The 112779-nt window shown below is 65.4% G+C and carries 108 protein-coding genes, 2 tRNA genes and 2 pseudogenes (2 of these 112 cut by a window edge); 63 read left to right on the top strand and 49 right to left on the bottom strand.

Annotation, left to right across the window (positions count from 1 at the left end):
- Together LDB05_RS15820 and LDB05_RS15815 are read right to left on the bottom strand one after the other, a co-directional pair.
- Window positions 1-635, bottom strand: the 5' portion of a protein-coding gene (locus LDB05_RS15820; RefSeq protein ID WP_226004952.1) for a LeuA family protein. It extends 457 nt beyond the left edge of the window; the window shows 635 of its 1092 coding nt (coding positions 1-635); the start codon lies at window positions 633-635; the stop codon falls past the left edge of the window.
- Complete coding sequence (locus LDB05_RS15815) at window positions 636-1853, bottom strand: CaiB/BaiF CoA transferase family protein (protein ID WP_226004951.1); 1218 nt, start codon at window positions 1851-1853, stop codon at window positions 636-638. It abuts the gene before it with no gap.
- A 266-nt stretch (window positions 1854-2119) separates the two neighbouring features.
- Here LDB05_RS15815 and LDB05_RS15810 point away from each other — a divergent pair, with 266 nt between their 5' ends.
- The 6 genes from LDB05_RS15810 (at window position 2120) to LDB05_RS15785 (ending at window position 9806) form a co-directional block, all read left to right on the top strand.
- Entirely contained in the window at window positions 2120-4183 is a 2064-nt protein-coding gene (locus LDB05_RS15810; protein ID WP_226004950.1) for a hydantoinase/oxoprolinase family protein, read from the top strand.
- Complete coding sequence (locus tag LDB05_RS15805) at window positions 4180-6048, top strand: hydantoinase B/oxoprolinase family protein (protein ID WP_226004949.1); 1869 nt, start codon at window positions 4180-4182, stop codon at window positions 6046-6048. Before LDB05_RS15810 ends, LDB05_RS15805 begins: the two co-directional genes overlap by 4 nt.
- A gap of 43 nt (window positions 6049-6091) precedes the next feature.
- On the top strand, window positions 6092-6727 hold the full coding sequence (locus LDB05_RS15800; protein WP_226004948.1) for an isochorismatase family protein: 636 nt from the start codon (window positions 6092-6094) through the stop codon (window positions 6725-6727).
- A gap of 92 nt (window positions 6728-6819) precedes the next feature.
- Window positions 6820-8445, top strand: coding sequence for a hydroxysqualene dehydroxylase (locus LDB05_RS15795; RefSeq protein ID WP_226004947.1), 1626 nt, complete (start codon window positions 6820-6822; stop codon window positions 8443-8445).
- A 91-nt stretch (window positions 8446-8536) separates the two neighbouring features.
- Window positions 8537-9508 carry a tetratricopeptide repeat protein gene (locus tag LDB05_RS15790; protein ID WP_226004946.1) on the top strand — a complete coding sequence of 324 codons (972 nt, stop codon included), beginning with the start codon at window positions 8537-8539 and terminating at the stop codon, window positions 9506-9508.
- Window positions 9509-9512: 4 nt separating this feature from the next.
- Window positions 9513-9806, top strand: coding sequence for a DUF424 domain-containing protein (locus LDB05_RS15785; RefSeq protein ID WP_226004945.1), 294 nt, complete (start codon window positions 9513-9515; stop codon window positions 9804-9806).
- 104 nt (window positions 9807-9910) lie between these two features.
- Here the strand turns inward: LDB05_RS15785 and LDB05_RS15780 are convergent, their stop codons facing one another.
- Together LDB05_RS15780 and LDB05_RS15775 are read right to left on the bottom strand one after the other, a co-directional pair.
- Complete coding sequence (locus tag LDB05_RS15780) at window positions 9911-10786, bottom strand: ABC transporter permease (RefSeq protein WP_226004944.1); 876 nt, start codon at window positions 10784-10786, stop codon at window positions 9911-9913.
- Window positions 10783-11760, bottom strand: coding sequence for an ABC transporter ATP-binding protein (locus tag LDB05_RS15775; RefSeq protein ID WP_226004943.1), 978 nt, complete (start codon window positions 11758-11760; stop codon window positions 10783-10785). Before LDB05_RS15775 ends, LDB05_RS15780 begins: the two co-directional genes overlap by 4 nt.
- Window positions 11761-11862: 102 nt before the next feature.
- Between LDB05_RS15775 and LDB05_RS15770 the strand changes: the two genes are divergently transcribed.
- The 5 genes from LDB05_RS15770 (at window position 11863) to LDB05_RS15750 (ending at window position 15369) form a co-directional block, all read left to right on the top strand.
- Window positions 11863-12204 (top strand): ArsR/SmtB family transcription factor, encoded by a 342-nt coding sequence (locus tag LDB05_RS15770; RefSeq protein WP_226004942.1) that lies wholly within the window; start codon window positions 11863-11865, stop codon window positions 12202-12204.
- Window positions 12205-12209: 5 nt separating this feature from the next.
- On the top strand, window positions 12210-12527 hold the full coding sequence (locus LDB05_RS15765) for a DUF7521 family protein (protein WP_226004941.1): 318 nt from the start codon (window positions 12210-12212) through the stop codon (window positions 12525-12527).
- Window positions 12528-12570: 43 nt separating this feature from the next.
- Window positions 12571-12927 carry a DUF7521 family protein gene (locus tag LDB05_RS15760; RefSeq protein ID WP_226004940.1) on the top strand — a complete coding sequence of 119 codons (357 nt, stop codon included), beginning with the start codon at window positions 12571-12573 and terminating at the stop codon, window positions 12925-12927.
- Window positions 12924-13787 (top strand): sensor domain-containing protein, encoded by an 864-nt coding sequence (locus LDB05_RS15755; protein WP_226004939.1) that lies wholly within the window; start codon window positions 12924-12926, stop codon window positions 13785-13787. The genes LDB05_RS15760 and LDB05_RS15755 overlap by 4 nt, the downstream gene beginning before the upstream one ends.
- A gap of 337 nt (window positions 13788-14124) precedes the next feature.
- Window positions 14125-15369, top strand: a complete 1245-nt coding sequence (locus LDB05_RS15750) for an aminotransferase class V-fold PLP-dependent enzyme (RefSeq protein WP_226004938.1) — start codon at window positions 14125-14127, stop codon at window positions 15367-15369.
- Window positions 15370-15677: 308 nt separating this feature from the next.
- Here the strand turns inward: LDB05_RS15750 and LDB05_RS15745 are convergent, their stop codons facing one another.
- On the bottom strand, window positions 15678-16328 hold the full coding sequence (locus LDB05_RS15745; protein WP_226004937.1) for a helix-turn-helix domain-containing protein: 651 nt from the start codon (window positions 16326-16328) through the stop codon (window positions 15678-15680).
- 123 nt (window positions 16329-16451) lie between these two features.
- Here LDB05_RS15745 and LDB05_RS15740 point away from each other — a divergent pair, with 123 nt between their 5' ends.
- Complete coding sequence (locus tag LDB05_RS15740) at window positions 16452-17267, top strand: DUF8170 family protein (RefSeq protein WP_226004936.1); 816 nt, start codon at window positions 16452-16454, stop codon at window positions 17265-17267.
- Window positions 17268-17329: 62 nt separating this feature from the next.
- Here the strand turns inward: LDB05_RS15740 and LDB05_RS15735 are convergent, their stop codons facing one another.
- Window positions 17330-17554 (bottom strand): hypothetical protein, encoded by a 225-nt coding sequence (locus LDB05_RS15735; RefSeq protein ID WP_226004935.1) that lies wholly within the window; start codon window positions 17552-17554, stop codon window positions 17330-17332.
- A 442-nt stretch (window positions 17555-17996) separates the two neighbouring features.
- Between LDB05_RS15735 and LDB05_RS15730 the strand changes: the two genes are divergently transcribed.
- From LDB05_RS15730 to sufU, 3 genes are all read left to right on the top strand, one after another.
- Complete coding sequence (locus tag LDB05_RS15730; protein WP_226004934.1) at window positions 17997-18476, top strand: response regulator; 480 nt, start codon at window positions 17997-17999, stop codon at window positions 18474-18476.
- 59 nt (window positions 18477-18535) lie between these two features.
- The gene (locus LDB05_RS15725; protein WP_226004933.1) at window positions 18536-19168 is read left to right on the top strand and encodes an HD domain-containing protein; all 633 of its coding nucleotides are present in this window, start codon (window positions 18536-18538) and stop codon (window positions 19166-19168) included.
- 156 nt (window positions 19169-19324) lie between these two features.
- Window positions 19325-19744, top strand: a complete 420-nt coding sequence (gene sufU / locus LDB05_RS15720) for a Fe-S cluster assembly sulfur transfer protein SufU (protein WP_226004932.1) — start codon at window positions 19325-19327, stop codon at window positions 19742-19744.
- Between the two features lie 258 nt (window positions 19745-20002).
- Here sufU and LDB05_RS15715 read toward each other — a convergent pair whose 3' ends face one another.
- The 5 genes from LDB05_RS15715 to htpX all read right to left on the bottom strand — a co-directional run bounded on the left by LDB05_RS15715 (window position 20003) and on the right by htpX (window position 25466).
- On the bottom strand, window positions 20003-20899 hold the full coding sequence (locus LDB05_RS15715) for an NAD-dependent epimerase/dehydratase family protein (protein WP_226004931.1): 897 nt from the start codon (window positions 20897-20899) through the stop codon (window positions 20003-20005).
- 126 nt (window positions 20900-21025) lie between these two features.
- Window positions 21026-22057 carry a DNA repair and recombination protein RadA gene (radA, locus tag LDB05_RS15710; RefSeq protein WP_226004930.1) on the bottom strand — a complete coding sequence of 344 codons (1032 nt, stop codon included), beginning with the start codon at window positions 22055-22057 and terminating at the stop codon, window positions 21026-21028.
- 148 nt (window positions 22058-22205) lie between these two features.
- Window positions 22206-23423 (bottom strand): outer membrane protein assembly factor BamB family protein, encoded by a 1218-nt coding sequence (locus tag LDB05_RS15705; protein ID WP_226004929.1) that lies wholly within the window; start codon window positions 23421-23423, stop codon window positions 22206-22208.
- 525 nt (window positions 23424-23948) lie between these two features.
- Complete coding sequence (gene pspAB / locus LDB05_RS15700; RefSeq protein ID WP_226004928.1) at window positions 23949-24554, bottom strand: PspA-associated protein PspAB; 606 nt, start codon at window positions 24552-24554, stop codon at window positions 23949-23951.
- A 24-nt stretch (window positions 24555-24578) separates the two neighbouring features.
- On the bottom strand, window positions 24579-25466 hold the full coding sequence (gene htpX, locus LDB05_RS15695; protein WP_226004927.1) for a zinc metalloprotease HtpX: 888 nt from the start codon (window positions 25464-25466) through the stop codon (window positions 24579-24581).
- Window positions 25467-26011: 545 nt separating this feature from the next.
- Here htpX and LDB05_RS15690 point away from each other — a divergent pair.
- The 3 genes from LDB05_RS15690 to LDB05_RS23625 all read left to right on the top strand — a co-directional run bounded on the left by LDB05_RS15690 (window position 26012) and on the right by LDB05_RS23625 (window position 28461).
- Window positions 26012-27136 carry a 60S ribosomal export protein NMD3 gene (locus tag LDB05_RS15690; protein WP_226004926.1) on the top strand — a complete coding sequence of 375 codons (1125 nt, stop codon included), beginning with the start codon at window positions 26012-26014 and terminating at the stop codon, window positions 27134-27136.
- Window positions 27129-28298: a class I SAM-dependent methyltransferase gene (locus LDB05_RS15685; RefSeq protein ID WP_226004925.1), complete on the top strand. Its 1170-nt coding sequence runs from the start codon at window positions 27129-27131 to the stop codon at window positions 28296-28298. The genes LDB05_RS15690 and LDB05_RS15685 overlap by 8 nt, the downstream gene beginning before the upstream one ends.
- A 76-nt stretch (window positions 28299-28374) precedes the next feature.
- Window positions 28375-28461 (top strand): surface glycoprotein, encoded by an 87-nt coding sequence (locus LDB05_RS23625; RefSeq protein ID WP_226007924.1) that lies wholly within the window; start codon window positions 28375-28377, stop codon window positions 28459-28461.
- Window positions 28462-28531: 70 nt separating this feature from the next.
- Here LDB05_RS23625 and LDB05_RS15675 read toward each other — a convergent pair whose 3' ends face one another.
- Entirely contained in the window at window positions 28532-30406 is a 1875-nt protein-coding gene (locus tag LDB05_RS15675; RefSeq protein ID WP_226007923.1) for a helicase C-terminal domain-containing protein, read from the bottom strand.
- Between the two features lie 201 nt (window positions 30407-30607).
- Here LDB05_RS15675 and LDB05_RS15670 point away from each other — a divergent pair.
- Window positions 30608-30696: transfer RNA gene (locus LDB05_RS15670), tRNA-Gly, on the top strand.
- Between the two features lie 159 nt (window positions 30697-30855).
- Here LDB05_RS15670 and LDB05_RS15665 read toward each other — a convergent pair.
- A complete protein-coding gene (locus LDB05_RS15665; RefSeq protein ID WP_226004924.1) occupies window positions 30856-31101 on the bottom strand; it encodes a DUF7561 family protein in 246 nt (81 codons plus the stop codon).
- A gap of 120 nt (window positions 31102-31221) precedes the next feature.
- Between LDB05_RS15665 and LDB05_RS15660 the strand changes: the two genes are divergently transcribed.
- Together LDB05_RS15660 and LDB05_RS23620 are read left to right on the top strand one after the other, a co-directional pair.
- Window positions 31222-32208, top strand: a complete 987-nt coding sequence (locus LDB05_RS15660) for a YkgJ family cysteine cluster protein (RefSeq protein WP_226004923.1) — start codon at window positions 31222-31224, stop codon at window positions 32206-32208.
- Between the two features lie 53 nt (window positions 32209-32261).
- The gene (locus LDB05_RS23620; protein ID WP_425498607.1) at window positions 32262-32435 is read left to right on the top strand and encodes a DUF7530 family protein; all 174 of its coding nucleotides are present in this window, start codon (window positions 32262-32264) and stop codon (window positions 32433-32435) included.
- On the opposite strand, the gene LDB05_RS15655 is transcribed toward LDB05_RS23620, so the two are convergent.
- Window positions 32432-32605 (bottom strand): DUF5786 family protein, encoded by a 174-nt coding sequence (locus tag LDB05_RS15655; protein ID WP_226004922.1) that lies wholly within the window; start codon window positions 32603-32605, stop codon window positions 32432-32434. The genes LDB05_RS23620 and LDB05_RS15655 overlap by 4 nt on opposite strands.
- Before the next feature lie 180 nt (window positions 32606-32785).
- On the opposite strand from LDB05_RS15655, the gene LDB05_RS15650 reads away from it, so the two are divergent.
- Both LDB05_RS15650 and LDB05_RS15645 read left to right on the top strand, forming a co-directional pair.
- Window positions 32786-33793 (top strand): DUF5784 family protein, encoded by a 1008-nt coding sequence (locus LDB05_RS15650; RefSeq protein ID WP_226004921.1) that lies wholly within the window; start codon window positions 32786-32788, stop codon window positions 33791-33793.
- Window positions 33794-33891: 98 nt separating this feature from the next.
- Entirely contained in the window at window positions 33892-34956 is a 1065-nt protein-coding gene (locus LDB05_RS15645; protein WP_226004920.1) for a zinc-dependent alcohol dehydrogenase family protein, read from the top strand.
- A 228-nt stretch (window positions 34957-35184) separates the two neighbouring features.
- Here the strand turns inward: LDB05_RS15645 and LDB05_RS15640 are convergent, their stop codons facing one another.
- Window positions 35185-35472, bottom strand: a complete 288-nt coding sequence (locus LDB05_RS15640) for a DUF5789 family protein (protein ID WP_226004919.1) — start codon at window positions 35470-35472, stop codon at window positions 35185-35187.
- Between the two features lie 158 nt (window positions 35473-35630).
- Between LDB05_RS15640 and LDB05_RS15635 the strand changes: the two genes are divergently transcribed.
- Window positions 35631-36410 (top strand): PHP domain-containing protein, encoded by a 780-nt coding sequence (locus LDB05_RS15635; RefSeq protein WP_226004918.1) that lies wholly within the window; start codon window positions 35631-35633, stop codon window positions 36408-36410.
- Window positions 36411-36466: 56 nt separating this feature from the next.
- Window positions 36467-36631, top strand: coding sequence for a DUF6757 family protein (locus tag LDB05_RS15630; protein ID WP_180839735.1), 165 nt, complete (start codon window positions 36467-36469; stop codon window positions 36629-36631).
- Window positions 36632-36633: 2 nt separating this feature from the next.
- On the opposite strand, the gene LDB05_RS15625 is transcribed toward LDB05_RS15630, so the two are convergent.
- The 3 genes from LDB05_RS15625 to LDB05_RS15615 form a co-directional block, all read right to left on the bottom strand.
- Window positions 36634-36957 carry a 4Fe-4S dicluster domain-containing protein gene (locus LDB05_RS15625; RefSeq protein WP_226004917.1) on the bottom strand — a complete coding sequence of 108 codons (324 nt, stop codon included), beginning with the start codon at window positions 36955-36957 and terminating at the stop codon, window positions 36634-36636.
- A gap of 162 nt (window positions 36958-37119) precedes the next feature.
- Window positions 37120-37920, bottom strand: coding sequence for a TrmB family transcriptional regulator (locus LDB05_RS15620; protein WP_226004916.1), 801 nt, complete (start codon window positions 37918-37920; stop codon window positions 37120-37122).
- Window positions 37921-37984: 64 nt separating this feature from the next.
- Entirely contained in the window at window positions 37985-38134 is a 150-nt protein-coding gene (locus tag LDB05_RS15615) for a hypothetical protein (protein ID WP_226004915.1), read from the bottom strand.
- 203 nt (window positions 38135-38337) lie between these two features.
- Between LDB05_RS15615 and hemB the strand changes: the two genes are divergently transcribed.
- The 3 genes from hemB (at window position 38338) to hemL (ending at window position 43241) form a co-directional block, all read left to right on the top strand.
- Complete coding sequence (hemB, locus tag LDB05_RS15610) at window positions 38338-39348, top strand: porphobilinogen synthase (RefSeq protein WP_226004914.1); 1011 nt, start codon at window positions 38338-38340, stop codon at window positions 39346-39348.
- A gap of 497 nt (window positions 39349-39845) precedes the next feature.
- Complete coding sequence (locus LDB05_RS15605) at window positions 39846-41507, top strand: ammonium transporter (RefSeq protein WP_226004913.1); 1662 nt, start codon at window positions 39846-39848, stop codon at window positions 41505-41507.
- A 387-nt stretch (window positions 41508-41894) separates the two neighbouring features.
- Window positions 41895-43241: a glutamate-1-semialdehyde 2,1-aminomutase gene (gene hemL, locus LDB05_RS15600; RefSeq protein ID WP_226004912.1), complete on the top strand. Its 1347-nt coding sequence runs from the start codon at window positions 41895-41897 to the stop codon at window positions 43239-43241.
- A gap of 30 nt (window positions 43242-43271) precedes the next feature.
- On the opposite strand, the gene LDB05_RS15595 is transcribed toward hemL, so the two are convergent.
- The 3 genes from LDB05_RS15595 to LDB05_RS15585 form a co-directional block, all read right to left on the bottom strand.
- Complete coding sequence (locus LDB05_RS15595; protein WP_226004911.1) at window positions 43272-44453, bottom strand: sensor histidine kinase; 1182 nt, start codon at window positions 44451-44453, stop codon at window positions 43272-43274.
- 83 nt (window positions 44454-44536) lie between these two features.
- Window positions 44537-46855, bottom strand: a complete 2319-nt coding sequence (locus LDB05_RS15590) for a nitric-oxide reductase large subunit (RefSeq protein WP_226004910.1) — start codon at window positions 46853-46855, stop codon at window positions 44537-44539.
- A gap of 198 nt (window positions 46856-47053) precedes the next feature.
- Entirely contained in the window at window positions 47054-47419 is a 366-nt protein-coding gene (locus LDB05_RS15585; RefSeq protein ID WP_226004909.1) for a group I truncated hemoglobin, read from the bottom strand.
- A gap of 215 nt (window positions 47420-47634) precedes the next feature.
- Here LDB05_RS15585 and hemC point away from each other — a divergent pair, with 215 nt between their 5' ends.
- From hemC to LDB05_RS15565, 4 genes are all read left to right on the top strand, one after another.
- Window positions 47635-48777: a hydroxymethylbilane synthase gene (gene hemC / locus LDB05_RS15580; RefSeq protein WP_226004908.1), complete on the top strand. Its 1143-nt coding sequence runs from the start codon at window positions 47635-47637 to the stop codon at window positions 48775-48777.
- Window positions 48778-48791: 14 nt separating this feature from the next.
- Window positions 48792-49613 (top strand): uroporphyrinogen-III C-methyltransferase, encoded by an 822-nt coding sequence (gene cobA / locus LDB05_RS15575; protein WP_226004907.1) that lies wholly within the window; start codon window positions 48792-48794, stop codon window positions 49611-49613.
- Between the two features lie 4 nt (window positions 49614-49617).
- On the top strand, window positions 49618-50526 hold the full coding sequence (locus tag LDB05_RS15570) for a uroporphyrinogen-III synthase (RefSeq protein WP_226004906.1): 909 nt from the start codon (window positions 49618-49620) through the stop codon (window positions 50524-50526).
- 67 nt (window positions 50527-50593) lie between these two features.
- The gene (locus tag LDB05_RS15565) at window positions 50594-51685 is read left to right on the top strand and encodes a CapA family protein (RefSeq protein WP_226004905.1); all 1092 of its coding nucleotides are present in this window, start codon (window positions 50594-50596) and stop codon (window positions 51683-51685) included.
- Window positions 51686-51726: 41 nt separating this feature from the next.
- On the opposite strand, the gene LDB05_RS15560 is transcribed toward LDB05_RS15565, so the two are convergent.
- From LDB05_RS15560 to LDB05_RS15550, 3 genes are all read right to left on the bottom strand, one after another.
- Window positions 51727-52752, bottom strand: coding sequence for a YndJ family transporter (locus tag LDB05_RS15560; RefSeq protein WP_226004904.1), 1026 nt, complete (start codon window positions 52750-52752; stop codon window positions 51727-51729).
- Window positions 52749-53426 carry a DUF4166 domain-containing protein gene (locus tag LDB05_RS15555; protein ID WP_226004903.1) on the bottom strand — a complete coding sequence of 226 codons (678 nt, stop codon included), beginning with the start codon at window positions 53424-53426 and terminating at the stop codon, window positions 52749-52751. The genes LDB05_RS15560 and LDB05_RS15555 overlap by 4 nt, the downstream gene beginning before the upstream one ends.
- 61 nt (window positions 53427-53487) lie before the next feature.
- On the bottom strand, window positions 53488-54387 hold the full coding sequence (locus LDB05_RS15550; RefSeq protein WP_226004902.1) for a complex I NDUFA9 subunit family protein: 900 nt from the start codon (window positions 54385-54387) through the stop codon (window positions 53488-53490).
- Between the two features lie 190 nt (window positions 54388-54577).
- Here LDB05_RS15550 and LDB05_RS15545 point away from each other — a divergent pair.
- Together LDB05_RS15545 and recJ are read left to right on the top strand one after the other, a co-directional pair.
- Window positions 54578-55668 (top strand): annotated as a pseudogene (locus LDB05_RS15545) (CapA family protein).
- A gap of 49 nt (window positions 55669-55717) precedes the next feature.
- Entirely contained in the window at window positions 55718-57202 is a 1485-nt protein-coding gene (gene recJ, locus LDB05_RS15540) for a RecJ family nuclease (protein WP_226004901.1), read from the top strand.
- 471 nt (window positions 57203-57673) lie between these two features.
- On the opposite strand, the gene LDB05_RS15535 is transcribed toward recJ, so the two are convergent.
- The gene (locus LDB05_RS15535; RefSeq protein WP_226004900.1) at window positions 57674-58429 is read right to left on the bottom strand and encodes a PHP-associated domain-containing protein; all 756 of its coding nucleotides are present in this window, start codon (window positions 58427-58429) and stop codon (window positions 57674-57676) included.
- A 1078-nt stretch (window positions 58430-59507) separates the two neighbouring features.
- On the opposite strand from LDB05_RS15535, the gene LDB05_RS15530 reads away from it, so the two are divergent.
- Both LDB05_RS15530 and LDB05_RS15525 read left to right on the top strand, forming a co-directional pair.
- A complete protein-coding gene (locus LDB05_RS15530) occupies window positions 59508-60422 on the top strand; it encodes a DUF7551 domain-containing protein (RefSeq protein WP_226004899.1) in 915 nt (304 codons plus the stop codon).
- The gene (locus LDB05_RS15525) at window positions 60419-61228 is read left to right on the top strand and encodes a DUF7260 family protein (RefSeq protein WP_226004898.1); all 810 of its coding nucleotides are present in this window, start codon (window positions 60419-60421) and stop codon (window positions 61226-61228) included. The genes LDB05_RS15530 and LDB05_RS15525 overlap by 4 nt, the downstream gene beginning before the upstream one ends.
- Before the next feature lie 33 nt (window positions 61229-61261).
- Here LDB05_RS15525 and LDB05_RS15520 read toward each other — a convergent pair whose 3' ends face one another.
- Entirely contained in the window at window positions 61262-61654 is a 393-nt protein-coding gene (locus tag LDB05_RS15520; RefSeq protein WP_226004897.1) for a hypothetical protein, read from the bottom strand.
- Between the two features lie 219 nt (window positions 61655-61873).
- Here LDB05_RS15520 and LDB05_RS15515 point away from each other — a divergent pair, with 219 nt between their 5' ends.
- Together LDB05_RS15515 and LDB05_RS15510 are read left to right on the top strand one after the other, a co-directional pair.
- A complete protein-coding gene (locus LDB05_RS15515; RefSeq protein ID WP_226004896.1) occupies window positions 61874-62191 on the top strand; it encodes a DUF5783 family protein in 318 nt (105 codons plus the stop codon).
- An 83-nt stretch (window positions 62192-62274) separates the two neighbouring features.
- Window positions 62275-62640 carry a NifU family protein gene (locus LDB05_RS15510; RefSeq protein WP_226004895.1) on the top strand — a complete coding sequence of 122 codons (366 nt, stop codon included), beginning with the start codon at window positions 62275-62277 and terminating at the stop codon, window positions 62638-62640.
- A 120-nt stretch (window positions 62641-62760) separates the two neighbouring features.
- Here the strand turns inward: LDB05_RS15510 and LDB05_RS15505 are convergent, their stop codons facing one another.
- Window positions 62761-63666, bottom strand: a complete 906-nt coding sequence (locus LDB05_RS15505; protein WP_226004894.1) for a ketopantoate reductase family protein — start codon at window positions 63664-63666, stop codon at window positions 62761-62763.
- A gap of 182 nt (window positions 63667-63848) precedes the next feature.
- On the opposite strand from LDB05_RS15505, the gene LDB05_RS15500 reads away from it, so the two are divergent.
- Window positions 63849-64814, top strand: a complete 966-nt coding sequence (locus LDB05_RS15500) for a hypothetical protein (protein ID WP_226004893.1) — start codon at window positions 63849-63851, stop codon at window positions 64812-64814.
- Window positions 64815-64847: 33 nt separating this feature from the next.
- Here the strand turns inward: LDB05_RS15500 and LDB05_RS23615 are convergent.
- Window positions 64848-65021: pseudogene (locus tag LDB05_RS23615) on the bottom strand (DUF7130 family rubredoxin-like protein); the annotation flags it as partial.
- A gap of 129 nt (window positions 65022-65150) precedes the next feature.
- Window positions 65151-65489 (bottom strand): TFIIB-type zinc ribbon-containing protein, encoded by a 339-nt coding sequence (locus tag LDB05_RS15495; RefSeq protein ID WP_226004892.1) that lies wholly within the window; start codon window positions 65487-65489, stop codon window positions 65151-65153.
- A 438-nt stretch (window positions 65490-65927) separates the two neighbouring features.
- Here LDB05_RS15495 and LDB05_RS15490 point away from each other — a divergent pair, with 438 nt between their 5' ends.
- A complete protein-coding gene (locus tag LDB05_RS15490) occupies window positions 65928-66839 on the top strand; it encodes an alpha/beta fold hydrolase (protein WP_226004891.1) in 912 nt (303 codons plus the stop codon).
- A 244-nt stretch (window positions 66840-67083) separates the two neighbouring features.
- On the opposite strand, the gene LDB05_RS15485 is transcribed toward LDB05_RS15490, so the two are convergent.
- Together LDB05_RS15485 and LDB05_RS15480 are read right to left on the bottom strand one after the other, a co-directional pair.
- Complete coding sequence (locus LDB05_RS15485; protein ID WP_226004890.1) at window positions 67084-70719, bottom strand: DNA polymerase II large subunit; 3636 nt, start codon at window positions 70717-70719, stop codon at window positions 67084-67086.
- A gap of 1 nt (window position 70720) precedes the next feature.
- On the bottom strand, window positions 70721-71140 hold the full coding sequence (locus tag LDB05_RS15480; RefSeq protein WP_226004889.1) for a PPC domain-containing DNA-binding protein: 420 nt from the start codon (window positions 71138-71140) through the stop codon (window positions 70721-70723).
- Between the two features lie 250 nt (window positions 71141-71390).
- Between LDB05_RS15480 and LDB05_RS15475 the strand changes: the two genes are divergently transcribed.
- The 7 genes from LDB05_RS15475 to LDB05_RS15445 all read left to right on the top strand — a co-directional run bounded on the left by LDB05_RS15475 (window position 71391) and on the right by LDB05_RS15445 (window position 78530).
- A complete protein-coding gene (locus LDB05_RS15475) occupies window positions 71391-72974 on the top strand; it encodes an ABC transporter substrate-binding protein (RefSeq protein WP_226004888.1) in 1584 nt (527 codons plus the stop codon).
- Between the two features lie 120 nt (window positions 72975-73094).
- Window positions 73095-74096 (top strand): ABC transporter permease, encoded by a 1002-nt coding sequence (locus LDB05_RS15470; RefSeq protein ID WP_226004887.1) that lies wholly within the window; start codon window positions 73095-73097, stop codon window positions 74094-74096.
- Window positions 74097-74098: 2 nt separating this feature from the next.
- Window positions 74099-75130: an ABC transporter permease gene (locus LDB05_RS15465; RefSeq protein WP_226004886.1), complete on the top strand. Its 1032-nt coding sequence runs from the start codon at window positions 74099-74101 to the stop codon at window positions 75128-75130.
- Between the two features lie 2 nt (window positions 75131-75132).
- The gene (locus LDB05_RS15460; RefSeq protein WP_226004885.1) at window positions 75133-76287 is read left to right on the top strand and encodes an ABC transporter ATP-binding protein; all 1155 of its coding nucleotides are present in this window, start codon (window positions 75133-75135) and stop codon (window positions 76285-76287) included.
- Entirely contained in the window at window positions 76280-77614 is a 1335-nt protein-coding gene (locus LDB05_RS15455; protein ID WP_226004884.1) for an ABC transporter ATP-binding protein, read from the top strand. Before LDB05_RS15460 ends, LDB05_RS15455 begins: the two co-directional genes overlap by 8 nt.
- 176 nt (window positions 77615-77790) lie before the next feature.
- Window positions 77791-77946, top strand: a complete 156-nt coding sequence (locus tag LDB05_RS15450) for a hypothetical protein (RefSeq protein WP_226004883.1) — start codon at window positions 77791-77793, stop codon at window positions 77944-77946.
- A gap of 425 nt (window positions 77947-78371) precedes the next feature.
- Complete coding sequence (locus LDB05_RS15445; RefSeq protein WP_226004882.1) at window positions 78372-78530, top strand: hypothetical protein; 159 nt, start codon at window positions 78372-78374, stop codon at window positions 78528-78530.
- A gap of 169 nt (window positions 78531-78699) precedes the next feature.
- Here the strand turns inward: LDB05_RS15445 and LDB05_RS15440 are convergent, their stop codons facing one another.
- Complete coding sequence (locus tag LDB05_RS15440; RefSeq protein ID WP_226004881.1) at window positions 78700-79218, bottom strand: DUF7974 family protein; 519 nt, start codon at window positions 79216-79218, stop codon at window positions 78700-78702.
- Between the two features lie 82 nt (window positions 79219-79300).
- Window positions 79301-79657 (bottom strand): winged helix-turn-helix transcriptional regulator, encoded by a 357-nt coding sequence (locus LDB05_RS15435; RefSeq protein ID WP_226004880.1) that lies wholly within the window; start codon window positions 79655-79657, stop codon window positions 79301-79303.
- A gap of 76 nt (window positions 79658-79733) precedes the next feature.
- Between LDB05_RS15435 and merB the strand changes: the two genes are divergently transcribed.
- A complete protein-coding gene (gene merB, locus LDB05_RS15430; RefSeq protein WP_226004879.1) occupies window positions 79734-80384 on the top strand; it encodes an organomercurial lyase in 651 nt (216 codons plus the stop codon).
- A gap of 19 nt (window positions 80385-80403) precedes the next feature.
- Here the strand turns inward: merB and LDB05_RS15425 are convergent, their stop codons facing one another.
- Window positions 80404-80565 carry a DUF7556 family protein gene (locus LDB05_RS15425; protein WP_226004878.1) on the bottom strand — a complete coding sequence of 54 codons (162 nt, stop codon included), beginning with the start codon at window positions 80563-80565 and terminating at the stop codon, window positions 80404-80406.
- Window positions 80566-80699: 134 nt separating this feature from the next.
- Here LDB05_RS15425 and LDB05_RS15420 point away from each other — a divergent pair, with 134 nt between their 5' ends.
- Both LDB05_RS15420 and glyS read left to right on the top strand, forming a co-directional pair.
- A complete protein-coding gene (locus LDB05_RS15420; protein WP_226004877.1) occupies window positions 80700-81551 on the top strand; it encodes a CBS domain-containing protein in 852 nt (283 codons plus the stop codon).
- Window positions 81544-83316 (top strand): glycine--tRNA ligase, encoded by a 1773-nt coding sequence (gene glyS, locus LDB05_RS15415; RefSeq protein ID WP_226004876.1) that lies wholly within the window; start codon window positions 81544-81546, stop codon window positions 83314-83316. Before LDB05_RS15420 ends, glyS begins: the two co-directional genes overlap by 8 nt.
- Before the next feature lie 21 nt (window positions 83317-83337).
- Here the strand turns inward: glyS and LDB05_RS15410 are convergent, their stop codons facing one another.
- Window positions 83338-84795, bottom strand: a complete 1458-nt coding sequence (locus LDB05_RS15410; protein ID WP_226004875.1) for a S8 family serine peptidase — start codon at window positions 84793-84795, stop codon at window positions 83338-83340.
- A 415-nt stretch (window positions 84796-85210) separates the two neighbouring features.
- On the opposite strand from LDB05_RS15410, the gene LDB05_RS15405 reads away from it, so the two are divergent.
- Window positions 85211-85801, top strand: coding sequence for a diacylglycerol/polyprenol kinase family protein (locus tag LDB05_RS15405; protein ID WP_226004874.1), 591 nt, complete (start codon window positions 85211-85213; stop codon window positions 85799-85801).
- Window positions 85802-85930: 129 nt separating this feature from the next.
- Window positions 85931-87151, top strand: coding sequence for an MFS transporter (locus LDB05_RS15400; RefSeq protein WP_226004873.1), 1221 nt, complete (start codon window positions 85931-85933; stop codon window positions 87149-87151).
- 32 nt (window positions 87152-87183) lie between these two features.
- On the opposite strand, the gene LDB05_RS15395 is transcribed toward LDB05_RS15400, so the two are convergent.
- Window positions 87184-87684, bottom strand: a complete 501-nt coding sequence (locus LDB05_RS15395; protein ID WP_226004872.1) for a TspO/MBR family protein — start codon at window positions 87682-87684, stop codon at window positions 87184-87186.
- 129 nt (window positions 87685-87813) lie between these two features.
- Here LDB05_RS15395 and LDB05_RS15390 point away from each other — a divergent pair, with 129 nt between their 5' ends.
- Window positions 87814-90273, top strand: a complete 2460-nt coding sequence (locus tag LDB05_RS15390) for a DEAD/DEAH box helicase (RefSeq protein ID WP_226004871.1) — start codon at window positions 87814-87816, stop codon at window positions 90271-90273.
- Window positions 90274-90338: 65 nt separating this feature from the next.
- On the opposite strand, the gene LDB05_RS15385 is transcribed toward LDB05_RS15390, so the two are convergent.
- From LDB05_RS15385 to LDB05_RS15375, 3 genes are all read right to left on the bottom strand, one after another.
- Window positions 90339-91193: a phosphatase PAP2 family protein gene (locus tag LDB05_RS15385; protein ID WP_226004870.1), complete on the bottom strand. Its 855-nt coding sequence runs from the start codon at window positions 91191-91193 to the stop codon at window positions 90339-90341.
- Between the two features lie 372 nt (window positions 91194-91565).
- Window positions 91566-92315 carry an Sjogren's syndrome/scleroderma autoantigen 1 family protein gene (locus LDB05_RS15380; protein WP_226004869.1) on the bottom strand — a complete coding sequence of 250 codons (750 nt, stop codon included), beginning with the start codon at window positions 92313-92315 and terminating at the stop codon, window positions 91566-91568.
- Window positions 92316-92426: 111 nt separating this feature from the next.
- Window positions 92427-92891, bottom strand: coding sequence for a TIGR00725 family protein (locus LDB05_RS15375; RefSeq protein ID WP_226007922.1), 465 nt, complete (start codon window positions 92889-92891; stop codon window positions 92427-92429).
- Between the two features lie 181 nt (window positions 92892-93072).
- On the opposite strand from LDB05_RS15375, the gene mdh reads away from it, so the two are divergent.
- On the top strand, window positions 93073-93987 hold the full coding sequence (gene mdh / locus LDB05_RS15370; RefSeq protein WP_226004868.1) for a malate dehydrogenase: 915 nt from the start codon (window positions 93073-93075) through the stop codon (window positions 93985-93987).
- Between the two features lie 175 nt (window positions 93988-94162).
- On the opposite strand, the gene LDB05_RS15365 is transcribed toward mdh, so the two are convergent.
- Complete coding sequence (locus LDB05_RS15365; protein ID WP_226004867.1) at window positions 94163-94408, bottom strand: ferredoxin; 246 nt, start codon at window positions 94406-94408, stop codon at window positions 94163-94165.
- Window positions 94409-94570: 162 nt separating this feature from the next.
- On the opposite strand from LDB05_RS15365, the gene LDB05_RS15360 reads away from it, so the two are divergent.
- Window positions 94571-95356 (top strand): class I SAM-dependent methyltransferase, encoded by a 786-nt coding sequence (locus LDB05_RS15360; protein ID WP_226004866.1) that lies wholly within the window; start codon window positions 94571-94573, stop codon window positions 95354-95356.
- Window positions 95357-95420: 64 nt separating this feature from the next.
- Here LDB05_RS15360 and LDB05_RS15355 read toward each other — a convergent pair whose 3' ends face one another.
- Entirely contained in the window at window positions 95421-96986 is a 1566-nt protein-coding gene (locus LDB05_RS15355; protein ID WP_226004865.1) for an alkaline phosphatase, read from the bottom strand.
- 288 nt (window positions 96987-97274) lie between these two features.
- Between LDB05_RS15355 and LDB05_RS15350 the strand changes: the two genes are divergently transcribed.
- Entirely contained in the window at window positions 97275-98483 is a 1209-nt protein-coding gene (locus LDB05_RS15350; RefSeq protein ID WP_226004864.1) for an inorganic phosphate transporter, read from the top strand.
- Between the two features lie 11 nt (window positions 98484-98494).
- Here LDB05_RS15350 and LDB05_RS15345 read toward each other — a convergent pair whose 3' ends face one another.
- Together LDB05_RS15345 and LDB05_RS15340 are read right to left on the bottom strand one after the other, a co-directional pair.
- The gene (locus LDB05_RS15345) at window positions 98495-98956 is read right to left on the bottom strand and encodes a universal stress protein (RefSeq protein WP_226004863.1); all 462 of its coding nucleotides are present in this window, start codon (window positions 98954-98956) and stop codon (window positions 98495-98497) included.
- Window positions 98957-99090: 134 nt separating this feature from the next.
- Window positions 99091-99675, bottom strand: coding sequence for a hypothetical protein (locus LDB05_RS15340; RefSeq protein WP_226004862.1), 585 nt, complete (start codon window positions 99673-99675; stop codon window positions 99091-99093).
- 115 nt (window positions 99676-99790) lie between these two features.
- Here LDB05_RS15340 and LDB05_RS15335 point away from each other — a divergent pair, with 115 nt between their 5' ends.
- The gene (locus LDB05_RS15335; protein ID WP_226004861.1) at window positions 99791-102163 is read left to right on the top strand and encodes an ATP-dependent DNA helicase; all 2373 of its coding nucleotides are present in this window, start codon (window positions 99791-99793) and stop codon (window positions 102161-102163) included.
- A complete protein-coding gene (gene cgi121 / locus LDB05_RS15330) occupies window positions 102163-102669 on the top strand; it encodes a KEOPS complex subunit Cgi121 (protein ID WP_226004860.1) in 507 nt (168 codons plus the stop codon). Before LDB05_RS15335 ends, cgi121 begins: the two co-directional genes overlap by 1 nt.
- Before the next feature lie 28 nt (window positions 102670-102697).
- On the opposite strand, the gene LDB05_RS15325 is transcribed toward cgi121, so the two are convergent.
- Entirely contained in the window at window positions 102698-103474 is a 777-nt protein-coding gene (locus tag LDB05_RS15325) for an iron-sulfur cluster assembly protein (RefSeq protein ID WP_226004859.1), read from the bottom strand.
- A 5-nt stretch (window positions 103475-103479) separates the two neighbouring features.
- Window positions 103480-104544, bottom strand: a complete 1065-nt coding sequence (locus LDB05_RS15320) for an amidohydrolase family protein (protein WP_226004858.1) — start codon at window positions 104542-104544, stop codon at window positions 103480-103482.
- A 141-nt stretch (window positions 104545-104685) separates the two neighbouring features.
- Here LDB05_RS15320 and LDB05_RS15315 point away from each other — a divergent pair, with 141 nt between their 5' ends.
- Together LDB05_RS15315 and LDB05_RS15310 are read left to right on the top strand one after the other, a co-directional pair.
- Window positions 104686-105729: an NAD(P)-dependent alcohol dehydrogenase gene (locus LDB05_RS15315; RefSeq protein WP_226004857.1), complete on the top strand. Its 1044-nt coding sequence runs from the start codon at window positions 104686-104688 to the stop codon at window positions 105727-105729.
- Window positions 105730-106032: 303 nt separating this feature from the next.
- The gene (locus LDB05_RS15310) at window positions 106033-107403 is read left to right on the top strand and encodes an oxidoreductase (protein WP_226004856.1); all 1371 of its coding nucleotides are present in this window, start codon (window positions 106033-106035) and stop codon (window positions 107401-107403) included.
- Window position 107404: 1 nt separating this feature from the next.
- Here the strand turns inward: LDB05_RS15310 and LDB05_RS15305 are convergent, their stop codons facing one another.
- From LDB05_RS15305 to LDB05_RS15295, 3 genes are all read right to left on the bottom strand, one after another.
- Complete coding sequence (locus LDB05_RS15305) at window positions 107405-108103, bottom strand: rhodanese-like domain-containing protein (RefSeq protein WP_226004855.1); 699 nt, start codon at window positions 108101-108103, stop codon at window positions 107405-107407.
- A gap of 129 nt (window positions 108104-108232) precedes the next feature.
- Window positions 108233-108305: transfer RNA gene (locus tag LDB05_RS15300), tRNA-Gln, on the bottom strand.
- Window positions 108306-108373: 68 nt separating this feature from the next.
- Complete coding sequence (locus tag LDB05_RS15295; protein ID WP_226004854.1) at window positions 108374-108946, bottom strand: homing endonuclease associated repeat-containing protein; 573 nt, start codon at window positions 108944-108946, stop codon at window positions 108374-108376.
- A gap of 108 nt (window positions 108947-109054) precedes the next feature.
- Between LDB05_RS15295 and LDB05_RS15290 the strand changes: the two genes are divergently transcribed.
- From LDB05_RS15290 to cysE, 3 genes are all read left to right on the top strand, one after another.
- A complete protein-coding gene (locus tag LDB05_RS15290; RefSeq protein ID WP_226004853.1) occupies window positions 109055-109645 on the top strand; it encodes an IMP cyclohydrolase in 591 nt (196 codons plus the stop codon).
- Window positions 109646-109963: 318 nt separating this feature from the next.
- Window positions 109964-110632 (top strand): metallophosphoesterase family protein, encoded by a 669-nt coding sequence (locus tag LDB05_RS15285; RefSeq protein ID WP_226004852.1) that lies wholly within the window; start codon window positions 109964-109966, stop codon window positions 110630-110632.
- A gap of 247 nt (window positions 110633-110879) precedes the next feature.
- A complete protein-coding gene (gene cysE, locus LDB05_RS15280; RefSeq protein WP_226004851.1) occupies window positions 110880-111395 on the top strand; it encodes a serine O-acetyltransferase in 516 nt (171 codons plus the stop codon).
- Between the two features lie 23 nt (window positions 111396-111418).
- Here the strand turns inward: cysE and LDB05_RS15275 are convergent, their stop codons facing one another.
- Window positions 111419-112779, bottom strand: the 3' portion of a protein-coding gene (locus tag LDB05_RS15275; protein WP_226004850.1) for a phosphoglucomutase/phosphomannomutase family protein. Its footprint extends 34 nt past the window's final position; the window shows 1361 of its 1395 coding nt (coding positions 35-1395); its start codon lies off the right edge, out of view; its stop codon occupies window positions 111419-111421.

Below are 112779 nucleotides of genomic sequence, written 5' to 3'. Positions count from 1 at the left end.
TCGGCCTTGGCGACGCCGGCCTGATAGGCCGTCAGGGCGTTGGCCGTCCCACAGCCCATGTCGTCGTGGAAGTGGACGCCGACGCGGGAGAGGTCGACGTCGTCGCCGAGCCGATCGAGCGACGATCCGACGGTCGCCGGCGTCCGCGCACCGACGGAGTCCGCGAGGGTGACGAACGGCACGTTCGGGATCGCTTCGAACACCTCGACCAGGTCGTCGTGGTCGGTGCGAAACGCGTCCGCGAGCGTGACGTGCGGTGTGCCGCCCCGGTCGACGATGTAGTCGACCGCCTCGGTCAGCATCGTCAGCATCTCCTCGCGAGAGGCGTCGAGGAGGTGCTCGAGGTGTCGATCCGAGACCGATACGAACGTCTCGACCACGTCGGCGCCCGCGTCGACCGCGGCGTCGATGTCGCGCTCGAGCGCTCTGGCCAGAGCGACGATCTCCGCGTCGGTCGTGCCGCTCAGTTCGGAGACGACGGTCTGGTCCTTCTCACCCGTCGCGGGAAAAGCGGGCTGGACGAACGGAACGCCGAGGTCGTCGAGCGCGCGGACGCACTCGATCTTTTGCTCCGCGCTGTACTCGCGACCCGGCATCTGGTCGCCTTCGCGGAGCGTCACGTCGGTCAGCTGCATCTATATGATCCCCTTCTCTTCCAGTTCCGTGTACTCCTCGGCGGTCATCCCGAGTTCGCCCCGATAGACGTCCTCGTTGTGCTCGCCGTGTCCCGGCCCGAGGAACTCGACCTCGCCGGGCGTCCGTGAGAACTTCGGGATGGGAGCGAAAGTCTTGATCGATCCCACGTCGGGGTCCTCGACCTCGATAATGCTGTCTCGAGCCTGAAAATGTTCGTCCGCGAAGATGTCGGCCATGTCGTAAACGGGACCGACGATGGCGTCGTGGGCCTCGAGGATCTCGGTCGCCTCCTCGGTCGTCCGTTGGCTCGTCCACTCCTCGATCGCCGCGTTGAGCGGGTCGCTGTTCTCGACGCGGGCTTCGTTGTCGTCGAAGCGAGGATCCTCGATCAGTTCGGGCTTGTCGATTGCCGCGGCGACGCGCTCGAAGATCTTCTGATTCGACGCGGACAGCGTCATGTAGCCGTCGGCGGTCTCGTAGATGTTACGCGGGGCCGTGCTCGGGTGCTGGTTACCGGTCCGTTCGCGGACGTGGTCCATCCGGTCGTACGCCTCGACCTCGCCGAAGAAGAGCCGCCAGAGCGGTTCGATGAGGGAGACGTCGATCACCTGACCCTCGCCGCTCCCGCCGCGGCCCACGTCGCGCTCGAAGATCGCCATCATCGTGGCCTGCATCGCGAACTGGGCCGCCGTCAGGTCCGCGAGACTGATCGGCGGAAGGAGCGGCTCGCTGTCCGGGAAGCCGTTCGCGTGCGCCCAACCGGAGATGCCCTCTGCAATGGTTCCGAAGCCGGGCTTCTGGGACTTCGGCCCCGTCTGGCCGTACCCCGAGAGGCGGACCATGATCGCCTCCTCGTTGACCGCGTGGACGTCGTCGGGGCCGAGTCCCCACCGTTCCATCGTTCCCGGGCGGAAGTTCTCGAAGACGACGTCAGCGTCCTCGATCAACAGGAGGGCGATCTCGCGCCCGCGCTCGGAGCCGAGATCGAGCGTGATACAACGCTTGTTGCGGCCCAGCGACTTCCAGGCCAGCGATTCCCCCTCCTCGGTCTTCTGGGGCCACTCGCGGATCGGGTCGCCGGTCTCGGGGTGTTCGACCATCACGACGTCCGCGCCGAAGTCGCCCATCATCGTCGTCGCGAAGGCACCGCTTATCATGCCGGACATGTCGATGACCCGGAGTCCGTCGAGGGGACCGGTTCGTTCTCGTGCTGCCATTTCCCTGTACCACTCCCCCTCGACCGAAGACAGTTGGTCCACCCAGTGTAGGCCGTTTATATACTCGGACGGTGGGGCTCCGACCGGGATGCGACGAAGCGTCGAGACGAGAGTCAGCGCTACAACGCGGACCCACCGGACGCGTACCGCGTCCGAGAATCGGCCCCCGGTGTCGACTCGGCCCGACGGAAGTATATAAACGCCCCCCACTGGTTGGGAGAACGCTTACTCGAACGGCTACGGTGGAGATACCTGTACGATACCAAATGGCACACAACCTAGGAGTGGACGTGGGTGGGACGTTCACGGACGTCATCGTCTTCGACGAGGACACCCGCGAACTCACGATCGACAAGGTGCTCTCCACGCCGGCGAACCCGTCGGAGGGCGTGATCAACGGGATCGAGGAGGCCGTCGACAAGGCCGACACGTCCGTCGGCGAACTGAACCTGTTGTTTCACGGGACGACCGTCGTGACGAACATGCTGCTCGAGGAGACCGGCTCCCGAGTCGGACTGATCACCAGCGAGGGCCACGAGGACGTCCTCCATCTGGCGCGGGCGTGGACGCCCGGGCCGCTCTACGGGTGGATGGACATGGAGAAACCGACGCCCCTGGCCGATCTCGTCGATACGCGAAGCGTCGGCGGCCGGATCACGTCGCCCGACGGATCGGAGCAGGAACCGATCGACGAAGAAGCGGTCCGAGCGGCGGTCCGGGAGCTCGCCGACTCGGGCGTCGAGTCGCTGACCGTCGCCCTGCTGAACTCGTATCTGAATCCGGCCCACGAACGGCAGGTCCGGGACATCATTCAGGACGAGTGTCCGGATCTCCCGGTGTCGATCTCCGCGGAGATCGTTCCGGAGTACGGCGAGTACGAGCGGACGCTGACGACAGTCATCAACGACTACGCGCGGCCGCAAGTGATCGACTACCTCGACGACCTCGACGACTCGCTCGAGGCGGCCGGCTCGACCGCGAAGATGAACGTCGTGCGCTCGGACGGCGGGCTGATGAGCTCCGACGCCGCGAAACACCGGCCGGTGGAACTCGCCCTGTCGGGGCCGTCCGGCGGCGTCGTCGGCGCGGCGACCATCGCGGAGAAGAAGGGCGTTCCCGACGTGCTCACGCTCGATATGGGCGGCACCTCGACGGACGTCTCGCTGGTCGAGGACGGCAAACCCGAGACGACGCGCCAGACGAAGGTCGGCTACCGTGAGTTCAAGTCTCGAGCCGTCGACGTCAACACGGTCGGCGCGGGCGGGGGCTCGATCGCTCGCGTCCAACTGTCGGGATCGCTCCAGGTCGGGCCCGAGAGCGCCGGGGCCGATCCGGGGCCGGCCTGCTACGGACAGGGCGGCGAGGAGCCGACGGTGACCGACGCGAACGTCGTGCTCGGCCGCATTCCGTCGAACGTCCGGCTCGGCGGGAGCATGGAACTCGATCGCGAGGCGGCCCGTGACGCGATCCGGACGGTCGCCGACGAGCGCGACAGCACGGTCGAGGAGGCCGCTCAGGCGATCCTCGACATCGTCAACGAGAACATGTACGGCGCGCTCCGGGTCGTCTCCGTCGAGCGCGGCTACGATCCGCGGGACTTCGGGCTCGTCGCGTTCGGCGGTGCCGGCCCGATGCACGCGAACGCGCTGGCGGACGTGATGGACGCCTACCCGCTGATCGTCCCGCCGGGACCGGGCGTCATGAGCGCCTTCGGCTTCCTGACGAGCGACGTGCAAAACGAGTTCTCCGAGACCTACCTGAAGACGGATCAGGACGTCGACGGCGAGGAAGTGTACGAGGCCTACCAGGACCTGCGAGCGGAGGCGACCGACTGGCTCGTCTCGGAGGGCGTCGGCGAGGCGAACCACGCCTTCGAGTACTACGCCGACTGCCGGTACTACCGCCAGGACGTCCAGATGTCGATCCCGATCGACCTCTCGAACCTCCGGACCGAGGAGGGCATCGCGGAGATCAAAGACGACTTCGAGTCGCGCCACGACCAGCGCTTCGGCTTCTCCCTCGACGCGCCCCTCGAGATCGCGAACCTCCGAGTCATCGGCAAGGGAACGATCCAGGGCGTCACGTTAGAGGAGAGCGACCTCGGCGGCGAGGACGCGAGCGGGGCGGAAGTCGGCACACAGGAGGTCTTCTTCGACGACAGCTACCACGAGACGCCGATCTACGACCGCGCACAGATGCGACCCGGCAACGCGATCGCCGGGCCGGCGATCGTCACCGACGACGACTCGACGGTCGTCGTCCAGCCAGACCACACGGCGACGGTCGATCGGTACGCGAACCTGGAAATAACGCGGAGTGATTCACAATGAGCCAGCACGCAGCCGACGCCACCCCCGACTTCGTCGGGGACCACGACATCGACGCGACGACCCTCGACATCATCGAGAACACGCTCTCGAACACGCGCCACGAGATGGACCGCGTTCTCGAGACGACCGCCATCAGTCCGGTCATCCGTGAGCAGTCAGACCAGTTCCCCCTGATCGCCGACCCGCAGGGACGGATGGTCATGGGCCAGTTCGGCAGCGCCATCGACACGATTATCGAGAACGCCCCCTTCGGCTGGGACGAGCTGAACGAGGGCGACGTCATCGCCACCAACGACCCCTACATGTGCGCCGGCGCGGTCTCGCACACGCCGGACATGCTGTTGCTCCGGCCGATCTTCTACGAGGGCGACCTCGTCGGCTTCGGCAGCCAGTGGGGGAACCTGATGGACGTCGGCGGGAAGACCCCCGGCAGCATGCCCGTCCAGGCGACGACCGTCTTCGAGGAGGGGATGCGCCTTCCGCCGGTCAAGCTCTACAAGGGCGGCGAGTTCGACAGCGAACTCCTCGAAACGTTCGCGCACAACACGCGCCTCCCCGAGCACGCCGAGGCAGACATCAAAGCGCTCGCGGCCGGCACGGCCGTCGCCGAATCCCGCGTGCAGGAACTCTGTGATCGCTTCGGAAAGGAGACCTACCTCGAGGGCTGTGACGCCATTCTCGACCGCACTCGCGACGGCATGATCAATCTCATCCGCGAGTTCGTGCCCGAAGGCGAACGCTACACCTTCGAGGACTACGTCGACGACGACGGGATGGGCAACGGGCCGATCAAGCTCCACCTCGAGATCTACCGCGAGGGCGACACCGTCTACCTCGACTGGGAGGGGACCGACGATCAGGTTCCCGGGACGGTGAACTTCCTCCTGAACGAGAAGATGTTCAAGATGTTCACGGGGGTCTTCCTCATCATGGCCTTCGACCCGCTGCTGACGTTCAACGACGGCTACTACGACCTCTTCGAGGTCAACCTGCCCGAGGGGACCGTCGTCCAGCCGGAGTTCCCGGCCGCACTGGGCAACCGCCTGCCGCTGATGGCCCGCCAGTTCGACGTCCTGCAGGCCACCTTCTCGAAGCTCATCGACGACTTCAGCGTCGCCGGCAGCTACGGGACCTCGCCGAATCTGGTCTACGCGGGCACCGACTCCGAGGGCAACGACTTCCAGATGCTCGAGATCCTCTACGGTGGCATCCCCGCCCGCCCGGGCGGCGACGGCCTCGACGGCCACTCCTGGTGGCCGCTGTTCCGGACCGTTCCCGCCGAGTACCAAGAGGCCTACTACCCGCTCACGATCGACGAGTACAGCACCCGGACCGACACCGGCGGTGCCGGGGAGTTCCGCGGCGGCCACGGCATCACGAAGGTCTACACCTTCGAGGAGGACGGCGCGATCACCTTCCAGGACGACCGGGCGCACACGTACCCGTGGGGCGTCGACGGCGGAAAACACGCCCAGACCAGCGAGAAGAAGCTCCTCCGGACCGACGGGACCGAGGAGGAACTCCCCTCCAAGGTCGAGAACGTCGCCGTTGCGGCCGGCGACAAACTCGTCTTCCGAACCGCCGGCGGCGGCGGACTGGGGGACCCGCTCGAGCGGGACCCGGAACTCGTCGCCGAGGAGATCCGGCAGGGGCTCATCTCGACCGACGCCGCCCGCGAGGAGTACGGCGTCGTCGTCGGTGACGACGGGACCCTCGACGAGGCCGCGACGGAAGAGCGCCGGGCGGACCAGCGCGAAACGCGCGAGGACCTCGCGGAGTTCGACTACGGACCGCTGCCGGACGACGACGAACTCGCCGACCGGATCGCCGCCGAGCGCGACGAGTTCGACGATCGGCACAACTGAACCGCACCCGATCGTTCGCGTAGCTACCCCACAGACGCACATTATGGACTGGATCAACGACACCGAGGACCGCTACGACGACCGAGAGTTCGGCGAGAGCGTCGGCATCGGAGAGCGCCCGGCGCTGCTCGTCATCGACCTGATCAACGCCTTCACCGACCCGGACTCGAATCTCGGGTCGGACGTCGACGACGTCCTCGAGCAGACGGCGCGGCTGCTCGAGGCGTTCCGAGAACGCGACTTGCCGCGGTACTTCACGACCGTCGCGTTCGAGGAATCCTACGGCGACGCGGGCATGTTCGTCGAGAAGGTCCCCGCGCTCAAAGAGCTCCGCCTCGGGACCGACCGCGTCGAGGTGGACGATCGGATCGCGCCCCTCGACGACGAACGCGTGATCCTGAAGAAGTACGCCAGCGCTTTCTTCGGGACCGATCTCCAGTCGGAGCTGACCACCAGCCGCGTGGACACTCTCGTCATCGTCGGCGTCACGACCAGCGGCTGCGTCCGCGCGACGGCGGTCGACAGCCTCCAGCACGGCTACCGCACGATCGTCCCGGCCGACGCGGTCGGCGACAGAGCCGAGGGGCCACACAGGGCGAACCTCCTCGACATCGACGCCAAGTACGGCGACGTCGTGACGACCGACGCGGTCCTCGAGCACCTCGCCGGCGACGACTGACGACCGCGCATGGCCGGGGACGATCGTTTTCCATCTCGAGGGATTCGTAGTTAGGGACGCCCGTTATGTCGATCCGTGCCCCAAAACGGCTAATGACCGACGTTGCCGTACTCGGTGGCGGAATCGGCGGCCTCACGGCGGCGCACGAACTCGCCGAGCGCGGGCACGACGTGACCGTCTTCGAGGCGAACGACCGCTTCGGCGGGAAGGCCCGATCGATGCCGATCGCGGACGATCCGGCCGCGCTCCACGGCGAACACGGGTTCCGGTTCTTTCCGGCGTTCTACCGCCACGTCGTCGATACCATGGAGCGGATCCCCGACGGTGCCGGAACCGTCGCGGACAACCTCGTCGAGACCGAAGCGACGCTGATCGCGAGCACCGCGGATTCGGGGCGGATCGCGGAGACCCGCACGCCCGACTCGGTTCGGGGCTGGCTCGAGGCGCTCCGTCCGGCCTTCGCCGAGGACCTGCCCCGCAGTGACGTCCGATTCCTGCTCGAGCGACTGCTGTACCTGCTGACCGCCTGCGATGAGCGTCGCGAGGAGGAGCTCGACGACGTCTCCTGGTGGGAGTTCATCGACGCCGAGAACCGTTCGCAGGAGTTTCGCGACCGGCTCGCGTACGCGACGCAGGCGCTCGTCGCGCTCCGGCCGCAGGTCGGGAGCGCACGGACGGTCGGCACCATCTACCTGCAGTTGCTGTTCGGCCAGCTCGATCCGACCGAGCCGACCGAACGGGTCCTGAACGCCCCGACGAACGAGGCCTGGATCGATCCGTGGGTCCGCCATCTCGAGACGCTGGGCGTCGAGTTCCGACCGAACACCCCTGTTCGGGGCCTCGCGTTCGACGGGCGACGCGTGACCGACGCCGAGCTGGCCGACGGACGAACGGTCGCGGCCGACGAGTTCGTGCTGGCCGTCCCCGTCGAGGTCGCCCCCGAGTTCGTCACGCCGGAGCTACGCCGGGAAGCGCCGGAACTGGGGCGGATCGATCGGCTCGATACCGCCTGGATGAACGGGATCCAGTTCTACCTCACCGACGACGTCGAACTGAGCCGCGGCCACCAGGTCTACGCCGACGCCCCCTGGGCGCTGACTTCGATCTCCCAGCGCCAGTTCTGGACGGGCTACGACCTCGAGGGCCGCGGTCCCGACGAGGTCGAGGGCGTTCTCTCAGTTATCGCCTCCGACTGGGACACGCCGGGACTCTACCACGAAAAGCCGGCCAGGGAATGTACCCGTGAAGAGATCGCCGAGGAGATCTGGGCGCAGCTGAAGACCCACCTGAACGGGCCCGACCGGCGGCTGCGGGACGACATGCTGGTCGACTGGTTCCTCGATCCCTCGATCGTCGAAACGGATGCCGGAGTCGAAAACCGATCGCCGCTGTTGATCAACACCGTGGGGTCGCTCCGGAAGCGGCCGCCGGCCGACGTCGGCGTGGGAAACCTCACCCTGGCGAGCGACTACGTCCGAACGAACGCCGATCTGGCGTCGATGGAGTCGGCCAACGAGGCCGGCCGCCGCGCGGCGAACGCGATCCTCGACCGACACGGTGGACGGGGCCGGGCGCAGGTCTGGGAGCTCAGAGAGCCCGCGGTGTTCGACCCGCTCAAGCGACAGGATCGGGTCCGGTACCGGCTCGGACTGCCGCACCCGGCGGAGGTAACGCAGTCCCTTCGGGGAGTCACTAGACGCCTCGGCAACCGAGTCTGAGAGCCGCGTTCCGGAGGGAGTTCGCCGCTCTCCGAATCCCGCCGATACCCGGGTCGCAGCCCTTAACAGTCGTCGCCGCGACATTCAACTAATGACTGACCGAGACGACGATCGCGACCATCGCTTCTCCGAGGGAGAGGGATTCGGCGATCCGTACGAGGAGTTCGACCTGGACCCGCCGGAGCTCGGCGTCGACCCGTCGAAGGTCGACCCCGTCGACTCCCGCGTCGTCACCGACACGCTCGACAAGCACAACATCGATCAGGACGACGTCGACGCGAGCGAACTGCTCGACGTCGGCCTGAACTACATGCAGATCAACCGCTACGAGCAGGCAACCGACGCCTTCGAGCGGACCGCCCGCTACGCCGAGGACGAGAAACTCGAGCAGGAAGCGTGGGTGAACAAGGGCGTCGCCCACGGCGAACTCGAGGAGTGGGACGAGGCGATCGGCGCTCACCGTGAGGCCCTGCGGATCGACGACTCGAGCGAACACGCGGCCACCGCCGAGACGAACCTCGCCTACGCGCTCTGGGAGTTCGGCGAGACGAGCGAGGCCCTCGAGCACGCCGAACGCGCCATCGAGATCGACGAGCGGTTCGCGGCGGGCTGGTTCAACCGCGCGTTCTTCCTCTCGGAGCGCGGGCTGGCCGAAGAGGCGCTCAACTGCGTCGACAACGCGATCCGACTCGGCCTGCGCAACGCGAAGGTCCTCGAGACGAAAGCCGAGATCCTCGAGGAGCTCGGCGAGTTCGACCAGGCCGAGGAGATCGCGGAAGAGGCCAATCAGATGCGCGAGCAGGCCGAACAGGAGATGATGGACGACCGCGAGGAGATGTACGGGCAGGGCGGCGGCGGTGCTGGCGGCGGTCCGGGTGCCGGACGCGGCGGTGCGGGAGGCCGACCGGGCGGTGCCGGCGCCGGGCTGGGCGGTCGCGGCGCGAACCGCCAGTCGCCCCAGCGAGGTGGCGACATCGGACTGGACGATCTCGGCGTCGCGGATCTCGGTATCGGCGAGGAAGACGACGAGGAGGACGAGGACCGCGAGTGGGAGCTCGAGTGATCGGATGATCGTCAACGAACGGGAGACCCCGGAGGGGTTGCTGGTCGCCGTCTGTGACGAGGACGTCCTCGGCGAGACGTTCGAGGAGGGCGAGCTCTCCCTGACCGTCACCGAGGAGTTCTACGGCGGCGACGCGGTCGACGAACGCGCGGTCCTCGAGAGCCTCGGCGAGGCGGCCGTCGCGAACATCGTCGGCACCCGCGCGGTCGAACTCGCCGTCGAGGAGGGGTTCGTCGACGAGGCGAACGTCCTCGAGGTCGGGACGACGCTGCACGCGCAGTTGCTGCAGATGCAGTGACCGAAGCGGACCGCGACTGAGCGCCGGCGGGATCCGATCGAGCGACAGCGAGGACCGCTATTCTGCGACCGATTCGACGGATCGAGAGCCCGCGACTCGAGCGCCTAGAGATCGGTTCGCTGGAACCGATAGTAGCCGATCGCGACGGGCACGACCGCCCAGACGACCAGGACGACGATGCCGAACCAGTCCTGGAGATAGAACGGCGCGTCGCCCGGGTAGCGCTCGGCCGGCGTCATCCCGTTGGCCTCCATCGATTGGAGGCCGTACTGGAACTTGAACGGGAAGATCGAGCCCTCGACGATCGTGGTCGCCACGTTGGCGTACGCGAAGATCGGATTGAACTGCTCGAGCACCAGGTACCACGTCTCGGCCTCGACCGGCACGGGTTCATCGTAGATGAGGTAGTACGGCCCGGCGGTGAGCAGTTCCCACAGCGCGACGAACACGACGTAGAGCCCGACCACGATGGCCATCGACTTGCCCCGCGTGGGGACGCCGGCGGAGACGCCGACGGCCAGGCCGACGAACGCCGTCCCGAAGAGCAGCGACACGGCGGCGAAGCCGAGCCAGTCGAGGAACGGAACCGAGCCGAAGAGGACCGCCCCGAAGACCAGCGAGACGAGGAAGGCGAGCCCGATGGCGAGCCCCACGACGGCCGTTCGACCGAGCAGCTTGCCGAAGACGACGTCGGTTCGGTTCGGCGGCAGGCCGAGCAGGAGCTTGATGCTTCCCGACTGGCGCTCCCCGACGACGGCCATGTACCCGGTGATCAGCGCGGCGATCGGGAGGATCACTTGCAGCGGGACGCCGAGGAAGCTGAGGACTTCGGCAGCGGTGATATCGTCGACCGTGTACCAGATGGCGACGTAGCCGATGGCGACGAGTCCGACGAGCAGCCCGATCAGCGACCAGAGGAGCTTCGATCGGCCGGCGTCGTCGAACTCCTTGCGAGCGACGGTCGCGATGTGCGAGGTCATCGCGCCGCCTCCGTTTCGGTCGTCACCGCATCGTTCGTCCCCGCTCCCGTCCCGGATCGGCCCTCGTCGCCGTTCGTCAGCGCGGTAAACAGCGACTCGAGGGAGACCTCCTCGATCCGCAGATCCCGAATCGTCGCCCCCGCGTCGGCGAGCGCGGTTACGACGGTCGCCTTCGCCGCCGGATCGACGACCGATAGCTCGAGGGTGCGTCCGGAGGCCGTCGTATCGGCGACTCCTTCGATCGAGGTGACGAGATCGCGGGCCCACTCGGCGGGATCCGCGAGCGTCACCGTCATCGTCGCACCGCCGCCGAGCTCCGCGCGGAGTCCATCGATCGTGTCGACGGCGACGAGTTCGCCCTCGTTCAACACGCCGACGCGGTCACAGACCGCCTCGACGTGCTCGAGGATGTGACTCGAGAAGAAGACGGTCGTCCCGCGCTCGGCTTCGCTGCGGACGAGGTCCTGCATCTCGCGGATGCCGTGGGGGTCGAGCCCCGTGGAGGGTTCGTCCATGATGAGGAGGTCGGGATCGCCGACCAGGGCCATCCCGGTCGCGAGCCGCTGGCGCATTCCTTTGGAGTAGTCGCCCGCCGGCCGGTCGCCGTCCTCGGCCGAGAGCCCGACGCGTGCCAGAATTTCGTCCGGATCGTCGTCGGTCCCTTTCGTCTTCCCGGCGAACTCGACGTGGCGTCGACCCGACAGGCGGGGATACACGTCGAACCCCTCCGGCAACACGCCGACGCGAGGACTGATATCGTCGCTCTCGTCCTGGGCGTCGTATCCCAGCACCGTCGCCGATCCCGCAGTCGGGCGCGTCAAGTCCAGTAACATGTTGATCGTCGTCGACTTCCCCGCCCCGTTGGGGCCTAAAAAGCCGAACACCTCGCCGTCGGCGACGGTGAGGTCGAGGTCGTCGACGGCGGTGATGTCCCCGTACTCCTTCGTCAACCCGGACGTCTCGATCGCAGTCATTCCGGTCGTCGCTACGTGCTGTGGGAAGGTAATCCGGGACCCACGGTTTCACGCTCCGAAACTGTGGGTTCTTTTATATCATCCTGTCATACGAACGACCGAATGACCGACGATGAGGATCGGGAAGTGCTCGCACTCCTCGACGACGAGTACGCGCGCCGCATCCTCATCGCCGCGAGCGAGGAACCGATGTCCGTCGACCGACTCACCGAGTGTTGCGACGCCTCCCCGCCGACGATCTATCGGCGGATCGAACGGCTCGCGGACCAGGGGTTCCTCGACGAATACCAGGAGCTCGATCCAGATGGACACCACTACAAGACCTACAGCACCCGACTCGAGCGCGTTGCGATCGAGATCGCCGAGGGGTCGATGGAGATGGACGTGTATCGTCGCGACGAGGATCCGGCCGACCGGTTCACCCGGTTATTCGAGGACCTGTGATCGGCATGCTCGGCTTCCCTATTCAGACCGTCGACGGCGGCACGGCGGCGGTCGCGATCGCCGTCTTCGCCGGACAGGCGACCGCGTTCGCGATCGCGTGTTGGATCGCGAAACGCGCCTACGACGGGTACAGGGACTCCCGGCGGCCCCCGCTGCTCTGGCTCGCACTCGGCATTACGCTGCTCGCCGCAGTACCGACGATCCTTCGCTTCCTGCTCCCGACAGTCTTCGGAGCGGCGTCGGTAACCACGACGGTCCTCGCGAGCCTCAGCGAGATCGTCGGCCTCACGGCGATCCTCTACACCGTCTACGGCCGGCCGTGAGAGGGGACGCTACCGATCGCTCCGATCGCCGGAGGTGCCACCAGTGACCGCGAGTACCACTCCGCTCGGTGCCGCCGTCGTCTCCCTCCTCGAGGTGATGACGACGGTGGACGGGCTGGACGAGACGACGACGATCTTCTTCGCCGGGATGGCGAGCGCCGCGCTCGGAACGGTCGTGACCTGGACCGCCTATCGAGGGTACGCTCGCAACGCCAGCCGGCCGATGCTGTTCCTGGCCGTCGGTGTCGCCTTCCTCACCGTCGTCCCCTTCGTGCTGTCACACGCGATCGATTGGGCGACCGACGCGGCCGATGCGACGGTGCTACTCGTCGTCACCGCCTGCCACCTGCTCGGACTGCTCGCGATCGTTCGCTCGTTCAGGAGGCCCGATTCCAGATGAGATCGACACGTCCGTCATCGCCCCTCGCCGCGGTCGGAACAGCACTCGAACGCGCTCGAACCGCGAGCCGCTGGTTCTTCGGCGTCGCCGTTCGAGAACAGACGTACTACAACCTCCTGTATCTCTTGCTCGCGTTCCCGCTGGGGATGGGCTACTTCACCGTCCTCCTTACCGGATTCGCGATCCCGATCGGTCTCGCGTTCGCGTTCGTCGAGATGGCTACGTCGGAACCCGTCGCGATCCTGTTCGCCGGGATTCCGCTCGCGCTCGTATTCTTGTGCATGGGGGTTCCGAGCGTCCTGTTCACTCTGTTCGTCTCGATCGAGTTGACCGCCCTCGAGCGAGTCCTCGCCGGTCGGTTGCTCGACGCCGACATTCCGACGTCCGAACCGCCTCGAGGCGTTCGCGAGCGGGTGCGACGGCTCGTCTCGGATCGCGGGACGTGGAAGGGGCTCGGGTACCTGTTCAGCAAGTTCGTACTGGGATTCGTCTCGTTTCTCCTCCTCACCGTTAGTTTCGCGTTCACGTACGTGCTGGTCGCCGCACCGTTGCACTACCGGAACGATCTGGTCGGCATCCACGTCGGCGATCCGATCGAGTTGATCCCCGAGCTCACGTACCAGCACGACGGCTGGACCATCGACGTCTCCCCGGTTGCGCTCTCGATCGCCGACGGCGAGTTGGTTTCGCTGTACGTCGACTCGCTTCCGGCGGCCCTGGCCGTCACGGCGGTCGGCGTCCTCGTCGGACTCGTCGTCTTGCACCTTCTCAACGCCGTCGCGTGGTTGTCCGCCCGATATGCGGAACTGCTATTGGGGTACACGCAGCCGTCGATCGTCAGCCGAGCCGTCGACCGGTAACGCGTCGGCCGTTCGACCGCGGACGGTCGCTCCCCGGTGGCGATCCGACCGGTACCAAAATCGTTTGGGAACACTGATATGTCAAGGGAACCCTTACCGATGCATTGCGGCAGGGGCACCCACCAGACCACCCCCTCCCCCACCGACCCCTGCCGTTCACCTCCCCAACCCCGTCTCCGCCCGCTCCCACCCACCTACCGTTTCGCGTCGTCGACCGGGCTCGAGAACCGGTATCGAACTCCGACGGCGCAATTCGAGCCGGTTCGTCGAGATGCCGGAAAATCCCGCCACGTCCGGACCGAAGGAGTGTTTTGTGTCCGGTCCCTGCTAGTCACCAATGAGTCAACAGAACCTCGAGTCGCTCGACGTCGGGGCGATCCGGGAGGAGTTTCCGATCCTCCAGCGGGAGTTCAACGGCGAGCAGCTCGTCTACCTCGACAACGCGGCGACGACCCAGACGCCGGATCCGGTCGTCGACGCGATGAGCGACTACTACCGCGAGTACAACGCCAACGTCCACCGCGGCATCCACCACCTCAGCCAGGAGGCCTCGATCGCTTACGAGGAGGCCCACGACCGCGTCGCCGACTTCATCGGCGCCGACGGCCGCGAGGAGATCGTCTTCACCAAGAACACGACCGAAGCCGAGAACCTGGTCGGCTACTCGTGGGGGCTGAACGAACTCGGCCCCGGCGACGAGGTCGTCCTCACCGAGATGGAACACCACGCCTCGCTGGTCACGTGGCAGCAGATCGGCAAGCGCACGGGTGCCGACGTCAAGTACATCCGGGTCACGGAGGACGGCCGCCTCGACATGGATCACGCCCGCGAGCTCATCACCGACGACACCGCGATGGTCTCGGCGGTCCACGTCTCGAACACCCTCGGCACCGTCAATCCCGTCTCCGAGCTCGTCGATATCGCCCACGACCACGACGCGCTGGCGTTCATCGACGGCGCGCAGGCCGTCCCCAACCGCCCCGTCGACGTCGAGGCAATAGATGCCGACTTCTACGCCTTCTCCGGCCACAAGATGGCCGGCCCCACCGGGATCGGCGTCCTCTACGGCAAACAGGAGATCCTCGAGTCGATGCAGCCGTACCTCTACGGCGGCGACATGATCACGAAGGTCACCTACGAGGAGTCGACCTGGAACGATCTCCCCTGGAAGTTCGAGGCCGGGACGCCACAGATCGCCGAAGCCGTCGGCCTCGTCGCCGCGATCGACTACCTCGAGGACATCGGCATGGAGCGCATCGAGGCCCACGAGGAGGAGATGGCCCGCTACGCATACGAACAACTGGCGGCCGAAGACGACGTCGAGATCTACGGTCCCGAACCCGGCCCCGACCGGGGCGGGCTCGTCGGCTTCAACCTCGAGAGCGTCCACGCCCACGACCTCGCCTCGATCATGAACGACCACGCGGTCGCGATCCGCGCCGGCGACCACTGTACCCAGCCGCTCCACGATAAACTGGGCGTCGCGGCGTCGGCTCGAGCCTCCTTCTACGTCTACAACACGAAGGAGGAAGTCGACAAGTTGGTCGACGCCATCGACGATGCGCGTCAGCTCTTTAGCTGACGCGCGAGGGACGTCTTGCCGAGCACCGTCGTTCGAAACGGCTCCGCCGTTTCGTGAGTGAGCAAACGCGAAGCGTTTGCGATCTATGCAAGACCTCCGGTCTTGCAGCATGACGAGAGACCTTTGGTCTCTCGAACCACGAGGCAAGGCTCGAAGCGGCTTCGCCGCTTCGTAGATGTCTTCGCGAACGAAGTGAGCGGAGGCCAGCGAGAGCTTCGCTCTCGCCAGGCGCGTCAATTGTTCGCGTAAGCGAACGCTGATTGTCAGTATTTGATGTTCCTGAACGCGGGTCTCTGGATAGCAAGAAGTTAGAAGAGCTCGTCGAGCGATCGGTTACCGTCCGCATCCTCGTTCAACACGTCGGGATCGGCCGGAGCCGCATCTGCGTAGAACGTTTGCTCGCGCAACTCTTCGAGCGACGTCTCGCCCGATAGCGGGCCGTCGTCCGGGTCCGGTTCGTCGTAGTCGATGGCCTCGCGGACCGCATCGGGTAGCGCCGGTCGAGGCGCGTTTTCGTGGCGCTGGACGGTATCGGTTCTGTGCGTCGCGTCGTGGACCGCACGCATGACGGGCAGGCCCCGCAGATACTTGTATTCCTCGAGCAGATCGACGCCGAACTCGGTGAGTCCCCAGAAGTCGTCGGGGATGTCCCGTACGTCTGCGTTCGACTCGTGATGATACCGCGTGACGATTTCGTGATCCGCAAGATCTGCAAGCTGCTCGCTGATGGTCGAGCGGCTCTTCGGAACGTAGTAATCGAACTCCGTGACCGAAACCAGATGCTCCGGGTGGCCGAGGATCACCTGGAGGATGTTGTGACGAGTCTCCTGGGAGAGATACCGCTGAACAGCCCGCTGGGTTTCGTACGGTGCCGTATCGTCCACACCGAAGAGACGCTCGATGCGGGGTTCCCCGACAGAAACGCCCTGATCAGTCAAAACGTCCGAGCGACGGCTCATGATATTAGCAGCTAATGGAGCCAGTTCGGTAAATGTTTCGGGTAGACCATGACGATTCTATATTAGATAGCCGTCATAGTCGAAGCATTGATTTGATCGCATCACCAATCGTGATAATAAGAGATGCCAACTCGAGATGACGAGCATCGACAACGGGTGCATGCGGCACTCCAGCGTGCGCTTTCGGGAGTGACACTGCCGAGTGAGGACTATACGACGCTCCGAAACTGGATAAACGAAGAACTACCGCAGCTTCAGGCTGCGGGATACACATCGTACATCGTCTTCGGGAGTTATCGGGGGAAGTACCACACATCGCTCAGAATCGCTCAGTACGAGCTCGCGAAACCGACTACTGCGAACGCGATCGTTCTCGGCGATACGCCACCGCTTGGACTTACCATCGGACAGGGCCGGACCGACCCGCTGGAGTTCGAACTCAAGTTCCACCTCCTCACGGAATTCGGCGACACGAACGTTGCCATTTACGAGAAAGAATCCGGCGGTGAAGCCGTCGAACTCGGGTTGCTCGGCCACGAGCGATGCTTCACCCAGACGGTTGTGTTGCCGCGTGATTACTATGGGAGCGGACACGGAACCGTCGACACGAAAAACGAAGTACTACAGATAGGACGTCAAATCGCCTTTGCCGATGATTTGGACGGTAGCCAAAAGAAAGCGGAGCTACGGGGCCTGATCGCAACCGCACAGCGTGGCGGCATCCGGATCACGGAACACGAGCTCACGGAGTACCTCGAAGAGGCACTGTCAGAGAGGCCTGCCGACAGTCCGTCGTACAGCTGGGTGCATCTCGCTCTGTTTCGACGTTTCGAAGAAGCGAACCGATGTCTCACGTGGCACAGCGAATCTGATCTCCGAGAGGCAGTCCGGGAACTTGCGCTCGAGTCACCGACTCAGTGGGATCTCGAAATCGAATAACCATCGGCCCACTGGCCGACGCTCGATGTTCGTCCCGGTCTCTACTCGACTCGAGCCTCGACTCAGCCCCGTGGCGTCCGATCAAGGGTGCTCGGCAGCACCGAACAACCGCAGGGTTCGGCGGTCCCGCTGCGCGGGCCGGTGACGGTCACGTTCGTGACGGGCTGGCCGCACACGGGGCAGTCGGGGAGGGAGAGCACCCAGGGCTCGGGCGCTTCACCCGTCTCGTCGGGGTCGGACCGGTCGTCGCCGCTCGAGTCGCTGCCCGCCTCGCCGCGGTCACTCATCGCGCCCTCCGCGGGTCGCGAACGCGGGACAGAGTCGGAGCAGCCGCTGGTTCTCGGGGTTGATTCCACTGTCGTGCGGGACGTTTATATCCCGGTAGGATGTACGCAGTCATGCTTTCAAATCCCTGGATGGGATTGGAAGCAAGTCTCGGGTGCTGGTATCACCCGGGGCGTTTCGGAGCACGCCCCCTCCGCTCTCGCGTTTGGAGCCTTCCTTCCGATTAGATCGTTTACCTATAGTTACTTATATCTACTGCTAATGTGACGGATAACTAGCCGACAGTGCATCGAGTGCCTCCGGAATCACCCCATCCCAGCGCACAGTGACTCACCCGACTCGTCGTCAGGGTCGCTGCGCTCGATTTCGTGAGTGTTCGCGGATTGAGACTTTCCAATTCGGCCGACATCGAGGTTTTAACCCCCTAATTCCTACGTGTGGGAAATGAGTACAGACGAGGAGCAACCGGACGAACCGATCGATATCCTCCTGGTCGAGCCGAATCCCGGCGACAGCCGCCTCTTCGAGGAGAATTTCAGAGACGGAAAGCTCGTCAACACCGTCGATATCGTCCCCGACGGGGAGGAAGCGCTCGATTTCGTCCACCAGCGAAACGAGTACGCGGACAGGCCGTGTCCGGACATCGTCCTCCTCGAGCCCCAGCTTCCCGGCAAGAGCGGGATCGAGGTCCTCTCGGAACTGAAAAACGACCCCGGGTTGAGCGATATTCCGGTCATCGTCCTCACGAGTTCGGACGCGGGGGAACGGATCGTGCAATCGCACGGGATCGAGGCGGACAGCTACATGCAAAAGCCCCTCGAGCCCGGGGACTTCGTCGACTTCGTCCGGTCGATCGAGGAGTTCTGGGTCGCGATCGTCCAGAAATCAACTGAGCAACCGCTGAACGATTCGAATCGGAACTGACCGACGATCGCCGTCGATGACGGCGCGCTTATCAGCCGGTCGCCCGAACACGACCGACGATGCTCGAGGCAGTCCGCGACCGCGCCCGGTCGTATTTCATCGACGCGTCGCCGGCCCACGACTGGCACCACGTCCAGCGGGTCGACACGCTCGCCGAGACGCTCGTCGACCGACATCCCGAACCGGTCGACGAGCGAGTCGTCCACCTCGCCGTCGCCCTCCACGATATCGGCCGGACCCGGGAGGACTGCGGCGAGATCGACGACCACGCGAGCTGGGGTGCCCGGGAGGGCGGACGGATCCTGCTCGATCTCGGCGCGGCGACGGACACGATCGAACGCGTCCAGCACTGTATCCGCGCCCACCGCTACTCGACCGATATCGACCCCGCGACGCTCGAGGCGAAACTCGTCTCCGACGCGGACAACCTCGACGCGCTCGGCGCGGTCGGCATCGCCCGCGTGTTCGCTTACGGCGGCGAGCTCGGCGATCCGATCCACGACCCCGCTCGACCGGTCGAAGATGACGACACCGACGCCGGTGCGACCCAGTACAATCACGTCCACAAGAAGATTCTCGACCTCCCGGAACGGATGTACACCGACGTCGGTCGGGACCTCGCCGCGGATCGGGCGGGATTCGTTCGCGAGTACCTCGAGCGGTTCGACGGAGAAGTCGCGGGCGAGACGTGACTCGGAGCAAAACGCACCAACAACAGGTGTGACCACGGCCGGGTCCCCGAGTCGGCGAAAGTCGACCAGCAGCCTCGAACCCGCCGAATTCCGGTCTGACCGCCCGTTCCGGCCCCGGAACCCTTTTACAACTCACTGGCCTATCCGTATCCAACGATGGGACTGGGCTCCGATATGTACCGACAGCAGATTCTCGACCACTACAAGAACCCCCGGAACTACGGGGAACTCGAGGATCCGACGTTTACCCACATCGGGGAGAACCCGATGTGCGGCGATGAGATTCGCATGGACGTCAAGCTCGCCGACGACGAGGAGACGATCGAGCGGGTTGCCTTCCAGGGTGACGGCTGTGCGATCAGTCAGGCCTCTGCCAGCATGCTCTCGGGGAAACTCGCCGGGAAGACGATCGAGGAACTCCACGAGATGGATCGCGACGACGTCATCGACATGCTCGGCGTCGACATCTCGCCGATGCGGATCAAGTGCGCGGTGTTGGCCGAGAAGGTCGCACAGGACGGCGCGGAGATCTACCAGGGCGAACTCGACGTCGACAAGACGACGACCGAGGACTGAGCGGCTTCGTCTCCGACGTCGACCGAGCATCGGGAGTCGCGTTCTATTCTATCGCTCGAGGATTCGGACCAAGACGTAACGACTGGCGTCAGCATCGATCGCGGTGAGCGATCGCTCGAGAAGCTCCCCGGTGGATCTCGGGACCTCGAGCGCCGCGGCTGATTTGAATATCCGTCACGGCGAGGATCGTCGAACGCCGCGTTGGTCCGGAGCGGCGTGGAAATCCCTTCCCATCCCGACGACGTCGACCCGAGACGGTCAGATCGACCGCCGCCAGCTCCACTCCGGACGCCAGTCGAACAGCGTCTCCGCCCTCGAGACGTCGACCAGCGGCGCGTACTCGCGTTCCGGAAGCGCATCGCGAACCTCAGCGTCGGGGAAACACTCCGCCGCCAGCTCGCGGCTGGGGGTCTCGACGCTGGTGTCGGGTGCCGACACCCAGACGCGCTCGTGGCCGTCGAACGTCGCCTCGACGGTCCGGCGCACCAGATCGACTGCGTCCGTCACGTGGACGTATGTAAACAGCGTGTTGCGCTGGGTGTGGAACGCCTCCGACTCGCGCAGTCCCGCCAGCGTCCGGTCGGCTTCGAGGAAGGTCTCGCGGGCCCGTTCGTCGTCGACGATCCACGGAAATCGGAGAGAGGTGATCGTCCGCGGTTGGTCCCGACGCCGACGTGCGACCCCATCGGCCGCGATCTCGAGCGTCTGCTTGCCGATGCCGTAGGCGGTCGACGGCGTGAGACGGTGGTCCTCGTCGACGGGCAGGTAGTCGACGCTGATCGGCTCGGGCTCGTACCCCCCGCCCAGCGCGCTGAGACTCGAGGCCAGCGTCACCGTCTCGATGCCGAGTTCGCCCACGGCCTCGAGGACGTGGTAACTCGACATCGCGTTGCTCTCGTAGGTCCGAAATCCCGGCGTCGACTCCGGTGACGGGACCATTCCGAGGTGAACGACGGCGTCGGCGTCGCTTTTCGCGAGCGAGCCGTAGACCTCGCCGGCGTCGAGCAGGTCCGTCGTGAGGTACTCGTCCGATCGCTCCTCGCGTCGCTTGCCTCGCGCGCAGTCGACGGTCCGGTACCCCTCGTCGGACAGGTGCGCGAGTACGGCCCGACCGATGCGACCATTTCCACCGGTGACGACAACCGTCCCGGTCATAGTGCGTGGTTCGTTACAGGCGCATAAAAACGGTCCCCGCGTCGCGTCGATCCGGGCCGACGGTCCGGCAACTGGTGGTCGGCCGAGCGACTCTCCCGATCGGTCGAGAGAGAACGGACGGCCCGACTATTCCGGCTTTAGGCCTTCGTCCTGAACGCGCATGACAGCCTCGCCGTCGGCCAGGTTCGGCGCGTCGACCAGTCGGACGATCCGCTTGTCGCCCTTGGACTTGCGGAGGTAGATCCGGAACGTCGACTTGTGGCCCAGAATGTTGCCACCGATCGGCTGGGTCGGGTCGCCGAAGTAGGAGTCGGGGTTCGAAGCGACCTGGTTCGTGACGATGACGGCGGCGTTGTAGAGGTTCCCGACCTTGTCGAGGTCGTGGAGGTGCTTGTTGAGCTTCTGCTGTCGGTCCGCGAGCTCGCCACGACCGACGTACTCCGCGCGGAAGTGGGCGGTCAGCGAGTCGACACAGAGCAGTCGAACGGGATACTCGGAATCCTCGTGTTCGCCCGCGAGCTCCTTCGCCTTCTCGGCGAGCAGCATCTGGTGGTTGGAGTTGAACGCCTTCGCGACGTGGATCTTCTCGAGGACGTCCTCGACGAGCGCGTCGACCGCCTCTTCGTCGTCGGCCGAGCCCTCGATCTCGCGGTCCTCGAGCGTCGCGTCGATGGCCTCGTCCGGGAGCCCGCGAACCATGTCGTCGATTCGCTCCGGACGGAAAGTGTCCTCGGAGTCCACGAAGATGGCGCTCCCGTGGAGGCCGCCGACTTCCTGGGGGAGCTGGACGTTGACCGCCATCTGGTGGGTGACCTGGGACTTGCCGGCACCGAACTCGCCGTACACTTCGGTGATCGACTGCGTCTCGATCCCGCCGCCGAGCAGGTCGTCGACCTCGTCGATGTGCCAGCTCAGCTTGCCGATCTCGTTTCGTCGCTCGAGTACCGTCGAGCCGGTTTCGAAGCCGCCGATGTCGGCGGCGCCCCGGGCTGCGCGAACGATGTCCGCGGCCGTGGACTCGCCGACGTCGGCCGTGTTCGACAGCTCCGCCGGCGCGGCGACGGCGAGGCTCTGATACGAATCGAAGCCTGCCTCGTGAAGTTTGTCTGCGGTTGCCGGTCCGACGCCGGGGAGTTCCTCGAGATCTGATTCGGGCATACTCCCTCGTTGTGCCGGACCCCTCATAAACCCTCGTTAACAGGAGAGTGAAAGTGAAAGTGCCGGCAGGAAGCGGGGGAAATCGAAATCGGTACAGTGAATTTAGAAGTGAAGGGGCGTCACGACGACGCGAATCGGAGGGGCGGTCTCAGCGCAGTGGTACCTCGGCGTCCCACTCGAGACAGTAGAGGCGCTCGTCCGCGCTGCCGACGTACAGCCGTTCGGGGGCGAGCGCGGGCGTTCCGCTGATGGCCTCGTCGGCCGTGAACCGCCACAGCGGCTCCGGATCGGCGACGTCGATTCCGTAGAGAGAGCCGGTCGCATCGCCGACGCAGAGGACGTTTCCGGCGACGACGGGACAGGACCGAACCGGCCCGTCGAGTTCGACCCCCTTGCGCGAAAAGAGCCAGCCGCGAAGTTTGCGGCGGCCGACGGTCGTGTCGGTGACGTGGAGGTAGCCGTCTCCGGCACCGATGAACGTCGTCTCCGCGTCCGCGAGCACGGTCGCGGACGTGGTGAACGCGTCGGCGATCTCGTAGGTGAACCACGAGTGACCGGCGTTCGCGTCGAGTGCGAGCATCGTCCCCCCATCGTCTCCGACGTAAACGCGACCGTCGGCGATCGTCGGCCCGCTCGCGACGCCACCGCCGACCGGCGCAGTCCAGACCTCCTCGCCCGACTCGGCCTCGAGCGCGAGCACCGTCCCGTCCGCGGTCCCGGCGAACACCCGCTCCTGATCGATCTCCCACCGTCGATCCGGTTCCAGTTCCTGTCCCCGCTCGGAATCGACCATCATCGACCCCTCCATCGAATCAACCAGCTCGTCGTCCCGGTGCTCGTCCAGCGCCGACCGGCGCTGTCCGCCCTCCCGGCCGTCCGCGATGGCCGGCGAGCCGACCACTGCCGACTCAGTCTCGTGCGTCCACAGGACCGTTCCCGTCTCGGCCTCGAGCGCGGACAACCCGCCCACGTGGCCGGCGTAGAGTCGGCCGTCGGAGAGGGCGAGCGCGGACTCGAGCGACCCCGGTAGCTCGGCCTGCCACTCCGCTTCGCCGGTGGGAGGATCGAGCGCGTAGAGCGTGCCGTCGTTCGTCCCCAGATACAGCCGCTCGCGGGTGACGACCGGCGTCGCGTCGGTCGCCGCCGTCGTCTCGAACGTCCACCGACGGCGACCCGTCTCCCGCTCGAGGGCGTAGCAGTTGCCGCGACTCGTGCCGACGTAGACGGTGTCCCGATCGAGCACCGGCGACCCGACCGATTCGGCGAGGTCGGCCGTCCACGCCTCGCCCACGCGTGCCGGCCCCTCGAGGTCGCGCCGAAGCCCCGAATTGTGCGAATCTCCCTTGTACTGGTTCCACTCGGTCACTGGTCGCGGCTACCCACCGAACCGGTATAACAGTGGGTGACACCGGCGTGCGGTGGCGCGCGCTGGGACGCGATGAGCGATGCGAGGTCGAACGAAGTGAGGCCTCGAAACGCGAACGGTGACCGACGGGAACCGTGAGCGAAAAGCGAATCGCGGAACAAAGCCGTGCGAGGGATGAGTGAGCGACTTCGGAGCGAACGAATCGGGTGGGGAGGGTGTGGCAACTCCGTGTTGCCAGCACGACAGCTATCGAGTCCGTATTCGTGACTACTCGACAGCCATTCTCGAGCCGATACCCGACTCCGCTCGAGCCGACGGCTCGGTACCGAAGAAACGGCTGCGGCAGGAAAAGGGGGGCAACTGGTGTATGGCGCAGTTGTGATGATGTGGCTTCCTGCCGCGTACTCCTGTCTATACGCGCCACCGCATTACCAGTGACTCCAACATGCTTTGGGAGTCAGCCGAACGAGGAGCCGGACACGGACCGCAAAGCGAGAGCCGCCGCCACTCCCGCCCGCCCAGCACTCATTCCCAGGGATGCGTCCCGCGCTCGCTGGGCCAGAGCGGATACCAGTACTCCTTCTCGCGCTCGATCTCGAGTTCCCCGTCCAGCGCCGACTCGAGGGTGAACTCCGCGCTCGAGTCGCGCTCCCGACCGGACCGCGGAACGAACGGATAGAACCGCCCCCGGCGGAAGGAGTAGATCCAGTAGGCGGGGCCATCCCGATTTTCGTACGCAAAGACGGCCGCCAGCAGCCGCGACCCGTAGCCGTGCTCGATGAAGGTGTCCGCGGCGAAGTGCATGCTCGTGATCAGATCCTCCGGGTCGTCGTCCTCCAAGATCACCCAGTGATAGCCGTGATCGTCCGCGGTGACCGAAAAGCCGGTCCCGGTCTCTTCCTGTCCGGCCTCGAGGATCGCCTCGACCTCGTCGACGGCGTCCCGGAAGTCGCTCGAGTCGACGCCGGAGAAACAGAGCGCGCCGACGTCCAGCGAGTCGTAGCCCAGATCGGCCTCCATCGTGAGGTAGGCCGTGCTCATCCCGAAGAGGTCGTCGGGGTCGGCGTCGCGGCCAGCGTCGGCCTCGGCGCGCGAGCCGAGGATCGCGCGGAGTCCGTCAAGTAGTCCCATAGGTCGTGTGAGGTGGGAGATCCCTTAGAAGGACTGCATTTCGCGCTCGAGGTCGCGGAGCTGTTCGACGCGGCGCTCGGTCGGCGGGTGCGTCGAGAAGAGCCGCCCGACGATGCCGGACTTGATCGGGATGATGAAGAAGGCGTTCATCTCGGCCTCCTCGCGCAGGTCGTCTTTCGGGACCTTGTCCATCTCGCCCGAGATTTTCAGCAGCGCCGAGGCCAGCGCGGAGGGGTTACCGGTGATGGCGGCGGCCCCGCGGTCGGCGGCGTACTCGCGGTACCGGGAGAGCGCCCGAATGAGCAGGTAGCTGATGATCCAGACGACCAGCGAGACGAGGATGGCGACGACGATGCCGCCGCCCCCGCCGCCGCGACCGCGGCCGTGACCGCCGCCGAAGAACGCGCCCCAGCGGACCATCATGAACGCGATGGTCGAGAGGAACGAGGCGATCGTCATCACCATCATGTCGCGGTTCTTCACGTGCGCGAGTTCGTGTGCGAGGACGCCGTCGAGTTCGTCCTGCTCGAGCGAGTTCATGAGCCCGGACGTCACACAGACGGCCGCGTTTTTCTGGTTGCGTCCGGTCGCGAAGGCGTTGGGAACCTTCGAGTCGACGACCGCCACCTTCGGTTTCGGAAGGTCGGCCTGCTGAGAGAGCCGTTCGATCGAGGCGTGCAGTTGCGGATACTCGTCGGCCGAGACCGTCTTCGCGCCCATGCTTCGGAGGGTGAGCGTGTCGCTGAAGTAGTACTGGACGAGCGAGAATCCGCCGAACATGAGTCCAAAGAGCAACAGCCCACCGCCGACGTAAGCGGTGATCACTCCGGCGAAGACGATGTACAGCGCGAACAGCAGGAACATCGTCACGAACATCCGAAACCGCAATCCCCAGTCCGCCTGCCAGTTCATACCGTAACCGAGGGGCTCCGGAAAAATAAGTACATTGACGCTACGTTCGGAGACCGTTACGCTAGTAGAAAACGACGGTGGAGGCTGATCGTCCTCGAGCCGGTTTACTCGGCTAGCCGAGCACGAGCACATCCACGACCGCTACGACACGAGAGTCTACGAACTCGTCGATGATCCTCGAGAGAGCAATGAGCAGAACGAATAGAGATACCGCCACCGACATCGAAACTGTCATATAGACATTACTTTTAGCGCCGTCTTCGCTCAATCAAATACTGCATCCATTGCATTTTCTAACCCCTTCGTTTCGGATGGAGACCGCGTGACGTGGTCACGTCTGACGACAGTGAATTGTAGCATTGTCTGACAGTCGTCTGACTACTTCTATCGAGGACCCCCTCCGTTTCGCGTAGAGAGGAGGGACAGTCACGAGACGGGACCGATCGCGGGCCGCGAGGGTGACCCGGTGGCCGATTCGAGCGACCCCGTGCGACTCGAGGGGCCACAACAGGCCGCTTAACTCCCCGAGGTTCCAAACGGGGGCAATGAGTGAGTCGCGTGCGTTCTGTCCCCGGTGCGGGGATGCGGTACCCGAGCGGTCGGCGAGCGACGCGAACGATCCGCTGCGGCCCGGTGCGGAGGTCGAACTCTGCGATTCGTGTTACTTCGAGGACTTCGACTTCGTGGACGCGCCGGACCGGATCGACGTTCGCGTCTGCTCCCGCTGTGGTGCGGTCTATCGGGGGAATCGATGGGTCGACGTCGGCGCGGAAGATTACACGGACATCGCCATCGAAGAGGTCAGCGAGGCGCTGGCCGTCCACGTCGACGTCGAGGACGTCGCCTGGCAGATCGACCCCGAGCAGGTCGATCAGAACACGATCCGGATGCACTGTTTCTTCACGGGCGTGGTGCGGGGAACGCCGGTCGAAGAGCAGGTGACGGTCCCGGTCAAGATCGCCCGCCAGACCTGTACCCGCTGCGGGCGGATCGCCGGCGACTACTACGCCAGCATCGTGCAAATCCGCGCCGAGGATCGAACCCCCACGACCGAAGAGACCGAACGCGCGAAAGAGATCGCGAACCAGATCGTCGAAGACATGGAGGCCACGGGCGACCGCAACGCCTTCGTCACCGAAGTCGGCGAAACCGACGACGGCCTGAACATCAAGGTCTCGACCAACAAGATCGGCAAGAAGATCTCGAACAAGATGCTCGAGGAGTTCGGCGGCACCGTCAACGACGCCGAAACCCTCGTCACGGAGGACGAAGACGGCAACGAGGTCTACCGGGTCACGTTCGCCGTCCGCCTGCCGCCGTACACCCCCGGCGACGTCATCGACCTCGCCGACGACGACGGCGGTCCCGTCCTCGTCCGCAGCGCCCGCGGCAACCTCAAGGGCGTCCGCGTGACGACCGGCGAGCGCTACGAGGCGAGCTACGAGGAAGGCAATTCGCCGGACGCACGGAGACTCGGCGATCTCGAGGACGCGGTCGAGGCGACGGTCGTCACCGTCGAGGACGACAACGCCGTGCAGATACTCGACCCCGAGACGTTCCAGGCGAAAACCGTCTCCCGGCCGGACTACTTCGATCCAGAGGCCGAGACCGTTCCCGTGTTGAAGAGCCGCGCCGGATTGCACGTCCTCCCAGACGAGAGCGATGACTGAGGAAGACGCGGATACCGGCGACCAGCCAGCAGCGGAGGAATCCCACGATCTCGAGGCCGCGGTCGACGACGTCCTCGAGCCGGCGACGGCGGACGGACCCCTCGCGGTGATCGTCGCCAAATCGCGCGCGGAGACGGCGATCGAGTCGCTGCGCGCCGAGGGCGTCTACGACGACTCGAGGCACGTCCTAGAGGACGGCCCCGAACGGGTCGCCCTCCCCATCACGGAGCCGCCGACCGAGACGGCGGTCCTCGAGGTCGTCAAACAGCTCGACCCCGAGCCCCGGAGCCCGAACCTCGAGGGACTGCTGGCCGAACGGGGCTGGAGCGAGGCCGACCTCGAGTCGGCCCCGGGTTCGTGGGCGGTGATCGGATCAGTGATCCTCGCGACGGTGCCCGATGGATGTCCCAACGAGTCCGAACTGGGCGAGGCCCTGCTCGAACTCCACGGCGAGGCCGACAGCGTGCTGGCCGACGAGGGGATCGCGAACGACGGCGCGGCCGGCACCTACCGCGAGCCGCGGACCCGGCTGATCGCCGGAGACGGCGACACGGAGACGATCCATACGGAGCACGGGACCCGGTACGGGCTCGATCCCGCCAAAGTGATGTTCTCGCCCGGGAATCAGGCCGAACGCGCCCGAATGGGAGAGCTGGACGTCGACGGTGAGCGCGTCTTCGACATGTTCGCCGGCATCGGCTACTTCACCCTGCCGCTGGCCCGAGCGGGCGCGCAGGTGACGGCCACGGAGATCAATCCGACCGCATTTCGGTACCTGCTCGAGAACGCCGTACTCAACGAGGTCGACGACCGAGTCGACGCCTACATGACCGACTGCCGCGACCTCGCGGGCGACCTCGAGGTCGATCGGGTGGTCATGGGGTACTACGGGATTTCAGATGGGAACGGCACCAAAGACGCCGGGAACCGAACCGACGAGGCACACGACTTCCTCGAGGACGCTCTCGCCGCGCTGGTTCCCGGCGGCGTCGTCCACTATCACGAGGCGACCCCCGAATCGCGACTGTGGGATCGGCCGCTCGAGCGGCTCGAGGCGGCCGCCGACGCGGCGGGACGCGAACTCGAGATCCTCGAGAAACGGCGAGTGAAGAGCCACAGCGCAGGCGTCGCACACGTCGTCGTCGACGCCCGCTTCGAGTGAGCGGCTCCGGCTCGTGATCGATCGGACGGACACGTTGTCGTGGGATTGATACTCGCGGAGCGATTTCACACGGAGTATGGAAACGAATCAGCTCATCGCCCTTCTCTTCGCGCTGCTCATGGTGACTTCGATGGTCGCCTGGGGCGCGACGGCGATCTTCTGACGCGACGGTCACCCGGCGCTTCGCCGGTCGGGAGCGAGTCCGTATCGAGCGGTCGCTCCCACCGCCGCTATTACTCGTCCGTGTCCCAGACGTCCGCGAGGGGACTCGAGCGGGATGATCGACCGGATCGACTCGATCGCGACGACGAGCGGCCGTCGCTCCCGCCGCTGGCGTCCGTCTCGCTCGCTCGATTCCGGCGCGACGACCCCGTTCCGGAGCCCGCTTCCGTCCGTCCGGTCGAGCCGGCCGCGGAGTCACCGAGTGCGGCCCGCGGCTCGAACGCCGGCAGATCCGGCCGAGACATGCGGTCGACCTGCGCCTCGAACCACTCGGGCATGTCCGTTCGAGCGCGATCGAAGCAATCCACCAGACTCGAGTCCGCCAGATACGTCGCGCCGTAGTCGTCGGGGGCGCGGACGACCCGCCCGCAGGCCTGAATGACGGTTCGGAGCGTCGTTCGGTAGTACCAGGCCCACTGACCTTCCTCGAGTCGGTGGGCCACCCGCGAGTCGCCGGTGTTGAGAAACGGCGCTTTGCAGATGACCTGCCAGCGGCAGAGATCACCCTTGAGGTCCAGCGCCTCCTCCATCTTCACCGAGAGGAAGACGTCGGGGTCGTCGCTGGCCTTCCACGCGTCGAGTGCCGCGTCGCGGCCGTCGCGGTCGTGGGTTCGGATCCGGTCGCCGACGCCGAAGTCGGTCAGGAGGTCGGCGAGGCGCTCCTGAATGTCGTAGGAGTGGGCGTGGATTAGCCCCTTCTCGTCGGGGTGGTGTTGCATCAGACGGACGATCGTGCGGGCGATCTTCGGCGTCGTCTCGTCGCGCTCGTCGTAGGTCATTTTCCCCTGCGTGACGTCGTACAGCGGCCGGTTCTCGACGGGGAACGTGTGGTCGACGTCGACCAGCGCGACGCCGTCGGGGTCGAGCCCGACCTGCCGGCAGAAGGCTTCCTTGTTGAGGATGGTCGCCGACAGGAGCGCGAACTTGTTGCCCCGGTCCCAGACGGTGTGCTGGAGGTACTTCTCGGGGTTCATCGGCTTGATCGTCAGCGGGCCGCCCTGCGGCTCGTCGCCGTCGTCGTCGCTCCCATCCCCACCGGCATCGCGAGCGCTCGGTTCGGACTGATCGACCAGCCACGTCGTCGGGCTCTGGGGGTCGCGGTAGTCCGAGACGAACCACTCGAGTTCGCCGATGAGTTCCTGGAGGCGGTCGCGTTCGCGTACTTCGCCGGGGGAGAGCGCATCCTGTGCGAGCAGGTCGTCTTTGCGACGCGTGCAGGTCTGTGCGAGGCTTTCGGCGTATCGGACGGCTCGTTCGACGTCGTCCACCTCGGGAACCCGAAGGTCGTCCCAGAAGGGGACGGTTCGCGGTCCCAGTTGAATGGTCGCGTACATTTCGGCCCACTCCGCGAGGCCGTGGGCCTCGTCGACGACGACGACGTCGCGCTTGCGGAAGACCTCGCTCCCGGCGGTCTGCATGAAGTAGGCAAGCGTCATCGCCGCGATTTCGCGGTTCGAGGCGATGGCCCGGTCCGAGAAGTACGGACACCGGTGTTTGACCGAACAGTCGTAGCCCCGTTCGCGGACGCAAGGCGCTTGATTGACCGGCGTCTCGCGTTCCTCCGGCAGAATGCAGGTGTAGTTCGACTTCCCGCGGATGACGTTGAGATCGGCCAGCAGATCGTCGGCCGCGACGTCGTCGAGCTGGGAGACCTGCGGGGTCGTGTAGTATGCGCCCGTGGCGTCGCTCGGGTCACCCTCGTCCGCCCGTCTGGCGCAGCCGGCGACGGCGCGGGCCAGCAGGGACTTGCCGCTCCCCGTCGGCGCGCGCACGAGCACGACGTCGTTATCGGCCGCGAAGGCGTCGCGAATGTCGCGGAGGGCCTGCTGTTGGGTCCCCCGGTAGTTCGGCGCGGGGAACTCCTCGAAGATCCGCTCGGGATTCACCGTTCGACTCACGGCGCGGCCGCGTCCTAAACCCTGCGGAGTGTCGCGCTCGCGGAAAACCCCTCGACTCGAGCGCGCAGATACCCAACACGGAAACCACCGTCTACCCGTCGGTATCGGCCCCCTACGTAACGGCGAGCGCGCTCGGCGGGTCGGTAGTCGGCCGATTACAAAGACGAAATCCGCCGTCGAACGGAGTGCGGAAGGGTCGCTCAGCGGTAGAGCACCGCGGTGCCACCTGGTTCCGCGGCGGCATTTCGCCTCGTGGCGTTCGAATCCCACCCCTTCCGCTCCCGGTTGCGGTTGCTGTCGTGGTCGTTGCAGAAGAAACGCGTCCGTGCTGACAACGGTGCAGTGTGCCGGTACCGCCAGTATCGCCTCCACTCCCCACATCCTCCATTTTTCGAACCGTCGGCCGATACGGAGCCGCCGGTACGGTGGAAATCCCGCTACAGCGGCCCCAATTGCGAGGTTTCGCCGTCGACCTGCTCGAGGCGCTCGATGTCCTCGGCCGTCGGATAGTCCGGAACCGCCTCGAGACACGGGTAACACAACAGGTGCGACGTCCCGTCCTCGAGCTCGAGCGTTATCGCCGTCCCGACGGTGCCGGCGTCGGTCCCGAACGACCAGAGGTTGGCGATCCCGCCGGAAACCGTGACCGTTCGACCGCAGCCGTCACAGGAGTCCTTGGACATACGGGAGGGTGGGTTCCCGACGGTCAAAGTCGTTCGCCCGCGCCGTCGCCCGTTCGGCGTGGCCGTCCGATGGCGAGATCCCGCACAGCGGTTATACGGTCCAGTGACGTACCGCCGCACATGGAGGTGAACTGCGAGGACTGTGCGGGGTGTTGCATGGACTGGCAGTCACTGCTCGCGGACGGTGACGCGTCGACGACCGCTCGAGACGCCGACGGCGGGGACGGTCGCAGGACCGACCGACAGCGGGCTCGCAAGCCGTTCGCCGGCCGCGACGACGACCGGGAGGCGTCCCGAGAGCCGCTCGACGACGACACCAACTTCGTCCCGCTGACCCGCGACGAGGTGCGGGCGTTCCTCGAGTCGGGGATGGGCGCGGCCCTGCAACCGCGGTTCTGGCACGCACGGACGGAGAGCGAGGGCGTCGAAATCGACGGTCGAACCGTCGCTGCGGTCGCGGGTCGGCCGGTCTTCTTCGTCGGCCTCCGGAAGCCGCCGAAACCGGTCGCGCCGTTCGGTCGCGAGGAGCCGACGTGGCTGCCGACCTGCGTCTTTCTCGACCCGACCACGCTGCAGTGTCGAATCCACGACGGCGATCTCTATCCCGACGAGTGTCGCGCGTATCCGGAACACAATCTCGCGCTCGAGCAGGAGACCGAATGCGAACGCGTCGAATCGGCGTTCGGCGGCGACCGCCTGCTCGAGGCGGATCACGACGATCCCGGCGGTCTGTTGCTCGGCTCGCAGGCGATCGGCGCGAAGCTCTTCTGCCATCCGCGACCGGACGACCTCGAGGGCGTGGTCGACCGGGCCGCAGCCGGCGCGCTCACGCGGCGGGATCGAGCCGAGTTGATCGCGGTCGCCGCCGCCTCGAGTCCCGGAACGCCGGCGATCTCCGATCACCACTACGAGCGGGCGAAAACGCGGGTGCTCGGGACGAACGAGGGCAACTCGGCCGACGGCGAGTCGTGGGTCGGGCCGGCCATCCGCGACTGGTATCAGCGCTACCGAGAGTCCAGGAAGGCCGTCCCCTCGCCAACCGTCGCCGACGCCGTCGAGACGGACCGGGGCGCGCCCGAAACGCCGGACTGGGACGCCCTCGAGTGACGGAGGCGAGCGGGGAACCCGGACTGACGAGGACGTACTAGCGCGTCGACGCTATCAATATCGGCATCGCGGCAGTACAACTCCTGTTGCTTCCGGTAGTCGCTGGACAGCCCGTGTTACTCGTCGCGCTCGGCGGCCACGCTGTCGTAGTTCTCGTCGTTGCGACGCTCTCGATCCTGTTGCAAGGACGGCGATGGAAAAAGTCGATTCCCGTCGACCACCGCTAGTTCGACTTGATCTGCTCGAACTGATCTAGCAGTTCCTCCGCAGAGTCCCCCGAATCGTACTCAACTTCCCCGTGGTAGATCGTTCGCTCGTCGTCGAAGTCCGTGTCGACCGTCGAGGCTTGCTTTTCGCGGCGCTCGTGTTCGTCCTCGTCATAGGCACCCATTGACATGGTAGGTATGAACAAGGTAGGGCGCTTGCAACTATTAATGTAACGGTCCATCACATCGCCAGCCACCGAAACGGACACCCGGATATCGGTGTGAGTGACCGAATGCACGGATCAAGCGGGCGAATCCGCCTCCCGCCTGACAGCGAACGATATATGCACTCCCGCCCCATAGAGTGGATCGTGGCACGGCCGCTTCGCTTTCGTTACTCGCCCCAGTCCTGGAGCGACGGGCGAGTCAAACACGATATTCTCCAGCCGCTGCAGTCCAATATCGGCGCAGAGGCAGTCTCGCCGTGGTTCAAGATCGGCGGCGACTGGCAGACACACCGCTTCGAGATGCAAAACGGCGACGTCGCCCTCTTCGCACGTAACGACTCGGACGCCTACTGGATGGGCAACACCGAAACGCCCTCCGCACTGTGGAAAACCGACAAGTTCGGGTGGCGGGAGGTTCCACACCACGTCTCCCGGTGGGCTCAGCGTGAACTGACTGCGACGCTTCACGAGGAAGACCCCTGGCTCGCCGACTATCCCCACATCTCGTGGTTCTTTTTGCCGGTGTTCATGTCCAAGGACGGCCGTCACTCGACCCGTGCGTTCTTCCGGGAGCACGCCGCCGGGTTTCCCGACGCCGGCCGCCGGGAGACGACCCGGTTCTTCGAGGACTTCCTCAAAACGGGCGTCCTCGACGAGTACCGACACGTCATGTCGGGCAAGCTCGGCACCAGCGACCACGTCGATCGCGTCCGGATGAGCGCCGCGATGGCGGAGTTCATCGCCGCGAAGATCCTCACGGACGCGGGCTACGACGTCGTCCCGGAGATCGAGGTCACGACCGGCCACTCGCTGGACTTCCGGGCCGAAAGCGACGATACCAACGTCCTCGTCGAAGTCACCCGACCGCAGCCGCCGGGGAACCGCGTCGCGTCCGGCCCCGTCGCCGCCGTCCGCGACACCGCCGAAACCAAGACCAACGGCCAACTGGCCGAACACGGCGGCGGTGCCGTCCTCTTCGTCGACTGCTCGAGTTTCCGCGACGATTCGTGGTCCGCCGTTCGCGGCGAACAACCCGACGTCCGACACCGCCCCGCCGTCGTCTATCGCGTCCGGCCGAACGGCCACGTCGAAGGCTATCAGAAAGGGTCGGTTCCCCTCGAGTTGAGCGACGCGATCGACTTTCTGCACTGAACGGGGCGTCCGCTCCGACGACGCTGCTCGGGCCGTCCACTGTCACGTACTGCAACAGACTGTGACCTATTTGTAGTGTGGTATAGTCAGGCAGACCCATGCGCGCAGCAGTCCTCGAGGAACACGGCGAACCGCTCTCGATCGAAGACGTCGACGCGCCGGAGCCGGCACCCGACGGGGCGATCGTCGACGTCGAAGCCTGTGGCGTCTGTCGGAGCGACTGGCACGGCTGGCAGGGCGACTGGGGATGGCTCGGCCTCGAGACGCAGCCGGGGCAGATTCTGGGCCACGAGCCCGCCGGTCACGTCGTGGCCGTCGGCGAGGACGTCGAGGGCGTCGCGGAGGGCGATCACGTCGCGATCCCGTTCAACCTCGGCGACGGAACCTGCCCGCAGTGTCAGCGAGGCCATTCCAACACCTGCGAGAACGTGATGCCGCTGGGGTTCATCGAGCAAGCGCAGGGCGCGTTCGCCGAACAGGTCCACGTCCCGTCGGCCGGTCACAACCTCGTGAAACTCCCCGACGGCGTCTCGTCCGTCGACATGGCCGGCCTCGGCTGTCGGTTCATGACGTCGTTCCACGCGCTGGCCCACCGCGCCGACGTCGGCGCGGGCGACTGGGTCGCCATCCACGGCTGCGGCGGCGTCGGCCTCTCGGCGGTCCACATCGCCGACGCGCTGGGCGGCAACGTCGTCGCTGTCGATCTCAAAGACGAGAAGCTCGAGAAAGCCCGCGATCTCGGGGCCGTCGAGACGGTCAACGCCGAGGACGTCGACGACGTGCCCGGCGAAGTCACGTCGATCACGAACGGCGGGGCGGGCGTCGCCATGGACGCGCTGGGGATCGAAACGACGAGCCAGAACTCCGTGATGAGCCTCGGTACCCGCGGCCAGCACATCCAGGTCGGACTCACGACGCAGGACGAACAGGGTATGGTCACCCTGCCGACCGACGCGATGGTCATGCAGGAGATCGAGTTCATCGGCTCGCTGGGCATGCCGCCGACCCGCTACGACGAGATCTTCCGCATGGTCTCGACGGGGAAACTCCATCCGGAAAAAGTCGTCTCCGAAACGATCGGCCTCGAAGACGTCAGCGACAAACTCGAGTCGATGACCGACTTCGAGACGGTCGGCATTCCGGTCATCGACAACTTCAACTAAATTTTGCTCTGCGGGCGCGGCTTCGCCGCGCCCTCGGCAAAATTTAGTATAAAAGCACTCCTCCTTCCGTTCGCTCGCGGATGCTAACGGTGTTCCGCTACCCGTAGCCATCGTGGCAAAGTAGTTGTACCGAGCGCGAGCGAAGCGAGCGCTCGGCCTTTTTTCATCAAAGTTTTTTGGCGGGGTTCGACCGAGCGAAGCGAGGGAGGACCCCGCTAAAAAAGTTTGTTAGAAGGAAACCGCGTCGGGCGAATACGGGCTGCCGACCGGGGTCGGGTCGCGGTCGCTGTAGCCGACGCGTCCGATCGCCTTGTCGCTGACGGCGGAGTAGACAGCGAAGCGGGCGTCCTCCGGTGTTTCGAAGGTCTCGGACTCGAGGCGGGCGAGTACATCGCCGACCGTCTCGCTACCGTTCGGGAGTTCGAGGGTGCGATCGCCGTACTCCTCGATCATTTCTTCGGTCGTCGCGGGGTACTCGTGGTCGTCGATGACCTCGCCGGTGCCATTGAGCAGCATTACGCCCTAACCTGCGTGAACGATAATTATAAACATTGTCCATCTATGTTTCCTAGTAGCACTGGATACCTAATATACCTAATACAGCTCTAGAGATTCCGAAAACCGGCAGCAGGGCCGGAGAAACGCCTTTACGAGCGGGGGCGTTCGGATATCGTATGCCTTACGCGGACTTACACGTCCACACGACGCGCTCGGACGGCAGCCTCGCACTCGAGGCGGTCCCCGAGGCCGCCCGCAGCGGCGGCGTCGAGGTCGTCGCGGTGACCGACCACGATCGGGTACAGCCGTTCGACGGGCCAGTCGTCGAGCGTGACGGCGTGACGCTCGTTCACGGGATCGAGCTTCGCGTCGAGACGCCGGGGGGCCAGCGGCTCGATCTGCTCGGATACGGACTCGAGCCGAGCGCGGACCTCGAGGCGATTCTCGCGGACATTCAGGCGAACCGAAAAGAGCGTGGGCGGGCGATCGTCGACTGCGTGGAATCGCGGCTCGGCATCGATCTGGACGTGACCGTCGACGGCGGGTTCGGGCGGCCCCACATCGCGCGGGCGATCGAGGCACATCCCGAGACCGAGTACGACTATCAGGGCGCGTTCGATCACGTCATCGGCTCCGACTGTCCGTGCTACGTGCCTCGGGACGTCCCCTCGTTCGAACGGGGGCGGACGGCATTGGCTGAATCGTGTCGGCTCGTCTCGCTGGCCCACCCGCTACGGTACCGCGATCCCGAGAGCGCGCTCGCGCTGGCGGCCGAACTCGACGCCGTCGAATTCGAGTATCCCTACGGTCGCGAGGTCGATCGCGCGCCCGTCGAGCGAGCGATCGAGCGACACGGGTTGCTCGCGACCGGCGGCAGCGACGCCCACGACGAGCGCCTCGGCGTCGCCGGACTCTCCAGGAGGGCGTACGAACGCCTCGAGTTGACAGTCGGCTGACCTGAACCCTGGCCGCTAGCGGAGGGTTCAATGCATCGTGGTCCTAACGGCCGGGTATGAACTGCCACTACTGTGACCGCGAGGCTGCCTTCGCCGCCGAGTCAGACGGGCTCAGGGTTGGCCTCTGCGAGGAACACTTCCGCGAGCGTCTCCAGGAGCTCGCCGAAGCCGACGGGCTCGAGAGCCTGAAAGAGAAAGTCGACGTGGATCGCGCCGAGTAATTTTACGCCGTGCGTCCGGCGTCGACGTCGATGGCGTCGACCGGGCAGACGTCGACGCAGAGCATACAATCGATACACTGCGCTTCGTTCGCCGGATCGGCCTTCTCTTCGCTTTCGGGGTGGCCCGGCGTGTCGATCCACTCGAAGACGTCGACCGGGCAGTCCTCGACGCAGGCCCCGTCGGCGATACAGATGTCGAAGTCGACCGCGACGTGCGTGCCGTGGATCCCCAGCTCTTCGGGTTCGTCGACGGGACCCCAGACTGAGTGTCCTTCGTGCTCGTCGACCTGTTCGCGGTTCTCGTGGAACTGCGGGTCTATGGCCATTGCTAGCAGATTAAACACGAGACGCGTACTTAAAACTGCGTACTCCCTTCGGTTACGGAAGTCCCTGCACCGACCGCGAACGGCGACGGTCGAACGGTCACGAGGGAACCGAGTGGAGCCGTCACGTCAGCCCGTCCTCGAGCGGGGACGACGACGGACGACTCAATCGTCCGTCGTTCGGTCCTCGTCGCGTTCCTCGAGCCGGTCGTCCAGCAGTTCGCGAGTCCAGACGGCGAACCCGTGATCGCGGCCGTAGGTCCAGACCGCCGTCTCGTTGACCACGTCGGGGAGATCGCTCTCTTTGACCCCGGCCGCGACGATCGCTTCCTGGTCGGCCATGAGCAACTGTGCCGGCCACTCGTCGTGGACGGTACTGGTCGTCTCGAGGTCGGGTGCGACGACGACGTCGGCGTCGGGAACTGCCGCCGCGAACTCCTCGCGATCGTCTCCGGTCGGTACTTCGATGTAGACGCTGACGCCGCGATCGGCGGCCGACTGAAGCCCGTCGAGGATCGGTCGATCGACCACCTCCGTCGCCGGGACGAGGTAGTGAATCGTCTCCTCGGCCTCCTCCAGGAAGCGGACGACGCGTTCGGTGACGTGTTCCTTCTGGGTGATCGCCCACATTCCCTCGTCGTCCCGCGAGTCGGGTTCCTCGAGTTGGCCGAGGGAGCGCTCGGCGGCGTTGATCCGCGAGTCGTAGTCTTCGCGGATTCGCCGACACGCCGTCTCGACCGGGACGGCCTTGTATTGACGGGGTTCGGTCTGCTGGACGCTGACGAGCCCCTTTCGGTCGAGCCGTTCGATCGTGTCGTACACCCGCGAACGGGGGATGTCCGCGACCTGACTGATCTCCTTGGCGGTCCCCGTCGAGATCCGGACGAGCGCCACGAAACAGCGGGCTTCGTACTCGGTTAGTCCGAGCCCCTCGAGGGCGCTGACCGCTTCCTCGGCGTTTGACACGGTCGTCCCTAGACGCGGAGTCGGGAAAGAACGCGGCTTTCTCAGGCCACCCTACTATACAGCCTTACCAGAACACGCGAAAGGACGTACCACCGCACGGACAGCCGTCGGCGCTCCCGATCGGTCGAACCTCGTCCCCCGAGAGCCAGACTGCCAACGCTCTGCCGCAGTCCGTACACCGTGCTGCGCCCTTCCGACGTGATTGCGCTGCCATCGAGCGCTCTTCGCCGCCGGGTCGTATAAGCGAGTTGTGAGTTCGGCGGGAGTCAGAGGTCGTGTACTCCGGCCGTAACAACGACCGTCGCGATCCGCTCGAGCATCGAGCGGCGATTCCGACGAGCGAAGCCGAAGACTGACGACCGGCACTGATCGATTCCGGAGCGAGGTGCTTTTGCGACTCCCGGCAAATGCACCGATATGGATCTCACTCACCGTCCCCGTCGCCTTCGACAGGACCGGGTTCGGGACCTCGTCAGCGAGACGAGTCTCGAGCCGGCCGATCTCATCGCACCGGTGTTCGTCGACGCCACGACCGACGAGCGCACGCCCATCGAGTCGATGCCCGGTCACGATCGTGTCCCGATCGAGGGGATCGTCGCCCGCGTCGAGGAAGTCCTCGAGACGGGCGTCGAAGCGGTCATGCTCTTCGGCATCCCGGAATCGAAAGACTCCGAAGGCACCCGCGCCTGGGCCGAGGACGGCGTCGTTCAGGAGGCGCTCCGCCGGATCACGAGCGAAACCGACGCGTACGTCATCACGGACGTCTGCCTCTGTGAGTACACCGATCACGGTCACTGCGGCCCGCTCGAGGAGGAGCTCCGGAGCGAGGAGGTCGTCGAGGGCGGCCCCGCCTGCGAGCCGACGACGACCGTCGACAACGACGCCACCCTGGACGCGCTCGAGCAGATCGCCGTCTCGCACGCCCGTGCGGGCGCGGACATGGTCGCGCCGAGCGGGATGATGGACGGCATGGTCGGGGCCATTCGCTCGGCGCTGGACGAGGCAGGCTTCGAACACGTCCCGATCATGAGCTACGCGGCCAAGTACGAGAGCGCGTTCTACGGCCCCTTCCGTGACGCCGCCGACGGCGCGCCTTCCTTCGGCAACCGCAGACACTATCAGATGGATCCCGCGAACTCGCGGGAAGCCATGCGGGAGGTCCGGCTGGACGCCGAGCAGGGCGCGGACGTGATGATGGTCAAACCCGCCCTGGCGTACCTCGACATCATCGCTAACGTTCGTCGGGAGTTCGACCACCCCGTCGCCGCCTACAACGTCTCCGGCGAGTACGCGATGCTCCACGCCGCCGCCGAGAAGGGGTGGCTCGATCTCGACGCGGCCGCCACCGAATCGCTGCTGTCGATCAAACGTGCGGGTGCGGACCTGATTCTGACGTATTTCGCCGAGGATATCGCGGAGCGGCTGTAGGATCGGCCGCGTTGGCCGAGATAGTCTCGTCGCGGGACCGGAAAGGCGGCTAAAACGACCACATTCTCTCGCTGGGGACGCGTGATTAGACGAATGTCAATCTCAGACCGTCCCGGCGCGACGGGTGGGCAATATCTGCCGCGCGCGAGCGCATCCCAGCCGATACGCCCGTACTGGCGCCTATTTTGGGGCGATTGTCTCGATTTCGAACTGGTTCGTCGCTCAGTGGCGGTTGACAAACAGGTAAAATATAACCGTTGCTCGAAAAAGACGTGATTTCGAATGCCCTTATATACGTTAAATCTGCTCTAGCTTTGGACGGATACACCTATTACAGGCATTATTTTGCCTATTTGTAAAGGCTAATGCTTAAATGATACAGGTACAAGAACCTCTAACGTGATTAGGAGGACGATCATGAACGAGATTGCACTGAAAGAGGACGAACGTATGGCAGATTCGAGTAGCAGTGACCAGGAGAGAGGGGTGGATGCCTGATGGAGCCGACGATCCTGCAGGCCGATACCGAAATGCTGGCAGGGGCGCTCAACTACACGTGGATTCTGGTCGTGTCGTTCCTGATCTTCTTCATGCACGCGGGCTTCGCGATGCTGGAGGCGGGTCAGGTTCGCTCGAAGAACGTCGCGAACCAGCTGACGAAGAACCTGCTGACCTGGTCGGTCGGCGTGATGGCGTTCTTCCTCGTCGGTGCCGGCGTGAGCAGTCTCGTCGGCGGCGGCGGCTTCACCTGGGTCGCCGGAACCGATCCGGCATCCTGGGCCGACGGCTGGTTGTACGGGGCCGTCTTCGCGATGACGGCGGCGACGATCGTCTCCGGTGCCGTCGCCGGACGCGCGAAACTCCGCGCGTACGTGACCTACACGCTTCTGCTGGCGGCGGTCATCTACCCCGTCGTCACCGGGATCACGTGGTCCGGTGCGTACGTTAGCCAGTTCCTCGGAACCGGCTTCCAGGACTTCGCCGGCGGGATGATCGTCCACGGGATGGGCGGCATCGCCGGCCTCACCGCGGCGTGGGTGCTCGGACCCCGCATGGACCGCTACAACAGCGACGGTAGCGTCAACGTCATTCCCGGCCACTCGATGACCTTCGCCGTGCTGGGAACGCTCGTGCTCGCCTTCGGCTGGTACGGATTCAACGTCGGGACGGCCTCGATCTTCGTCGAGAACAGCGCTGGAGAGATGGTGTTCAACGGTGCCGTCCTCGGCCGCGTCGCGCTGACGACGACGCTGGCGATGGCGATGGGCGCAATCGGCTCCGGTGCCGTCGCCCTGCTGAAGACGGGCAAAGTCGACACGCTCTACGTGGCGAACGGCCTGCTGGCCGGCCTCGTCGGCATCACGGCGATCCCCAACGTCGCCGCGTGGTGGGGCGCTATCGTCGTCGGCTTCCTCGCCGGCGCGCAGCTGCCGATCGTCTTCAGCTTCGTCGAGGAGCGCCTGAAGATCGACGACGTCTGTGCGGTCTTCCCCGTCCACGGGTCCGCTGGCGTTCTCGGAACCCTGCTGTTCCCGTTCGTGGCCGCGCCGGGCGTCGTCGATAACGTCGTCAACGCGTTCATCGCACAACTCGCAGGCGTCGTGGCAATCACCGTCTGGACGGTCGTCACGACTGCCCTCGTGTTCGGTGCACTGAAGGCTGCCGGCCAGGCCCGCGTCTCCGAGGAACACGAACGCGACGGGCTCGACGTCTCCGAACACGGCGTCGACACCTACCCCGAGTTCGGCCAGCCCGACATCGCCACCGACGGTGGCGACGAGGTCATTCGCGCCGACGGTGGCGAGCCCAATGACGGCCAGATCAAGATGGTCACCGCGATCGTCCGTCCCGACCGCCTCGGTGCGATCAAGCAGTCGCTAGCCGAAGCCGGCGCGCCGTCGCTGACCGTCACCAACGTCTCCGGTCGCGGCTCCCAACCCGCGAAGAAAGGGCAGTGGCGCGGTGAGGAGTACACGGTCGATCTCCACCAGAAAGTCAAGATCGAGTGCGTCGTCGCGGACATCCCGGCGCAGGAAGTCGTCGACGCCATCCGCGAGGGTGCCGAAACCGGCGAACCCGGCGACGGCAAGATCTTCGTCATGCCCGTCGAGGGCGCGACCCAGATCCGCACCGGCAAGACCGGTCCCGACGCCGTCTGAGGTCGGGCCGCGCGGTCGATCGATCGCGATCCGCCCGCCGACGGATCGCGACGTGAGGCGACTCACGCGACCCACGTATCACGGTGACCTCTGACAATCAGCGTTCGGCACTTCGACGCCCGTCCGAACCGGGCGTCACGTCGGCTGTGGGCACTCCGGTTCACGGCCGACCCCGTGTAGTCCGCTGTGGTTTCGATCGGACACGCTGTACTGGGTTCGACGCAGTCCGTGTCGCTCTTTTCGCGTGCCATCAACGTACCTCGAGCCGCGGGTATCGCGTGTCCGCCGACGAAACGCGGGAGTGAGGGGGGCCACGTTCGGCGGCGAGTCGGCGGTTCGGAGACGGACCTCGGTACTACTTTGCCGCCCGAATCCGAAGGCCCGCGCATGACCGAGGACAACTCACGCGAGCTGTACGACCGGGCGCTGTCGGTGATGCCCGGCGGCGTCAACTCCGCGGTTCGCGCGGCGATCGAGCCGTATCCGTTTTTCGTGCAAAAGGGAGACGGCGGCCACGTTATCGACGCGGACGGCAATCGCTACATCGACTGGGTGATGGGACTGGGCCCGCTGTTGCTGGGTCACGACCTTCCCGAGCCGGTTCGGGCGGCCGTCCAGCAGAAGGCCAGTGAAGGCCCGATGTACGGCACCCCGACGGAGGTCGAAGTTGACCTCGCGGAGTTCGTCGTCCGCCACGTGCCGAGCGTCGAGAAGATCCGCTTCGTCAACTCCGGGACCGAGGCGACGGTCTCGGCGGTGCGACTCGCGCGCGGCTATACCGGTCGGAACAAGATCGTCGTCATGCAGGGCGGCTACCACGGCGCACAGGAGTCGACGCTGGTCGAGGGCGACGCGGAGAATCCGAAGCCGTCCTCGGCGGGCATCCCGCAGTCGTTCGCCGAACACACCATCCCGGTGCCGTTCAACGACGAGAAGGCGATGCGGGACGCCTTCGAGAAACACGGTGACGATATCGCGGCCGTCCTCACCGAGCCCATTCTTGGCAACTACGGTATCGTCTACCCCGAGGAGGGCTACCACGAATTCCTCCGCGATATCACCGACGAGTACGGCTCCCTGCTGATCTTCGACGAAGTGATCACCGGCTTCCGCGTCGGCGGCCTCGGCTGCGCCCAGAGCGAGTTCGGGATCACGCCCGATCTGACGACCTTCGGGAAGATCATCGGCGGCGGCTTCCCCGTCGGCGCGATCGGCGGCCGCGCCGAAATCGTCGAGGGCTTCACGCCCTCCGGCGACGTCTTCCAGGCCGGTACCTTCTCCGGCCACCCCGTCACCATGGCCGCCGGCCTCGAGACCCTGCAATTCGCCGCGGAAAACGACGTCTACGACCACGTCAACGGGCTCGGCCACCGGCTCCGAAGCGGACTACAGGACATCGTCGCCGATCAGGCCCCCAGCTACACCGTCACCGGCACCGACAGCATGTTCAAGGTAATATTCACCCGAGACGGACCGGGGCCGGATTCCCTGGAAGAACAGTGCGAGGCCGGCTGTCGACAGGACCCGACCTGTCCCCGTTACGACTACTGTCCGAAAAACGCCGGGGACGTCAAAAACGCCGAAACCGAACGCTGGCGGCGCATCTTCTGGGGGAAAATGAAAGAGCAGGACGTCTTCCTCTCGCAGAACCAGTTCGAGTGTCAGTTCGTCAGTTACGGCCACACCGAGGAGGACGTCGAAGAGACGCTCGAGGCGTACAAGGAAGCGCTGTAGTCGAATCCGACCGGAGCGACTCGAGGTCGATCACTCGGACGAAAGTGCTGCCAGTCCGCTCTCTTCGGACGAACCGCCCGGTTCGGGCGAGACGGCCGGGAGTTCGACGACGAAGCGGCTCCCCTCGGGACCGGTGTCGACGAGTTCGACGGTCCCGTCGTAGCGGCTGACCAGCTGGTCGACCAGGTAGAGTCCCAGTCCGTGCGTGCTGCCGTGACTTTCGACCCGGTCGAAGAGCGAATCGATCTCCGAGTCGGGGATCCCGGGACCGTTGTCCGCGATTTCGAACCGAACGGTGTCGGGACCGGGCTCGACAGTGACCGTGACGCGCGGGGTCGCAGCGTCGTTGTGCTCGACCGCGTTCGAGAGGAGATTGCCGAAGATACGGGGGAGCAAGTCGTCGGCGCGGACGAGGACGTCCGGCGGAATCGAGGCCTCCACGTCGATCTCTTCCCATGCGTTCTCCAGTTTTCGAACTTCGGCCCGCACCACTCGAGTGGCGTTGACCGGCTCGAGCTGGAAGTTCCCGTCGGTGGTCTGGAGGAGGATACGCACGTCGTCGATCACCGTCGACATGTCCTCGGAGTGATCGATGACGATCTCGAGCCACCGACGGCTGCGGTCGTCCAGCGACGACTCCTCCTCGAGGACCTGCGACGCGTAGCCGTTGATGACCGTCGCGGTGTTCAACACCTCGTGGCGGAGAATGCCGTTGAGGTAATCGAGGTAGTCCCGTTGAGCCTCGACGTGTTCCGTTCGGAGGGCCGCGCGTTCGGCGGCCAGAGCGCGCTCGATGGCGCGGCCTTCGAGACAGCCGATGAGCAATCCGGTCCCAGCGCCGAAAGCCGCGGCCCACCGACCCCACGAGAAGATGACGAGCCAGGATCCGGACGGAATGACGAACATGAGGAGGACGTTGACGATCAGGAAGGTGAGCAAGCCGCCGAGACACCACCCCGCGATGCGCGGGTAGCGTGCCGACGAGAGCGCGGACGAACGGAGCCAGTAACCGGCGTACGTGATGCCGATCAGGAACGGCATCGTCGTAAGGACGCCGACGAGGAACTCGCTATCGTCGACGGATGTCGGATCGAACGCGTAGAGGAGAGCGATTTCACCGAGCACGACGGACGTCAGTGAGAGTCCAAACCCGATCAAATACGTCGGAATCCGGTCTCTCGAGAGTAAACTGCCGTCCGACGACCATCGCATACCCTGCTAACGACAGTCGACACTGTTAGCAGTTCCGGCCGTCGGAGGGCGATACCCGACGACGACACGGAACGGGCCGGCCGTCAGTCGTCGTCGCCGACCGGCTCGACGGCGTCGCGGTCGCCGAAGATCCGGTCGGCGATAACGTGGCTACTCGTCTCGCCGGCGGTCGCCTTCCGCTGGAAGAGCAGCTTCGCGGCGACGTCCCAGGCGAAGAGGACCGCACCGGCGATCAACAGCGTGTCGCCGGGCATGCGCAGCCAGAACAGCGTCTGGATCAGCCCGCCGCTGTAGAACTCGAGGCTGCGCGCCGCGGCGTAGCTCTGGGTGAACGCGGTCTCGAGCTGGAGGAAGCCGATGGGGAGCAGGGAGAGGAAGATCATCAGCGCCAGCCCGACGTTACAGCACCAGAACGACCAGCGCAGGCGTCGGCTGGACCAGGCCTCGGCGCGGGTGGTCAGCCGGAGGATGTAGACGGCCATCCCCATCGCGAGCAGGCCGAACGCACCGAACATCGCGCCGTGGGCGTGGGCCACGGTGAGGTAGGTCCCGGTCTGGTAGTAGCTGATCAGCGGGAGGTTGATGAAGAAGCCGATGACCCCCGCGCCGAAGAAGTTCCAGACGCTCGAGGCCACGATGAAGTAGAAGGCCATCCGGTAGGGGAAGTCGGTGCCCGCGGTGTCCATCGCGCGGTATTGTCCCAGCGCCTCGTAGAGGATGAACAGGAGCGGGATGAACTCGAGCGTCGAGAAGACGCTGCCGATGGGCAGCCAGGCCTCGGGGAGGCCGACCCACCAGTAGTGGTGGGAGACGCCGATGATGCCACTGCCCATGACGAGGGCGGCCTGGAAGATGACGGCCTTCTCGGCGGACTTCTTGGCGAGGAGGTTCATCGAGACCAGCGTGAGCGCGATGACGACGACGATGAAGAACTCGAAGACGCCCTCGACCCACATGTGGACGACCCACCAGCGCCAGAACTCGGTGGTGACGATGTTGGTCTGGGGCGTGTAGAGGAAGCCGGCGATGAACAGCAGGCCGATCGAGCCGCCGGCGTAGACGATCATGTGGGCGAGCCCGTAGCGGGGCTCGCGGTCCAGCAGCGGCTTGAACCCGCGGGCCACGAGGGCGGTCCAGCCGAGGAAGCCCGCGAGCAGTCCGAACTGCCAGACGCGGCCGATCTCGAGGTACTCGAGGCCCTCGTTACCCAGCAGCCACCAGAGCTGGTCGCCGAAGTAGTTGTGGATGCCGAGCCAGATGCCGGCCAGTCCGCCAACGGCGACGACGAGCAACGCGCCGATCAGCCCCTTGACATACAGGGCCTGTTTGGGCGGTTCGCGACCGGTCAGCAGCGGGGCGAGGAACAGGCCCGCGCCGAGCCACATGGTGGCGATCCAGAGGACCCCGAGGTCGACGTGCCAGGTCCGGGCGATCGACCAGGGCAGCCACTGGAGGATGTCGACACCGATCAACTCCCGCATCCCGAAGAAGCCGTCGCGCTCGACGTAGTAGTGAGCGAGCAAGCCGCCGAGGAACGTCTGGGCGGCGAACAGCAGTGCGCCGATCAGTATGAACCGCGTGCTCAACAGCTGGCTCGGCGTCAGATCGATTTCGCTGGGGTGAGGGATCGAAACGCCCGCGGCGTCGGGCTCGGGGATCTCGATGGACTGGTAGAGCCAGATCGCGACGCCCGCACCGCCGACCAGCAACACCATCGCGATGACGCTCCAGGTCATCACCGGACCGCCGGCCGCGTTCCCCGCGGCGGGCGAGTACGGCCAGTCGTTGGTGAACGACGCCTCGGATCCGGGGCGATCGGTGTGCGAGATCCAGGCGGTCCACAGCGCGAAGTCAGCGAACTCCTCCGCTTCCTCGGCGCTCGGCACCTGTCCCTCGGGGATCCCGCGCTCGCGGTCGCCCTCGTGGTAGCGTTCGACGTACTCCTCGCGGACCTGCTGATGGGCGTAGACTTCGGCGGCGGAGTATTCGACCCGCTCGGGCTCGTAACTACTCGACTGGAGTTCCTGCCGGACCTGCTGGTCGATCCCGGCCTGCGTCGACGCGTCGAGGGCCGCGTACTCCTCGCCGTGGCGCTCCTGCGCGTAATACTCGCGCATGTGCTCGGTCTTCAACTCGAGCGCGTTGGCGGTGTAGTCGGTGTCGTAGTAACTACCGTGGCCCAGAATCGAGCCCTGATTCATCAAGCCGTTCTCCTGGAACACCGTCTTCCCGGACTGGACGTCGTCGCTCGTCGCGACCGTTTCGCCCTCCGGCCCGACGATCGTGTCGGGGATCGCCGGTTCGTTCGCATACGAGAGCCACGCCCCACCGCCCATAACGATGAGGTTCACGACGAAGATCGTCGCGAGAAACGTGGCGAGTTGTTTCCTGGATATCTGCATGACACCTGCAACTCGAACGGAAAGCCCCGTCAAACGGCCCGTGAATTCCTACGATCTGGAAAAAGGGGCGAACAGGTTCGCGAAAGCGGTTAGGAGAGGGGAGTTCGTAGCCGGTGGTGTCCCCGTTCGCTATTGCTTGCGGGCGAAGAAGAGAACCGATTCGCTGTTCGCCGCCTGGACCGATCCACCGCGGCAGGGTCAGTCGGCCGCCGTGACGATCGCGTCCTGATAGCCCGCGATCTCCTCGAGGACCGCCTCGCGGTCGTCCTCGTCGACGTCGAACTCGGCGAGCGCGTCGTCGAGGTGGGTCGCGATCGCCCGGAAGTCCGCCGGCGTGATGCCCATATCCGCGTGAACGTCTTCCATCTCCCCGCCGGAGTATTCGACCGGGCCGCCGGTGACCGAACTGATGAACTGGGCCTGGTGTGCGCGTTGTTTCTGCATATCGACGTCGTCGAAGTAGCCTGCGACCTGATCGTCCGCCATGACTCGGTCGTAGAACTCGTCGACGACGGCCGTGATCGCGTCTTCGCCACCGAGTCGCTCGTAGAGGGTTTCTGCCATCCGTCGAAATATATTCGTCTCAAGTAGTATAAATAGCATCCCGAATCCGTTTTGCAAAAATATTGTGTGTGAATACCACCCACAACGTTGCGGTCGATCCGGCCGGACGACCCCGACGATCGGTTCTCGATCGAAATCGCTCGTGTTGGTTTCTCATGCCTCCCTCGCGTCGGACAAGCGTGCGCTTTTCATACTCGAGGCTCCGACGGATGCCTATGAGAACGCGCGGGACGCTGCGACTGGCGACGAGGGGGTCCGCACTCGCCCGGCGACAGGCCTCGCTGGTACAAGACGCCCTGGAGGAGCGCCGGTACGAGGTCGAACTCGTCACCGTCGACACGACCGGGGACCAGATCAGAGACGAGTTGATTCACCGGCTCGGGAAGACGGGCGCGTTCGTCCGCGAGCTGGACGAACGGGTCCTCGAGGGGGAGCTCGACGCCGCGGTCCACTCGATGAAGGACATGCCGACCGAACAGCCGACGGAGCTCGTGACCGCCGCGGTTCCCGAGCGAGGACGACCGGGTGACGTCCTCATCACGCCCGACGGGACGACGCTCGAGGAACTGCCCGCCGGCGCGACCGTCGGCACCTCGAGTCTCCGTCGGCGCGCGCAACTGCTCTCGGAGCGGTCGGACATCGAGGTCGAGCCGCTGCGCGGGAACGTCGATACGCGCATCGAGAAGCTGCTCGCGCCCGCGCTGCAGGAGGAACACCGGAAGCGGACGGAAGCCGACAAGGAGCGCAAGGGGAACACAGGCGACGAGGATTTCGAGGCCGAGTACGACCGCACCACCGACGAGTGGTTCGACGACCTCTCCGAACTCGAGAAGGGCGCGCTCGGCCGCGAGGTCGAGACGGAGTACGACGCGATCGTCCTCGCGCGGGCCGGGCTCGAGCGCAGCGGGCTCGCCCACCACGTCGACTACCAGGAGCTCCCGACGTCGACGTTCGTCCCGGCGCCGGGACAGGGGGCGCTCGCGGTGACCGCACCCGACGGGGAGACGGCCCGCGATATTCAGACCGCGATCGATCACCCGCGGAGTCGCGTCGAGACGACCGTCGAGCGGACGATCCTGGCGGAACTGGGCGGCGGCTGTATCGCTCCGGTCGGCATCTACGCGGTCGTTCAGGGCGAGTACGTCCACGCGACGGTCAGCGTCTTCGACCGCGACGGCGAGGAGTCGGTTACCGGGAGTCGGGACCTCCCGATCGAAACCCACGCCGAAGCGGCCCGCGAGTTCGCACGGGACCTCGCGGACCGCGGGGCGGCGGCCCTGATCGAACGGGCCCGCGAAGACGCCGAGGGTGACGGCGACGAGAGCGTCTCCGAGGAAGATAAGCCCGAGGGGAAGTAGCTAGCGAGTACCGAATGTCAGACAACGCTATCGACGCCGAACCGGGTACCGTCTACCTCGTCGGCAGCGGCCCCGGCGACCCCGATCTTTTGACCGTCAAGGCGAAGCGGCTGCTCGAGACCGCCGACGTCGTCCTCCACGACAAACTCCCCGGCCCGGAGATCATCGAGACCCTGCCGAACGACCGCCGCGAGGACGTCGGGAAGCGCGCCGGCGGCGAGCGCACGCCCCAGTCGGAGATCAACGAGCGGCTGGTCGAACTCGCCCGCGAGGGGAAGTCCGTGGTCCGACTCAAGGGCGGCGACTCCTTCGTCTTCGGTCGCGGCGGCGAAGAGGCCGAGTACCTGGCGGCTCACGAGGTCCCCTTCGAAGTCGTTCCCGCGGTCACCTCCGCCATCGCCGCGCCCGCGGTGGCCGGGGTTCCGGTCACCCACCGCGATCACGCCTCCTCGGTTTCCTTCGTCACGGGCCACGAGGACCCCACCAAGGAGGAGTCGGCCGTCGATTGGGAGGCCCTGGCCGCCACCGGCGGGACGATCGTCGTGCTGATGGGCGTCGGTCGGCTCCCGGACTACACCAAAGCGCTGCTCGAGGCGGGGATGGCCCCCGAGACGCCGGTCGCGCTCGTCGAGCGCGGCACCTGGCCCGGCCAGCAGGTCGCGACGGGGACGCTCGAGACCATCGTCGACGCCCGCGACGAGGCGGACATCTCGCCGCCCGCGGTGACCGTGATCGGCGACGTCGCCGGGACGCGGGACTCGATCGTCGAGTTCCTGCAGAACGACTACGGCACGCCCGCCGATGGCGACGGCAACGACAACGAACTGGAGGGGTGAACGAATGCGCGACACGCCCACGGTGGCCGTCTTCCGTCCCGACGACGATCGCCTCGAGCGAGCCGTCGACCTCCTCGCAGAGCTGGGAGCCGACCCGGTCCCCGATCCGATGCTCGCGGTCGAGGCGACCGGCGCGACGCCCCGAACCGACGCCGACTACGTCGTCTTCACGAGCAAGACCGGCGCGGAGCTCGTCTCCGATGCGGGCTGGGAACCGACCGGCGAAACCGTCTGTGCGATCGGTCCCGCGACGGCCGACGCGCTTCGCGAGGAAGGGTACGACGTCGATCTCGTCCCCGAGGAGTTCACCTCGAGCGGGCTGGTCGCGGCGCTCGAGGGGGGCGCGGAGCCACGCTCCGCGGAACGAGCGAGTAGCGCGGAACGGAGTTCCGCGGACAGTCACGCGGCGAAGTCGTTCGAGACGGCGAAGCCGTCTCGTGATGACGGAAGCCGCGAAGCGGCTTCCGAACCACCGCGAGACGACGGCGATGAGCCGCGAGCCATGGTCGACGGCGCGCGCGTCGAAGTCGCCCGCAGCGATCACGGCAGTCCAGTGTTGCTCGAGGGCCTCGCGGACGCGGGCGCGTACGTCCACGAAACGATTCTCTACCGGCTGGTTCGACCCGACGGCAGCGGCGAGTCGGCGTCCCTGGCAGCCGAGGGCGCGCTCGACGCCGCCTGTTTCACGTCTTCGTTGACGGTCGACCATTTGCTCGAGGCTGCGGCCGACCGTGGAATCCGCGAGGAGACGCTCGAGGGGCTTGCGGACGCCGTCGTCGGCGTCATCGGCGAGCCGACGGCCGAGACGGCCGCGGCGAACGGCGTCGACGTCGATCTGGTCGCGAGCGAGGCCACGTTCGACCGGCTCGCGGCCGAAACGGTCGACGCAGCGACGGTGGCGACCGACGAATGACGGTCCCGAAAGCCCGGTCCTCGGCTCGAGACGTGAGGGAAGGGACACGCGCTCGGTCGTCGAACCGATGAGCCGACACCGCCGAGCGTTCCTCGCGGCCGTCGGAACCGCAGCGTCGGCCGGATGCACAGCGCCGATGGCCGAGCCGACCGCGTTCGAAGACCACGAGCGACACGAAACGACGATCGGATTCGCCGGCGACGCGATGCTCGGCCGCAACGTCGACGGTCGCTACCGACGCGCCGGCGTCGATCCCGCGGGCGTCTGGGGCGACCTTCGATCCCGCCTCGCGTCCCTCGACGGCGTCTGCTGTAACCTCGAGTGTTGCCTGTCGACGCGGGGCGAACGGTTCCCCGACCGGACGTACTACTTTCGAGCCGATCCCGAGTGGGCGGTCCCCGCGCTCGAGGCGGGGAACGTCCGATTCGCGTCGCTGGCGAACAACCACGCGATGGACTACGGTCAGGTCGCACTACGGGACACGATCGACGCGCTCGAGGCGGGCGGGATCGACCGGGCGGGTGCCGGAGAGACGCCGGCAGCGGCCCGCGCGCCAGCGACGGTTTCCATCGGCGACGTCGACGTCGTCGTCGTCTCGTTCGCGGATCACTACGCAACGTACGCTGCGACCGAGGATCGGCCCGGAACGGCCTACGTACGGATGGATCCGAACGATCCGGAGACGCGTCGCATCGTCGGAGATGCGATCGACCGCGCGAACGCGACCGATCCGGATCTGGTCGTCGCCTCCGTCCACTGGGGGCCGAACTGGGTCGAGTACCCCGACGACCGGCTCGTCGCGTTCGGCCACTGGCTCGTCGAACGGGGCGTCGACCTCGTCCACGGCCACAGCGCCCACGTCGTTCAGGGGGTCGAGCGGTACGAGGACGGCGTCATTCTCCACGACACAGGGGATATCGTGGACGATTATATTACCAAGGAGGACCTGCGAAACGACCGGAGTTTCCTCTTCGAGGTCGGGCTCGAGGGCGGGACTCTCGAGGAGCTCCGGCTCGTCCCGGTCGTCATCGACGACAGACGCGTCGACCGAGCCGACGCGGACGCAGCGGCGTGGCTTCAGGAAACCATGCGCGACCGATCGGCGCCGTTCGAGACGACCTACGATCGGGACGGCGACGATCTGGTTCTCTCGCTGTGAGTCGGACGCCCTCGCGGTATGGAATCGACGTGTCGCCGGAGTCAGTCCTCGAGCAGTCGGAACGCCAGCAGGGCCGGGAGCGCGAATCCGAGGGCGTTGACGCTCCCGTGCCAGCGGATCATCTCGGGAATCGTGACGAGCGACGGCGTCCCGGGAACAGCGGAATACGCGAAGGCGACCGCCAGCGCCATCGTCCAGCACAGCGACAGTGCAGCGACGGCGAGCAACAGACCCGACGGTCGTGGCACTTCCGGCACGGCGTCTCGGAGCGTGCGCAGCGCGAATCCCACGACGCCGGCGGTGAACGCGGTGACGGCGACGACCTCGACCAGCGACGAGAACGTGATTCCGATCGCGATCAGGACGATGCCGGCGACGATGACGACCGTCCCCGCAGCCGTCGTTCGTCCCGCGATCGTCGCTGGAAACCTGCCGTCTTCTCCCGTCAGGATTCGACCAGTCAGCCCGACCACGAGCGGCAACGCGAACCCGGCGTAGTGGAAGTGGACGCCCGTCAGCAGAACGATGATCGGCGCGAACCGGAGACTGACGCCGGCAGCGTGCATGCAGAGAAACGTCGCAGCGACCGGCACGTACAGCAAGCCGGCGTCGATCGCGAGTTCGGGTAGCGGACCGCCGCGGCGGGCGGTGAACCGTCCGAGTCCACAGAGCGCGACCGCGCCGGTGACGCCGAGCCACGGGACGGCGAGTGCGACCGCGGCGAGCGATCCCTGCGGCGCGGCGAGCGCGGCGACGATCGCCAGCGCGGCCGGCAGCTGTCCGAGGACGGCGATTCGGTAGGACACCCTCACGGCGGTCGCGTCTCGAGGCAGGTCGACCAACCCGACGCCCAGGGGGACGATGACCAGTGCAGCGAGTGCCACGTACAGTCCCGGGGCAGCGAGAGAGATCACGCCGCCGAGCGTGCCCGCGACGAGTCCGAGCCAGACCGCACCGCCCGCCGCTGCGGTCAGGTCGGTGACGCGCCGCCCGGCGATTCTGGGGCGGGGACGAACGGTCGTCGACGGCGCCGGTGTTCGAGCAGCGGTCGTCTGGCGGTCGCTCACGCGTTCTCACCCGGAAGCTCGACGCCGCCGAGGGCCGGCCGCGGTGTGGCGTGGTCCTCGAGCGGCCGGAACTCGTTCCGGAACGCACCCTCGTACTCGAAGACGGTGCCGAGCAACGGGGAGGTGATCGCGGCCGAAACGCGAAACCGGTCGTCCTCGTCGTCGTACCAGTCGCGGAGCCGTCCGTCGACCGCCAGCGGGGAGGAGAGCGTGAAATATCGGCCGCCCATTCGGATCCACTGCGTGCCGATCGAGAGCGCCAGCGCCCCGTCCTCGGCAGTGATGTGGAGATCGGCGGCGATGCGTCCGTGCCTGCCGAAGAGATCGGTCAGACACCCTCGAGCGGGGTTCCACCGGAGCGTGTCCACGAACGTCCGCGGCGGCGACGTGTCGAAGCGCCGGCGAAGGACGAGCGCCTCGTTGCCGTCGTCGTCGACGAACGGCTCCGTGACGATCGTAAACGGAACGTCGGTACCGCGCTCTGGAAAGAGGAAATCGTCGAACGCGCCGAGCCAGAGCGCCGGCACCGCGAGCGGATGCCGATCGAGATCGTGCATTCGGCCGACGCCCACCGCCTCGCGGTTTTCACCTGACTCGAGTCCGTACCGGTCCCGGACGCGGGGATGGAGCGTCCGCCACTCGTCGCCGACCTCGCGCTCGAACAGCCCGGTCACGGCGATCCCTCCGCTTCGGCCGCGGCCGCCGTAAATCGGCGGATTTCGGTTCTGGTCGGTGTCATGCGTCGATCGGTTCGATATCGCTCTCCGGATCGGCAGCGGCCAGATACGCCGACAGCGTTCGGAGCGCTTCCGGCGATACGCCGAACGCCGCGACGTCGTTGTCGGCCGTCGTATTGTCCAGCCCCAGCACGCGATACTGGTCGCGGCCGAACGGAATCCACGGAACGGGATCGACCAGCATCGCCGCGACCGCGGTCAGTCCCATCGGAATCGGGACGACGATTCCCCCGCCGCGGATCTGTCTGACGGTCTCGGCGAACGTGAGCCGCTCGGGGCCGCCGATCTCGTAGCACCGGCCGACGTGGCGATCGTCCTCGAGCCCGTCCGCGAGCATCGGCGCGAGGTCTCCGACCCAGATCGGCTGGAGCCGGGTTCGTCCGCCGCCCGGCAGCGGCGTGATCAGCGGCGGAGACAGTCGCTCGACGAACGGGAGAAACGCACAGCCGTCGCCGAAGACGACCGACGGGCGGTAGATCACCCACTCGAGGCTCGACCGGCGAACGACGCGTTCGGCCCGCCGTTTGGCCCGGAAGTACGCCGTCTCGACGCCCGATTCGACACCCAGTCCGCTCAGCTGGACGAACCGCTCGACGCTGGTGTCCTCGCTCGCGGCGACGAGATGGCGCGTCCCGTCGTAGTGGACCGACTCGTGGCTCCGGCCGCGGGGCTGGACGTGCGACGGGAGCGCCACGAGGTTGACGACCGCGTCGTGACCGGCCACAGTCCCCGCGAGTTCCCGCTCGGTCACGTCCAGTTCCGTCGTCTCGACGCCGTCGGGTAGCCCGTCCGCGTCGGGCGTCCGCGAGGCGGCCGTCACCGCGTGTCCGCGGTCGACCAGGACGCGACAGAGGGATCGACCGATAAAGCCCGTGCCCCCCGCGACCAGGACGTTCATACCGCCCCCTTCTGTCACGGACGCTTAATGTTACCGTTAGTGACCCGATCGCTATCGATACGGAGCGGCGCCCGCGACGAGCTATTTGCGACTGGAAGTCGAAGTGGCGACCGATGTGCACACTCGAAGCCGCTCGATCGGTCGTGAACCGAAACGCTCGCGAGGAAACACCGGCGCGGCTATCGAACCGATGAGCGGGGGCCGGCGACGGTTTCTGGTAGCGACGGGGGCAACGATACTCGGTAGCCCGACGGCGGTCGCTGCCGATCGGGTCGCGATCGACGAACGCGACCGCCAGGGAACGACGATCGGCTTCGTCGGCGATACGATGCTCGGGCGCGGCGTCGACGAGCGATACGATCGGAGCGGCGCGGATCCGGCGGCCGTCTGGGGCGATCTCCGCTCCCGACTGCAGTCGCTGGACGGCGTCTGCTGTAACCTCGAGTGCTGTCTCTCGACGCGGGGCGAACGATATCCAGACCGGACCTACTACTTTCGGGCCGACCCCGAGTGGGCCGTCCCCGCCCTCGAGGCCGGAAACGTCCGGTTCGCGTCGCTGGCGAACAATCACGCGCTGGATTTCGGGGCGACGGCACTGATGGATACCCTCGAGGCCCTTGACGAGGGGGATATCGCACACGCCGGCGCGGGCGAACGGCCGGACGATGCCCGAGCACCGTCGGTCGTGTCGATCGGCGACCTCGACGTCGCGGTGGTCTCGTTTTCGGATCAGAGCGCCGAGTACGCTGCGACCGGGGATCGGGCGGGGACCGCGTACGTCGAGTGCGATCCGACGAATCCGGAGACGCGACGGATCGTCACCGAGAGCCTCGAGCGAGCCGCGGAACGGGATCCTGATCTGCTCGTCGCGTCGCTCCACTGGGGGCCAAACTGGGTCGAAGTCCCGGACGAGACCTATCGCGAGTTCGGGCGCTGGCTCGTCGACGAGGGGGTACCGATCGTCCCGGCCACAGTGCCCACGTCGTCCAGGGGATCGAACCGTACGAGGGCGGCGTCATCCTCCACGATACGGGCGACTTCGTCGACGATTACACCGTCAAGGAGGAGTTACGGAACGATCGAAGCTTCCTCTTCGAAGTCGCGATAGACGACGGCGATCCCACGGCCGTTCGGCTCGTTCCCGTCGTGATCGACAACGAAGCGGTCCGCCGTGCGGATCCGTGGGAAGCGGCCTGGCTTCGGAAGACGATCGCCGAGCGCTCGGCACCGTTCGACGCGAGTTTCGAGTACGACGATCGGGACGTGATCGTCCCCCTGTGACGGGGACGGGACCGCACCTTTATCCCCGAAGCCGACTCACAATTCCTCGATGGCAGGGCCGGTTCCCGAACTCGAGGATCGCTCGACAACGTGTGCAAAGCGGCTGTGCGAGGCCGATCGCGTGTTGCTCGCCTCCCACATCGACGCCGACGGGCTCACGAGCGCCGCGATCGCCGCGACGGCCCTCGAGCGGGCGGAGATCCCGTTCGAGACGGTCTTCGAGAAGCAACTCGACGAGGACGCGATAGCGGACATCGCGGCGACCTCCTACGAGACCGTTCTCTTCACCGACTTCGGGAGCGGCCAGCTCGATATCATCGGCGACCACGAGGACGCGGGTGACTTCACCCCCGTCATCGCGGACCACCACCAGCCCGCCGATCGAGAGACGGCGTACCACCTCAATCCGCTCCTGTTCGGACTCAACGGCGCGTCCGAACTGTCGGGAGCCGGCGCGAGTTACGTTCTCGCGCGGGCGCTCGCGGACGTTTCCGACAGCACGCCGGATCCGGACGTTGCGGCGGACGGAGGGACTGTCACCGCGTCGGGAGCCGCGAACGCACGCGCAGACAACTGCGACCTCGCCGCCCTCGCGGTCGTCGGTGCGGTCGGCGACATGCAGGCCGCTGGCGGCGAGCTCCACGGTGCGAACCAGGGCATCGTCGACGAGGGCGTCGCGGCCGGCGTCCTCGAGACGGGCAAGGACCTCGCGCTCTACGGAAAACAGACTCGACCGCTCCCCAAACTGCTCGAGTACGCCAGCGACGTCCACATCCCCGGCATCTCGAACGACGAGAACGGCGCGTTGCGATTCCTCGACGGGCTCGACCTCGAGTTGAAACGCAACGGCGAGTGGCGCCGCTGGGCCGGACTGACGTTCGACGAGAAACAGACCGTCGCGAGCGCGCTCGTCCGGCGGGCCGTCTCGAGCGGCGTACCGGCGAAAAAGATCGATCAACTCGTGAGCACGGCCTACGTGCTCAGCGAGGAACCTGTCGGCACCGAACTCCGGGACGCGAGCGAGTTCTCGACCCTGCTGAACGCGACCGCCCGCTACGAGCGGGCCGACGTCGGCCTCGGCGTCTGTCTCGGCGACCGGGAGGGCGCGCTCGAGCGCGCACGGCAGCTCCTGCGCGAACACCGACGCAACCTCTCGAACGGCATCGATCTCGTGACTCGAGAGGGGGCGACCCAGAAGGAACACGTCCAGTGGTTCCACGCGAGCGACGAGATCCGCGAGACGATCGTCGGCATCGTCGCGGGGATGGCGATGGGGAACGCGGGGATCAGTCGCTCCAAGCCGATCATTGCGTTCGCAGAGAAGAACGACGAGGAAGTGAAAGTCTCCTCGCGGGGTACGCACTCCCTCGTCCGACAGGGGTTGGACCTCTCGGTCGTGATGGGGGAGGCCTCTCGAGCGGTCGGCGGCGACGGCGGCGGTCACGACGTCGCAGCGGGGGCGACGGTTCCGAAAGGGAAAGAGGAGGCCTTCGTCGAACACGCCGACGAGATCGTCGGCGAACAACTCTCCTAGGGGCTGTCAATTACATTCGCGATCGGCGAACCGACGTCGGTGGCGCACGCTGAGTCGCGGTTCGCCAACCGGCGAACCGCGGCTCGAAGGTCGTGCGAGGTCTTCGTGAACGTGTGAACGAAGTCGTTCGAGACGGCGCAGCCGTCTCGTGACTGAGCGAAGCTCCCGCGAGGTCAGCGGGACTCCGTCCCGCCAGACTTCGCGAGGTCCGCGAAACCGGGGGTTTCGCTTGATGCGAAAAATCTCCATTTTTCAGCAGCGTGGAAGACGCGAAGCGTCTTCCTGTGGACGAAGGGGCGGAGCGAGTGAGTCGGTTGGAGAGGGCGTGGCACCTCCGTGTTACCACGATAGCAACACGCTCGCGGGCCGGATTACGGTCGGCCCGCTCACGTCCGAGTCGTTCGAGCGACAGGCCACGTCAGCTACTGTCACAAACGAAAGAAGCGGATCGCCTCGAGTCCGGAAATCGAATCAGGTCGATCTGTCCATCGAGGCCGGCACCGTCGGCAGGAGCGGCGTACGCGAAGTGAACATGTACGCCGTCTTCCGTACCGCCCCCTTTCCGTACTGAACGGCGCTCTTGCGGATCGGGGTTCGTTTGCCCCGGATCTGGGTCCGGCCCTCGAGGATCGCCTCGACGAGTTCCGCGCCGTCGATGTCGGCCTTCGTCGGGTTCGCGGCGTCGGGCATCACGAGAACCTCGGTGTAGGCCTTGCCGACGTTCGGGAGGTAGTGAGCGTCGCTGGCACCGATCTGAGGATAGTCACGCCGTTTCGCGAACGTTCGAGCACGTCGGTTGCGGTAGCCGGTGAAGACCATCGAGTTGTAGGTCTCGATCGCGTCGGCGTCGTCGATGTGACGTTTCCGAACGCCGTGCCGGCTGCGCTGGAACGGATGAGGGACGATCGCCACGCCGCCGAGTTCGCGAACGGCCTCGACGGTGTCCATGAACGGCTGGCCGGGATCCGGCCGCGTCTCGACACCGATCGCCAGTAAGTGGCCGTGTCGCGTCGACACCTCGACGCCGGGGATACCGATCAGGCCGTACTCCGGCGCGAGACGGGCTGCCCGTCGCGATTCGCCTATCTCGTCGTGGTCAGTGATGACGACACCGTCGAGCCCGATATCCGCGGCGTGCTCGAGAATGAGTTCGATCGGTTCGTGCCCGTCGTAGGAGTCGTCGGAGTGGACGTGAAAGTCGATCGCGAACGGAATCTGGGAGGTCATGGGAGTCCAGAGAGCAGGTAGCGGGGTCGTACCACCGATAGCTTGTTGGTGCGCATAAACACTGTGCTGCCGGGGACACACCACCCATATTCGATATAGCGATATATAATTTATTTCTGCGGGGCAGCGGCTCGCGAGGTCCAGCGCTCGAGGGCACAAGCCCGCGACCCGCGGTCGAGACTGCGATCGGAGTTAGTCACCAGTCACTGATTACCGGCGACTGAGGGAGACGGAAACGAAGTGGGACGGACGCCGTCTACAACCGGCCCAACGAGGTGCGGATAAGCACAGGCTTCCCACTCGAGGCCCCCACCTCCGCGGCTGAATTCACACCCACGCTGTCAATCGGGGGTGAGTCGGGGACGGCATCGATTTCGGGAGCGACACCAGCGGGTTGGTCGGTATTGCCGACTGAGAGTACCGATTGTCGTCGGGTCGGCCACTCGAGACGGGGGTAATGCGTCGATAGCCGAATCGTCCCTGGGCAACCGCTCGCCTGACCGTACCGTGATCCGGTGAGATTCGTCGTCGATCCGACCGGGTCGAACGGTGATTCCCGAGATCCGGCTGATCGATACCCTCGACCCCGTCACGTTCCGAGAGAGAACCCCTCGAGTAGGGAGTCCGTGAGGGGCGGTCACGTCGATTACGTCGACGGGGTACGAAGAACGGCCTCGACGGAATCGAAAACGGCCCGCAACCGAACGTTCGGCCGTCGTCCGGAGTATCCAATCGGGAGACCGAGACGTAGACCGGTAGCATCTCGGCGTTGCTCCGACTGCGGCTGCGACGACACCGAACGATCCCGGTCGGAGCGCTTACACTGTATAAACTTTTTCTCGGTATATCAAAGCGAGTCTGTCCGGGTGGGGGACGGCCCACGAATTGTTAGGGGAACCTAAAATTCGGAGGACTTATTATGTTTTAGGGTAGCCTAAACAATAACAGATCCGTCGACGGGAGTGCGGAGGGAACGCAACGACAGAGCTGAGAAACGAGCCGTTGGAATCGAACACAGTTGGGAGATTCGACGGCGGCCCGCGCACGGCCCGCGATGGACCGAACTGGAGAGAAACCCATGGTTGGAACCACGCTCCGCGAAATTCGCCATCACATCGAACGGTTGGCCAACGACGGCGGGGAGTACTACGTCGTCTGCGGTCGCTCCGGTGAACGACCCGTCCCGGTCGCCGGTCACCGATTCGCGACCCGGACGGACGCGGCGGACGCCGCACGGGCGACCGAACAGTATCGGGCCGCACTCAGACGGTACGATCCGCAGTTACCGTTTTACGATCCGATCGTCAGTCAGGAACGGTCGCCACGTAGGGGAACGGGCGACGATCGCGGCTCGGATCGACCGGTCGCGGAACCCGCCGGCGATCCGTCGGTCGATCAGGACCAACCGACCGGCGAGGACAATCCGCTGATCAGTTTCTGTCACGACGTCTCGGGAGCCGTCTTCGAATCGCTCTCCGCCCGCGATCACGCGGACGCCGAGCGAGCGATCATGGAGACGTATCTGGCCGCGGCGGAAGCGACGACCGATCGGAACACACTCTGTCTGGTACTGCTCGAGACCATGGCCGCCGAACTCGAGGAACAGCTGCACGCGACGGAACGGACGGCGCTCCTGCGGGCGGCAGCGGCGAACCTCTCGCCGGTCGAGCCGGCGGACGATCCGGTCGAAGCGAGCCTCGCCTTTCTGGATTCGCTGTCGCTGGTGCGGGACTACGGGATCACGCGTGATTCGGACGCGACGACGGGTGACGTCTGGACCGTCTCGATCCGAGGATACGCGATCGAGTGTGGAACGCAGCGGTTCCCGACGCTCCCGCTCGGGATCGACATCCTGCGCCGAACGGACGCGCCGACCGCACCCCTCGGCGTGACCGACGTGACCGCACTCGGCGACGGCGACTGGCAGTTCGTTCTGGCAGGCAATTCGGAGACGGCGGGCGGATTGGTCTGTACGCGGAGGGCAGACCAGTGACCGGATCGACGGCCGTCCATCGGGCACTGGAACGCCTCGACGAGGAACGGGACGCCGTCGCGGAGCGCGGAGCGGCGTTCGAAGCGTTCTCGACGCGCGTTCGAGAGCTCCCGGCAACGAGCCCCGGTCCGACAGGGGATCGACAGCCACCGACGGCATCACCGGCGGCGATGGCACCGCCGGTTCAGACGCAGCGATCGGCACCATCCCCGTCGGAAACCCATTGTGTCACCGTTCGAGAGGCGTTCGACGAAATCGTCCAGCCACACAGCACCGCCGATATCGATACTGACGAATCGCTCGTGGAAACGATCGCAGCGGAACTGAACGAGGATATCGCCGTCGCGCTGGCGACGGAAACCGGCTGGACGCCGGCACTCAAAATCGCCGTCCTCGAGGAGACCGCGACCAGACGGCGAGAGGTGACGGTGCTCGAGGAAACCCTCCGAGACGAACGGCAAACGGTCGAGGCGGCGATCGACGAGGTCGACGAAATCGTCTCGTGGCTGCGATCGACCGCCGACGAGTCGCTCCTCCAGTGTGGTTTCGACCGGCTCGAAGGAAAGCACGAGCAGCTCGCGACCTATCGGGATCGGCTCGAGGAGCTCACGACCGACCGGCAAACGCAGCTCGCCGGCTCGACGAACCGCTACGGCCCGGGCGGCACCCGGTATCGAACCATGGTGGAATCCGTCTATTCGGAGTGTCCCGTCCGGTATCCGATCCTCTCGACCGCGACGCGACTGTACGGCATCTGCAAGGACTGTCAACGAACGATTCGGGCACACCTGTCGCGGCGCGTGTAGGCGGCTCCGCGGACCGCTCGCGGAGACGAACCCCTACTTCGACGGCGCGGACAGCCCGCTCGGGACGAGATCCGAGAGCGAGACGGTATCGAGGACTTCCCGGATTTCGAGCGGGTCGTCGGCCGCGGAGACGGTGTCGTGGATGCGGTGCATGCACTCGAGCAGGCCGTCGACGGCGGCCCGCTGGGTCGAAACGCGGCCGATCGATTCGGTAATCGCCCGATCCGTGAGGAAGTATCGGTAGCGAAGCTCCCAGCACCGACAGATACCGATAACCGGATGAGAGCGGTCCGCGATCGTGCTCTCCGCGATCAGTTCGATCGGTGGGCGGCTGTGTCGATAGACGAACTGGTCGTCGCAGAGTTCGGCGAGCCCCCATCTCGGCGGGAGCGCTTCCCGCGGGATAGGGTCCTGATCAACAGCCATGTACATCGGTATCGCCGAGGGCGAGAGTGTTGGTTCCGCTTGCGAACGCCGGGTCGTATATAGCCGTCCCGTACCGGATCAACGAACTGGGGCGTTCCGAGACAGCCGATTCGAATCGAACCGTCTCACAGTTCGCGCCCCCGCTCGCCACGCCGGCCGAGTTCCCGTCGAGCGAGGCCGATCGTCCGACTTTTGTCTCCGCTACCGTTGGACTAGGGTATGGCCGACTTCGATCCCGAGAAGTTCGAGGACAAGTACGCGAACTACTTTCCCGAACTCCAGCAGGCGTACAAGAACGCGTTCAACCGTATGAACGACCGCTACGACTCCGAACTCGTTCACGCGATCGACCAGCAGGTGTTGAACGAGAGCGAGCCCTTCTACGACGGTGACGGGGAGTTCCACGTCGAACTTCCGGACGACCCCTACGGGCGACTGTCGGGCGTAGTCGTCGAGGAAGAGCGGTTCGAGACGATCCTCGAGGCCCATATCGACGAAATCGAAACCGAACTGCAGCGCGTGTTCGGGTTCCAGTAACTCGACCCCCGTCGACAACCGGCTGGCGGCAGCCGAACATGGAGGACGGAAGGTTTAGGGGGGCTGATACCCAAGGGTTTTCTATGAGTACCGAGACCCAGAACGACGGAGACGACCTCGAAGACCGCGTGACGAACTTCCTGCGACGGAACTTCCCGCAGATTCAGATGCACGGCGGCAGCGCAGCGATTCAGGACATCGATCGCGAGAGCGGCGAAGTCAGCATCGCCCTCGGTGGCGCCTGCAGTGGCTGTGGGATCTCCCCGATGACGATCCAGGCGATCAAGAGCCGGATGGTCAAGGAGATTCCCGAGATCGAGAAGGTCAACGCCTCCACCGGCATGGATGGCGGCGAGGAAGAGATGGACGGCATGAGTCCGTCCTTCCCCGGCGAGACCGTCGACGACGACGGCGGCGAAGTCGACGAAGGACCGGAAGCACCGTTCTAACCCGGCGTTCGTCACGCGGATGGAGATTTGCGATTTTTGCTATTTCGAGTCGATAGCGGCGCTGTCAGTGTGTGATCGACCGATCGCAGTCTATCGAGTTCGCGATCGAGAGACGATCGCTCACCGCAGGTCGCGACCGCGCTCCCACGTCCGCACCAGCGCCGTGAGCGTTCGGTTCCGGGGAATCTCGAGCCGGAAATCGGCCGCTCGATCGACCACGTAGCCGTTGATCGCGTCGATTTCGGTACGCCGTTCGGCCAGCACGTCCTGGCGCATCGAGGACGTGTTGGCGGCCGTCGCCTCCGCTACCGTCTCCATCGCAGTCAGCGCCTCGCGGTTCGAGAGCGAGACGCCACAGGCCCGAGCGACCCGCGCCGTTTCGCGGGTGGCAACACGCGCGAGGTCGGTCGCCGGGTCCTCGAGGACCGCACCGTTTTCGGTCGCCGTCAGGGCCGTCACCGCGTTGATCCCCGCGTTTACGGCGAGCTTTTCCCACAGGCGGCGGGGCATGTCGTCGGCGACGGTAGTCTCGAGGCCGGCGGCGACGAACGACTCACCGACCGTCTCGGCAATAGTTGAAGGGCCGCCGTCTCGAGCACCCAGGACGATCTCCCCAACGCCCGTGCACTCGACGACGCCGGGCTCGCGGAGAACCGCACCATAGGTCGCCGTTCCGGCGAGAACCGGGGCCTCGAGACGCGCCGCGAGCGTCGCTTCGTTCCCCATGCCGTTCTGTACGGAGCAAACGGCGTCGAACGACCCCGTCGCGAGCGTTTCGGCGGCCCCGTCCGTGTCGAACGACTTGACCGTGACGACGGCGAGATCCGCCTCGAAACCGGTTCCGTCCGTCGTCGCCGCTGGGGATACGCGGATCGGGGAGTCGTCGATACCCTCGAGTCGGAGTCCGGACTCGCGAACGGCGCGAGCGTGGGCCTCGCGAGCGACGAGGGTAACGTCGTGCTCGCGTGCGAGCAGGCCGCCAACGAGACTGCCGAGGCTGCCGGCACCGAAGACGACGATGTCCATGCGCCTCCTTCGGACGACCGCTACTACAGTACCACGGTTCGCCTCGAGCGACGTATCGGTCCTCGCGAGCGAATCGACGACGAAGACGGGTCGGAAATATCAATATAGTATATTCAATTTATTGTTTATTATATAGTATAAGAATAAATAGAATTAAGTTTCGAAGCGTGGGATCCGGGACTATGCGTCAGCACACGATGAGTCGACGAGCGGTACTCCGAACCAGTGCGGCGGTCGGTGGACTGACGGTCGTCGGGGGGGCAGCGACTGCATCGGCCTCGAGCACCGAGAGCGAAGATGAACGTCACCGCATCGACGGCACCGATCGCGGCGGTTCTCCGATCGGGTTCGACCTCGTCGAGTACGTCGATGGCGGCGCGGTCATCGAGAGCGTGACTGCGTACGAATCGCCGATGATTGCCGACCTCCACACGGTCCTCTGGGACAGCGAGTGGAAACTCGCGACGAACACACGCGACGACGCGATCGGGGCCGACGTGAGCGTCGGCGATGCGATACCGGAAACGACTGCAACGGTGGAGTGGAAGTACACGAATCCCGACTACGCGGTCGTCAGATACTGGCCGGAGATCACGCAGCGAGCCATTGTCAGCGCCGCTCGCCCAGCGTTGCTCGTCGAACGGGACCTCGAGCTCGGGGCGTACGCACCGCCCCGCTATGCCGCCAGCCCGGATCTCCGACACACGGTATACTCGATCGCGAATCCCACTATCGGTGAGGAACGCAACGAGGGCTGGGTGACTGACGACGGCGACTACGACGTGTTCGTCGCGACCGATCACGAGTACAGCGTCGCGATCGTCCAGCGGTACGTCCACCCCGCCGTGGGGACCAGTTTCGACGGCCACCGCGTCGGCGACGTCGGCGTCGAAGAGGGCGAGAACCGGAGCGCCTGGTTCGACATTTACGAGGAGGCAGACGGGTGGATCGATCGAACCGACGCCAGCGCGGGCGAGATCGATTTCGGTGCGGGCCTCTCCCTCGAGAGCGGCGACTACGACGGCAGCGACACCCCCGATCCGACGTGGCGAACCGGGATCGGTTTCGGGACCAGCGACGGTGAGGCGGTCGACAACGCGATCGCGACGGTCGAAGACGGCTACGAGACGGAACGGGATCGGTACTGAGAACGGGTCGGGCAGCCGAGGTTCCGATTCCGGCCAGCAGCGCCACATCAGTTCGGCTTCGCCGAACGTTTGCCCCGAACGGACGTGTTCGACGCTCAGTCACTCTATCCCGTCGCGAAGCGTACCGTAAACTCCGTTCTCGTCGACGTCGCGAATAGGGCCGATTTTGGTACCGTCTCCGGTGTAGACCGTCGTTCCGAACGCCAGTTGTCACCGTTCTCCGGCCATGGTAACTATCAGCACGAATCTACGCTACGAGCAGCAGTAAATCCTCAAGCGCTATATAGAATTAGAGCAGTCCCCGCTGGCGATCACGTGTCCACTACCGTCACCGGCTCAGTCCTCGGTCCAGTACATCAGGTTCTCCCGTTCGGTGTTGCAGTTCGGACACTGATCTGGGAGTCCCTCGTCGATCTCTCCCATTTCGCCACACTCCATACAGCGCCACATCAGCTCGGCTTCGCCGAACTCGTGGCCCGAACGGGCGTGTTCGACGCTTATCCCCTCGGCTCCGTCGCGGGTGGTGACGAAGAACCCGCTCTTCTCGAAACCCCGGACGCGCCCGAGTTCGTTGCCGTCCTCGTCGTAGACCGACTGCCCGAAATTGAGCTTCTCTACCTCCTCGACGGCCTCGTCGTCGCCCTCCTTCGCCGGTGTCTCGCCAGTTTTGACCATACCCACGTCCACACCGTCGACTGGGATAAAGTGACGGCGCGCATTGTGCGAGCGGCCGCTCGAGGGCACGGAGCGGCTGAAAACGGACGGTACGAGAACACCAGGAGGAATCCATGCGATTCCGCCTGATTGCCCTTCGATGACGATCGCAGCTACGGATGACAGGTAGCAGCACGGTAATAGAAAACAATATACACCACGAGGATAGAGACGTGGTATGATAATTAGTCACATCCCCGGATCCGCCGGAGGGTTTCCGCCCGGAACGCACCGCCCGGCGGCACGCGAACGGAGGGTGACGCCGGTCGCTACCGGGCGGGCGGACGACGGGAGAGGAGGGGACTCTACGGACGAATGGAAAGACTCACTGCCTGTACAGATGGCCAGCAAACCGGTACCTAATACGGCTCCGGACCCAGATACCGACGTGATTCGATCATGAGCGGGACCGGTGTCGCCACGATCGGCGACTGTCGGATCGCCTACCGCCGTGCGGGGACCAGCGGCCCACCCGTCGTCCTCTGTCACGGTGCGGGGATCGACGACGCGACCGTCTCGTGGCGGCACACGATAAACGCGCTCGCGGATGACTACCGCGTCTACGCCATCGACTGGCCGGAGTACGGGAACAGCACGGGAGACGTCGATCACACCGTCGAAACCTACGTCGACGTCCTCGACGGGTTCCTGGAAACGCTCCCCTTCGAGAGCGTTTCGCTCGCCGGCATCTCGATGGGCGGCGGCGTCGCACTCGGCTACGCGCTCGAGAATCCCGACCGAGTCGACCGACTGGCGCTCGTCGACAGCTACGGCCTCGGTGGCAAACTGCCGAGCGCCCTCCAGTGGAAAGTCCTGTCACAGATCCCCGGAATGACTCAGTTCGGGAAGATCGCCGCCAGTTCCTCGACGCGGAGCGTCCGAATGGTCCTCGACAGCCTCGTCGCGGACGCCGGGTCGCTGCCCGACCGCTTCGTCGAGGACGCGCAACGAAAGCTGATGGAACCCGGTTCGATACAGGCGTTCGAGGAGTTCCAGAACAACGAGCTCTCCTTCAACGGCCGCGTCCGGACGAACTTCGTCGACGACCTCGAGTCGCTGTCCGTCCCGACGCTGCTCGTCCACGGCAAACAGGACCCGCTCGTCCCCGTCGAGTGGTCGGTCCGCGCGGCCGACCTGATTCCGAACGCCACGCTGGACCTGATCGACGACTGTGGCCACTGGACACCTCGAGAGCGCCCCGACCGATTCAACGAGAGCCTCCGGGAGTGGCTCCCGGACCCGCGGTATTCCCCGGAGCCGGAGTACACCAAGGCAGGGATGCCCGGCGTTACTCGAGCCACCAGCGATTAAGTCCACGTCGCACGTTCTTTCGCTTCAATTCGGCCGGGAGCGCGTTCGCCGCAATCGCGGCGAATCGCGCGACCCGGGGGAGGGCAGGCCCTTACCCAGTTATCGACCGCGAGCGAACGAAGTGAGCGAGCGGGCCGACGACTGATGTGGAGGGACGCTCTGCGTCCCGGAACGGAAGGAGGAGTGCTTTTGATGGAAATTTTGCCGAGGGCGCGGCATCGCCGCGCCCGCAGAGCAAAATTTCCTACATGAAATCCTCGATCCCGCTCTGCTTGTTCTTGTCGTTCTCGAAGATGCTCTCGAGGGAGCGCTCGAGGACCTCTAACCGCTGTTTCGTGTAGTCGCGGCAGTCGTACTCCTCGGCGACCTGGATGGCCGTCTGCATGTACTTGTTCACGGATCCTTTGTGGACGGTGAGGTTGACGCGGCCGCCACACTCGCGGCAGTCGCCGGTCAGGGGCATCCGGCGGAATTTTTCCCCGCAATCGAGGCAGCGGGTTTCCTGCCGGGAGAAGGCCCGGAGATTCCCGATGAGGTCCGGCAGGAAGTGGTACTCGATGACCCGCTCGGCGACGTCCGTCTCGTCGACGGCCGCGAGTTTGCGCGAGAGCTCGAGCTGGGCGTCCATCTTGTCCATCATCGAACCCAGCGTCTTGTACGCCGAGAGGTCGGGACCCATCGCGATGTTGGTGGTGTCGTGGGTGTGCTGGAAGCCGGTGTATTCGGTGTCGGTTCCGAGCGTGTCCTCGGCGATCTCGACGTCGACGTCCTCGGGGTCGGCCTGCTCGCGGGTCGCGAGGTAGAAGTCGCGGGGATACTGGGTGACGACGTCCATGTTGTGGGCCTCGTCGTCGATCTCGGATGGGTCGATGCGGGAGGACATGACCAGGGGTGCGTCCATCTTGCCCCCGCGCTGGTCGGGGAGGAAGGACTTGCTAAAGTTAAGTAGACCGTCAAGTAACAGCATTACACAGTCTTCGTCCCCGTCGCAATTCCGGCGTTTCGCGGCGTGAAAGTACGGATGAGCGTACCCAACCGCTGCGCTCGTGAAACCAACCACCCTCCCGACAGTTGCGGCAGACGTGTGGGGTGCCATCCCGAAGACGAGTTCACCAACGAGGTCCTGTCGGTCCTCGAACTCGTAGAAGGGGTCGAGGCCGTAGTACTGCTCCAGCAGGTCGTCGATGAAGTTAGCCGTTTGCAGCATGTGCTCGGCCGCGCCGTCGGAGAGGACGATGTCTTGGACGCGGAGTTCGACCAGTTGCTCCTCGTGAGTCAGCGGCTCGCCGTGGATGTCTTCCTCGTAGCCGAGCGCCTGGAGCTGGCCGACGTCGACGTCGAGTTCGCTCGCGCGGACGGCGGTGACCGGCAGGTCCGTCATGTCGTAGCGCACGGTCCCGTCCTTGAACGAAGAGACGTCGTGTTTGGCGCGCAGGATGCCCTTCTCGATCGGCTCCGGGACCTTGTTCTGCGAGGAGAGTCCCTTGACGCCTTTCAGGATCTCGAAGGCGTTCTCGCGTTCGCCGACCGACTCGAGCGCGTCGCGGTACTCCTCGTGGACGTCGATCTCGCGGGTTTCGACGCACGTGCCCTCGCGCTCGCAGCGGTCGCACTCGACGCGACCGGCCTCGTCGGGCTCGAGGCGCTCGTCGCAGTCGGGACAGCGGTAGTCCGGCGTCGTCCGGGCGTTGCAGTCCGGACAGCGGTTCTTGAACGTCTCCGTTCCGCAGGACTCACAGCGCTGACGGCCGATCTGGAGTTCGACGACGCCGGGCGTGTCGGACATGGTTTCGGCGTGTTTGGCGGCGTCGGCGACGTTTCGCTGTGCGCCGCCGGCCTCGCCGATCGGGAACAGGGTATGAACTGCGGGGCTCAGGTCGCGGCTCTCGGATTTTTCCGGGCGGCCCATTCGGTTGCCGATCCGGGTCGGTGCCCGTTCGCGGACCCGAAACGGCGCGACCTCTTTGACCGCCTCGATCGCGTTGTCCCCATCGGTCTCGTGACCCCACGTCCGAGCCCGCTCGGAGAGGTCGTCGTCGGACCACGTGCGCTCGAGCTCGACAGCTGCTTCCTCGCGTCCGTCGGCCTCGAGTGCCGCGCCGTCTGCCACCGCGCGTCGGGGCCCACAGCCGAGCGTACGGACGAACGGCCGCCAGTCGTCGATTTCGATGCGGTCCTCGTCCGCGCGCTGGCGGTGCTCGATGACGATCGTCTCGAGGGCCTCGCGAACGGGGTCGGTGTAGTCGAGAACGAGTAGTGCGTCGCCGTCGACGTCCCCCTCGACACGGCCGTCCGCGACCGCCGCCGCCAGCGTCCGAAACGCGTCGACGGAGATGTCGTGCCAGAGGTAGGTGTATTCGGGATGGAGCGGCGCGTCGTACTCGAGGGCCCACTCCAGGGCGTCCTCGGAATCGGGGAATTCGAGGTCGATTCGAGGGTCGTCCTCGAGCGCCTGGACGTCAGCGCCCGCGGCCTCGAGATCCTGGATCCACCACTCGTAAGTGTAGGAGGCGGGGGCGAGCGGGTGGTTGTTCTCGACGAACTCGCCGTAGTTGACCAAATACTCCCCGAGATCGAGGATCGCCTCGACGCCGTTTCTGATCTCGAGGGCGTCCTCGGGGTCGTCGATCCGGCGGACGTCGCCGTTGGCGAGTTTGACCGTCGGTCCCTCGAGGGAGTCGACTGGGACGACGCCGGCGGCCTTGCCGGGGCGTTCGGTCTTGATCTGGGTGCCCGTCGCGAGGAAGTCGTCGACCAGATGCATCGCGGCGGGGTGGACGCCGGCGGTCGCGAAGCCGTGATTGCGCGCGCGGCCGTAGCGCAGGCGAAAGCCGCCGTGTGCGCACGGATGAGAGAAGACGGGGCGGCCGGCGATCAGATCCCGGAGGAACTTCTCGGACGTCTCGACGCGGGGCGGGCCCTCGGATTCGTCAGTGGTGGGGTCGTCGTCGGCTTCCGCTTCCTCGGTACCGCCCTCGGCCGTCGCTTCCCCGTCAGTGTCGCCGTCGGACTCGTCGTCGCCGGTCTCTCCCTCGTCGTCGTAGTAGTTGCCGTCGATGAGGTCCTGGAGCCACGGCCAGTCGACTTCGTCGAGGTTTCGGGTATAGCGCTGGATCTTCGGGGCCTTCAGCGCGATCCCCTCGCCGAGGACGAGACACATCCCGCCCCGGGCGCTGTTGGTGTCGACCCGATCGAGGTCGCGAAAGCCCGACACCTCCTCGTCGCCGGTGGCCTCCCCGTCGAGCATGATCGGGAGGTGTTTGGCGATGAATTTGGCCTCCTTGGCCTTCGGGGTGTACTGGAGCCCGGTCTCCTTGTCGTAGAGGGCGATTTCCTCGGCGTAGCGCTCGACTTCCTCCTCGCGGGCGTTGTACTGTTCGATGCCGACGAGCGCGCGCGTGTAGTCGGCGACGAGCACCGAGAGCGCCTGCGCGGTCCCGCCCGCGGAGCGGATCGGGCCCGCGTAGTAGACGTTGACGAACTCCGTCCCGTCGTCGTTCTCGAGGATCTCGACCTTGTCGATCCCCTCGATGGGGGCGGCGACGACGCCCTCGGTCAGCAGGGCGACTGCAGTGCGGACCGCCCCCTCGACCTTGCCCGCCTTCGTCTCGTAATCGCCGACCCGGCCCTCGGCGAAGTCCTCCGCGAGCTCGAGGGCCGCCTCTTCCCTGCTCATCTGGCCCTCGAGTTCGCGGACCCGCTCGGCGACGCCGTCGATCCCGAGGATGTTCTCGACGCGGTCGGCCATGTCCTTGGCGACCGGAATCTCGACCTCGGGCTTCGGGTCCGCGCCCCGTTTTTTAGCCCGTCCCGCGACGTCCAGGGCCTCGTCGAGTTGTTCCTCGAGCCCCTCGAAGTACTGCTCGTCTTCCCGCCGCATGTTAGAGCCAGAGGTCCAGTTCGGTGGTTTCGTCGTACTCCCGCTCGAGTGGCTCCTCGAAGACGCGCATGTGGACCTCGCCGGCCCAGACCGTCGCCTCGTTCAGGTGGCCGGCGACCGCCTCGCCGTCGGGTCCCGAGAGGACGACGTGCGTGTGGGCGAAGCGCTCCTCGTCCAGCCAGGAGACGTTTCCGGTACAGCTGGCGACCTCGAGCGGTTCGTCGAACTCGATCGGGTAGTATTCGCACTCGTCCTGATCGTAAAACCACAGTTCGGCGTCCTGGACCGCGCCGAGCGCGGTAAACCAGGCGGCGTCGGCCTCGACCGCGTCCGCGAGCGACTCGATCTCGGCCCGCCAGTCGGCACCGGTCTCGAGGCGAGCGACGTATTCGCCCGCAGGTTCGACGGCACGATAGTTCATACACGTCTACTGTATCGGCGGATAGAAAAAGTTCTCCGTTCGTCCATCGGGGTGAACGAACGGGCACGAGTTGGCCCAATGATAGAAAGTATTAATACTATAGCCTAACTGTGTACATGCATCAAACACTGTCATCATCATACATGCATTATAGTTTGGTAACCAATCAGCCATAGGGGCGAGTTTTTGCGGCATATATCGCACAGATACCAAAAGTTATATAATCTATCTCCTTGAAGCTGTCATCGGTATGTCACGGCATATGTCAGAACTGACCCGACGACGGCTGCTTGGTTCGGGTGCAGCCGTCTCGGCGGCAGCAATCGCAGGGTGCATCGGTGGGAGCGAAAGCGAAGGTTCCGATCAGCTCCACTTTACGCAGGAACAGTCCAGAGAGGAGAACTTCGATCCGGTTATTTCGAACGACGCGTACAGTTTCCAGGTAATTCAGCTCATCTTCGACGGACTCTACGAGTTCGACGAGGGCCTCGAGCTCCAGCCGAAGCTCGCGACGGGCGAGCCGACCGTCGAGCGCGACGGAACCCGGTACATTTTCGAGATCGAGGAGGCAGCCGAGTTCCACAACGGGAACGACGTGACCGCGGAGGACGTCGCTCACTCCTTTACCGCACCGGTCGAGGAGGAGACGGAGAACGCCTCGGAGTACAACATGATCGAGAGCACCGAGGTCATCGACGACTATCAGTTGCAGGTCGATCTCGGGGACGACCCCTACGGCCCGTTCGAACTCGCGACGATGGGTGTGACCGTCGTTCCGAAGAGCTACCGAACCGAAGACCGCGAGGCCTTCAACAAGAATCCGGTCGGCTCCGGCCCGTTCGAGTTTTCCGAGCTGCAGGAAAACGAGTACGTCGAAATCGAGAAGTACGACGACTACTGGGGCGATCTCGATCCGAACATCGAGCAGGCTCGCTTCGTGGCTCACGACGATGCGGCGGGTCGTATCTCCGAGATCCGCGCGGGGAACACCGACGTCATCGCGGGCATTCCGAACGACGACTGGGGCGTCCTCGAGAACGAGGAAGGGGTCACCCTCCACTCCGCGGAGAGTCCGACGTACATGTACATGGCGTTTAACTGCAACGAGGGGCCGACGACGAACCCCGAAGTGCGACGGGCTATCGCCCATTCGTTCTCAATGTCCGACTTCATCGAATCCAACGGCGAGAACGTGACCTCGCCGATGTACAGTCCGATTCCGCCAGTCGTCAACGAGGTCTGGGGGTTCCCGGAAGACGAGTACCAGGACATGCTGCCGGGGTACGACCCGGATCAGGCGAAGTCGCTGCTCGACGAACACGCGCCGGACGACTTCACGCCGACGATCATCACGCCCGAGGGGATCCGCGCGCAACTCGCCGAACGGATCGCCACCCGGCTGGACGAGATCGGCTACGGGGCCGACGTGCAGGTACTGGACTTCGCGACGCTCGTCGACACGTACACCAGCGGGAACGCCGACGACTATCAGATGTACTTACTGGGCTGGACCGGCGGTCCCGACCCCGACTACTACCTCTACCCGCTCTTCCACGAGAGCGCAGCAGGGACGAACCAGGGCCACTACTACGGAGGCAGCGACGGCTTCCACGAGGCGATTGCTGAGGGCCGCAACACGGCCGGCCAGGAGGAACGCTACGATATCTACGAACCCGTCATCCGTGAGATCGTCGAACAACTCCCGGCACTGCCGGCGTTCACGCAGGACAACACAATGGCCTCGCAGAATCACGTGCAAGACCTTCAGGCGCACCCGGAAGTTACGCGAAATCCGACTCTCGTCGCGGACTACACGAACGTATCATTCGAGTAACGTAGTGAGTGGTGTCGCCTTCGGCCGAGGGGAGTGACGAACGCGTTCCCCGCCGGCCCGCCATCGGTGACGCCGAATCGAGTACGATAGCGACGAGAAGAGAGACTGATTCGGAAATCAATGAAGCTACTCAAATACACGATATACAGGCTCTTGCAGGCGATTCCCGTCCTGATCGGGATCTCCGTCATCACGTTCCTGCTCGCGAACCTGGGGCCGGGCGATCCGGTCAGCCTCATGCTTCAGGGACAGGAACACAGCGAGGAGCTAGTCAGAGCGATCGAACAACGGTACGGACTCGATAGACCCCTGCACGAACGGTACATAACATACATGGGCGGGCTGCTGGAGGGTGATCTCGGCCAGAGCATCTACTATCAACGCCCGGTCAGCGCGCTGATAATGGATCGGCTCGGACCGACGCTCCTGCTCGTCCTCTCGGCGTACGCGTTCGCGCTGGTAACCGCGATTCCGCTCGGGGTCGTCGCCGCCAACAGGCGAAACGAACCGACCGATCACGCCTCGCGGGTCGCCGCGCTCTTCGGCGTCAGCACCCCATCGTTCTGGATCGGGATCGTCCTGATCCTGATTTTCGCGGTCAAACTGGGCTGGCTCCCCTCGAGCGGGCTCTACTATCCGTGGCGACCGCCCAGCTCCTATCCGGGGATCGACGGCCACCTCGAGTTGTACTATCAGTCGGCCAGACATCTGCTGTTGCCGATGATCGCGCTGGGGACCTTGCAGATGGCGACGATCATGCGCGTCGAACGCACGCAGATGATCGAGTCGCTGCAGGGAGAGTACGTCAAACTGGCCCGCGCCTACGGCGTACCCGAACGGACGATTCTTCGAAAACACGCCTTCCAGGTCGCCCAGTTGCCGATTATCACGATCGTCGGTGCGAACCTGTCGACGGCAATCGGGGGGGCGGTACTGACCGAGACGGTATTCAACATCAACGGTATGGGACAACTGTTCGTCGAAGCGATCCAACAGAACGACTACCAGCTCGTGATGGGTATCACGATGATGCTCGGCTTTCTGTTCGTGGTCGGCGTCATCATCACCGACATCTCGTATGCGTACGTCGATCCACGGGTCACCTACGGTGAGAGGGACTAATCATGGCAGTCGGTGAATCACAACTCGACAGTGGCACTGATTCGGCGGCCGCCGAGGGAGACGTCGAGGCCCGCGTCGGCTGGCGATACACGCTAGCACAGATTAAGCGGGATACGACCGCCCGCTGGGGGTTGTACGTCGTGGCGTTCGTGATAACCGTCGCGGTCTATGCGATCGTGGACAGCAACCTCTCCCTGATCACGTTCGGACAACTGCCGGACTACGCGTTCGCACAGGCGTTACCGATCTTCGATCATCCCACGCGCATCCCACCACCGGGTGAGGGCACGCAGCACATGCCACCGTACTTCCCGCTCGCCGAGCAGTCGTGGAATCCGCTGCCGGCCGGCGGGACGCTCGAGCACCCGCTGGGAACCGATCACACGGGGCGGGACTACTTCACGAGGATCGTCTACGGCACGCAGGTGTCGGTGTTCGTCGGGATCGTCTCGACGTTCATCGGGCTCTCCATCGGAACGGTTGTCGGTGCTGTCGCCGGTTACTACGGCGGCAAGACCGACGACATCCTGATGCGGGTCGTCGAGATGATTTACTCGATTCCGCCGCTGATCCTCATCATCGTCTTCACCGTCTTCGTCGGCGGGACGAGCATCTGGTACGCGGTGATCGGCGTCGGGATCACGTTCGTTCCCGTCTTCGCCCGTATCATCCGGAGCCGGGTCCTGAGCATCCGCGAGATGGACTACATCGAAGCGGCACGAGCGTCCGGCGTGAAGGACCGCAACATCATCATGCGACACGTCGTTCCGAACAGCTTCGCGCCGGTGCTTGTGTACGCGACGCTCCAGATCGGCGTGACGATCCTCGTCGTCGCCGGCCTCTCGTTCCTCGGTTACGGTGCACAGCCGCCGACCCCGGACTGGGGGCAGATGCTCAACATCTCACACGGCTACATGCACTCGAACCTCTGGCTCTCGATCTGGCCAGGACTGGCGATCATGATCACTATCATGGGCTTCAACCTGCTGGGCGACGGCCTGCAGGACGCCCTCGACCCACGGATTGACGACTAACAATGAGTTCCGAACCACTACTCCGCGTCGAGAACCTCAAGACGCAGTTCTTCACGGAAGCCGGTACAGTACGCGCCGTCGACGGGATCTCCTTCGAAGTCCGCGAGGGCGAAATCGTCGGCCTCGTCGGCGAAAGCGGCGCTGGCAAGAGCGTCGCCTCGATGAGTCTGCTACGGCTCGTCGAGAGCCCCGGCGAGATCGTCGGCGGCGAGATCACCTACAAAGGCGAGACGATCTTCGGCCTCGAGGAGGGACCCGACGGCGAACTCCGCGAGCGCGACGACATGCTGTCCAACGAGGAGATCCGGACCCGGATTCGGGGTAACGAGATCGCGGTAATCTTCCAGGATCCGATGGAGTCGCTCAATCCGGTCTTCACCGTCGGCGGGCAGCTCAGGGAGTTCATCGAACTCAACCGGGGGCTGCCGAAGGACGAGGCCAAAGCGGAGGCGATCGATATGCTCCGCGAAGTCGGTATTCCGGATCCCGAAGAGCGCTACGAGGAGTACCCCCACCAGTTCTCCGGCGGGATGCGCCAGCGCGTGCTGATCGCGATGGCGCTGGCCTGCGAGCCCAGCCTGATCATCGCCGACGAGCCGACGACGGCTCTCGACGTCACCGTCGAGGGGCAGATTCTCGACCTCGTCGACGACCTCCAGGACAAGTACGGGACGAGCTTCATCTGGGTCACCCACGATATGGGCGTCGTCGCCGAGATCTGCGATCGGGTAAACGTGATGTATCTCGGCGAAATCGTCGAGCAAGCGCCGGTGGACGACCTGTTCTACGACACCAAGCATCCGTACACGAACGCCCTACTCAATTCGATTCCCCGTCCCGATCGCACCGTCACGGAACTCGAGGCGATCGAGGGGGTGATGCCCGAAGCGATCAACCCGCCGTCAGGCTGTCGGTTCCACCCGCGCTGTCCCGACGCACGGGAGGTGTGCAAACGGGTCCACCCCGAGACGAGGACCGTCGCCGACGCAGACGGCGAGCCCCATCGCGCGGCCTGCGTGAAACACGACGCCTTCGACGCTGGCTACGAGGACAGCTCGATGCTCGAGGGAGCCGTCGGATCGACCGAACGCGAGCCGGAGTCGGAACTCACGGCGAATCCGGCGGGCGACGACAGTGGAGGTGAGGGTCGTGAGTAGCGGCATCCGACTGGACGAAGACAGCGGCTACGAATCGGACGACGCACTGCTCGAGCTCGACGGCGTCACGAAGTACTTCAATCAGGAATCGGGACTGCTGGCCGGTATGCAGTTTGAGCCGAGCCAGTTCCCGCCGATCAGCGTCGACCGGGAGACGGTGAAGGCCGTCGACGACGTCTCCCTCGAGATTCAACCCGGCGAGACGCTCGGGCTCGTCGGCGAGTCCGGCTGTGGCAAGAGTACCCTCGGTCGAACGGTCCTGCGGCTACTCGAGCCCACCGAGGGAGACATCTACTTCAAGGGGGAGAATCTGGCCGACCTCAGCGGGGAACGGCTCCGGCAGACGCGCTCGGACATGCAGATGATCTTCCAGGATCCGCAGTCCTCGCTCGACCCGCGGATGAAGGTCGGCCAGATCATCGAGGAACCGATGCGGGCCCACGACATGCTCGACGACGAGGGGCGAGAAGCTCGATCGAAAGAGCTCCTCGAGAAGGTCGGCCTCGATCCGCGCCACTACAACCGCCATCCCCACGCCTTCTCGGGCGGCCAGCGCCAGCGGATCAACCTCGCGCGGGCGCTGTCGGTCGATCCCGACTTCGTCGTCTGCGACGAACCCGTCTCCGCGCTGGACGTCTCCATCCAGGCGCAGGTGCTGAATACGATGGAGCAACTCCAGGAGGAGTTCGGCCTCACCTACCTCTTCATCGCCCACGATCTCTCGGTGATCCGCCACATCAGCGACCGCGTGGCGGTGATGTACCTCGGGAATATCGTCGAGCTCGCCGGGAAAGAAGAGCTGTTCGAGAACCCACAACACCCCTACACGCGCGCCCTGCTCGAGTCGATTCCCGTCCCCGATCCGCGGGAGAACGGTGCGCGAGGGGTGCTCGAGGGAGAGGTGCCGAGCCCGGTCGATCCACCGTCGGGCTGTCGGTTCCGGACGCGGTGTCCGCGCGTGATCGCCCCCGACGCGTACGACTGGAGGGGCGAGGAGTGGGCACAGACGCGGGCGTTCATGCGAGCGGTCAAGCGGCGGACGTTCGAACCGATGCCCGCCGACCGGATCGAAGCCGAGTTCTTCGATGGCGACCTGCCGCGGGGGGAGGCGGGATCGATCGTCGAGGAGGCGATCGAACTCCTCGCCAGCGACCGGAACGCGGGTATCGATGTGGACGACGAAACCGAGCGCTGGTCGGAGGCGACCGACCTGCTACTCGAGTCCTTCGCCGAACAGAGCATCTGCGCGCGCGAACGGCCGGCGTACGAACTCGAATCGGAGTTCGGCGATGGCGAGCACCTCGCGGCCTGTCACCTGCACCGGTAGCGATTTCGGCGCGCGCTCGACGTCGCGTCCCGGCGTTTCTGCTGGCCGATCCGAGAGGGGAAACGGCACCCAACGGGATAGTGAGACTCGTTCACTCACGTCTCGATCGGTGATCATCCAACACGGTCGATAATCGCAATAATGCTTATCCGTATGCCACGAGTATTAACTCGTGTATGAGTAAGATACTCGCCATCCTGGCAACGTACACGAACACCGCCGCGAAGGTACAGCGAACGATCGACCACTCGCCCTCGTTTTCGGGCGTCCAGACGAGCGACGACGGCCAGCCCGAGACGCGCGTTTCGCCGGGCGGGTTCCTGACCGGGTAAGCCGACAGCGAGCGACGACCGAGAACCGATCACCCGATTCGGTCTCCGTCCGACGGGGAAACGGGTTTCACGGCGAGTTGCGAACGGCGTCCGACTTTTGCGCTCCGAGAGCAGTTCATCGCCGCTCTCCCCGATATCCGCGTTCCGAGAACGTTCCGACCCCGAACTCGAGTCACATCACGGCGACTCCGACCCAGCGTACTACCCGCATCGATGATCAGTCGAAGCGGTAGTGCCTGATTTTGTATGTGTTCTGATCACCTTTCAGCCTCGATAGCACTCGTCTCCCATACGGACGTATTTCGACTCGAGGAGGTCCGAAAGACCGTTCGATCGATTCCGGAAACCGCGAGCTTTGCCGTCGAACTAACACAATCGTTCATATCGAAAACACTTATGCATGTGCCGCACTTCTTTACTCATGCATGAGTAAAATTTTCACCACCGTCACGGCAGGCACGCAGCGAATCGCAAAGGCACGACGAACGATCGCCCACTCACCCTCACTCGGGGCCGATCAGGCGACGACCGAGGACGGCCGCCCCGCAACGCGCATTCCGCCGGCCGGCTTCCTCACCGGGTGAGCGTCGAGTCGATGAACGGACTTCGTGGACGCAGACCTTTTTACCTCCCCGCCGACCGGAGTAGTCCGCTACGAGCGATTGCTCACTCGATAGAACACGGATAAGGGTTGCGTGAGGAATGGGTCCCGTCCGATCACTCGCTAGTACCGGTGACGGACCGATCCCGCCGCTACTCGAGCCTGATCGTCGTCGAATCGCTGGGCCGACTCGCCGTTTCGTCCGTCGCGACGAACGCCCGAATCTCGTACTCGCCCGGCTCGGGAACCACGGATTCGCGGCGCCCCTGGTTTCGAACCCGCTCGAGGCGGCCGTTCCACGTCACCGACAGCCGTTTCCGCTCGCCGCCGCGGAAGTCGAAGGTGGCGGGCTGTTCACGGGTGTAGAGACGCTCGTTGCTGGCCTCGAGGTGGCCGTCGATCGTCCAGCCCCAGCGGCGCTGGCGGGGCGTCGGGAGTTCGACGGGGATCGGGAGTCGATTCTTGAACGCGACGGTGATTTCGACGGGCTCGTCGCGTTCGTAGACGCCCCGATCAGTCGTGACGGATGCGGCGATCGTGCGTCGGGCAACTGCCGGAGGGATCAGCGCAGTGAAAAGGGAGACCACCGAGGGACGGGAACCGTCGGAGTCGGCCCCGAACTCGTCGTTCGAGTCGCCCTCCGCGTTGCGCTCGGGTCGGGATCCTCTCATATGCGGTACGATCGCCGGGAGTGTACTAAACCGTCCGGATAGTCGGTGAGTCGCGGGACGGCGCGTCTCGAGCCGAGCACGATCACGCGCCTCGATCGGCGGCCCACTCGAGCAGCGGTTGCAGTCGCCGGCAGAGTTCCTCGCCCTCGTCGGTGAGGTCGTACTCGACGCGGGGCGGAATCTCCGCGTACTGCTCCCGCGAGAGGTAGCCGGCGTCGACGAGGTCGTCGAGTCGACTCGAGAGCGTCGAACTGCTCACGTCCTCGAACGCGTCTTCGATCGCGCCGTACCGCGCGGGACCGATCGCACCGACGACGCAGATCAGTTGCATCGCGTACCGGCGACTGAGTAGGTCCATCAGCCCGTTTAACTGACAGTAACAGTCGACGTTGCAGGGCGAGTCGGACGGTTCGGGTCGGTCGTCGGTCGCTTCAGTCATTGCTTTCGTTCACCGCAGTTACTCCGTTACTTCGGACTCGACAGTACAAATACTTCGCGGGTCGAAGTACTGGTGCATGACGGACCGAACCTGCGAATGCTGTGGCTCAGTCGCGAACCTGCCCGCGGACGCGGAGAGTGAGAGCGAATCGACGGTCGATCGATGGCTCGGCGACGCGTCGGTCATGGAGACGTCCCTTCCGGACGACGTCCAGACCGCGATGACGACGTTCTTCGACGGCGCGTCGATCACCACGCTCGAGGAGTGGGTCGCCGAACTCCGGCGGCAAACGGGCGGTGGCTCGATTGGCATCGAGGAACTCTGTCACGCCGACGGTGAGACGGATCACTGGGGCGAACTCGACGGCACGCGTTACGATTTCCAGTGTTTCTACGACGCCGTTGCACTCGCCGAACTGGCAGCAAGGCCGGTCGAGATTCACACGCGGAGTCCTGACGGAACGGCCATCGAAGCTCGGGCAACGGGGACCGGGGACCTGACCGCGACGCCGTCGACGGCAGCCGTTTCGTTCGGCGTCACAACTGACGAATCGCTCCCTGATCGAGAGCCGACGCTCGAGGACACCTACGCGACGATCTGTCCATCCGTCAACGCGTTTCCGACGCGGGAAGCGTACGAACAGTGGGCTGCGCGGACGCAGGCGGCAACTGTCGGTATGCCCTTATCGGCCGCGACGGTCGTCGCGACCGGACTCGTCGAAGAATAGTCCTGTCTCCCACCCCCAGTTATCGCCAGGCCGGGAGCGTCGGCGCGTCGTCCGCCTGCATGGAAAGCCATGCGCCGTCCGCGGAGATGTCCGCGATGACGTACTCGTCGCTCGTGGCCGTCGAATCAATCGAACCAACGATCGTTTCGTCGGACGTCATGGCGTGGGAGTTCGTCTCCATGTGAGAGAGTGACACCCACGTGCATATAAACTCATCGAATCGGACTGTCCCGGAATGAGACTGATCGGGAATCGAACCGATAGCCGGTCCGCGAAACACTGGGTTTATACTCATTTTCGCCGTACCCTGCGGATATGAACGTAGCCGACGCGATGACGTCCCGTGACGACGTGGTAACCGCCGACCTGCCGGGGACCCGCTCGGACGTCCTCGAGTACCTACAAGAACAGTCGTTCTCGTCCGTCCCGGTCGTCAAATCGACCGACGACGGCCTCGAGTACCGCGGGCTGATCTCGCGGGAAGCGCTCATCGAGCAGCCGGACGAGGATCAGCTCGTCATGCTGATGGAAGACGTGCCGACGACGACTGCCGAGACGTCACTCGAGGACGTTGCGCGGACGATGGTCGAGGAAGGCGCACGCCGCGTTCCGGTCGTCGACGGCGAGTTCGAGGGGATCGTCACCGTGACGGACGTTATCCACGCGATTGCGGCGGGCGATCAGGAAACCGAAGGGACCGTCGAGTCCTACGCGAGCGCGGACGTGAACACGACCTACGAGGGTGCGCCGCTGCCCGTCGCCGAGCGAGAACTGTCCTACGCGAACGTCCCCTACACGATCGCACTGGACGACGACGGCCGGATGAACGGCGTGCTGACTGAGGTCGACATCCTCGAGGTCGCCCGGATCGTCGAGGGTGAGGAGGAGACGGGCGACAACTTCGGCGACCAGGACGACGACTGGTCCTGGGAGGGGATCAAGGCCGTCGGGAGCCGCTACCTTCCTACGCGGGACATCGAGATTCCGACGGGACCGGTTCGGGAATTCATGAGCGACGACGTGGTGACGGTTTCGACGCAGATGTCGATTCAGGAGGCCGCACAGCGGATGATCAGCAACGACATCGAACAGATTCCGATGGTGACGGGCGAGGAGCTCGTCGGCATCGTCCGCGACGTCGATCTCCTGGAGGCGCTCTATGAGTGACCAACAGCAGGCAGCCGAGCACGAACGCACGAGCGAGAAACTGGTCGAACTGGCGAAACGTCGGGGCTACTTCTTCCAGTCCTCGGGCGCGTACGGCGGCGTCGGCGGCTTCTACACCTTCGGTCCGCAGGGTGCGGCGCTGAAGGGCAACGTCGAAGACGCCTGGCGCGACCGGTTCGCGCTCGCGGAGGGGAACATGGAAATCGACGCACCGACCATCATGCCGGAACCCGTCTTCGAGGCGTCGGGCCACCTCGACGGCTTCGACGACATGCTCGTCGAGTGTCCCGACTGCGGCGAGAGCCACCGCGCGGACCACGTCGTCGAGGACAACACCGAGTACGAGGACGCCGAGAGCCTCCCCATTCCTGAGGTCGAGGACGTCATCGCAGAGTACGAACTCGTCTGTCCCTCCTGCGGTGCGGGACTGGCAGGCCAGGCCGTCGACGCGTTCAATCTCATGTTCGCGACGACCATCGGCCCCGGCGACTCCGACCCCGGCTACCTGCGCCCCGAGACGGCACAGGGCATCTTCGTCGAGTTCCCGCGGCTCAAGGAATACGCGCGAAACCAGCTTCCCTTCGGCGTGACCCAGATCGGACGGGCCTACCGCAACGAGATCAGTCCCCGGCGCTCGATCATCCGCACCCGGGAGTTCACGCAGGCGGAACTCGAGTACTTCATCGACCCCGAGGAGGACGAGCCGAACCTCGAGAGCGTCGCGGACGTCGAGGTGACGCTCTACCCGGCCACCGAGCAGAACGACGAAGACGGCGAGGAAATTCGGACGACGATCGGCGAGGCCGTCGACGACGGAACCATCGCCAGTCCGTGGGTCGCGTACTTCCTCGGCGTCGCGAAGCCGTGGTACGACGCCGTCGGCGTCGACATGGACCGGTTCCGGTTCCGACAGCACCTCTCGGGCGAACGCGCCCACTACGCGGCGGACTGCTGGGACGCCGAGAGCGAGATCGACGGCAATTGGATCGAGATGGCCGGCTTCGCCTACCGGAGCGATTACGACCTCTCGAAGCACGCCGAACACTCCGGCGACCGCTTTACCGTCTTCAAGCAGTACGACGAGCCGAAGACCGTCGAACGCGCGACGGTCGATCCCGACATGAGCTACCTCGGGCCGGAGTTCGGCGGCGACGCACAGGCGGTGGTGAGCGAACTCGAGGACCTCGCAGCCCGCGACCGTGCCGCGTTCGAGGGCGACGCGGTCGAAATCGATCTCGCGGGCGAGAGCCACGAGATCCCCGTCGAGAAGACCGGGTTCGCCGTCGAGGAGCAAACCGAAGCGGGCGAGCACATCACGCCGCACGTGATCGAACCCTCCTTCGGGGTCGACCGGCTGGTCTACACCGTCCTCCACCACGCCTACCGGGAGGACGAAGTCGCCGGCGAGGAACGAACCTTCCTCGAGCTCGATCCCGAGGTCGCACCCACGTTCGTCGGCGTCTTCCCCCTGCAAAACGACGACGAACTCGAGGACGCGGCGCGGGACATCGCCGCGGACCTCCGCGAAGCGGGCCTGTCGGTCACGTACGACGACTCGGGGAACATCGGCCGGCGCTACCGGCGTCAGGACGAGGTCGGTACGCCGTTCTGCGTGACGGTGGATTACGAGAGCATCGAGCAGGACGAGGGCGGCGTCACGGTCCGCGAACGCGACTCCACGGAGCAGAAGCGACTCGCGATCGACGAGCTACCCGAGACCCTGTCGGCGATTCGCGCCGGCGACGTCTCGTTCGACGAACTGTAAGGGACGCCAGGACAGTTCCGGTTAGATCTCGTTGAACACCCACTTCTGGTTGTCGCCGCCCAACCAGCCCCACTGGATCACGTCGTCGCCATCGCCCGTTCCGCCATCGATCACGTCGAGGACCCGCCCGGAGTTGACGTTCTCGATGCGGTAGGTGCCGTCGTCGTTCTCGATGACATCCCACCGCTGGTTGTCGCCGCCCCAGTAGCCCCACTGGACCACGTCGTCGCCGTCGCTCGTCCCACCATCCAGGACGTCGATCGCCTTGCCGCTGTTGACGTTCTCGATCCAGTAGGTGCCCTCCGTGATGGAGCCACCACCGCCGCCGCCGACGATATTGGCGGCGTTGACGAGGCCGTCGCCCTGGACGCTGTCGCGCAGGCCGTCGACGGGTTCGACCGTGTCCTGCAGCAGGTTCCGCAGCTGCTGAGGGTCCTGGTCGTTACCGGTGAGGTCGTTCGCGTCGGCTCCGAGACAGGCAACGCCGGCCGCGACCGGACACGCCATCGACGTGCCGGACAGTTCCTCGTACCCGCCGTTGGGTACCGTCGAGAGGACGTCGACGCCGCCGGCGCAGACGTCGACGCGCGGGCCCTCGTTCGTGAAGCTGGCCGCGTTATAGTTCTGGTCGATCGCCGCGACCGCCACGCAGTTCTCGTAGGCCGCCGGGTAGCTGACCGGGCTGCCGGAGTCGTTGCCGGCCGCCGCGATCGGCAGCGAGCCGTTGTCGTACGCGTAGTCGATGGCGTCGCGCATCAGGTTGTTCGAGCCGCCGCCGCCCAGCGACATGTTGATAACGTCGGCACCCTGGTCGGCCGACCACTGGATCGCGTCCGCGATAGCCTGGAGCGAGCCGCCGCCGCCGGAGCCGAGTGCGCGGGCCGACAGCAACTGGGCGTTCGAGGGGCCGGCGACGCCGCGGCCGTTGTCCGTCGCCGCGGCCGCACAGCCCGCGACGTGCGTGCCGTGGTTCTCCGACGCCGAGCTCGGCATCGGGTCGCCGTCGTCGTCGACGAAGTCGTAGCCGACGTTCGAGCCGAACCGATCCCGCAAGTCCGGGTGCTCGTAGTCGACGCCCTGGTCGACGATCGCGAGGAGGGCGTCCTCACCCTCGGTGGTCTCCCACGCCTCTGGCGCGTCGACCTGCTGGGGCGCGTACTGGTCCGAGAACTGCGGATCGTCGGGCTGGGCCAGCGCGTAGTAGGTCGCGTTCTCCTCGGCGTACTCGACGCCGTGCTGGCTCTCGAGCGTCGAGGCAGCGTCGTTCATCGTGCCGACTTCGGTGACCGGGATCTCGACGGTGGCGTAGCCGAGCACGTCGTTCTCGTGGACGATTTCGGCACCCGCGGGGAGCGCGGTCTCGACGGTCGACTTCACGTCGGCGAGACCGACGCCGTCCTCCGTTCCGACGATGAGTTCCTTCGTTTCGCCACTCGCGGTCGCGGAGCCAGCGCTTCCGACGCCGACGATGGCACCCATCGCGCCCACAGCCTTCAGTACGCTTCGACGGTCTGTTCTTTGCGAACGATTGTCAGGCATTCCAATTATTATCAATTACGTACTCTATTTAATCTTATTATCATATATTAAATTTTTTCCCATAGAAGTAAATTATACTGAAGTGTAAAATGGCAGAGGGAGATGGTGTGAGCAATGGGGGCAGTGACATCAAACACGAATTCGGAGTCGTAGACGCGATCGAGGGTTACTCAGGACAGAATACGACCGTTCGAGAGGAACGATCCATCCGTTCCTGAGCACTATCGACCCGAGATACTCCAGGTGCCGGATCAGAGATAGATCGGCGTCGGCGCGTTCGCCCTCTTAAATAATATATAGGTCTCCGAAGAACTAACCGACGGACTGAAGGTCACCTCTCTCGAGGCACGAAATGATGGCCGACGAACTGAAGCGGCGACTCGTCCACGCCAGCGGCTCGGGGCTGGTCGCCCTCTATCTACTCGCAAACTATCTCGAGGTCGGGCTGACGTGGCACCGATTTCGGATCCTCATGGTCGTCCTCGCGGCCGGTGCGCTCGTCCTCGAGTTCGTCCGACTCCAGATCGGACTCGACTGGCGGCTCTACGACGTGCTTACTCGGGAGTACGAGCAGGACAACCCTGCCGCCTACGCGCTGTATCTGATCAGTATGGCCGCCGTCGTGGTGGTCTTCGAACCGGATATCGCGCTTCCCGCGATGTTGATGCTCGCGCTGGGCGATCCGATCAGCGGAATGGTATCGGACAACAGTCTCCAGCGGGTCAAACCGCCGAAAGTGCTGGGGACGATGTTTCTCGTCTCGACGGTGATCGCGATCCCCTTCCTGCCGCTCGTGGCCGCGCTCGTCGCCGCAGTCGGTGCGACGATCGCGGACGGCGTGACCCTCGAGATCCGCACCTACATCATCGACGACAACCTGACGATCCCGATCTACGCCGCCTGTCTGGCGTATCTGGCGCTCCAGTTCGCGCCGCTGCCGGTATAGCTCGCGGCCGAGTGTCCGGAAGCGTTCACCAGTCGCGGTGTTCGAGCGCGTCACACCCGGCCTTGCCGATATCGGCAAGGCCGTCCAGTTCTGATCCCCTCAAGACCGTCGCCCGCGAAGGGGCAATCCGTGTCGGAGCCAGAAACGACGAATCGACGATCGAACCTGCGAGCTTTTCTGGCGGACGGCCGCGGCGGCGTTCTCGGCGCCGTCGCCGCCGGCTGGTTTCTCTCGATCGGCGTTCGCCTCGCGTACCCGGTGTTGCTCCCCTATCTCCGACGGGACTTCGGACTCGACCTGACGACCGCCGGGTTCCTGTTGACGGCTCTCTGGCTCTGCTACGCGCTGGGACAGCTCCCGGGCGGACTGCTCGCCGATCGGTTTGGGGAGGGAAACGTCCTCGTCGCGAGTACCGTGATCTCCGCGGTAACGGTTGGCCTCGTCGCCATCGCCGGCTCGGCACCGGTCGTGTACGTCGCCACGGCCGCGTTCGGCTTCGGAACGGCGCTGTACGGGGTCGCCCGGTTTACGACGCTGTCCGACACCTACCCCGACAACGACGGCACCGCGATCGGCGTGACGATGGCGGCGGGACAGGCCGGCAACACGCTCCTGCCGCTGGCCGCCGGCGCCATCGCGTCGGCGTTCGCCTGGCAGTACGGCTTCGGCCTCGCGGTACCGGCCTTCGCCGTCGTCGCCGTCGGACTCCGGCTCGTCGTCCCCGCGCGCACCTCGAGCGCCGGGAGCGCCGTCGATAGCGTCTCGCTCGAGACGGTCCGCTACGTCGGCTCGGAGCTGCACCGGCCCGAGATCGTCACCGTGACCGCGATTCAAATTCTCACGTACTGCGTCTGGCAGGCGTTTACGGGCTTCTATCCGACCTACCTGATCCAGATCAAGGACGTATCCGAGGGCATCGCGACCGGTCTGTTCAGCGCGTTTTTCGCGACTGGGATCGTCGTCCAGCCGCTGACGGGCCGGCTGTACGACCGGTTCGGGATCCGGAAATCGCTGCCGCCCGTGCTGGGTATCGTCGTGCTCTCGCTGATCGCACTCCCCTACCTCGAGGGGTTCTGGCCCATCGTCGTCGGGACCGTCTTCCTCTCGAGCATCCTCGGCTACGGGACGATCACGCTGCCGTACATGACCTCGGCGTTTCCGGCGGACATGCAGGGAACCGGACTGGGTTTCCTGCGGACCGTCTATATGACGATCGGCGCGATGAGCCCGGTCCTGTTCGGCGCGCTCGCCGATCGGGGCTACTTCGACGAGGCCTATTTCATGCTGGCCGGGTTCGTCGCCGTCGCGGTCGTGTTGACGTGGTGGCTTCCCCCACTCGACGAGCAGTAGCCGAGTCTCGAGGAAGAGGATCGACGCGTCACTCAGGCGTTCAACCGCCAGAGTTCGAAATTGAGCACAGCTGCGAACGTCACCCACACCAGATACGGGACCAGCAACGCCGCCGCCCGGCGATCGACCCGTCGGAACGCGACGATCGTTCCGACGACGAGCCCCCAGAGGACGAGGATAATACCCAGCGCGACGAGCGGGGCCTCGAGCGCGAAGAACGCGGGCGTCCAGGCGACGTTGAACAGCATCTGGGCGGCGAACAGCCCCAGCGCGAGGCGGCGGCCGTCGGCCTCGCTGCGCCAGACGAGCCACAGCGAGACGCCGAGCAGGGTGAACAGCAGCGTCCAGACGATCGGGAATGCGATCGTCGGTGGGTAAAAGCCCGGTTTCTCGAGCGCGCGAAACCACGGCGTGTCGGGCGAGGAGACCACGCTGGGAGCCGCGCCGACGAGGTTGACCAGCAGGACGAAGCCGATCGCGGTGAGGATCGAGCCGCCGTCCGGGAGGCGGTGCGTAATCGTTCGAGTTTCCATACGTCCCCTATGGTGCCAGCGAATTTATAGGTGCGACCGTCCGCTGTCCGGTCCCGGCACCGCCGTCCGCGAGACCACTTTCACCGCGGTACAGGAATCCTTATTCGCGACGACGATGAACGAAGGGTAATGGCAACGACGGACGAGGAAATCGCGTCTATCGAGCATCCGCTCCTCGAGCCCGACTTCTTAGAGCGGCGACTCTACCAGCTGAAACTCGCGGGGACGGCCGCGAACAACCACACGCTCGTCTGCCTCCCGACCGGGCTGGGGAAGACGACGGTGAGCCTGCTCGTGACGGCGCGTCGCCTCGACGAGGTCGGCGGGAAGTCGCTGATGCTCGCGCCGACGAAACCCCTCGTCCAGCAGCACGCGGACTTCTATCGGGAGGCGCTGCGGATTCCCGACGAGGAGATCGTCGTCTTCACCGGCGACGTCAGTCCCGAGGACCGCTCCGAGATGTGGGAGTCGGCGACGGTCGTGATGGCGACCCCGCAAGTGATCGAGAACGACCTCGTCGGGAGTCGAATCTCGCTCGCCGACGTCACGCACATCACCTTCGACGAGTGCCACCGGGCGACCGGCGACTACGCCTACAACTACATCGCCGAGCGCTACCACACCGACGCCGAGAAACCGCTCGTGACCGGCATGTCGGCCTCGCCCGGCGGCGACGAGGAGGCCATCCTCGAGGTCTGTGAAAACCTCGGCCTGGACGAGGTCGAGGTGATGACCGAGGAGGACGCCGACGTCGACGAGTTCACCCACGACACCGACGTCGAGTGGGAGCGCATCGACCTCCCCGAGGAAGTCCTCGAGATCCGAGACGCCCTGAACGAGGTCATTAAAGAGCGCCTCGAGAAGCTCAAGGAACTGGGCGTCGCGAGCTCGACCCAGCCCGACCAGTCCCAGAAGGACCTCAACAGGATGCGGGCCGAGCTCCAGGAGCTGATCAACAACGATCAGTCGGAGGGGTTCGAGGGGATGTCGATCCACGCCGAGGTGATGAAGCTCCGACAGGCAGTCACCCTCGTAGAGACCCAGAGCGTCGAGGCGCTCCGTCGCTACTTCGAGCGCCAGCGCAATCAGGCCCGCTCGTCGGGAGCGTCGAAGGCGAGCCAGCGGATGGTCTCGGACCCGCGCGTTCGCGAGGCCATGCGAAAGGCCGAGAGCTTCGACGAGATCCACCCCAAGTACAGCAAAGCCCGCATGCTGCTCGCCGAAACCCTGGGGCTCGAGGGCGGCGAGCGCGTGATCGTCTTCACGGAATCCCGCGATACGGCGGAGGCGCTGACCGACTTCCTCTCCGAGAGCTTCGACGCGAAACGGTTCGTCGGACAGGGCGATCGCGAGGGCTCCGACGGGATGACCCAGAATCAACAACAGGAGGTGTTAGACGAGTTCCGGGCGGGCGAGTTCGAGGTGCTCGTTTCTACCTCGGTCGCCGAAGAGGGACTGGACGTGCCGGAGGTCGATCTCGTGCTCTTCTACGAGCCGGTGCCGACCGCGATCCGCTCGATCCAGCGGAAGGGGCGGACCGGTCGCCAGACCGAGGGGCGGGTCGTCGTCCTCATGGCAGAGGACACCCGCGACGAGGCCTACTTCTGGATCTCGCGGCGGCGCGAGAAGGAAATGGAAAACGAACTCCGCGAGCTGAAGGGTTTGGCCCCCGAAATCGCCGAGGAACTCGACGACTCACAGCAGTCGCTGACCGATTTCGAGGGGGCAGGAGAGAGCGGAGTGAAAGTAGACGGGAACGACGAAAACACCGACGCCGTCGGTGATTCCTCCAGCGGAAGCGAGGGGGTTGCAGCGGGGCCGGGACTGCAAGAATTCGGGGAAAACAACTCGGAAACGGGTAGTAATGAGGAGAGCGGAGACGGAGTGGACGAGATCGACGAGGACGTCGAGACCCACGAGCCACACGCCGAAGGCGATACCGTCGCGGTCGTCGCCGACCAGCGGGAGATGGACGCGAACATCGCCCGCGAGCTCTCGCGGCGCGAGGAGTACGACATTACCCTCGAGACGCTCGACGTGGGCGACTACGTCCTGTCGGATCGGGTCGTCGTCGAGCGCAAGTCCGTCGCGGACTTCGTCGACTCGCTGGTCGGGGGCGACCGGTCCGTCTTCGAGCAGGTCGGCGCGATGGCCCGCCACTACTCCCGGCCGATCGTGATCGTCGAGGGCGAGGGGCTGTACGAGCAGCGGGACGTCCACCCGAACGCCGTCCGGGGCGCGCTCTCGAGTCTCGCCGTCGACTTCGGCGCGAGCATCCTGCGCACCGAGAGCGAGGACGATACGACCGAACTGCTGGCGGTGATCGCCGGTCGAGAGCAGGCGACCGCCGATCGGGAAGTGTCGGTCCACGGCGAGAAGGGCTCGAAGACCCTGAGCGAGCAACAGGAGTACGTGGTCTCCTCGATCGCCGAGATCGGTCCCGTCACGGCCAGATCACTGCTCGAGGAGTTCGGCACGGTCGAGGGCGTCATGATCGCGACCGAAGAGGAGTTACAGGACGCCGACGGCGTCGGGAAGGTGACCGCCGAACGGATTCGAGAAGTGATCGGGAGCGAGTACACGGGGTGACGCAGTCGGTCGTCGCGGCCCCGATTCGACCGGAATCGAGACGAATCGAGTCCCGAGCCGTCGAGTCAGTCGCTGACTTCGGAGGCGATACGCTCCTCGCCGTCGTCGGAAACGGGAACGCGGTCGTCATCGACTACCTGGGCGACGATTCGTTCGGCCGTGAGGACGCACCAGACGGCGAGTACGACGCCCGCGACGACGTCGACCAGCCAGTGGATTCCCAGATACATCGTCGAGAAGACGACGAACGTCGACACGGTCGCTGCGATCGAGAACCACCGCGGGTACGTGCGGCGGGACCGCCAGGCGAACAGGAGCACGATAACCGCCAGCGACGTGTGTAGCGACGGGAACACGTTCGTATTTGCCGAGATCTCGGCCGTGAGTTCCTGCGTCTGCGGATAGAACTGGTACATCAGCCCGTCGACGCTCGAGAGGTGATTGCGCGGTCCGTAGGCGATAAACACTGTATAGAAGAGGGACCCGATCAGCGTGTTGAGGGCGAACGCGACGAGCAGTTCCTTGACGCGGCGCTGGGTCGGCAAGAGGACGTAGAGGACGAAGGCGGTCGCCAACAGGTACGGAAACCCGAACATGTACATCACGGAGAAGAATCCGATCAGTGCGTCGGGGACGACGTCCTGCACGGAAGCGACGAACGACCCTTCGACGGCGTAGATCTCGTCGGTGAGGTCCCAATCGAGCGCGTAGGAGAGTTCCAACCTGCGATAGTGCGTCAACCGTTTTACCAGCAAAATCACCCCTATCACGCCGAGGTACGGCGCGATAGTCCGGATCCGATGCCGAAGTTCCGCGGTCGTTCGCGGGAGCGTCGAGGAGTGGACACAGAGCGCGCAGGTCGCTACAACGCCGAGACAGACGGTCGCTATCGTGACGAGTGTGACGTATCCTAATGCCATCAGCTCTCCTCCGTGGGCCAGGGCTTGGCAAGCGTTCGCAAGCCGCGATCCGCGAGTCGAACGAATTCTGCGACCCGTGACGGAGCCTCCGACGCCGATCGAGCGGTCGATCCGATCGGTCCTCGGTGGAACCGTTTCCCGTCACTGGGGCCGGCCGTTCGACGGTAGCGGGGCGGTGCGTTCTGTTACAGACACGTATAATTCTACGTATTATACATCTATTGATATCGAGACTTCATCGTCGAGACCGACTCGAGCGACGGACTCGACGGTCGAAAAACGATGGCGAGGAACCGGTTGGATCCGACACTGCGTTCGAACGCACGGAAGCGAGAACGCGATGGCCTCGGTAGCGCGTACGGCGGATCGCCCTCAGCGGAGCACCGACAGCGTCTCGGCGGCTTCGCGGGCCGCCTCGAGGCAGTCCTTCGCGTAGCGGGGATCGTCCGTCTGGGCCGCTTCTTCGGCGAATCTCTCGAGGGATCGGACGAGCGCACCGTGGGCGGCCTCGAGATCGCCGTCGGTCGGTACGGGGGCCGTTCGATGCGTTCCCGAACCGGATCGGCGGCCGTCGGCGGGTGCACTCGAGGAACCGGAATCGGACGAACCGGCGTCGGACCGGGACGGGGTCGGCTGCTCGGCTCGGCCCGCCGGGGACGGGGACGTCGATCGGGACTGTGACTCCGCGACCGACGCGTCCGTATCGGATCGCGGCGGCTGGGGTTGCTGGCGTGGGTCCGAAGCGGTGTCGTCGGTTGCGTTTTCTCCGGACGATACCGAACGAGCGTCACTGTCGGCAGCGTTGGCCGGCGATGCGTCCGCCCCCTCGGTCCGTTCGGTGTCGGTCGCGGCGGTCTCGCCGTCAGCCGGCCCCTCCTCGGCCGGCTGGGCCTCGAGATCCGTTCCCTGGACGGCGTCGGGATTCCCGTGACAGCTGGGACAGAAGGTCGTGCCGTTCTCTTGAAAGAGCGGATCGCCGCAGGTCCCGCAGTGGGCGTTGGTCATCGTCGCCCCTTTGAGCAGCAGGTCGCTCATTCGCTGGGTCGCCTTGCGCTCTTCTTTGTCCTGTTCGTACTTCTCTCGAAGTTTCTCGCGCTCGGCTTCCTTGTCGAAGTCGCTCATAGTCGCCTAGAGACGGCGGACCATCGAAAAAGCTGCGAAGGATCGGACGGTCGAACCGACGACCCGGACGGGACGGGATCGACCGGGTACCAGCGCAGTAGCAGCCACGAGTCAGGATCGGTGCTCGAGAGCCCGTTCGACGGCGTTGACGGCTTCAGCAGGGGTTTCGACGGTCTCGAGATCGATATCGAGGGTCGAGACGTCGTGGGTCTCGAGGCCGACGACGGGTCGATCGTAGATGCCGGCGAAGCCGATCTCCGAGAGCGTGCCGACGCCGCCGGCGAGCGCGACGACCGCGTCGCCGTTCAGCGGGACGAGCGCGTTCCGGGCGTGGCCGATCCCGGTCGCGACGGGGTGGTCGACGTAGTCGTTCGCCGCTTCCGGGCGCTCACCCGGGAGGATACCGATCGTGGTGCCGCCCTCGGTTTTCGCGCCGCGGCAGACGGCTTCCATCGTCCCGCCGCGACCGCCGCAGACGACCGTGTGGTCCCGGGCGGCGAGTTCGCGTCCGACCGCTTCCGCGCGGGCCGCCTGTTCGTCCGTGATCGCTCCGCCGCCGATGACGCTGACGCGCATACAGGAGTAGCCGCGAGCAGTGGCTATCATCGATTCGGTCTCGAGTCGAACCGGACCGTTCGATCCGGGTCCTCGAGAACGAGATTGGATACGACAGTCGTCGAAATATTCATCGTCGAAACGGTACGAAGTCAGAGGTTTCGACGGATTTAACGTGTGGGATGGGGAAGCATTACGTGGTATGACGAAAGTTAGCGTGGTCGGCGCGGCCGGGACGGTCGGGGCCGCCGCAGGCTACAACATCGCGCTTCGGGACGTCGCGGACGAACTCGTCTTCGTGGACATTCCGGACAAGGAAGACGACACGGTCGGACAGGCCGCCGACGCGAACCACGGCGTCGCCTACGACTCGAACACGACGATCCGACAGGGCGGCTACGAGGACACCGCAGGATCGGACGTCGTCGTCATCACCGCGGGGATCCCGCGCCAGCCGGGCCAGACCCGGATCGATCTGGCCGGAGACAACGCGCCGATCATGGAGGACATCGGCTCGTCGCTGGCCGAGCACAACGACGATTTCATCACGGTGACGACGTCGAACCCGGTCGACCTGCTGAACCGCCACCTCTACGAGACGGGCGACCGCGCCCGCGAGAAGGTAATCGGCTTCGGTGGCCGGCTCGACTCCGCCCGGTTCCGCTACGTCATCTCACAGCGCTTCGACGCGCCCGTCCGGAACGTCGAGGCGACCATCCTCGGGGAACACGGCGACGCGCAGGTTCCCGTCTTCTCGAAGGTCCGCGTCGACGGCCGCGATCCCGAATTCGACGAGGACGAAAAGGACGAGCTCCTCGAGGAGCTCCAGACCTCCGCGATGAACGTCATCGAAAAGAAAGGCGCGACCGAGTGGGGCCCGGCGACCGGCGTCGGGCACATGGTCGAGGCCATCCTGCGCGACACCGGCGAGGTGCTCCCCGCGAGCGTTACGCTCGAGGGCGAGTTCGGCCACGAGGACACCGCCTTCGGCGTGCCGGCCAGGCTCGGCTCCGACGGCATCGAGGAGATCGTCGAGTGGGACCTGACCGAGTACGAGCGCAACCAGCTCGGCGAGGCCGCCGAGAAGCTCTCCGAGCAGTACGACAAGATTTCGTAGCCGACATCTCTCTCCGACCGATTTTTCGCAGTCGAATGCCGAGCTGGTAGTCCGGATTCAGTGTCGTATTCGGAGAGCGCGGCGTCGACGTTGCTCCGGACGGTCGAATCGGCGTTAGTGGATGCGGCACTGGGACGCTGAGAGAAACGGAGAGGAAGGGAGCGATGGCGTCGTCTCAGGGAATCAGTTGTTCGCCGTCGTCGTCGTAAATTTTGATCGCGTCGACGGGACACGAGCGGGCGGCGAACTTCGCGTCGAGTTCCGCGTCGTCGGGGACTTCACGGACGAAGACACCGTCCTCGACCTCCTCGCTGTCCGCGAGAATCGCCTTCCCCTTCGATTTGTCCTTCTCGAACGCGTCCCACTCCGCGACGCACTGGAACATCCCGATACAGGTGTCCTCGTCGAATTCGACTTTCATGGGTTGGAGTTCGGACGAACTGCGTAAATCGTTAGCGGTCGGCAGCCACGCGAGATCGTACCGAACGGGCGGATCGAACGTTCTGACCGCTAGCCGTGGTTTGCGATACCAGATACCACATGTCATATGGATTTTATTATCCATCGGATCTTCGACTCGAGCATGGAACGGACCAGCCCCGAACGAACTGGGACACGACCGGCGGACCCGCTGGGACGAGCCATGCTCGCTCACCACCGCGATACGCCGGGTCGGCTGACCTATCGCGACGGCGCGGACGTACAGGACGGCTCCGTCGCCGAGTTCTACTTCTCGAGTTCGGAATCCTGGGAGTCGGAGACGATCGATCTCCTCGAGCGATTGACCGACTACGAACCGGTCCTCGACGTGGGCTGTGGCGCGGGGAAACACCTCCTCTGGTGGGCCGATCGGGGCGTCGACGCGGTCGGCGTCGATGCGAGTCCGAACGCCGTGCGAACGGCCCGTGCACGCGGGCTCGAGGACGTTTTCGTCGGCGACATGTTCGATCTCCCCGTCGAAACGGGCGCGTTCGGGGCCGTCCACGCCGTCGGTACCCAGATCGGACTCGGCCGCTCGCTGGCCGGCATCCGCGAATTGCTCGCCGACTTCGCTCGCGTCACCGACGACGCGGGGGTCGCCGTCGTCGACAACTACGATCCGACGCGGTTGGACGAGGTATTCTTCGGCTACCGGTCCGATCCCCGCGACGGGATCGCTCACCGGTGTTTCCACCTCGAGTTCGAACGCGAGACGGCGGACGGAGAACGATATCGGGAGGTCGGGCGAACGCTACAGTTCCTGCTGTGCTCGCCCGAACGGTTCCGCGAGGCGACGACGGGGACGCCGTGGACCGTGACCGACGTCCTGCGGACCGGGGCACACTACAGAGCGGTTCTGGCGAAGTCGGATCCGGAACCGGATCGGTAGCGAGACGGTTTCAGGGCCGGCACAAAAAAGTGGGGCGGGTAACGGCGAGCGACGGAGTCCGCGTTCAGAGGTCGTGAACCGAGCCGATCGCCTCGCGGCGGCGGCCGGCCTCCGCCGACGGCGACGGGGCGTCTCCCTCGAGAATCAGGAGAATATCCCGGTAGTCGACGACGCCGTTTCCGTCGACGTCGAGCGCCTCGGTCAGGTCGTCGGTGGCGGGGCCGACGTACTCGAGGGCGAGCCAGGCGTCGAGCCGGCTCGAGGGTCCCTTCCGGACGATCTTGCGCTCCCAGAATTCGCGCTGGGAATCGGAGACGCGGGGGAGTCGACCGAACAGCAACAGGGCGGCGAGGGTCACCGAGAGATCGGTGTGGTGGATCCAGCCGTTGAACGGGTCGACGTGAGGTCCGGCGGCCATCACCGTCTGGGCCGGGCCGGTGTGGACGTTCGAGGCCCACGAGACGCCGAGGTGGTCGGAGAGGACCGCCCCGAGTGCGTTCGAGAGGGCGAAAGGACCGTCGGCATCTTTGGCATCCGCGATCCGTTCGACGTCCTCGTCGGTGAGGGCGACGTCGACGCGTCCTTCGACCGCCTCGCGGATCGGGGTCCCCTCCTCGATGGCCGCAGCGATGGCCGCGTTGCTCGCCTCGGCGTTGCGGATCGCTTCGGCCTCGATCGGCGAGCCGTAGCCGCTGCCGGTCGCCAGGCCGCCCGTCTCGTGGTCGGACGTGACGACGACCAGCGTGTCGTCGCGAGTCTCGGCGTACTCGAGCGCCCAGTCGACGACCTCGTCGAACGCTTCGGTCTCAGCGACCGTCGTCTGGATGTCGTTCCCGTGCTCGGCGTGATCGATGCGCCCGCCCTCGACCATCAGGAAGAAGCCGTCGTCCTCGTCCTCGAGCCGATCGACGGCGGCGGCGGTCATCTCGGACAGCGACGGGATCGACTCGTCGCGATCGAGCGTGTAGGTGACGTGGCTGTCGTCGAACAGCCCGAGTAGCCTGTCGCCGCTCGCTGCCTCGAGGTCGTCCGCGTCGAACAGGACCTCGTAGCCCGCTCCTCGCATCCGCTCGAGCAGGTCGTCGTCGAACTCGCGGCGACCGCCGCCCATGAGCACGTCGACGTCGCTGTTGGCGTATTGCGCTGCGATCGTCGCCTCCATGTCGCGATCGGGGACGTGCGAGGCGTAGGCGGCCGGCGTAGCGTGGGTGATTCGGGTCGTCGAGACCAGTCCGGTCGCTTTGCCCCGCGCCTGTGCGAGTTCGAGCTGGGTCAGCAGCGGCGTCGGATCGTCGTCGTCCGCGTCGCCGCGGACCGAAATCTGTCCGTTGTTCGCCTTGTGACCGGTCGCGAGCGCGGTGCCGGCGGCCGCCGAGTCGGTCACCTCGCCGCTTCGGGAGTTGGTCCGCGTGTAGCCGACGCCGGTCATCGACTGCAGCGAGAGGTCGCCGTGGACGACCGACGTGACTTCGATCGGATCGAACCCCATGCCGTCGCCGATCAGGACGATCACGTTCTCGACGCCCCCTCCGAGATGATTGGCGGAGACGTCGGATTGTGCGCCGGCCGATCCGGTTGCACCGAGCAGTCCAGTCGCACCCAGGGCCGTAACGAATTGTCGTCGTCGCATAGTGCATGCGGAGGCTCCACGACCCCATTCATTATTGTTTATATTATCGATCGGTAAGTTGCTATAGAGATCAGTAGTCGACGATATTCGACGACGGGAGACGGGACAACCCGAAAGAGAACGCCTCAGCCGACCGCTCGAGCGGTCTGTCGGTACGAGCCGGTACTCGGGATAACCGGGACCGTGGGGAAGCCAGCGAGGGGTGATCCTCGAGAGCGGGCTGCCGGAAGGACACACGGAACCCGTAGGAATCCTTTTCCGCCGCCTCGTGGAACCTCGACCGACGGAATGGTTGCACTGTCCTTTGCAGCACTCGTCGGAGCCGCCGTCCTGACCTGTCTGTTCATGGCGTGGGTGCTCGGGGCGAACAGCAACTCACCGCCCTTTGCACCCGCGATCGGCGCGAACGCCATCTCGACGATGCAGGCGGCGTTCCTCATCGGGCTGCTCGCGGCCGCGGGTGCGCTCATGCAGGGCGGCAGCATCTCCGAGACCGTCGGCGCGGACCTGATCGACGGCGTCACGATCACGCCCCTCGCCGCCACCGCGGGGCTGCTCACCGCGGCGACGTTCATGGCGATCGGCATCTACACGCGGTATCCGATTCCGGCGGCGTTCGCGACGACCGGCGCGATGGTCGGTGCCGGCCTTTCGCTCGGCGGCGACCCGGCGGTAGCGACCTACCGGCGGCTGGGAGCGTTCTGGCTGCTAGTCCCTATCATGTCCGGCGGATTAGCGTACGCGACGGCGACGGTCCTGCGACGCGACGACGTCCCCGAAACCGTCGGCGTCCCGCTGCTGGCCGGCGTCGTCGGGGCGATCGTCGCCAACGTCCGCCTGGGCGTGATCCCCGATCCGACCGCCGATCAGGGCACCCTCGCCGGGTTCGTCTCCCGCCTGTTCGGCGGTGGCCCGACACTCGCCGCCGGCGTCGATCTCGGTACCGTCGTCGTGACGATCGCCGCCGGAGTACTCGCCTTCTACTGGGTTCGCGAGCGCGTCCGCGTCTCCGTCGAGAGCGGTATCCGCTCGTTCCTCCTCGTGCTCGGCGGCATCGTCGCCTTCTCCTCGGGCGGCTCGCAGGTCGGACTCGCGACGGGACCGCTCGAGAACCTCTTTCGGGTCCAACTCGGCCTACCGGGAATCGTCCTGCTCGCGATCGGAGCGTCCGGTATCCTCGCCGGAGCCTGGATGGGCGCGCCTCGGCTGTTGCAGGCGACTTCCAGAGAGTACGCCCAGCTCGGCGTCCGGCGGTCGATCGCGGCGCTGGTTCCGGGCTTCATTATCGCCCAGTTGGCGATCGCGCTCGGGATTCCCGTCTCGCTCAACAACATCATCCTCTCCGGCGTCATCGGCGGCGGGCTGGCCGGCGGGTCGGCAGGCGTTTCGCGGCGCAAAATCGGCGTCACGCTCACCTTCTGGCTGCTCACGCTGGGCAGCTCCGTCGTCGTCGGGTACGGCCTCTATCAGCTGTTCGAGACGGTGATCGGCGGCTGATCGCCCCATCCTCACTCGAGTACCGTCACCGGACCCGGCGTCCGTTCGACCACCGTTGCGGCGATGCCGCGGCCGAGAAATCGCCGGAGGAACCCCACTGACCCGTTTTCGGAGCCGTACATCACGACGTGATCGGCCCCCTCCTCGGACGCGTATCGGGGAACGACGGTTCCGGGTTTGCCTTCCGCCGTCTCGATCGTGACTCGATCCAGCGATTCGGAACCCGCGACGGACTCGAGCACCTCCGTCGCGCTGGTCCAGGCCTGTTCCGTCCGGTCCTCGCTTCGCTCGAGGACGCCGCCCTCGCTGAGCGGCGCGTCGAGCGGCGTCACGACTGCGAGGAACGTGACGTCGGCGTCGGGGAACGTCTCGAGGGCGTACGCGAGGGCCTCGTCCTCCCGAGGACGGCCGAGGGTGGGGACGAGGACGTGCTGCGGAGCGATCACGGGACGGACTTCGGCACCGATCCTCATCGATCTATCGACGGGGAACGAGTGTTGTCCTGTACTGCCGATATCGGACTCGATACGGTTCCGCTGACCGGTTCCGGATTTCTACGACGCCTCGAGAACGATCCCGTTTGGGCGGTCCTGTTCGAGTCCCGCGGTCATCGGCGCAGATAGTAGAGGACGATGCCGGGAGCCGTCAGCAGGACGAAGACGGCGAGCAGCGAGAGTCGATTTCCGAAGACGACGTAGGTCTCCTCGAGCGACCCGGTCGACGCGCCGACCGTCAGCAACGTCGTGCCGTAACAGCCGGAGACGAGGCCGCGGGGGCCGCCGACCATGTCGAGAACTCGTTCCCAGCGGGAGGGACCGACCCACGGGAGTCGGACGTACGCCATCGAGCCGAGCCGGCGAGCGATGCCGCCGACGGCGGGCAGCGCGATCAGCGCCGGCAGACCGAACCCGACCCCGATCGTGCCGAGCAGGCTGTAACCGGCGGCCCGCTTCAGTTTTCCGAGCAGATACCGGACGAACGCGACCGCGAGTGCGGCTCCGACGAGAACGACGCCGAACTCGAGGACTGACGGCTGTCGCCCGGCGACGGCGAACCGACGGCCGAGCGTGTCGGTCGCCATTCCGAGCGTGAGGATCACCAGTCCCGACCCGACGAGGAGTTTACCGCTTCGCCCGCGAGCGGTCGACGTCCGAAGCGGCGAGGAACGAAGCGTACGCGCGAGCGTCGACATGCGTTCAGGTAGCGATGACTGTCGCAAAAGTCTATCTGACTTCGGCGGGCTGACCGCGGTGGCTCGAGATCCGAGAGACGATACTTTAAACCGCGGGACGCGCCAAAAGCGGGTAATGAATATCGAGGAGCTGACGGGGCTCCCAGCAGGTGCCGTCGACCACTTCCGGAGCGAGGGCATCGAGGAGCTCTACCCGCCGCAGGCCGAGGCGGTCGAGGCCGGCGCGACCGAGGGCGAGAACCTCGTCGCCGCCGTCCCCACCGCCAGCGGGAAGACGATGATCGCCGCCCTGTCGATGCTCTCGGCGATCGAACGCGGCGGAACGGCGCTGTACATCGTTCCTCTCCGCGCACTCGCCAGCGAGAAGAAAGAAGAGTTCGAAGCCTACGAGCGGTTCGGCGTCACGGTCGGCGTCACGACCGGTAACTACGAGAGCACCAGCGACTGGCTCGCGACGAAAGACATTGTCGTCGCCACCAGCGAGAAGGTCGACTCGCTCGTCCGCAACGGGGCCGACTGGCTCTCCGATCTGACCTGCGTCGTCTCGGACGAGGTTCACCTCATCGACGACCGGAATCGGGGGCCGACCCTCGAGGTGACTCTCGCGAAGCTCCGCAAGCTCAACCCGCGCATGCAAATGGTCGCGCTCTCCGCGACGGTCGGCAACGCCGACGAGATCGCCGACTGGCTCGACGCCGCGCTCGTGGATACCGACTGGCGGCCGATCGATCTCCAGATGGGAGTTCACTTCGGCAACGCCCTGAACTTCGACGACGGCTCGACCAGAGAGGTTCCCGTCGAGGGGAGCGAAAAACAGGAGGCCGCGCTCGTCCGCGATATCTTGCAGGAAGGAGGCTCCTCGCTCGTGTTCGTCAACTCCCGCCGGAACGCCGAAGCGGCCGCGAGGCGGTTGGGCGGCGTCTCGAAGACCGAACTGACCGCCGAGGAGCGGACCGAACTGGCCGACCTGGCCGAGGAAATCCGGGACGACAGCGACACCGAGACGAGCAAAGACCTGGCCGACGCCGTCGAGCACGGCTCGGCGTTCCACCACGCCGGCCTCTCGAGCACCCAGCGGTCGATCGTCGAGGACGCCTTCCGCGACCGGCTCCTGAAGGTGATTTCGGCCACGCCGACGCTCGCGGCGGGGGTCAATACCCCGGCTCGACGGGTGGTCGTCCGCGACTGGCGGCGCTTCGACCCCAGCGCGGGCGGGATGGCACCGTTAGACGTTCTCGAGGTCCACCAGATGATGGGCCGGGCCGGCAGACCCGGACTGGACCCCTACGGCGAGGCCGTCCTGCTCGCGAAAAGTCACGACGAGAGCGAGGAGTTGTTCGATCGCTACGTCTGGGCCGACCCCGAGCCGGTGCGCTCGAAGCTGGCGGCCGAACCCGCCCTGCGGACGCATGTGCTCGCAACGATCGCCTCCGGCTTCGCCCGAACGCGCGGTGGACTCCTCGAGTTCCTCGAGGCGACGCTGTACGCAAGCCAGTCGAGCGAGCCCGGGCGGCTCGAGACGGTGACTGACACGGTCTTGCAGTATCTCGAGTCGAACGACTTCATAGAGCGTGACAGCGGCGGGCACGATGGTTCCGGCGAGGCTGACGCCGACAGCGCGTTCACCTCGGCCGCCGATCTCGCAGACGACGGCGGCCGCGACGAGAAACTCGAGGCCACCAGCCTCGGTCACACCGTCTCGCGGCTCTACCTGGATCCGATGAGCGCCGCCGAGATCGTCCACGGGCTCGAGGACGCCGACGAGCGCCCGACCGCGCTGGGACTCTACCAGCTGATCTCGCGGACGCCGGACATGTACGAACTCTACCTGCGTTCCGGGGAGGACGAGAAATTCGGCGAACTCTTCTACGAGCGCGAGGCCGAACTGCTGGGCGATGCGCCAAGCGAGTTCGAGGAGGAGCGCTTCGAGGACTGGCTCTCCGCGCTCAAGACGGGTAAACTGCTCGAGGACTGGGCGACCGAAACCGACGAGGAGCAGTTGACCGACCGGTACAAGATCGGCCCGGGCGACCTCCGCGGAAAGGTCGACACCGCCGAATGGCTGCTCGGGGCGGCCGAGTCGCTGGCCGCGGAGATCGACAGCGAGTGGACCGTCGCAGTTCGGGAAGCTCGCGCGCGCGTCGAACACGGCGTCGGCGAGGAGCTGCTCGAGCTCGTCTCGGTCGGCGGCGTGGGCCGCAAACGCGCCCGCCGGCTCTACGACGCGGAGATCGAGGAGCCCGCCGACCTGCGGACCGCGGACAAAGGCGTCGTCCTCACGGTTCTCAAGGGGAAGAAGACGGCCGAGAACATCCTCGAGAACGCGGGCCGCGAGGATCCGTCGATGGACGACGTCGAACCGGATTCAGCGGGGTCAGGCGATGATGAAGCGGCGGCGACCGCAGGCGGCGAGACTGCTGACAACGAAACAGCGGCGACGGAGCCGGCAGACGCCGACGACGGCCAGTCGAGCCTGGGTGATTTCTAGTGAAGCTACTCGAATGCCGACTCGCGATCGACGACCTCGACTCGTTCGTGGCCGACCTCGGCGAAATCGGGGACCGGCACGAGACGATGATCCAGGCCTTCGACGCCCGATACGTCGCCGACCGACGACACCTCGAGCGGGCCCTCGAATTCGCAGACCGCGCGATCGAACGCGGCGAGAACGTCGCCCGAAATCGCGCCGTCGAGATCCTGCTGTACGCCGCCGGCCGCCGGCAGATCGACCGCGCGCTCGAGATGGGCGTCAGCGAAGGCGAGAATCGCGCGATCGTCCTCGTCGACGGCGATAGCGACGAAAACGAGACCCCCGCGATCGGGGCAGTCGAAGCGCTGGACGCGTTCGTCGAGTACGAATCGACGCTGGAGACGCAGGACCCCGAGACGTTGTGTGAGTTCTTCGACATCACCGGTGCGGAGCGGGCGGCTACCGACGCGTCACTGTCGGCGCTGGTTCGCGAGCGGGTCGCGCTGCTCGAGGTCGAAAAGTAGGGGATCGACGGGTTTCCAACCTGCACGCTCAGTCGTCAGCGGTCCCCTCGAGCCGACCCTCTCTGGCCGCTCGAAGCCCGTCACAGATACCGCCCTGACTCGACATGTTGACCTGCGCGAGCCGCCCCCTGTGGTGGACGAGGTCGAACGATTCGGCGTCGATCGGGTCGCCCTCCGGCGTTCGAAAGAGGGGATCGTCCGGCTCCGAAACGAGGTCGGTCTCGCGAGCCTTCTCGAGGTAGCGTTCGATAGGGTCGTTCGGAGCGGTGACCGCAAACGAATGGTCGTCGACGTAGACGTCGACAGTGTTGGTCGAATCGTCCATCTCGAGGTCACGCAGGCGGAGATCAACGATCACCTCGGCGTCGAGTCCGGCGTTCAGCAGCGCCTCGACGGCATCGTACTGGCGAGCGACACATGCCTTCTCGTCGAGTTCCGCACGGACTGCCGCGACGTCGCCGTCGGCGTCCGGGAACGCCTCGGCGAAGGACAGCCCCTCGTTCACGCCGCGATTGATCTCCGTCTCGTGCATGTGGTCGTGGAGCGTGATCCGGGCGTTCTCGACCGCCGGCAGCGACTCGACCTCGTCGCGGGCGTCGACCGCCATCATCCAGGCGAACGCCGGCGAACACCACGCCGTCGGGAGCGTGAGGTCGACGGCGACGCGAGAGCCGTCGATCTCGATCCCGTCGATGTACTCGAGTTCGACGATCGAGCGATCCAATTCCGGATCGGTGACGCGGTCCAGTCGGTCGCGGACGGCCGCTCGATCCGGAGCGGTGCCGTCGGAGGTTTGTGTACTCATGCTGGTCAGTCGTCCGCAGCGGCGGGTTCTTCGCTGGCGTAGTGGTCCTCGAGACCGAACTGCTGGCTGATCTCGTCGTCCCGGAACGCCTGTCGTTTCGCCTCGATGTCGATGTCGTAGAGATCGGCGATGTTCTCGCCCATGACTTTCTTCTTGGTCTCGAGGTCCCACTCGACGCCGTACTCGGCGCGGTGTTCCTGCGTGAGCTCGGCCTCGAGCACTTCTTCGACGAGCCAGTCGGGGTTCCAGATGGCGTAGTCCGAGCCGAAGATCACGCGGTCCTCGCCGAGCCACCAGAGGAGTTCGGACATGATTTCGGAGAACTTGCCCGGCCGGTTCTGGGCGAACGGGGCGGCGACCGCGAGGCCGCCGTAGACGTTGTTCTCCTGGGCGGCGATCCAGCAGAAGTCGTCGAGGCGGGGCAGGCCGACGTGTTCGACGATAAAGTTGAGCTCCGGGAACGACGAGGCCGCATCGTCGATGTCCGCGACGTCGAACGCGTCGCGATTGAGGGGCCGGATCGTCGGCCCCTTGTGCGCGTGAATGTTCTCGATCCCGAGTTCCTGGCACTTCTCGAGGAACTCGAAGGCCTCTTCGTCGTCCAGTCGCCAGCCTTTCGAATCGCCGCGCCACTCGGCGGTGTAGAGTTTGACGCCGGGGACGTCGTATTTCTCGTGGAGTTCCTCGAGGTACTCGAGCCCCTCCTCCCCGTCGCGGGGATCGAAGGTGCCGTTGAGGACGAACCGTTCGGGGTACTCGGTCGCGAGTTCGGCGTTCTGCTCGGTCGTGTTGAACCCGTCCTCGTAGAAGTCGGTGAGGTACGTCGGCTGGAAGATCGCCATGTCAGCGGCGGCGTTGCCGAACAGATCCTCGACCATTCGGTCGGCGCCGTACTCCCGATACTCGTCCATGTCCCACTGCCGTTCTTCGGGGGTGAACGTCGTGTGGTAATCGTAAAAACACTGGATGAACTCCTCCCCGCCCTCGTGTGTGATGTTCTCCTCCGTGGCGTCCCACAGGTGCACGTGACCGTCGATGACGAAGATTTCCTCTCCGTTGTGCTGATACATCGCACTGTGCACATAGATATCATACCACATTACTCTTTTTCAGATATCACTGAGTTATCCGCATCATAATTTAAATATAGAAACGAAGCGATACTCGAGGGGAACGTTATCACGGATGCCGACGAACTGTGATGTGCTACCATGCAAGCAGCCAGACTCCACGAGTACACCGAGGACATGAGCGACGCGCTGCGGATCGACGAGATCGATCGCCCGGACCTCGAGCGATCGGATCAGGTACTGGTCGAGGTCGAGGGGGCGGGGTGGTGTCAGACTGACAACCACATCATCGAGGGAATGTGGACCGACTACGCACCGCAGGATCTGCCGATGACACTCGGCCACGAGAACGCGGGAATCGTCGCCGAGACCGGCGATGAGGTGACGCTGGTCGAAGAGGGGGATCCGGTTATCTGCCACCCCGTTCAAACCTGTGGCATCTGTCGCCCCTGCCGACTCGGCGAGGACATGTACTGCGAGAACAGCGCGTTCAACGGGCTCACCCACGACGGCGGCTTCGCCGAGTACCTGCAGACCAACGAACGGGCAGTCATTCCGCTGCCCGACGGCGTCGACCCGACGGACATCGCACCGCACGCGGACGCGGGAATCACGGCCTACCACGCCGTCAAAAAGGCGGTCGACGAACTGAACCCCGGCGACACCTGCGTCGTCATCGGCGTCGGCGGCCTCGGCCACATCGGCCTCCAGTGCCTCGACGCGATGAGCGCCGCGGACGTCGTCGCCGCCGACATCAAAGATGAAGCGCTCGAGCTGGCCGAGGAGCTGGGCGCTCGCCACGCCGTCAACTCCGCCGAGGAGAATCTCCCGGACGTGATCGCCGACCTGACCGACGACGAGGGAGCCCAGCAGGTCGTCGACTTCGTCGGTGCCGACGAGACGACCGCACTCGCACCCGAGATCGTCGCCGCCGGTGGCGACCACCACATCGTCGGCTACGGCGGTCACGTCCACGAACCCAGTCAGGCGCTTGTCAACGGCGAGTTCTCGTTCCGCGGCACGCTCGTCGGCAAGTACGCCGAACTACAGGAACTCGTCGCGCTCGTCGACCGCGGCGACGTCGAACTCCGCACCGAACGCCACGACCTCGGCGAGATCAATACGGTCGCAGAACGGCTCGAGCACAACGAGATCGAAGGACGTGCGGTGATCCAGCCGACCTGACTCAAAGGGTCATTTCACTCCGACTGGCAAACCTCTATGCGGTGGCGCGCGCTGGGCCGCGGTTCGCTATCGGCGAACCGCGGCGCGACTATGCGCGAGGGATGAGTGAGCGACTGGAAGGAGCGATCGAATCGGCTGGGGAGGGTGTGGCAATTCCCTGTTGCCACGCGAGCAGGACACTCCTCTTCGCCCCAATAGCGTATTCGTCTTTGAATCCTCTCGTCCGATTCGACTCGAGAATGTCTCTCATCTTTACCACTGAACCGGCGCTACGCTCTTGTGTAGCCGGCCGATACCCCCTGCATGGCCACCCTCGAGGCCCCCATCGAGATCGGCGGTCTGACGGTCCCCAATCGGCTCTACCGCGCGCCGCTACTCGAGTGTGCGGGCAACGGCCCCGACGCAGTCGACACGCTGATCGACGACCTCGAGCCCGCAGCCGAGTCCGGCGTCGGCCTCATCTGCCAGGGGGCGACGATCGTCCGCGGCGAGGGCGGCTGCGCCGCGCCGGGAATGACCCGGGTCCACGATCCCGACTTCGTCGCACAGCTCTCGCGGCTGACCGACCGGATTCACGACCACGGGAGCCGGATCGTCGTCCAGCTCGAGCACGGTGGCCTCCGAAGTATGGAGACCTGGCACGCCGAGTACCGCGAGGAGCATCCGGATCTCGAACAACTCGCCGTCTCGAACCCGCCCTGGCAGTTGCGCGCGCTGGACCGGGTCGGCTTCCTCGAGTACGATCCGCACGTCCTCACGACCGACGAGGTGTACGACCTCGCGGCGGATTTCGGCCGCGCGGCGGCCAACGCCGTCGAGGCCGGCTACGACGGGATCCACCTCGCCGGCGCGAACATGGGGATCGTCCAGCAGTTCCTGTCGCCCTTCTACAACCGCCGGGACGACGAGTTCGGCGGTTCGCCCGCGGCTCGCCTCGAGTTCCTCGCGGTCGTCCACGACGAGATCCGCGAGCGAGCGGGGGACGTCCCGCTGCTGACGAAGGTGCCCGCCGAAACGCCCGCACCGCCGTCGCCCGTCGTTCGCCGGAAACTCTCGCTCGCGGATGGGGTCGAGATCGCCCGCCGGCTCGAGGAAATCGGCTACGACGCAGTGGTCCCGGTACAGACGTCGGTCGTGTGGGACATGAGTATTATCCGCGGCGAGTATCCCGACCGGGCGTGGAACAACGAGGCCCTGTGGGAGGAGTACGACGCGGCCTTCGGGGGGTCGACACGACGGCGGCTCGTTTCTCTGGCGAACCGAGTGCAATCACTGCAGTACGACTTCGAAGCCGCATGGAACGAGGACTTCTGTCGACGCGTGCGCGAGCAGGTATCCGTCCCCGTTCTCGCGGAGGGCGGGATTCGAGGACGGGGGGAGATGGATCGACTGCTGGGTCCGAACGAGGGGGCTGACGACGGTGATCGTCGCGAGGGGGCCGCCTGCGACATGGTCGGCATGGCCCGCCCCTTCTACGCCGAGCCGCGGCTGGGTGCGCGACTGCTTGAGACTGATTCGGAAGCGGAATCTCCGCGGGTGCTTTGTGAAAGCTGCAACAACTGTACCGTCCCGCAGGTGACCGGCGCGCCGGGGATTTGCCGGACGCCTGACGTGGTTCGGAAACGTGGCGAACTCGAGCGAGCGGGAGTCTACGACCGGCTCGAGAGCGAGTGAGTCAGGCCGTTATCGTGGCGCTCGTCAGTTCCGCGAGCGTACCCTCGGTCGTGTAATCGGGGGCCTCGACTCTGAATCGGGAGTCGGTCGAGCCGGCGTAATGAAGTTGCAGCGTGTACGAGCCGTCGTCTGCGATCGGTGCGGCTTCGCGTCGATCGGCGTCGACTTGCTCGAGGGAGACCATCTGACCGGCGTAATCGGCGCTGGTCATCCCGCTGATTTCGTAGGTCTGCCGTTCGGTTTCGACGTCCGATCCCGCCAGCGGGTATCCGTTATTGGCCCATCCGCCGAGCCCTTCGTCGATCGCGTACGTGTGTTCGTATCCCGCATCGATCAGCGACGCGGCCCGCTGGGACGAGAGGTGATGCGGGCAGCCACAGTAGGTGACGATTCGCGTGTCGGTCGACCATTCCTCCACCGGATCGTCTTCGGTTCCGTCTGGAGCCGGCGAAAAGACGGCGTCCGCGATGCGAATCGTCTCGTACTGATCGCGACCGCGTGCGTCCGCGAAGCGCGCCTCGTCGTTTTCGTACCAGTCGAAGACGTCGTCGACCGGCGCGAGCGGAACCGCGACTCCATCAGTCGTCGTCGTCTCGTAATCGAACTCGTTTGCAGCCGTCCCGCTGTTGTTGCCGAGACAGCCAGCGACCCCGCCGAACGCTGCCGCCCCCCCGACAGCGAGGAATGTCCGTCGGTTCATACTGGGTAGCTACTGGGGGCACGAAAATATGACTTCTGGTACCGTGAAAACTATTTCAAGACCCCTTCGTTTCAACTGGAGATCGAGAGGCGTGGCTGGGGAAATGCTCGATTCGAAACGGCAGAGAAGTAGTCCATGCTGGATTCGAACCAGCGTCGAAGCCCCCAGAAGGCTTCAGGATTGGCCGCTACCCTAATGGACTTGACATGTTTCCGTCGGCTCTGATTTCCGACGGTGTATTACCACATAGTTGGGTTCCGTATTAGAGTGTTACGAACTCAGGTGATCAACGACTGAGTCATGATGTTCCAGTCGATGGCAGTTCGCACAGAGGACGATGCAGTGGTCGATCTCCTCTCGAATACTGTTCCAGGAGTACCCGTTATTCACCATCTTCGATATATTCGATTCCTTTTGACCAGGATGGTGAAAATCAAGACAAGGTGGCCGATCTTCATCGCATCGTCGACATTCACACTGTTCGTCTTTATACGTACGGAGCCGCTTTCGAAGTCGGTTTCGACGGCGGTCCTTTCGACAAATACGTTCACCACGGTTCTTGTAGTACCAGCGTTGTTGACCAGTGAGTTCCTTCCAATCGGTATCATCAGGAATGTCAACCCAATCCGGTTTTGGCTGGATCGGCTGTCCACCCGTCACCTGCGGGTCAAATGTTTCCAAATCTGCCCGCTCTTTCGCTGCGTTCCACCCACCCATTGTTTTCATGATGGTCGCAGAAGCCGGCGTCAGACCTAGCTCCTCGTACTGTGCTTTCGTCGGCGACTCGCCGAGTTGTTTGGCCGCCCGCTGCAACGCCTCGAGACACTCGTCCTCCGTAGCCACACCGCCGTTGGCCGCGCTATCGCATATAAACCCTCGAACCACGCGGCGACGGCCGCCGCTCGAGCCCGAACCGATACCCCTTTTCCCCTCTCCCGCCCAGTCCCGGGTATGTACGTCGGACGATTCGTCGTCGTCGGTCCCGAAGTCGGAGCGTACCGTGTATCGTCGCGGTCGTTCCCGAACCGCGAGATCACCGCTCGAGACGAGGCGCTCACCGTCGGTCCCACCGCGGACGCCCCGGCAACGGACAACCCCTACGTCTCCTACAACTGTCTGCGGGTCGTCGAGACCCCGACGGGCGAGACGGCGGCCTTCGGGAACGGCTCGCACGTCGATCCGATCGCGGAGAAGCTCGAGCTCGGCTATCCGGCTCGCGACGCGCTGGCCGAGAGCCTGCTGGCGCTGGATTACGAGAAGGACGATTACGACACGCCCCGCATCGCCGCGACGATGGGCGACGACGGCGAGGCCCTGATCGGGACGGTTCGGAAGGACGCCTTGCTCGTCGAAACCGTCGACGAGCCGACGCTGGTCGCGACCTACGAGACGAACGCCCCCGAAGCGTTCGAGCTTGAGGCCGACAGTGCTCAGGCGGCCGCGAGCGAAGTGTACGACCACGAGTTCGAACACGCGGTCTGTGCGGCCGGCGTCGCCCGAACGGGAGACGGGTTCGAGACGGCGATCGAGAACGGCGACTGATCGGCACGGATCCTATCGCCTGCTGAAATCTGTCGGTCGATACCCACGAAATAGCGCTCGAAGGGATCGAGGGAAAAGCAGGTATCACGCTATCGTGGCTGCAGGGAGTTTCCACGCCCTCCCCAGCCGATTCGCTCGATCGCACGGCTCCCTCGCTCATCCCTCGCACGCTGTCATCGGCCGACCTCACTTTCGTTCGGCCGGCCGACAGCGTGCGCCACCCCACGTCGGTCAATCGAACTGAAGTGACACGAAGACCCTCCGTTCTGAACGGGAGTTGGATAACCTACATACCACTCGCACCGCTTACCCTCGAGCATGAAGGTCGGACTTATTTCGGACGTTCACAGCAATCGGGTCGCGCTGGAGGCCGTCCTCGAGGATATGCCGCCGGTAGACGAACTGCTCTGTGCGGGCGACGTCGTCGGCTACAACCCCTGGCCCGCCGACTGCGTCGACGAGTTGCGGGAGCGGGACGTGCCGACGGTGATGGGGAACCACGACGCGGCGGTCGCCGGAGACACCCCCTTCCGATTCAACGGCATGGCAAAGGCGGGCGTCGATCACGCCAAAAAGCAGCTCTCCGATGACCAGCTCGAGTGGCTGGCCTCGCTACCGGCCGAAAGCTTCGCCTGTGATGGCCGGGTGAAACTCGTCCACGGGCATCCGGACGACCCGGATCGCTACACCCGATACACGTACCCGAAGGAGTTCTCACCCCGACTGCTCGGAGACGAGGACGTCCTGGTACTCGGTCACACCCACGTTCAGGGTGCGAAGCAGTTCGCGGAGGGAATCGTCGTGAATCCGGGCAGCGTCGGCCAACCCCGCGACGGGGATCCGCGAGCGGGGTACGCCGTGTTGGATCTCGACGGACTGACGGTCGACACCCACCGAGTCGAGTACGATATCGAAGCCGTACAGGAGGCCGTCGAAGACGCGGGGTTACCGGCGCGAATCGGAACGCGACTCGCTCGAGGGGAGTGATCGAACGGGGCTGCCCGCGAACACGAATCCGCTGTCGAACGCTCGACCCGCCGAAGGGGAGCGGAAACGAATCTTTTTACACTGCCCCCGCTGCTACGTTCGGATATGGTATCCACCGGCCACACCGCGTGCACCGTCCGGAACTATCCGCCACGCGCCGCGGGCCGGTGTTGCCGCTCGCCGACTCGCGAGTCCACCCGACGGCATCACGTCGAGGCCATTTCAACGAGGACTACGACGGGGAGCGATGTTCGAACGCATGCGTGAGGACGTGCGGGCGATGCGCGAGCGCGACCCCGCCGCGAAGGGGTGGCTCGAGGTGGTGTGCTGTTATCCGGGCCTCCACGCGGTCTGGTCACACCGGCTCGCCCACCGATGCTGGAACGGCGGCCCCATCGGTCGGCTGTTCGCGCGGCTGTTCTCCCACCTCGTGCGCCTGCTGACGGGCGTCGAGATCCATCCGGCCGCCGAGCTCGGTCGCCGGGTGACGATCGATCACGGGATGGGCGTCGTCATCGGCGAAACGGCCGAGATCGGCGACGACGTCCACATGTACCACGGCGTCACGCTCGGCGGGGACACCAACGAGCCGGTCAAGCGCCACCCGACCGTCGAGGAGGGCGTGCAGTTGGGCGCGAACGCGACGCTGTTGGGCGATATCACGATCGGCGAGGACGCGGCCGTCGGTGCCGGCTCGGTCGTCACCGAGGACGTCCCGGCGGGCGCGACCGTCGTGGGCGTGCCGGCGGAGCGAGTCGACTGACCGGAACGTGTCTGAGCGAATACTCAGACGAGTGGTTCGACCAGTTCCTCGCCCGCCTCAAGCAGTTCCCCAACCCGCTCTTCGTCCCCAGCCTCGGCGTATACCCGAAGCACGGGCTCGGTCCCGCTCGGACGGACCAGCAGCCACGAGCCGTCGGCCAGCAGGAGTTTGAACCCGTCGGCGGTGTTCACGTCCTCCACCGCCGTTCCCGCGACGGTCTCGGGGATCGCGCCCTCGAGATCGGACAGCACCCGCGATTTCTCGCTGTCGGGACAGGCCACGCTGATCTTGTCCTGGACGACGGTGCCGTGCTCCTCGAGGAGTCGGTCGACCCGAGCGTCGAGCGGCTCGTCGGCGTGCATCGTGGCCGCGAGCAGCGCCATCAGGACGCCGTCTTTCTCGCGGACGTGTCCCCGGACGGTGAAGCCACCGGACTCCTCGCCGCCGACCAGCGCGTCGTGATCGGCCATCGCCTCGGCGACCCACTTGAAGCCGACCGGGACCTCGTGGACGGTCTCGCCGTGGGCCTCGGCGACCCGGTCGATCAGGTAGGTCGTCGAAACCGTCCGGATCGCCGGACCCGACGCGTCCTGGAGCAGGTAGTCGTACAGCGCGGCGAAGAACAGGTTCTCGTCGAGGTAGCCCCGGTCGGGCGTGATGACGGCGAGTCGGTCGGCGTCCCCGTCGTTCGCGATCCCCAGCTCGACGTCGCTGTCGTCGTCCGTGACGGTCTCGGTCAGCGCCACGAGGTTCTCGGCTGCGGGTTCGGGGGAGCCGCCGCCGAACTCGGGGTCGCGCTCGCAGCGGAACCGTTCGAGGGTGGCACCGGCGCGCTCGAGCAGTGCGTCGGTCGTGTCGCGGCCGCTCCCGTGCATGGCGTCGTAGGCGACGGTTAGTTCCGAAAGGTCGGTCCCGCCCGTAATCGACGCGACCAGTTCGAGGGCGGCGTCGGCGTGGGGAGCGGCGAAGTCGACCTCGCGGACGGTCCCGTGGTCGCTCTCGGGGAGCGGATCGGGTTCGGCGAGCCGCTCCGCGATGGCGTCGGTGACGGCGGGCAGGGCCGGGGCCCCGTCCCCGGGAATGAACTTCACGCCGTTGTACTCCGGCGGATTGTGCGAGGCCGTAATCACGAGCCCGCCGGCGAGATCTCGATCGGCGATCGCGTAGGCGACCAGCGGCGTCGGCCGGTCCCGGTCCGAAAGCAGGACGTCGAACCCGTTCGAACACAGCACTCGCGTCAGTTCCTCGGCGAATCCGCGGGAGGTCTCGCGGGCATCGTATCCGACCGCGACCGGGTCCTCGACCCCCTCATCCGCGAGATACGTCGCGACCGCCTGCCCCACCATCCGAACTCGCGGGGCCGTAAACTCCTCGAGCGTCGCCC

Origin of the sequence: Natrinema salinisoli, assembly GCF_020405205.1 — an archaeon.
Classification (GTDB): Archaea; Halobacteriota; Halobacteria; order Halobacteriales; family Natrialbaceae; genus Natrinema; species Natrinema salinisoli.
Note: the sequence above shows the minus strand (reverse complement) of the source record. Positions and strands in the feature narration are given on the sequence as shown.

Excerpts from the sequence above, each read along its gene's own strand:
- LDB05_RS15770 (WP_226004942.1), top strand. The coding sequence starts at position 11,863 with ATGACCGACGATGAGGATCGGGAAGTGCTCGCACTCCTCGACGACGAG.
- LDB05_RS15605 (WP_226004913.1), top strand. The coding sequence starts at position 39,846 with ATGGAGCCGACGATCCTGCAGGCCGATACCGAAATGCTGGCAGGGGCG.
- hemB (WP_226004914.1), top strand. The coding sequence starts at position 38,338 with ATGGATCTCACTCACCGTCCCCGTCGCCTTCGACAGGACCGGGTTCGG.
- LDB05_RS15450 (WP_226004883.1), top strand. The coding sequence starts at position 77,791 with ATGAGTAAGATACTCGCCATCCTGGCAACGTACACGAACACCGCCGCG.
- LDB05_RS15730 (WP_226004934.1), top strand. The coding sequence starts at position 17,997 with ATGAGTACAGACGAGGAGCAACCGGACGAACCGATCGATATCCTCCTG.
- LDB05_RS15315 (WP_226004857.1), top strand. The coding sequence starts at position 104,686 with ATGCAAGCAGCCAGACTCCACGAGTACACCGAGGACATGAGCGACGCG.
- recJ (WP_226004901.1), top strand. The coding sequence starts at position 55,718 with ATGGCAGGGCCGGTTCCCGAACTCGAGGATCGCTCGACAACGTGTGCA.
- LDB05_RS15660 (WP_226004923.1), top strand. The coding sequence starts at position 31,222 with ATGGAGGTGAACTGCGAGGACTGTGCGGGGTGTTGCATGGACTGGCAG.
- LDB05_RS15485 (WP_226004890.1), bottom strand. The coding sequence starts at position 70,719 with ATGCGGCGGGAAGACGAGCAGTACTTCGAGGGGCTCGAGGAACAACTC.
- LDB05_RS15365 (WP_226004867.1), bottom strand. The coding sequence starts at position 94,408 with ATGAAAGTCGAATTCGACGAGGACACCTGTATCGGGATGTTCCAGTGC.
- LDB05_RS15375 (WP_226007922.1), bottom strand. The coding sequence starts at position 92,891 with ATGCGCGTCAGCGTCATCGGCGGCGGAGCGATCACGGACGAACAGGCG.
- LDB05_RS15785 (WP_226004945.1), top strand. The coding sequence starts at position 9,513 with ATGATCGTCAACGAACGGGAGACCCCGGAGGGGTTGCTGGTCGCCGTC.
- LDB05_RS15285 (WP_226004852.1), top strand. The coding sequence starts at position 109,964 with ATGAAGGTCGGACTTATTTCGGACGTTCACAGCAATCGGGTCGCGCTG.
- LDB05_RS15590 (WP_226004910.1), bottom strand. The coding sequence starts at position 46,855 with ATGCAGATATCCAGGAAACAACTCGCCACGTTTCTCGCGACGATCTTC.
- LDB05_RS15685 (WP_226004925.1), top strand. The coding sequence starts at position 27,129 with ATGACTGAGGAAGACGCGGATACCGGCGACCAGCCAGCAGCGGAGGAA.
- LDB05_RS15725 (WP_226004933.1), top strand. The coding sequence starts at position 18,536 with ATGCTCGAGGCAGTCCGCGACCGCGCCCGGTCGTATTTCATCGACGCG.
- LDB05_RS15565 (WP_226004905.1), top strand. The coding sequence starts at position 50,594 with ATGAGCCGACACCGCCGAGCGTTCCTCGCGGCCGTCGGAACCGCAGCG.
- LDB05_RS15615 (WP_226004915.1), bottom strand. The coding sequence starts at position 38,134 with ATGGCAGCGCAATCACGTCGGAAGGGCGCAGCACGGTGTACGGACTGC.
- LDB05_RS15625 (WP_226004917.1), bottom strand. The coding sequence starts at position 36,957 with ATGGCCATAGACCCGCAGTTCCACGAGAACCGCGAACAGGTCGACGAG.
- LDB05_RS15715 (WP_226004931.1), bottom strand. The coding sequence starts at position 20,899 with ATGACCGGGACGGTTGTCGTCACCGGTGGAAATGGTCGCATCGGTCGG.
- LDB05_RS15360 (WP_226004866.1), top strand. The coding sequence starts at position 94,571 with ATGGAACGGACCAGCCCCGAACGAACTGGGACACGACCGGCGGACCCG.
- LDB05_RS15385 (WP_226004870.1), bottom strand. The coding sequence starts at position 91,193 with ATGGCATTAGGATACGTCACACTCGTCACGATAGCGACCGTCTGTCTC.
- LDB05_RS15530 (WP_226004899.1), top strand. The coding sequence starts at position 59,508 with ATGGTTGGAACCACGCTCCGCGAAATTCGCCATCACATCGAACGGTTG.
- LDB05_RS15810 (WP_226004950.1), top strand. The coding sequence starts at position 2,120 with ATGGCACACAACCTAGGAGTGGACGTGGGTGGGACGTTCACGGACGTC.
- LDB05_RS15570 (WP_226004906.1), top strand. The coding sequence starts at position 49,618 with ATGCGCGACACGCCCACGGTGGCCGTCTTCCGTCCCGACGACGATCGC.
- LDB05_RS15290 (WP_226004853.1), top strand. The coding sequence starts at position 109,055 with ATGTACGTCGGACGATTCGTCGTCGTCGGTCCCGAAGTCGGAGCGTAC.
- LDB05_RS15735 (WP_226004935.1), bottom strand. The coding sequence starts at position 17,554 with ATGAGTGACCGCGGCGAGGCGGGCAGCGACTCGAGCGGCGACGACCGG.
- LDB05_RS15490 (WP_226004891.1), top strand. The coding sequence starts at position 65,928 with ATGAGCGGGACCGGTGTCGCCACGATCGGCGACTGTCGGATCGCCTAC.
- LDB05_RS15640 (WP_226004919.1), bottom strand. The coding sequence starts at position 35,472 with ATGCTGCTCAATGGCACCGGCGAGGTCATCGACGACCACGAGTACCCC.
- LDB05_RS15745 (WP_226004937.1), bottom strand. The coding sequence starts at position 16,328 with ATGAGCCGTCGCTCGGACGTTTTGACTGATCAGGGCGTTTCTGTCGGG.
- LDB05_RS15325 (WP_226004859.1), bottom strand. The coding sequence starts at position 103,474 with ATGAGTACACAAACCTCCGACGGCACCGCTCCGGATCGAGCGGCCGTC.
- LDB05_RS15345 (WP_226004863.1), bottom strand. The coding sequence starts at position 98,956 with ATGAGGATCGGTGCCGAAGTCCGTCCCGTGATCGCTCCGCAGCACGTC.
- LDB05_RS15800 (WP_226004948.1), top strand. The coding sequence starts at position 6,092 with ATGGACTGGATCAACGACACCGAGGACCGCTACGACGACCGAGAGTTC.
- LDB05_RS15420 (WP_226004877.1), top strand. The coding sequence starts at position 80,700 with ATGAACGTAGCCGACGCGATGACGTCCCGTGACGACGTGGTAACCGCC.
- LDB05_RS15630 (WP_180839735.1), top strand. The coding sequence starts at position 36,467 with ATGAACTGCCACTACTGTGACCGCGAGGCTGCCTTCGCCGCCGAGTCA.
- LDB05_RS15510 (WP_226004895.1), top strand. The coding sequence starts at position 62,275 with ATGAGTACCGAGACCCAGAACGACGGAGACGACCTCGAAGACCGCGTG.
- LDB05_RS15310 (WP_226004856.1), top strand. The coding sequence starts at position 106,033 with ATGGCCACCCTCGAGGCCCCCATCGAGATCGGCGGTCTGACGGTCCCC.
- LDB05_RS15445 (WP_226004882.1), top strand. The coding sequence starts at position 78,372 with ATGAGTAAAATTTTCACCACCGTCACGGCAGGCACGCAGCGAATCGCA.
- LDB05_RS15320 (WP_226004858.1), bottom strand. The coding sequence starts at position 104,544 with ATGTATCAGCACAACGGAGAGGAAATCTTCGTCATCGACGGTCACGTG.
- cysE (WP_226004851.1), top strand. The coding sequence starts at position 110,880 with ATGTTCGAACGCATGCGTGAGGACGTGCGGGCGATGCGCGAGCGCGAC.
- LDB05_RS15350 (WP_226004864.1), top strand. The coding sequence starts at position 97,275 with ATGGTTGCACTGTCCTTTGCAGCACTCGTCGGAGCCGCCGTCCTGACC.
- LDB05_RS15505 (WP_226004894.1), bottom strand. The coding sequence starts at position 63,666 with ATGGACATCGTCGTCTTCGGTGCCGGCAGCCTCGGCAGTCTCGTTGGC.
- LDB05_RS15535 (WP_226004900.1), bottom strand. The coding sequence starts at position 58,429 with ATGACCTCCCAGATTCCGTTCGCGATCGACTTTCACGTCCACTCCGAC.
- LDB05_RS15460 (WP_226004885.1), top strand. The coding sequence starts at position 75,133 with ATGAGTTCCGAACCACTACTCCGCGTCGAGAACCTCAAGACGCAGTTC.
- LDB05_RS15755 (WP_226004939.1), top strand. The coding sequence starts at position 12,924 with ATGAGATCGACACGTCCGTCATCGCCCCTCGCCGCGGTCGGAACAGCA.
- LDB05_RS15390 (WP_226004871.1), top strand. The coding sequence starts at position 87,814 with ATGGCAACGACGGACGAGGAAATCGCGTCTATCGAGCATCCGCTCCTC.
- LDB05_RS15790 (WP_226004946.1), top strand. The coding sequence starts at position 8,537 with ATGACTGACCGAGACGACGATCGCGACCATCGCTTCTCCGAGGGAGAG.
- LDB05_RS15805 (WP_226004949.1), top strand. The coding sequence starts at position 4,180 with ATGAGCCAGCACGCAGCCGACGCCACCCCCGACTTCGTCGGGGACCAC.
- LDB05_RS15635 (WP_226004918.1), top strand. The coding sequence starts at position 35,631 with ATGCCTTACGCGGACTTACACGTCCACACGACGCGCTCGGACGGCAGC.
- mdh (WP_226004868.1), top strand. The coding sequence starts at position 93,073 with ATGACGAAAGTTAGCGTGGTCGGCGCGGCCGGGACGGTCGGGGCCGCC.
- LDB05_RS15665 (WP_226004924.1), bottom strand. The coding sequence starts at position 31,101 with ATGTCCAAGGACTCCTGTGACGGCTGCGGTCGAACGGTCACGGTTTCC.
- LDB05_RS15815 (WP_226004951.1), bottom strand. The coding sequence starts at position 1,853 with ATGGCAGCACGAGAACGAACCGGTCCCCTCGACGGACTCCGGGTCATC.
- LDB05_RS15470 (WP_226004887.1), top strand. The coding sequence starts at position 73,095 with ATGAAGCTACTCAAATACACGATATACAGGCTCTTGCAGGCGATTCCC.
- LDB05_RS15335 (WP_226004861.1), top strand. The coding sequence starts at position 99,791 with ATGAATATCGAGGAGCTGACGGGGCTCCCAGCAGGTGCCGTCGACCAC.
- LDB05_RS15520 (WP_226004897.1), bottom strand. The coding sequence starts at position 61,654 with ATGGCTGTTGATCAGGACCCTATCCCGCGGGAAGCGCTCCCGCCGAGA.
- cobA (WP_226004907.1), top strand. The coding sequence starts at position 48,792 with ATGTCAGACAACGCTATCGACGCCGAACCGGGTACCGTCTACCTCGTC.
- LDB05_RS15465 (WP_226004886.1), top strand. The coding sequence starts at position 74,099 with ATGGCAGTCGGTGAATCACAACTCGACAGTGGCACTGATTCGGCGGCC.
- LDB05_RS15515 (WP_226004896.1), top strand. The coding sequence starts at position 61,874 with ATGGCCGACTTCGATCCCGAGAAGTTCGAGGACAAGTACGCGAACTAC.
- LDB05_RS15425 (WP_226004878.1), bottom strand. The coding sequence starts at position 80,565 with ATGGAGACGAACTCCCACGCCATGACGTCCGACGAAACGATCGTTGGT.
- LDB05_RS15780 (WP_226004944.1), bottom strand. The coding sequence starts at position 10,786 with ATGACCTCGCACATCGCGACCGTCGCTCGCAAGGAGTTCGACGACGCC.
- LDB05_RS15550 (WP_226004902.1), bottom strand. The coding sequence starts at position 54,387 with ATGAACGTCCTGGTCGCGGGGGGCACGGGCTTTATCGGTCGATCCCTC.
- LDB05_RS15740 (WP_226004936.1), top strand. The coding sequence starts at position 16,452 with ATGCCAACTCGAGATGACGAGCATCGACAACGGGTGCATGCGGCACTC.
- LDB05_RS15355 (WP_226004865.1), bottom strand. The coding sequence starts at position 96,986 with ATGCGACGACGACAATTCGTTACGGCCCTGGGTGCGACTGGACTGCTC.
- LDB05_RS15585 (WP_226004909.1), bottom strand. The coding sequence starts at position 47,419 with ATGGCAGAAACCCTCTACGAGCGACTCGGTGGCGAAGACGCGATCACG.
- LDB05_RS15395 (WP_226004872.1), bottom strand. The coding sequence starts at position 87,684 with ATGGAAACTCGAACGATTACGCACCGCCTCCCGGACGGCGGCTCGATC.
- LDB05_RS15495 (WP_226004892.1), bottom strand. The coding sequence starts at position 65,489 with ATGGTCAAAACTGGCGAGACACCGGCGAAGGAGGGCGACGACGAGGCC.
- LDB05_RS15775 (WP_226004943.1), bottom strand. The coding sequence starts at position 11,760 with ATGACTGCGATCGAGACGTCCGGGTTGACGAAGGAGTACGGGGACATC.
- LDB05_RS15655 (WP_226004922.1), bottom strand. The coding sequence starts at position 32,605 with ATGTCAATGGGTGCCTATGACGAGGACGAACACGAGCGCCGCGAAAAG.
- LDB05_RS15480 (WP_226004889.1), bottom strand. The coding sequence starts at position 71,140 with ATGAACTATCGTGCCGTCGAACCTGCGGGCGAATACGTCGCTCGCCTC.
- htpX (WP_226004927.1), bottom strand. The coding sequence starts at position 25,466 with ATGAACTGGCAGGCGGACTGGGGATTGCGGTTTCGGATGTTCGTGACG.
- LDB05_RS15475 (WP_226004888.1), top strand. The coding sequence starts at position 71,391 with ATGTCACGGCATATGTCAGAACTGACCCGACGACGGCTGCTTGGTTCG.
- glyS (WP_226004876.1), top strand. The coding sequence starts at position 81,544 with ATGAGTGACCAACAGCAGGCAGCCGAGCACGAACGCACGAGCGAGAAA.
- LDB05_RS15750 (WP_226004938.1), top strand. The coding sequence starts at position 14,125 with ATGAGTCAACAGAACCTCGAGTCGCTCGACGTCGGGGCGATCCGGGAG.
- LDB05_RS15765 (WP_226004941.1), top strand. The coding sequence starts at position 12,210 with ATGCTCGGCTTCCCTATTCAGACCGTCGACGGCGGCACGGCGGCGGTC.
- hemL (WP_226004912.1), top strand. The coding sequence starts at position 41,895 with ATGACCGAGGACAACTCACGCGAGCTGTACGACCGGGCGCTGTCGGTG.
- LDB05_RS15500 (WP_226004893.1), top strand. The coding sequence starts at position 63,849 with ATGCGTCAGCACACGATGAGTCGACGAGCGGTACTCCGAACCAGTGCG.
- LDB05_RS15690 (WP_226004926.1), top strand. The coding sequence starts at position 26,012 with ATGAGTGAGTCGCGTGCGTTCTGTCCCCGGTGCGGGGATGCGGTACCC.
- hemC (WP_226004908.1), top strand. The coding sequence starts at position 47,635 with ATGAGAACGCGCGGGACGCTGCGACTGGCGACGAGGGGGTCCGCACTC.
- pspAB (WP_226004928.1), bottom strand. The coding sequence starts at position 24,554 with ATGGGACTACTTGACGGACTCCGCGCGATCCTCGGCTCGCGCGCCGAG.
- LDB05_RS15410 (WP_226004875.1), bottom strand. The coding sequence starts at position 84,795 with ATGGGTGCCATCGTCGGCGTCGGAAGCGCTGGCTCCGCGACCGCGAGT.
- LDB05_RS15380 (WP_226004869.1), bottom strand. The coding sequence starts at position 92,315 with ATGAGCGACTTCGACAAGGAAGCCGAGCGCGAGAAACTTCGAGAGAAG.
- LDB05_RS15435 (WP_226004880.1), bottom strand. The coding sequence starts at position 79,657 with ATGACTGAAGCGACCGACGACCGACCCGAACCGTCCGACTCGCCCTGC.
- LDB05_RS15645 (WP_226004920.1), top strand. The coding sequence starts at position 33,892 with ATGCGCGCAGCAGTCCTCGAGGAACACGGCGAACCGCTCTCGATCGAA.
- LDB05_RS15340 (WP_226004862.1), bottom strand. The coding sequence starts at position 99,675 with ATGTCGACGCTCGCGCGTACGCTTCGTTCCTCGCCGCTTCGGACGTCG.
- LDB05_RS15405 (WP_226004874.1), top strand. The coding sequence starts at position 85,211 with ATGGCCGACGAACTGAAGCGGCGACTCGTCCACGCCAGCGGCTCGGGG.
- merB (WP_226004879.1), top strand. The coding sequence starts at position 79,734 with ATGACGGACCGAACCTGCGAATGCTGTGGCTCAGTCGCGAACCTGCCC.
- LDB05_RS15795 (WP_226004947.1), top strand. The coding sequence starts at position 6,820 with ATGACCGACGTTGCCGTACTCGGTGGCGGAATCGGCGGCCTCACGGCG.
- radA (WP_226004930.1), bottom strand. The coding sequence starts at position 22,057 with ATGCCCGAATCAGATCTCGAGGAACTCCCCGGCGTCGGACCGGCAACC.
- LDB05_RS15305 (WP_226004855.1), bottom strand. The coding sequence starts at position 108,103 with ATGAACCGACGGACATTCCTCGCTGTCGGGGGGGCGGCAGCGTTCGGC.
- LDB05_RS23625 (WP_226007924.1), top strand. The coding sequence starts at position 28,375 with ATGGAAACGAATCAGCTCATCGCCCTTCTCTTCGCGCTGCTCATGGTG.
- LDB05_RS15595 (WP_226004911.1), bottom strand. The coding sequence starts at position 44,453 with ATGCGATGGTCGTCGGACGGCAGTTTACTCTCGAGAGACCGGATTCCG.
- sufU (WP_226004932.1), top strand. The coding sequence starts at position 19,325 with ATGGGACTGGGCTCCGATATGTACCGACAGCAGATTCTCGACCACTAC.
- LDB05_RS15440 (WP_226004881.1), bottom strand. The coding sequence starts at position 79,218 with ATGAGAGGATCCCGACCCGAGCGCAACGCGGAGGGCGACTCGAACGAC.